Annotated in this window: 100 protein-coding genes and 1 riboswitch (2 of these 101 running past the window's edge); of the genes, 51 read left to right on the top strand and 49 right to left on the bottom strand. The window is 66.5% G+C overall.

Features of this window, described 5'->3' with window-relative positions:
• Both MUU56_RS08040 and MUU56_RS08045 read right to left on the bottom strand, forming a co-directional pair.
• A protein-coding gene (locus tag MUU56_RS08040; protein ID WP_244766796.1) for an N-acetylmuramoyl-L-alanine amidase crosses the window boundary here: on the bottom strand, positions 1-692 show its 5' portion. Its footprint begins 73 nt before the window's first position; only the first 692 of its 765 coding nucleotides appear in the window; it begins with the start codon at positions 690-692; the stop codon falls past the left edge of the window.
• Positions 689-1,429 (bottom strand): J domain-containing protein, encoded by a 741-nt coding sequence (locus MUU56_RS08045; RefSeq protein WP_244766797.1) that lies wholly within the window; start codon positions 1,427-1,429, stop codon positions 689-691. The genes MUU56_RS08040 and MUU56_RS08045 overlap by 4 nt, the downstream gene beginning before the upstream one ends.
• A gap of 238 nt (positions 1,430-1,667) precedes the next feature.
• Here MUU56_RS08045 and MUU56_RS08050 point away from each other — a divergent pair, with 238 nt between their 5' ends.
• From MUU56_RS08050 to MUU56_RS08060, 3 genes are all read left to right on the top strand, one after another.
• Entirely contained in the window at positions 1,668-2,882 is a 1,215-nt protein-coding gene (locus MUU56_RS08050) for a pyrophosphate--fructose-6-phosphate 1-phosphotransferase (protein ID WP_244766798.1), read from the top strand.
• An 82-nt stretch (positions 2,883-2,964) separates the two neighbouring features.
• Positions 2,965-3,594 (top strand): LysE family translocator, encoded by a 630-nt coding sequence (locus MUU56_RS08055; RefSeq protein WP_244766799.1) that lies wholly within the window; start codon positions 2,965-2,967, stop codon positions 3,592-3,594.
• A gap of 132 nt (positions 3,595-3,726) precedes the next feature.
• Entirely contained in the window at positions 3,727-4,656 is a 930-nt protein-coding gene (locus MUU56_RS08060) for a lytic transglycosylase domain-containing protein (RefSeq protein WP_244766800.1), read from the top strand.
• Positions 4,657-4,846: 190 nt separating this feature from the next.
• On the opposite strand, the gene MUU56_RS08065 is transcribed toward MUU56_RS08060, so the two are convergent.
• The gene (locus MUU56_RS08065; protein ID WP_244766801.1) at positions 4,847-5,434 is read right to left on the bottom strand and encodes a GNAT family N-acetyltransferase; all 588 of its coding nucleotides are present in this window, start codon (positions 5,432-5,434) and stop codon (positions 4,847-4,849) included.
• 183 nt (positions 5,435-5,617) lie between these two features.
• Between MUU56_RS08065 and MUU56_RS08070 the strand changes: the two genes are divergently transcribed.
• Entirely contained in the window at positions 5,618-6,019 is a 402-nt protein-coding gene (locus MUU56_RS08070; RefSeq protein ID WP_064332563.1) for a ketosteroid isomerase-related protein, read from the top strand.
• Here MUU56_RS08070 and MUU56_RS08075 read toward each other — a convergent pair.
• Both MUU56_RS08075 and MUU56_RS08080 read right to left on the bottom strand, forming a co-directional pair.
• Positions 6,004-7,410: a serine hydrolase domain-containing protein gene (locus tag MUU56_RS08075; protein WP_244766802.1), complete on the bottom strand. Its 1,407-nt coding sequence runs from the start codon at positions 7,408-7,410 to the stop codon at positions 6,004-6,006. The genes MUU56_RS08070 and MUU56_RS08075 overlap by 16 nt on opposite strands.
• Positions 7,411-7,475: 65 nt before the next feature.
• A complete protein-coding gene (locus tag MUU56_RS08080) occupies positions 7,476-9,035 on the bottom strand; it encodes a putative bifunctional diguanylate cyclase/phosphodiesterase (protein WP_244766803.1) in 1,560 nt (519 codons plus the stop codon).
• A 236-nt stretch (positions 9,036-9,271) separates the two neighbouring features.
• On the opposite strand from MUU56_RS08080, the gene MUU56_RS08085 reads away from it, so the two are divergent.
• From MUU56_RS08085 to MUU56_RS08100, 4 genes are all read left to right on the top strand, one after another.
• Positions 9,272-9,940 (top strand): outer membrane protein, encoded by a 669-nt coding sequence (locus tag MUU56_RS08085; protein ID WP_244766804.1) that lies wholly within the window; start codon positions 9,272-9,274, stop codon positions 9,938-9,940.
• Between the two features lie 192 nt (positions 9,941-10,132).
• The gene (locus MUU56_RS08090; RefSeq protein WP_244766805.1) at positions 10,133-10,912 is read left to right on the top strand and encodes a glycoside hydrolase family 25 protein; all 780 of its coding nucleotides are present in this window, start codon (positions 10,133-10,135) and stop codon (positions 10,910-10,912) included.
• Positions 10,913-11,070: 158 nt separating this feature from the next.
• On the top strand, positions 11,071-12,267 hold the full coding sequence (locus MUU56_RS08095; protein ID WP_244766806.1) for a lytic murein transglycosylase: 1,197 nt from the start codon (positions 11,071-11,073) through the stop codon (positions 12,265-12,267).
• Positions 12,268-12,409: 142 nt separating this feature from the next.
• Positions 12,410-13,345 carry a DMT family transporter gene (locus MUU56_RS08100; protein ID WP_398431802.1) on the top strand — a complete coding sequence of 312 codons (936 nt, stop codon included), beginning with the start codon at positions 12,410-12,412 and terminating at the stop codon, positions 13,343-13,345.
• A gap of 499 nt (positions 13,346-13,844) precedes the next feature.
• On the opposite strand, the gene metF is transcribed toward MUU56_RS08100, so the two are convergent.
• The 4 genes from metF to MUU56_RS08120 form a co-directional block, all read right to left on the bottom strand.
• Complete coding sequence (gene metF, locus MUU56_RS08105; RefSeq protein WP_244766808.1) at positions 13,845-14,747, bottom strand: methylenetetrahydrofolate reductase [NAD(P)H]; 903 nt, start codon at positions 14,745-14,747, stop codon at positions 13,845-13,847.
• Between the two features lies 1 nt (position 14,748).
• Complete coding sequence (locus MUU56_RS08110) at positions 14,749-15,756, bottom strand: ArsR/SmtB family transcription factor (RefSeq protein ID WP_244766809.1); 1,008 nt, start codon at positions 15,754-15,756, stop codon at positions 14,749-14,751.
• A 148-nt stretch (positions 15,757-15,904) separates the two neighbouring features.
• Complete coding sequence (gene ettA, locus MUU56_RS08115) at positions 15,905-17,554, bottom strand: energy-dependent translational throttle protein EttA (RefSeq protein ID WP_244766810.1); 1,650 nt, start codon at positions 17,552-17,554, stop codon at positions 15,905-15,907.
• Between the two features lie 175 nt (positions 17,555-17,729).
• Positions 17,730-18,497 carry a ribonuclease T2 family protein gene (locus tag MUU56_RS08120; protein ID WP_244766811.1) on the bottom strand — a complete coding sequence of 256 codons (768 nt, stop codon included), beginning with the start codon at positions 18,495-18,497 and terminating at the stop codon, positions 17,730-17,732.
• Positions 18,498-18,686: 189 nt separating this feature from the next.
• Between MUU56_RS08120 and MUU56_RS08125 the strand changes: the two genes are divergently transcribed.
• From MUU56_RS08125 to MUU56_RS08140, 4 genes are all read left to right on the top strand, one after another.
• Positions 18,687-19,646, top strand: coding sequence for an alpha/beta fold hydrolase (locus MUU56_RS08125; RefSeq protein ID WP_244766812.1), 960 nt, complete (start codon positions 18,687-18,689; stop codon positions 19,644-19,646).
• Positions 19,643-20,590: a DMT family transporter gene (locus MUU56_RS08130; protein ID WP_064330590.1), complete on the top strand. Its 948-nt coding sequence runs from the start codon at positions 19,643-19,645 to the stop codon at positions 20,588-20,590. The genes MUU56_RS08125 and MUU56_RS08130 overlap by 4 nt, the downstream gene beginning before the upstream one ends.
• Positions 20,591-20,761: 171 nt before the next feature.
• Positions 20,762-21,958, top strand: a complete 1,197-nt coding sequence (caiB, locus tag MUU56_RS08135) for a succinate--glutarate CoA-transferase (RefSeq protein WP_244766813.1) — start codon at positions 20,762-20,764, stop codon at positions 21,956-21,958.
• The gene (locus MUU56_RS08140) at positions 21,955-23,604 is read left to right on the top strand and encodes a thiamine pyrophosphate-binding protein (RefSeq protein ID WP_244766814.1); all 1,650 of its coding nucleotides are present in this window, start codon (positions 21,955-21,957) and stop codon (positions 23,602-23,604) included. The genes caiB and MUU56_RS08140 overlap by 4 nt, the downstream gene beginning before the upstream one ends.
• A 187-nt stretch (positions 23,605-23,791) precedes the next feature.
• On the opposite strand, the gene MUU56_RS08145 is transcribed toward MUU56_RS08140, so the two are convergent.
• Together MUU56_RS08145 and MUU56_RS08150 are read right to left on the bottom strand one after the other, a co-directional pair.
• A complete protein-coding gene (locus MUU56_RS08145; RefSeq protein WP_064330593.1) occupies positions 23,792-24,130 on the bottom strand; it encodes a protein tyrosine phosphatase family protein in 339 nt (112 codons plus the stop codon).
• A gap of 158 nt (positions 24,131-24,288) precedes the next feature.
• A complete protein-coding gene (locus MUU56_RS08150) occupies positions 24,289-25,143 on the bottom strand; it encodes a DUF4432 family protein (RefSeq protein WP_244766815.1) in 855 nt (284 codons plus the stop codon).
• A 335-nt stretch (positions 25,144-25,478) separates the two neighbouring features.
• Here MUU56_RS08150 and MUU56_RS08155 point away from each other — a divergent pair, with 335 nt between their 5' ends.
• Complete coding sequence (locus MUU56_RS08155) at positions 25,479-26,897, top strand: L,D-transpeptidase family protein (protein WP_244766816.1); 1,419 nt, start codon at positions 25,479-25,481, stop codon at positions 26,895-26,897.
• Between the two features lie 229 nt (positions 26,898-27,126).
• On the opposite strand, the gene MUU56_RS08160 is transcribed toward MUU56_RS08155, so the two are convergent.
• The 9 genes from MUU56_RS08160 to MUU56_RS08200 form a co-directional block, all read right to left on the bottom strand.
• Positions 27,127-28,650, bottom strand: a complete 1,524-nt coding sequence (locus tag MUU56_RS08160) for a globin-coupled sensor protein (protein ID WP_244766817.1) — start codon at positions 28,648-28,650, stop codon at positions 27,127-27,129.
• Positions 28,651-28,905: 255 nt separating this feature from the next.
• On the bottom strand, positions 28,906-29,622 hold the full coding sequence (locus tag MUU56_RS08165; RefSeq protein ID WP_244766818.1) for a ParA family protein: 717 nt from the start codon (positions 29,620-29,622) through the stop codon (positions 28,906-28,908).
• Positions 29,623-29,842: 220 nt separating this feature from the next.
• Positions 29,843-30,988: an iron-containing alcohol dehydrogenase gene (locus MUU56_RS08170; RefSeq protein ID WP_244766819.1), complete on the bottom strand. Its 1,146-nt coding sequence runs from the start codon at positions 30,986-30,988 to the stop codon at positions 29,843-29,845.
• Positions 30,989-30,993: 5 nt separating this feature from the next.
• Positions 30,994-32,373, bottom strand: a complete 1,380-nt coding sequence (locus MUU56_RS08175) for an aldehyde dehydrogenase family protein (protein WP_244766820.1) — start codon at positions 32,371-32,373, stop codon at positions 30,994-30,996.
• 207 nt (positions 32,374-32,580) lie between these two features.
• Positions 32,581-33,945, bottom strand: a complete 1,365-nt coding sequence (locus MUU56_RS08180; protein WP_398431879.1) for a glutamine synthetase family protein — start codon at positions 33,943-33,945, stop codon at positions 32,581-32,583.
• Positions 33,946-34,026: 81 nt separating this feature from the next.
• Complete coding sequence (locus MUU56_RS08185) at positions 34,027-35,082, bottom strand: TRAP transporter substrate-binding protein (protein ID WP_244766822.1); 1,056 nt, start codon at positions 35,080-35,082, stop codon at positions 34,027-34,029.
• A 131-nt stretch (positions 35,083-35,213) separates the two neighbouring features.
• Positions 35,214-36,536 carry a TRAP transporter large permease gene (locus MUU56_RS08190; protein ID WP_244766823.1) on the bottom strand — a complete coding sequence of 441 codons (1,323 nt, stop codon included), beginning with the start codon at positions 36,534-36,536 and terminating at the stop codon, positions 35,214-35,216.
• Complete coding sequence (locus MUU56_RS08195) at positions 36,533-37,042, bottom strand: TRAP transporter small permease subunit (protein WP_244766824.1); 510 nt, start codon at positions 37,040-37,042, stop codon at positions 36,533-36,535. Before MUU56_RS08195 ends, MUU56_RS08190 begins: the two co-directional genes overlap by 4 nt.
• Positions 37,043-37,175: 133 nt before the next feature.
• Positions 37,176-37,940, bottom strand: a complete 765-nt coding sequence (locus tag MUU56_RS08200; protein ID WP_244767150.1) for an N-formylglutamate amidohydrolase — start codon at positions 37,938-37,940, stop codon at positions 37,176-37,178.
• Positions 37,941-38,129: 189 nt separating this feature from the next.
• Between MUU56_RS08200 and MUU56_RS08205 the strand changes: the two genes are divergently transcribed.
• From MUU56_RS08205 to MUU56_RS08230, 6 genes are all read left to right on the top strand, one after another.
• A complete protein-coding gene (locus tag MUU56_RS08205; RefSeq protein WP_398431877.1) occupies positions 38,130-39,008 on the top strand; it encodes a MurR/RpiR family transcriptional regulator in 879 nt (292 codons plus the stop codon).
• 100 nt (positions 39,009-39,108) lie between these two features.
• Positions 39,109-40,215 carry an ABC transporter substrate-binding protein gene (locus tag MUU56_RS08210; RefSeq protein ID WP_244766826.1) on the top strand — a complete coding sequence of 369 codons (1,107 nt, stop codon included), beginning with the start codon at positions 39,109-39,111 and terminating at the stop codon, positions 40,213-40,215.
• Positions 40,216-40,299: 84 nt separating this feature from the next.
• Positions 40,300-41,190 (top strand): ABC transporter permease, encoded by an 891-nt coding sequence (locus tag MUU56_RS08215; protein ID WP_244766827.1) that lies wholly within the window; start codon positions 40,300-40,302, stop codon positions 41,188-41,190.
• Positions 41,187-41,969 carry an ABC transporter permease gene (locus MUU56_RS08220; RefSeq protein ID WP_244766828.1) on the top strand — a complete coding sequence of 261 codons (783 nt, stop codon included), beginning with the start codon at positions 41,187-41,189 and terminating at the stop codon, positions 41,967-41,969. The genes MUU56_RS08215 and MUU56_RS08220 overlap by 4 nt, the downstream gene beginning before the upstream one ends.
• A gap of 9 nt (positions 41,970-41,978) precedes the next feature.
• Complete coding sequence (locus tag MUU56_RS08225; RefSeq protein ID WP_244766829.1) at positions 41,979-43,040, top strand: ABC transporter ATP-binding protein; 1,062 nt, start codon at positions 41,979-41,981, stop codon at positions 43,038-43,040.
• A gap of 124 nt (positions 43,041-43,164) precedes the next feature.
• A riboswitch (FMN riboswitch) is annotated at positions 43,165-43,314 on the top strand.
• A gap of 65 nt (positions 43,315-43,379) precedes the next feature.
• Complete coding sequence (locus tag MUU56_RS08230; protein WP_398431792.1) at positions 43,380-43,883, top strand: 6,7-dimethyl-8-ribityllumazine synthase; 504 nt, start codon at positions 43,380-43,382, stop codon at positions 43,881-43,883.
• Between the two features lie 259 nt (positions 43,884-44,142).
• On the opposite strand, the gene MUU56_RS08235 is transcribed toward MUU56_RS08230, so the two are convergent.
• A complete protein-coding gene (locus MUU56_RS08235; RefSeq protein ID WP_244766830.1) occupies positions 44,143-44,940 on the bottom strand; it encodes a helix-turn-helix transcriptional regulator in 798 nt (265 codons plus the stop codon).
• A 195-nt stretch (positions 44,941-45,135) separates the two neighbouring features.
• On the opposite strand from MUU56_RS08235, the gene MUU56_RS08240 reads away from it, so the two are divergent.
• From MUU56_RS08240 to MUU56_RS08260, 5 genes are all read left to right on the top strand, one after another.
• Positions 45,136-46,215 (top strand): ABC transporter ATP-binding protein, encoded by a 1,080-nt coding sequence (locus MUU56_RS08240; RefSeq protein WP_244766831.1) that lies wholly within the window; start codon positions 45,136-45,138, stop codon positions 46,213-46,215.
• Between the two features lie 30 nt (positions 46,216-46,245).
• On the top strand, positions 46,246-47,409 hold the full coding sequence (locus MUU56_RS08245) for a polyamine ABC transporter substrate-binding protein (protein WP_244766832.1): 1,164 nt from the start codon (positions 46,246-46,248) through the stop codon (positions 47,407-47,409).
• A gap of 277 nt (positions 47,410-47,686) precedes the next feature.
• A complete protein-coding gene (locus MUU56_RS08250; protein WP_244766833.1) occupies positions 47,687-48,553 on the top strand; it encodes an ABC transporter permease in 867 nt (288 codons plus the stop codon).
• Positions 48,553-49,377: an ABC transporter permease gene (locus MUU56_RS08255; RefSeq protein ID WP_133032832.1), complete on the top strand. Its 825-nt coding sequence runs from the start codon at positions 48,553-48,555 to the stop codon at positions 49,375-49,377. Before MUU56_RS08250 ends, MUU56_RS08255 begins: the two co-directional genes overlap by 1 nt.
• 5 nt (positions 49,378-49,382) lie before the next feature.
• Positions 49,383-50,144, top strand: a complete 762-nt coding sequence (locus MUU56_RS08260; protein ID WP_244766834.1) for an SDR family NAD(P)-dependent oxidoreductase — start codon at positions 49,383-49,385, stop codon at positions 50,142-50,144.
• Positions 50,145-50,243: 99 nt separating this feature from the next.
• Here MUU56_RS08260 and MUU56_RS08265 read toward each other — a convergent pair whose 3' ends face one another.
• Positions 50,244-50,966: a L,D-transpeptidase gene (locus tag MUU56_RS08265; protein ID WP_244766835.1), complete on the bottom strand. Its 723-nt coding sequence runs from the start codon at positions 50,964-50,966 to the stop codon at positions 50,244-50,246.
• Between the two features lie 167 nt (positions 50,967-51,133).
• On the opposite strand from MUU56_RS08265, the gene MUU56_RS08270 reads away from it, so the two are divergent.
• A complete protein-coding gene (locus MUU56_RS08270) occupies positions 51,134-51,733 on the top strand; it encodes a YdeI/OmpD-associated family protein (protein ID WP_244766836.1) in 600 nt (199 codons plus the stop codon).
• 34 nt (positions 51,734-51,767) lie between these two features.
• On the opposite strand, the gene MUU56_RS08275 is transcribed toward MUU56_RS08270, so the two are convergent.
• The 7 genes from MUU56_RS08275 to MUU56_RS08305 form a co-directional block, all read right to left on the bottom strand.
• The gene (locus MUU56_RS08275) at positions 51,768-52,805 is read right to left on the bottom strand and encodes a glycoside hydrolase family 25 protein (protein ID WP_244766837.1); all 1,038 of its coding nucleotides are present in this window, start codon (positions 52,803-52,805) and stop codon (positions 51,768-51,770) included.
• A gap of 137 nt (positions 52,806-52,942) precedes the next feature.
• A complete protein-coding gene (locus MUU56_RS08280) occupies positions 52,943-53,497 on the bottom strand; it encodes a winged helix-turn-helix domain-containing protein (protein WP_244766838.1) in 555 nt (184 codons plus the stop codon).
• Between the two features lie 33 nt (positions 53,498-53,530).
• Positions 53,531-55,192 (bottom strand): thiourocanate hydratase, encoded by a 1,662-nt coding sequence (locus tag MUU56_RS08285; RefSeq protein WP_244766839.1) that lies wholly within the window; start codon positions 55,190-55,192, stop codon positions 53,531-53,533.
• Positions 55,193-55,395: 203 nt separating this feature from the next.
• Positions 55,396-56,493, bottom strand: a complete 1,098-nt coding sequence (locus MUU56_RS08290; RefSeq protein ID WP_244766840.1) for a thiohydantoin desulfurase — start codon at positions 56,491-56,493, stop codon at positions 55,396-55,398.
• On the bottom strand, positions 56,478-57,764 hold the full coding sequence (locus MUU56_RS08295) for a Zn-dependent hydrolase (RefSeq protein WP_244766841.1): 1,287 nt from the start codon (positions 57,762-57,764) through the stop codon (positions 56,478-56,480). The genes MUU56_RS08290 and MUU56_RS08295 overlap by 16 nt, the downstream gene beginning before the upstream one ends.
• Positions 57,764-59,143 (bottom strand): dihydroorotase, encoded by a 1,380-nt coding sequence (locus tag MUU56_RS08300; RefSeq protein WP_244766842.1) that lies wholly within the window; start codon positions 59,141-59,143, stop codon positions 57,764-57,766. Before MUU56_RS08300 ends, MUU56_RS08295 begins: the two co-directional genes overlap by 1 nt.
• Before the next feature lie 12 nt (positions 59,144-59,155).
• On the bottom strand, positions 59,156-60,694 hold the full coding sequence (locus tag MUU56_RS08305; protein WP_244766843.1) for an aromatic amino acid lyase: 1,539 nt from the start codon (positions 60,692-60,694) through the stop codon (positions 59,156-59,158).
• A 163-nt stretch (positions 60,695-60,857) separates the two neighbouring features.
• Between MUU56_RS08305 and MUU56_RS32810 the strand changes: the two genes are divergently transcribed.
• Positions 60,858-62,021 (top strand): LysR family transcriptional regulator, encoded by a 1,164-nt coding sequence (locus tag MUU56_RS32810; RefSeq protein WP_244766844.1) that lies wholly within the window; start codon positions 60,858-60,860, stop codon positions 62,019-62,021.
• Here MUU56_RS32810 and MUU56_RS08315 read toward each other — a convergent pair.
• Complete coding sequence (locus tag MUU56_RS08315) at positions 62,018-62,992, bottom strand: GlxA family transcriptional regulator (RefSeq protein WP_064330625.1); 975 nt, start codon at positions 62,990-62,992, stop codon at positions 62,018-62,020. The two genes, MUU56_RS32810 and MUU56_RS08315, sit on opposite strands and share 4 nt — an antisense overlap.
• Before the next feature lie 114 nt (positions 62,993-63,106).
• Here MUU56_RS08315 and bcoG point away from each other — a divergent pair, with 114 nt between their 5' ends.
• From bcoG to MUU56_RS08360, 9 genes are all read left to right on the top strand, one after another.
• Complete coding sequence (bcoG, locus tag MUU56_RS08320; protein ID WP_244766845.1) at positions 63,107-64,021, top strand: 3-dehydrocarnitine:acetyl-CoA trimethylamine transferase BcoG; 915 nt, start codon at positions 63,107-63,109, stop codon at positions 64,019-64,021.
• Positions 64,022-64,248: 227 nt separating this feature from the next.
• Positions 64,249-65,742 carry a carnitine 3-dehydrogenase gene (locus tag MUU56_RS08325; protein WP_244766846.1) on the top strand — a complete coding sequence of 498 codons (1,494 nt, stop codon included), beginning with the start codon at positions 64,249-64,251 and terminating at the stop codon, positions 65,740-65,742.
• A gap of 179 nt (positions 65,743-65,921) precedes the next feature.
• Entirely contained in the window at positions 65,922-67,082 is a 1,161-nt protein-coding gene (locus tag MUU56_RS08330) for an acyl-CoA dehydrogenase family protein (protein WP_244766847.1), read from the top strand.
• A gap of 154 nt (positions 67,083-67,236) precedes the next feature.
• The gene (locus MUU56_RS08335; protein WP_244766848.1) at positions 67,237-69,327 is read left to right on the top strand and encodes an acetate--CoA ligase family protein; all 2,091 of its coding nucleotides are present in this window, start codon (positions 67,237-67,239) and stop codon (positions 69,325-69,327) included.
• Positions 69,324-70,106: a carnitinyl-CoA dehydratase gene (locus MUU56_RS08340; RefSeq protein ID WP_244766849.1), complete on the top strand. Its 783-nt coding sequence runs from the start codon at positions 69,324-69,326 to the stop codon at positions 70,104-70,106. The genes MUU56_RS08335 and MUU56_RS08340 overlap by 4 nt, the downstream gene beginning before the upstream one ends.
• Positions 70,107-70,383: 277 nt before the next feature.
• A complete protein-coding gene (locus MUU56_RS08345; protein WP_244766850.1) occupies positions 70,384-71,973 on the top strand; it encodes an ABC transporter substrate-binding protein in 1,590 nt (529 codons plus the stop codon).
• Complete coding sequence (locus MUU56_RS08350; RefSeq protein WP_280530980.1) at positions 71,973-73,082, top strand: ABC transporter permease; 1,110 nt, start codon at positions 71,973-71,975, stop codon at positions 73,080-73,082. Before MUU56_RS08345 ends, MUU56_RS08350 begins: the two co-directional genes overlap by 1 nt.
• On the top strand, positions 73,079-73,906 hold the full coding sequence (locus MUU56_RS08355) for an ABC transporter permease (protein WP_244766852.1): 828 nt from the start codon (positions 73,079-73,081) through the stop codon (positions 73,904-73,906). The genes MUU56_RS08350 and MUU56_RS08355 overlap by 4 nt, the downstream gene beginning before the upstream one ends.
• Complete coding sequence (locus tag MUU56_RS08360; RefSeq protein ID WP_244766853.1) at positions 73,899-75,530, top strand: ABC transporter ATP-binding protein; 1,632 nt, start codon at positions 73,899-73,901, stop codon at positions 75,528-75,530. Before MUU56_RS08355 ends, MUU56_RS08360 begins: the two co-directional genes overlap by 8 nt.
• Positions 75,531-75,759: 229 nt before the next feature.
• Here MUU56_RS08360 and MUU56_RS08365 read toward each other — a convergent pair whose 3' ends face one another.
• From MUU56_RS08365 to MUU56_RS08375, 3 genes are read right to left on the bottom strand one after another with little or no spacing between them, the layout of a single operon-like run.
• On the bottom strand, positions 75,760-76,110 hold the full coding sequence (locus tag MUU56_RS08365) for a PAAR domain-containing protein (RefSeq protein WP_244766854.1): 351 nt from the start codon (positions 76,108-76,110) through the stop codon (positions 75,760-75,762).
• Complete coding sequence (locus tag MUU56_RS08370) at positions 76,110-76,526, bottom strand: ACT domain-containing protein (protein WP_244766855.1); 417 nt, start codon at positions 76,524-76,526, stop codon at positions 76,110-76,112. The genes MUU56_RS08365 and MUU56_RS08370 overlap by 1 nt, the downstream gene beginning before the upstream one ends.
• Positions 76,523-77,434, bottom strand: coding sequence for an alpha/beta hydrolase (locus tag MUU56_RS08375; RefSeq protein WP_244766856.1), 912 nt, complete (start codon positions 77,432-77,434; stop codon positions 76,523-76,525). Before MUU56_RS08375 ends, MUU56_RS08370 begins: the two co-directional genes overlap by 4 nt.
• A 210-nt stretch (positions 77,435-77,644) precedes the next feature.
• Here MUU56_RS08375 and MUU56_RS08380 point away from each other — a divergent pair, with 210 nt between their 5' ends.
• The 11 genes from MUU56_RS08380 (at position 77,645) to MUU56_RS08430 (ending at position 90,454) form a co-directional block, all read left to right on the top strand.
• Positions 77,645-78,553, top strand: a complete 909-nt coding sequence (locus MUU56_RS08380; protein WP_133032813.1) for a LysR family transcriptional regulator — start codon at positions 77,645-77,647, stop codon at positions 78,551-78,553.
• Between the two features lie 889 nt (positions 78,554-79,442).
• Positions 79,443-80,603: an ABC transporter substrate-binding protein gene (locus tag MUU56_RS08385; protein WP_244766857.1), complete on the top strand. Its 1,161-nt coding sequence runs from the start codon at positions 79,443-79,445 to the stop codon at positions 80,601-80,603.
• 244 nt (positions 80,604-80,847) lie between these two features.
• On the top strand, positions 80,848-81,843 hold the full coding sequence (locus tag MUU56_RS08390; RefSeq protein ID WP_244766858.1) for an ABC transporter ATP-binding protein: 996 nt from the start codon (positions 80,848-80,850) through the stop codon (positions 81,841-81,843).
• Positions 81,840-82,790 (top strand): ABC transporter permease, encoded by a 951-nt coding sequence (locus MUU56_RS08395; protein WP_244766859.1) that lies wholly within the window; start codon positions 81,840-81,842, stop codon positions 82,788-82,790. The genes MUU56_RS08390 and MUU56_RS08395 overlap by 4 nt, the downstream gene beginning before the upstream one ends.
• Positions 82,780-83,595, top strand: coding sequence for an ABC transporter permease (locus MUU56_RS08400; protein ID WP_064330641.1), 816 nt, complete (start codon positions 82,780-82,782; stop codon positions 83,593-83,595). The genes MUU56_RS08395 and MUU56_RS08400 overlap by 11 nt, the downstream gene beginning before the upstream one ends.
• Positions 83,596-83,710: 115 nt before the next feature.
• On the top strand, positions 83,711-85,138 hold the full coding sequence (locus MUU56_RS08405) for a gamma-aminobutyraldehyde dehydrogenase (protein ID WP_244766860.1): 1,428 nt from the start codon (positions 83,711-83,713) through the stop codon (positions 85,136-85,138).
• 382 nt (positions 85,139-85,520) lie between these two features.
• Complete coding sequence (locus MUU56_RS08410) at positions 85,521-85,694, top strand: DUF1328 domain-containing protein (protein WP_244766861.1); 174 nt, start codon at positions 85,521-85,523, stop codon at positions 85,692-85,694.
• A 142-nt stretch (positions 85,695-85,836) separates the two neighbouring features.
• On the top strand, positions 85,837-88,011 hold the full coding sequence (locus tag MUU56_RS08415; RefSeq protein WP_244766862.1) for a TonB-dependent siderophore receptor: 2,175 nt from the start codon (positions 85,837-85,839) through the stop codon (positions 88,009-88,011).
• Positions 88,012-88,111: 100 nt separating this feature from the next.
• A complete protein-coding gene (fhuF, locus tag MUU56_RS08420) occupies positions 88,112-88,774 on the top strand; it encodes a siderophore-iron reductase FhuF (protein ID WP_244767151.1) in 663 nt (220 codons plus the stop codon).
• Complete coding sequence (locus MUU56_RS08425) at positions 88,771-89,880, top strand: ABC transporter substrate-binding protein (protein WP_244766863.1); 1,110 nt, start codon at positions 88,771-88,773, stop codon at positions 89,878-89,880. The genes fhuF and MUU56_RS08425 overlap by 4 nt, the downstream gene beginning before the upstream one ends.
• Before the next feature lie 58 nt (positions 89,881-89,938).
• The gene (locus tag MUU56_RS08430) at positions 89,939-90,454 is read left to right on the top strand and encodes a hypothetical protein (RefSeq protein ID WP_244766864.1); all 516 of its coding nucleotides are present in this window, start codon (positions 89,939-89,941) and stop codon (positions 90,452-90,454) included.
• A 96-nt stretch (positions 90,455-90,550) separates the two neighbouring features.
• Here MUU56_RS08430 and MUU56_RS08435 read toward each other — a convergent pair whose 3' ends face one another.
• Positions 90,551-91,111, bottom strand: a complete 561-nt coding sequence (locus tag MUU56_RS08435) for an isochorismatase family protein (protein WP_244766865.1) — start codon at positions 91,109-91,111, stop codon at positions 90,551-90,553.
• A 109-nt stretch (positions 91,112-91,220) separates the two neighbouring features.
• Here MUU56_RS08435 and MUU56_RS08440 point away from each other — a divergent pair, with 109 nt between their 5' ends.
• Positions 91,221-91,664, top strand: coding sequence for an Lrp/AsnC family transcriptional regulator (locus MUU56_RS08440; protein ID WP_133032806.1), 444 nt, complete (start codon positions 91,221-91,223; stop codon positions 91,662-91,664).
• Positions 91,665-91,681: 17 nt separating this feature from the next.
• Here MUU56_RS08440 and MUU56_RS08445 read toward each other — a convergent pair whose 3' ends face one another.
• From MUU56_RS08445 to MUU56_RS08460, 4 genes are read right to left on the bottom strand one after another with little or no spacing between them, the layout of a single operon-like run.
• A complete protein-coding gene (locus tag MUU56_RS08445; protein WP_244766866.1) occupies positions 91,682-93,220 on the bottom strand; it encodes a trimethylamine methyltransferase family protein in 1,539 nt (512 codons plus the stop codon).
• On the bottom strand, positions 93,213-94,058 hold the full coding sequence (locus tag MUU56_RS08450; protein ID WP_244766867.1) for an isocitrate lyase/PEP mutase family protein: 846 nt from the start codon (positions 94,056-94,058) through the stop codon (positions 93,213-93,215). Before MUU56_RS08450 ends, MUU56_RS08445 begins: the two co-directional genes overlap by 8 nt.
• Positions 94,055-96,502 carry a GcvT family protein gene (locus tag MUU56_RS08455; protein ID WP_244766868.1) on the bottom strand — a complete coding sequence of 816 codons (2,448 nt, stop codon included), beginning with the start codon at positions 96,500-96,502 and terminating at the stop codon, positions 94,055-94,057. The genes MUU56_RS08450 and MUU56_RS08455 overlap by 4 nt, the downstream gene beginning before the upstream one ends.
• Positions 96,499-98,949: a GcvT family protein gene (locus MUU56_RS08460; RefSeq protein WP_244766869.1), complete on the bottom strand. Its 2,451-nt coding sequence runs from the start codon at positions 98,947-98,949 to the stop codon at positions 96,499-96,501. The genes MUU56_RS08455 and MUU56_RS08460 overlap by 4 nt, the downstream gene beginning before the upstream one ends.
• A 129-nt stretch (positions 98,950-99,078) precedes the next feature.
• Between MUU56_RS08460 and MUU56_RS08465 the strand changes: the two genes are divergently transcribed.
• Together MUU56_RS08465 and MUU56_RS08470 are read left to right on the top strand one after the other, a co-directional pair.
• Positions 99,079-99,927 (top strand): LysR family transcriptional regulator, encoded by an 849-nt coding sequence (locus tag MUU56_RS08465; RefSeq protein ID WP_244766870.1) that lies wholly within the window; start codon positions 99,079-99,081, stop codon positions 99,925-99,927.
• Between the two features lie 70 nt (positions 99,928-99,997).
• On the top strand, positions 99,998-100,252 hold the full coding sequence (locus tag MUU56_RS08470; protein ID WP_064330653.1) for a hypothetical protein: 255 nt from the start codon (positions 99,998-100,000) through the stop codon (positions 100,250-100,252).
• 327 nt (positions 100,253-100,579) lie between these two features.
• Here MUU56_RS08470 and MUU56_RS08475 read toward each other — a convergent pair whose 3' ends face one another.
• From MUU56_RS08475 to MUU56_RS08510, 8 genes are all read right to left on the bottom strand, one after another.
• Positions 100,580-101,356, bottom strand: a complete 777-nt coding sequence (locus MUU56_RS08475) for an SDR family oxidoreductase (RefSeq protein ID WP_244766871.1) — start codon at positions 101,354-101,356, stop codon at positions 100,580-100,582.
• A gap of 183 nt (positions 101,357-101,539) precedes the next feature.
• Positions 101,540-103,192, bottom strand: a complete 1,653-nt coding sequence (locus tag MUU56_RS08480; protein WP_244766872.1) for an OFA family MFS transporter — start codon at positions 103,190-103,192, stop codon at positions 101,540-101,542.
• 237 nt (positions 103,193-103,429) lie between these two features.
• Positions 103,430-105,442 carry a sensor histidine kinase gene (locus MUU56_RS08485; protein WP_244766873.1) on the bottom strand — a complete coding sequence of 671 codons (2,013 nt, stop codon included), beginning with the start codon at positions 105,440-105,442 and terminating at the stop codon, positions 103,430-103,432.
• Positions 105,435-106,820: a sigma-54-dependent transcriptional regulator gene (locus MUU56_RS08490; protein WP_244766874.1), complete on the bottom strand. Its 1,386-nt coding sequence runs from the start codon at positions 106,818-106,820 to the stop codon at positions 105,435-105,437. The genes MUU56_RS08485 and MUU56_RS08490 overlap by 8 nt, the downstream gene beginning before the upstream one ends.
• Before the next feature lie 149 nt (positions 106,821-106,969).
• Complete coding sequence (locus MUU56_RS08495; protein ID WP_244766875.1) at positions 106,970-107,191, bottom strand: hypothetical protein; 222 nt, start codon at positions 107,189-107,191, stop codon at positions 106,970-106,972.
• Positions 107,192-107,363: 172 nt separating this feature from the next.
• Positions 107,364-108,749 (bottom strand): sensor histidine kinase, encoded by a 1,386-nt coding sequence (locus MUU56_RS08500; RefSeq protein WP_244766876.1) that lies wholly within the window; start codon positions 108,747-108,749, stop codon positions 107,364-107,366.
• Positions 108,746-109,402 (bottom strand): response regulator transcription factor, encoded by a 657-nt coding sequence (locus MUU56_RS08505; RefSeq protein ID WP_244766877.1) that lies wholly within the window; start codon positions 109,400-109,402, stop codon positions 108,746-108,748. Before MUU56_RS08505 ends, MUU56_RS08500 begins: the two co-directional genes overlap by 4 nt.
• 107 nt (positions 109,403-109,509) lie before the next feature.
• Entirely contained in the window at positions 109,510-111,156 is a 1,647-nt protein-coding gene (locus MUU56_RS08510) for a phosphoethanolamine transferase (protein ID WP_244766878.1), read from the bottom strand.
• A gap of 160 nt (positions 111,157-111,316) precedes the next feature.
• Here MUU56_RS08510 and MUU56_RS08515 point away from each other — a divergent pair, with 160 nt between their 5' ends.
• Positions 111,317-111,460, top strand: coding sequence for a hypothetical protein (locus MUU56_RS08515; protein ID WP_244766879.1), 144 nt, complete (start codon positions 111,317-111,319; stop codon positions 111,458-111,460).
• A 60-nt stretch (positions 111,461-111,520) separates the two neighbouring features.
• Positions 111,521-112,180, top strand: a complete 660-nt coding sequence (locus MUU56_RS08520) for a glutathione S-transferase family protein (protein WP_244766880.1) — start codon at positions 111,521-111,523, stop codon at positions 112,178-112,180.
• Between the two features lie 11 nt (positions 112,181-112,191).
• Here MUU56_RS08520 and MUU56_RS08525 read toward each other — a convergent pair whose 3' ends face one another.
• From MUU56_RS08525 to MUU56_RS08535, 3 genes are all read right to left on the bottom strand, one after another.
• On the bottom strand, positions 112,192-112,572 hold the full coding sequence (locus MUU56_RS08525) for a hypothetical protein (RefSeq protein WP_244766881.1): 381 nt from the start codon (positions 112,570-112,572) through the stop codon (positions 112,192-112,194).
• Between the two features lie 35 nt (positions 112,573-112,607).
• Positions 112,608-114,782 (bottom strand): cellulose synthase, encoded by a 2,175-nt coding sequence (locus MUU56_RS08530; RefSeq protein ID WP_244766882.1) that lies wholly within the window; start codon positions 114,780-114,782, stop codon positions 112,608-112,610.
• Positions 114,783-114,997: 215 nt separating this feature from the next.
• Positions 114,998-115,343, bottom strand: the final stretch of a protein-coding gene (locus MUU56_RS08535) for a cellulose biosynthesis cyclic di-GMP-binding regulatory protein BcsB (protein ID WP_244767152.1). Its footprint extends 2,003 nt past the window's final position; only the last 346 of its 2,349 coding nucleotides appear in the window; the start codon falls outside the window, past its right edge — the gene reads right to left on this strand; it ends in the stop codon at positions 114,998-115,000.

Here is a 115,343-nt window from a genome sequence, read left to right on the forward strand (position 1 = left end):
TCGACGCGTTCCGGCCGGAAATGGCGCTGGAAAGCGGCGACGGCGCCTTCCGTTTTTTCCGAGTAAACCCCATCGATTTCAGTGCCATAGCCGTAAAGCGACAGCATGGTCTGGAGGGCTTCGACCGGCTGGCCGGCATCCCCCTTCTGGAAGAACCGCCCGCCGGCGATCGGCGACGGCGCCACCCAGTGCCCGACCCCTCCGGCATGGAGACGGTCCCAGGGGAATTTTTCACCCGGATCGACCTTGCGGACGGGGGCCACGTCTGAGTGCGCGAGCACCCGTTCGGGAGCGATCCCCCATCTCCTGCCACAATCGAGACACAGTTCGACGACCGCATCGACCTGCGCGTCGGGAAACTCCGGCAGCCCGCCGGGATGCCCGGCATTGGCGATCTCGATGCCAATGGAAGCCGAATTGATATCGGTCTCGCCCTTCCAGAAGCTTTTCCCCGCATGCCAGGCGCGGTCCGCCTCGCGCACGAGCTGCTCGACGCGCCCGTCCTCGTGCACGAAGTAGTGACAGGAGACCTGGCTTTCCGGCGCGCAGAGCCATTTCAGCGCACCGTCCGCGGTTTCCATGCCGGTATAATGCAGGAGGATGATATCCGGCGTGCGCCCGCCCGCCCGCGCGCCAAAGTTCGGCGACGGCGCGGCGGTCGCACCAGGGTAGTCACATGTGAATGCGCTCATGCAGCGCAGCGTTCCTTCTCGATCGCCTCATAGGCAGCGTTGAGCGCGGCCATGCGGTCGTTCGCAATCTGACGGAACTCGGCCGGCACGCCACGCGCCACCAGCCTATCAGGATGGTGCTCCGAGGCAAGTACCCGGTAACGCTTGCGGATTTCCGCGAAGTCGTCGCTCGGCTTGACACCCAGCACCTTGTAGGGGTCGCGGCCGCTGACATGGACGTGCCGCGCCGTGATCTGCTCGAAGCGCTCGTCCGCCATGCCGAAGATCTCGGCGACGCGGCCGAGGAAGGCCATCTCCTTCTCGTGGATCAGGCCGTCGGCCTTCGCGATATGGAACAGGCCGTCGACGATGTCCTCGAGGATCGGGCAATTCTTCTCGCAGGAGACGCAGAGCGCCTTCATCTTCTCCGCATAGGCCTCGTAGCCAGCAACATCCTGGCGCGCGAGGTTGTAGAGCCGGGCGACATTGGCCGCCTGGTTGTCGGGATATTTGAAGATGTCCTTGAAGGCATCGACCTCGGCGGTCGTCACGATGCCGTCCGCCTTCGCCATCTTGGCGGAAAGCGCGATCATCGCCACCGAGAAGGCGACCTGCTTGCGGGTTTCCGGGTCGCCCTCGAACAGCGTGCGCACGGCCTCGACCACGCCCGACAGCACATTGCTGGCGGCGTCCGAGACCATGCCGACGAGGCGATCCCATACGGCACTGATGAAGCAACTGGGCGAATTCTGGAACATAAGGTGATCTTGATCAGACAATTGCAGGGAAAGCAAGGCAGGAAATGGCTGGATGACAAAATTTTGATGCCCCTCAATAAGTGGAGGCATCAAATTTTCCGGGCGCCCGGTTTTCGCCTGTGGAGCATGAGAGATATCCGTCATGGAGTGCGGATAAGTTTGCCGCGCCGTTCCCCTGTCGGGGATTCTGCGCTAGAGCAACTGCACCATCGAGACGGGCTGACGCCGAGGAGGAATTATGGCCAAGCAGAAAGTCGCAATGCTGACCGCGGGCGGGCTCGCCCCCTGTCTGTCATCCGCCGTCGGAGGCCTCATCGAACGCTACAGCGACATCGCACCCGACATCGAGCTCGTCGCCTATCGCTCGGGCTACCAGGGCCTCCTGCTTGCCGACCGCATCGAGATCACCCGGGAGATGCGCGAGAAGGCGCCCCTCCTCCACCGCTATGGCGGCTCGCCGATCGGCAACAGCCGCGTCAAGCTGACCAACGCTGCCGACTGCGTGAAGCGCGGCCTCGTCAAGGAAGGCGAGAACCCGCTGCGCGTGGCGGCCGAACGGCTCGCCAAGGACGGCATCACCATCCTGCACACGATCGGCGGCGACGACACCAACACGACGGCGGCCGACCTTGCCGCCTATCTCGGCGCCAACGGCTACAACCTCACCGTCGTCGGCCTGCCGAAGACGGTCGACAACGACGTCGTGCCGATCCGCCAGTCGCTGGGCGCCTGGACGGCCGCCGAAGTCGGCGCGGGTTTCTTCGACCATGTCAGCAACGAGCAGAGCGCAGCGCCGAAGACCCTCGTCGTGCACGAGGTGATGGGCCGCCATTGCGGCTGGCTCACCGCCGCCACGGCGCGCGCCTATATCCAGAAGACCGGCGGCAACGACTATGTCGACGGCTTCATGATGAACAAGCAGCTCAAGAACATCGACGGCCTCTACCTGCCGGAGCTGGACTTCAACCTGGAAGCCGAGGCCGAGCGCCTCAAGGGCATCATGGACCGCGCCGGCTTCGTCACGCTGTTCGTCTCGGAAGGCGCCTGCCTCGATGCCATCGTCGCCGAGCGGGAAGCCGCCGGCGAAACCGTCAAGCGCGACGCCTTCGGCCATGTGAAGATCGACACGATCAATGTCGGCAACTGGTTCTCCAAGCAGTTCGCCGCCCTTCTCGGCGCCGAGCGCTCCATGGTGCAGAAGTCCGGCTACTATGCCCGCTCCGCCCCCGCCAACCGCGACGACCTCCGCCTCATCCAGAGCATGACCGACCTTGCCGTCGAAAGCGCGCTCAACAAGGTCTCCGGCGTCACCGGCCATGACGAGGGCCAGGGCGGCAAGCTGCGCACCATCGAGTTCCCGCGCATCAAGGGCGGCAAGCACTTCGACACCTCGGCAAAATGGTTCGGCGAAGTGATGGACACCATCGGCCAGAAGTGGAAGCCGGCGGCATAACGCCTTCCCGCGAAAACGCTGCTTGACGGCGAAAATCCGTAGTGGCTTGCTCCCCGGATCGCACTCGATCCGGGGAGTTTTCATGTCCTTCGAACATTGGCTTGCCTTCGCCGCCGCCTCCGCCGTCATGCTGGCCATTCCCGGCCCGACCATCCTCCTCGTGATCTCCTATGCGCTCGGCCACGGCCGCCGCACGGCGGGCGCCACCGTCGCCGGCGTCGCGCTCGGCGACTTTACCGCCATGACCGCCTCGATGCTCGGCCTCGGCGCGCTGCTCGCCACCTCGGCGACGATCTTCACCGTGCTGAAATGGGTGGGCGCGGCCTATCTCGTCTGGCTTGGCGTCAAGCTGTGGCGCGCGCCCGTGGCGGCCGGCGCCGAGGGCGCGGCCCCGGCGGAGGAAAAACCCCTCCGCATCTTCGCCCATGCCTATGTGGTGACCGCGCTGAACCCCAAGAGCATCGTCTTCTTCGTCGCCTTCCTGCCGCAGTTCCTCGACCTCTCGCAGCCCGTCCTGCCGCAGATGGTGATCTTCGAGGTCACCTTCCTCGTGCTCGCGACGCTGAACGCCTTTTCCTACGCCCTGCTCGCCGCCGCAGCCCGCAAGACCATCCGCAAACCCTCGGTCCAGAAGGCCGTCAACCGCACCGGCGGCACGCTGCTGATCGGCGCCGGACTGCTCACCGCCGGCCTCAAGCGGGCGACCGCCTGACGCATGGCCAAGCCTACGGGTTGCCGCTTCGCGCCCGATCGGCTATGGACGGGGCACGGCCACGGCCGATTGATTTGCAAAGACGGGGGCGCTCCGGCGCCCGCGCACCCCGGCAAACCGAGAGCGACGACCATGGCTGATACCCCCGTTTCCCGTCCGGCACGCATTGCCACGCTTGCCTGCGCAGGCCTTCTTGCGACGCTTGCCGGCTGCGCCAGCGTCGCCGACGACGCGACCTCGGCGCGGACCGTGACGCCCGCATCGGCGGAGACCACGGATATCGCCGCCGCCGACGGGACGACGACGGAAGTCTCCTATGCCGCCCTGCCCGACGCCAAGCCGGGCACGGAAAACACGCCGGACGCCCTGCCGACGCCGATCGCCGTCGCGGCCGACACCGCGGATACCGCCGTTCCGGTCTCGGCCCTTGCGGAAGCCAGGCCCGTGACGGGCGCAGCCGCGGCCACTGCCGCGCTTGCCGGCAACGAGGCCGCAGGCGTCGCGACCGCGACGCAGCAGGGCTTCGACACCGTCATCGGCGTTTCCGTCATGGAACCGGGCTTCGACAGCGGCGAGCCGGAAGGCCTCGAACAGCTCGTCGCCAGCCGCAAGATCGTGCCGATGGCAAAACCCGCGCTGGTCAGCAACGCCGTGCTGACGACGGAGACCCGCCTCCTCGTTCCGCAGGCCGAGCAGCCGTTCAAGAAGTCGGGCACGCCGATCGACGCGCTCATCAGCAAATATGCCGCGCTCTACGGCATACCGGAATCGCTCCTGCACCGCGTCGTCAAGCGCGAAAGCACCTACAATCCCAAGGCCTACAACCGCGGCCACTACGGGCTGATGCAGATCAAGTACGCCACCGCCAAGAGCATGGGCTACGAAGGCCCGGCCGAAGGCCTGTTCGACGCCGAGACGAACATCAAATATGCCGGAAAATACCTGCGCGGCGCCTGGATGGTGGCCGACGACAAGAATGACGGCGCCGTGCGCCTCTATGCGGCCGGCTATTACTACCATGCCAAGCGCAAGGGTCTGCTCGACGAGACCGGCCTGAGGTAAGGACTTGCCCCTCATCCGGCTGCCGCCACCTTCTCCCCGCAAGCGGGGCGAAGGGGATCGCGGAGCGGGTTTCCTCCCCATTGTTGCCTGAGTATCGGTGTCCGTACGATTTGCGGGAAGCCGGGTCGGCATAGGCCTTCTCCCTGCCTGCGGGAAGAAGGTGCCGGCAGGCAGGGAGAAGGGCAACCGCTCAGCGCGCGTCCTTAAGCCAGAACGTCATCGACTTTTCCGTCTCCTCCGCCTCGCCGATATCCTGCCAGGCGAGCAGGGTGCGCAAATCCGCGCGCCGTTCATAGCCGCGCTTTCCCCAGAATTCATCGAGCGGAACATAGTCCGCCGGCCGCAGCGGGTGATCCGCCGGACGGTCGACGGCGCAGAAGGCGCACCAGTCGAAGCGGCCGAGGCGGCGGGCATAGGCCTCGCGCTCCTCGAAGAACCGCACGCCGAGCCCCCTGCCCCGATAGGCGGAAAGCAGCACGGATTCGCCGAAATAGAAGACCTTCGCCGGATCGATGCCCGCGGCAACGAACGGCACGCGGAAAACCTGCGAAGCGTCCGTCATCGGCACGCCCGTCGAGGCGCCGACGATGCGCTCGCCGTCCAGCGCCAGAACGAAGAGGCTTTCGGGCGATTGCGCATAGGTCGCAAGATAGGAGGCCTCGTAGTCCTCGCTGCCTTCGTAGAGGTAGGGGAAGGCGCGAAAGACCTCGATGCGCAGGCGCGCGAGGTCGGCGATATGCGGCGTCACGGCCGTGCCATGGACAATCTTGATCTGCATGATCCGTGAATATTCCCAGCGGTTTGAACAATGCTATAAGGCGGTCGGGCTTCGCCCGAAAGCATTTCCGGCAAAACTGCGGAGCGGTTTTGCGTCCGGAGATGCTAGAGGACAAGGAGATGGAGCGTTTTCGCGATTCGGAGAAAAGCGGAAGCGATCCGGAGCAACGATATGAGGGATGACATGCCGGCAAAAGAGACGATCCGCGCCTACTACGATGCTTTCAACAGGCAGGACATGGAGGCCTTCTTCGACCTCCTGCACGAGGACGTCATCCACGACATCAACCAGGGCGGCCGCCAGGTCGGCAAGGACGCCTTCCGCGATTTCATGGCGCACATGAACCGCAGCTACCGCGAGACGCTGACGGACATCGTCATCATGTCGAACGACGACGGCACGCGCGGGGCGGCCGAATTCACGGTCAACGGCCAGTATCTCGCCACCGACGAGGGCCTGCCGGAGGCCAACGGCCAGACCTATGTGCTGCCCGCCGGCGCCTTCTTCGAGATCCGTGACGGCAAGGTCGCGCGCATCTCCAACACCTACAACCTCAACGACTGGATCGCTCAGGTCGGCGCCTGACCGGCCTCGAGGTCCGCCGCGTCCAGGATGTCGAGGACGCGTTTCACCAGCGGCTGGGGCCGGTAGCCGAGTTTCGACGGCGTCAGCCCCAGCCGGATCACCGCAAGCCCCTTGGACGGGATGATGGCGGCTGACTGTCCGTCGTGCCCCAGCATCCAGAAGGTCCCGTCCGGCAGGCCGTAATCCGCATCGCTCCGATCGCCCGGGCCTTTCGTCCAGGTCTGCATATGGCTGTAGGCCCCGCCCGAGGCTCTCGTCGGCATCGCCATGGCCCCGACGAAACCGGCCGGCAGCAGCCGGTTGCCCTTCCACACCCCGTCGTTGAGCAGGAAGAACGAGAAGCGCGCCCAGTCGCGCGCGGTGGCATACATGTAGGACGAGCCGACGAAAATGCCGGTCTCGTCCGTTTCCATGACCGCGCTCGCCATGCCGAGCGGTGCGAACAGCGCCCGCGCCGGGAAGGACAGCGCCTGGCTCCGGCCGCCGAGCGCGCCCATCCAGATGCGTGACAACAGCACCGCCGTGCCGCTGGAATAGGTGAAGCGCTCGCCCGGATTGGCATCGAGCGGCAGCGACAGCACGAAACGCGACATGTCCGGCTCGAGGAACAGCATGCGCGTCACATCCGCCACGCTGCCGTAGCTCTCGTTGAAGGCGAGCCCGCTTTCCATGGCCAGGAGCTGGCCGAGGGTGATCTTCGAGCGGCCGTCGCCGCGCCATTCCGGGAAGAGATTGTCCATGGCCGGCGTCAGGGCGCCGGCCTGCATCAGCCGGCCGACCAGCGCCGCGTTGACCGACTTCGTCATCGACCAGCCGAGCAGCGGCACCGCCTGCGAGAAACCGTCCGCATAGGCTTCCGCGACGATGCGCCCGCCATGCACGACGACGATCGCACGCATGCCGGGACCGGCAAGCGCGGGATCGGCAAGAAGCGCGGCGATGCGCGCGTCCTGTGTCACCGCCTCGCCATCGGGCCAGGCGGCGGCCGGGTCCGCCGGCGGCACCTTCGGCAGGGCGACATCGGAAACCGCCTGCCGCGCCGCCTCGAAATCGCCGTCCGGCACGCCGGAGCAGCCGAACCCCTCGTGCCAGGCGGCGTAACCCGGGGCGAAGAGGCCGAGGAGGTGCGTCGTCACCGTCTTGCCGGCAAGATCGACATCCTGCCGCATGAGCTTCAGGAGCGGATGGCCGGGCGCCTGCACGTCCTCGGCAAGCACCTGTTGCGGGTCGCGACCGGAAATGAAGACGCTGGAGCAGACGATCTTGGCGGCATAGCCCGAACCGACGCTGAGCAGCGCGGGCGGCGATACGATGAGCCAGCTCGCCCCCACCAGCACGAAGAGGGCAAGGAGGGAAAGCGTCCAGGCGGCAAGCCTGTAGAATCGTCTCATACCGGCCTCTCCTTCCAGCCTCGAAGACAATCAGGATTTGCCTGTCATGAAAAGGCTTTTCGCGGTCACGCCGAAAGCCGGTTGTCGGTTTGCGCCAGGAAGCGCATCACGTCCGGCCCGGCCACCGGCCCCGAGATCAGATAGCCCTGCGCCTCGGAGGCGCCGCGCTGGCGGATGAAGTCGAGCTGGCCCTCGGATTCGATGCCCTCCACCGTCGTCGTCACCTGGAACGTGCGGCCGAGCTTCAGGATGATGTCGACGAGGTCTGCATCCCGCTTGCTCTCCATCATGGCCCGCGCGAAGGAGCGGTCGATCTTCAGCTGGTCGATCGGGAAGGCGCGCAGGTTGTTGATCGAGGAGAAGCCGATGCCGAAATCGTCGAGCGCCACGCGCACGCCATGGCTGCGCAGCTCCGAAAGGCTTTCCCGGATCACCGTCTCGTCGACCGAGAAGACGGATTCCGTCACCTCGATCGTCAGGCGTCCCGGGGCAAGCCCGGTCTCCATGAGGCATTGCTTGACATAGCCGACGAAGGCGCGGTCCTTGAACTGGTCGCCGACGACATTGATGGCGACGCCCGCCGGTGCCGGCCAGGTCGCCGCCTCGCGGCAGGCCTCGCGCACCACCCAGTTGCCGAGCGGCAGGATGAGCCCGGTCTTTTCCGCCGCCGGAATGAACATGTCGGGCATGATCCGCCCCTTTTCGGGATGCTGCCAGCGCAGCAGCGCCTCGAAGGCGCGCACCGTGCGGCTCTCCACGCCGACGATCGGCTGGTATTCCAGGAAGAACTCGTCGGCACGGATCGCCCGGGCAAGGTCGTGCTCGATGGCGGAACGGGCCTGCACGTCCGCGGCCAGCGCCGCATCGAAGAAGCGGAAGCCGCTGCCGGGCATCGCCTTCGCCTCGTAGAGCGCGAGATCGGCGCGTTTCAGAAGCTCGGACATCGACGTGTCGCCCGCTTCCATGAAGGTCACGCCGATGCTGCAGCCGCTCGTGACCCGGTGGCGCTTCAGTTCGAACGGCTCTGCGAAGAGGTCGCAGATGGTGCGGCAGACATCCTCGATCTTGCCCGCCGAGGGCCGTCCCGCGATCGTCACGACGAATTCGTCGCCGCCGAGCCGGTAGATGCCCGTCGTCGCGCAGAGCGCGCGCCGCAGCCGCCCGGCGATGGCGGCCAGCAGCGCGTCGCCCGCATCGTGGCCGAGGCTGTCGTTGACGAACTTGAAGCGATCGAGGTCGAGCAGCAGCAGAGCCGGCCGGTCCGCCTCCTCGCTCTTCTCGACGACAGCCTGGATGTCGCGCTCGAGGCAGAACCGGTTGGCAAGCCCCGTCAGCCGGTCGTGATGGGCATCGTGCGTCAGCCGCTGCTCGGTCTGCCGGCGCTGGCTGAGCTCGGCGATGAGCAGCGCCTTCGAGCGGCCGATCTGGTAGAAGCCGACGCCGAAGAAGACGGGCATGAGCGCAAGCGCCGTGGCGGTGGGCGCGGAAAAGCCGAAGAGGCTCTCCTGCGCGGTATCCCGCAGGAGTTGGTCGGCGGCAAAGCAGAGGGTCGGAAGGAAGGCTCCGAAAATCGACCCCGTCAGCGCATAGCGCTGCTCGATCCTCGGCAACAAGGTTTTCAACATCATGTAACCCTAAACCGTTGTTATCATGACAACAGGGTGCGTCGGGCCAATGCCGGCCCCACGGATGTTTCTAGCGAACAAAGAATGACAGAGTGTTAAGGGAGCGTTGGCATCCGCCCCCCAAGATTCAAGGGGGTATTTTTCTTCGGAACCATCGCGCCCTTTCCGCGTTGGAGACCTTGTTGTCATTCGTGCGTGGGGCTTCGTGCGAGTATCCGAGTGGGAAGGACCATCAGATGAAATCCATGATTTTCGGTGCCGCCGGCATCCTCGTCAGCGCCGGTGCGCTCCCGGCCTTTGCGGCGGACATGACCATTGCCGAACCGCCGGCGGAAACGCCGATCGTCGAGACGGCGGCCGGCGTCTATGATTGGGGTGGCTTCTATGTCGGCGTGAACGCCGGCTATGCCTGGACGAATCTCAATTCCGGCGGCCCGGCCCCCGCCATAGACAGAAGCCTCGACGATTTCGCGCTCGGCGCCTATGCCGGCTACAACTTCTTCAACGACGGCTGGGTCTACGGTCTTGAAGCCGACATCAAGCACGACTTCAACAACGAGCGCTTCGCCTCGGGCGGCACGCGCTACGAGGCGGAGACGAACTGGGGCGGCTCGGTGCGCGCCCGCCTCGGCTACGCCTTCGACCGCACCCTGATCTACGGCACGGGCGGCTGGGCCTTTACCCGCGCGGAGCTTGAAAACAGCGACACCGGCGTGAAGGAGAAGGACACGGTCCATGGCTGGACGATCGGCGCGGGCGTCGAGCAGGCCTTCACCGAAACGGTGGCGGGCCGCATCGAGTACCGCTACACGGACTACGGCAAGTCCGACATCTTCGATGCCGCCGGCCGGCGGGGCGACCTCGATTCGCATTCGATCATGCTCGGCGTGAGCATGAAGTTCTGACGCAAGCGGTATTCAGCCGCCAAAACCCCTCCCCGTGCTGAACGGTGAGGGGCTTTCGCGCGCGGCTTAACGGCCTGCTAACCATAATTTTACGGAAACATGCGAGTGGTGTTCGATCCGTCTCGCGCGTCCGCCCTTTACGACCCGCCCCGTTCGAGGCAGGATTAGGAAACGCGCAACAACGGGACCCCCATGCGTCGGCTCATTCTGGCTCTGCTGCCCCTCGCCCTTCTTGCTTCGTCCTGTTCCACCACCGACTACGACCTCGTGTCGACCGCCTCCGTGCCGCCGCGCTTCGACGACAAGGACCCGCAGGATTTCGGCGCGCGCAATCCGCATCGCCACGAGGTTCACGGCATCGACGTTTCCAAATGGAACGGAGACATCGACTGGCCGGCAGTGAAGAAGAGCGGCGTCTCCTTCGCCTTCCTGAAGGCGACCGAGGGCACCGACCGTCTCGACAGCCGCTTTGCCGAATACTGGCGCGGCGCGCGCGCGGCCGGCGTCGCCCACGCGCCCTACCATTTCTACTATTTCTGCTCGACGGCGGACGCCCAGGCCGACTGGTTCATCGCCAACGTGCCGAAGGAGGCCGTTCAGCTTCCGCCGGTGCTGGACGCCGAATGGAACCCCGTCTCGCCGACCTGCAAGCTGCGCCCGCCTCCGGACGAGGTGCGCACCGCCCTGCAACGCTTCATGGACCGTATCGAAAAGCACTACGGCAAGCGCCCGATCATCTACACGACGGTCGATTTCCACCGCGACAACCTCGTTGGCCATTTCGAGGCCTATCCCTTCTGGCTGCGCTCGGTGGCGAACCATCCGGAGAACATCTATTCGGCGCGCAAGTGGGCATTCTGGCAATATACTTCGACAGGCGTCGTGCCGGGCATTTCCGGCAATACGGACATCAACGTCTTCGCCGGCTCCGCGAAGAACTGGAACAGCTGGATGAAGACGGTTTCCCGCTGACCGCACCATGGTTCCGTGGCGACCTCGGCGCCTCGCGGCGCCGTGAAGGCACAATCGCGTGAAAAGGGCGACGGCGCGCCGCGGCCGCCGTTTTCTTCTTGCTTCCGTCACATTCATCTGAGACAGCCGGGCCAGCAACGGACCAAGGAGCATTCGAGATGCGGCTAAACCTGAAGACGAAACTTGCAGCAGGCCTCGCGGCCCTTCTTCTCGCCGGCAGCGCGCACGCCCAATCGACGGCGGCCTGCGGCGGCGACTTCAATGCCTTCCTTCAGGGCGTGAAGGCCGAGGCGCTGGCACGCGGCGTTCCGGCCGATGTCGCCGACCGGGCGCTTGCCGGCGCCGCCATCGACCAGAAGGTGCTGTCGCGCGACCGCGCCCAGGGCGTCTTCCGCCAGACCTTCCTCGAATTCTCCAAGCGCACGGTCAGCCAGTCGCGCCTCGATATCGGCCGCAAGAAGCTGAAGGACCTCGCTCCGGTCTTCCAGCGCGCCGAGCAGGAATTCGGCGTGCCGGGACCGATCATCGCCGCCTTCTGGGCGATGGAAACCGATTTCGGCGCCGTGCAGGGCGATTTCAACACCCGCAACGCGCTGGTGACGCTCTCGCACGACTGCCGCCGGCCGGAGCTCTTCCGCCCGCAGCTTCTCGCCGCCATCGAGATGGTCGGCCATGGCGACCTCGACCCGAACGGCACCACGGGCGCCTGGGCCGGCGAGATCGGCCAGGTGCAGATGCTGCCGAAGGACATCATCGAATTCGGCGTCGACGGCGACGGCGACAACCATATCAACGTCAAGCAGTCCTCGCCGGACGCCATCCTGACGGCCGCCAAGTTCATCCAGCACCTCGGCTTCGTGAAGGGCCAGCCCTGGATCCAGGAAGTCTCCGTGCCCGATGTGCTGCCCTTCGAGAAGACCGGCCTGCAGCCGGGCATGAAGGCGGCCGACTGGTTCGCCCTCGGCGTCAAGCCGCGCGACGGCGACACCTCCTTCGGCAACCTGGAAGCCTCGCTGGTGCTGCCGCAGGGCCGCAAGGGCCCGGCCTTCATCACCTACCCCAACTTCAAGATCTATCTCGAATGGAACCAGTCGTTCATCTACACGACGTCGGCGGCCTATTTCGCGACCCGCCTTGCCGGCGCCCCGCCCTATGAGCGCGGCACCCCGGAGGAAGGCCTTTCCGAGGACAGCATGAAGCAGCTGCAGACCAAGCTGCAGGGCCTCGGCCACGACGTCGGCAAGATCGACGGCATCCTCGGCTCCGGCACGCGCGCCGCGATCCAGAAGGAACAGCTGCGCCTCGGCCTGCCCGCCGACGGCTGGGCGACCCAGGCCCTGCTGTCCGCCCTGTGACGGAAATCGGGTGGCGCCGCGCAAACGCGGTGCTATAGGCATGAAGAGACCCAGAGCGGCAGCCCGGTTTCGGCCGGGCTGCCGCTCTGTCTTTCTGCCCGTGCGCCAGGCCGGCAGACGGCAGCGTGCCAGGGAGAGAGCAATGGAACAGCCGGTATCGGTATCAGCAACGCGCATGAGCGCACGCACCTGGGGCCTGCTCGCCCTGCTCGGCATGATCTGGGGCGGTTCCTTCTTCTTTGCCCGCGTCGCCGTCGCCCATGTTCCTCCGGCCACCCTCGTGCTCCTGCGCGTCGGCATCGCCGCGCTTGCGCTGCATGTCTATATTGCCGGCCGGTTCGATATCTACGCGACGCTGCGCGCCCGCTGGCGAGCGTTCCTGCTGCTCGGCCTCATCAACAATGCCGTGCCGCACATGCTGATCTTCCTCGGCCAGACGCAGATCGGCGCCGGCCTTGCCTCCATCCTCAACGCGACGACGCCGATCTTCACCGTGCTCATCGCCAACCGGTTCACGCTGGACGAAAAGCTCTCCTCGCAAAAGATCGCCGGCTGCCTGATCGGCCTCGTCGGCACGGCGGTGCTGATCGGCCCGCGCGCGCTCGCGCCCTTCACCGGCGACAGCGGCCCGCCGCTCTGGTCCGTCGTCCTGCCCGTGCTTGCCGCCGCCTCCTATGGCCTTGCGGCAACCTACGGCAAGCGCTTCCGCGACGTCGCGGCGCCCGTCACCGCCGCCGGCCAGCTCACCGCCTCGACGCTGCTGATGCTGCCCGTCTCCTTCGCCCTCGATACGCCCTGGCAGATTCCCCTGCCCCCGCTGCCGGCCATCCTCGCCGTCCTGGCGCTGGCGCTGGTCTCGACGGCCTACGGCTACATCCTGTTCTTCCGAATCATGGCGGCCGCCGGCGCGACCAATACCTCGCTCGTCACGCTGCTCGTGCCGCCGAGCGCCATCCTCGCCGGCATGCTCTTCCTCGGCGAGACCCTGACGCCGCTCGGCATGCTCGGCATGGCCCTGGTGCTCCTCGGCCTCGTGGTGCTCGACGGACGCCTTTTCGCCCGTTTCCGCACCGCCTGAAAACTGCGGGAACAAAGCGCATTCCCGGCCGTTTCATGGCAATCCGCCGGAACGGCCGCCCGACTTGCGCCACATTGGTAAATGCACAATGTCGGCATTCGTCATCCGGTAGGGATTGTGAATTTTTTGTGGCGGCCACGATAAAGGAGAAAATTCAGCAGGTTAGCATTGTGAATAAGGGCTCGGCGAATGCCGGATGTTGCAACGCAGCAACAAAACGCCTTTCCAATACGCTTTTTTAGGTCGTAATATCGATCCGCAAACGCAAGGAGGTAGCCATGGGACTCACACATTCCTTGAATGTTCTGATGATCAGTGCAGCGTTCCTCTTCATCGCAACGATGATCTTCATCTGAGGCGATCAAAGCGCAGTCCGGGAGGCCAGGGACGAAAAAACCAAAAAGACCCTGCCGAAACGAATTCAAGAAGGATGCATGGCCCGGAGACGGCGCCATGCATTTTCATTTCAGCGATCGGTTCTGTCGGGCGGGACCGGCGGTCAGGCCGCCGCCCCGGCCGCATGGCGCGCGTTCCGGGCAAAGCCGGCGCGGTCGCAGACCGCCGAGACGAGCGTGGCGCGGTTCATCGTATAGAAATGGAACTCGCCGACACCCCGGGCGATGAGGTCCTCCACCTGGCGGGCGGCGAGGTCGATCGCCACGGCCGCGCGCTCCTGCGGCCGGTCGTCGATGGGCGCCAGCCGGTCGGCCAGCCAGCCCGGCACGGATGCCCCGCAGAGGCCGGCGAATTTCTGCACCTGGGCGAGGTTGTGCACCGGCAGGATGCCCGGCACGACCGGGATCGCGATGCCGGCCTTGCGCACGCGCTCCAGGTAGCGCTCGAAATCGTCGTTCTCGAAGAAGAACTGGGTGAGCGCGCGCGTCGCGCCGGCATCCACCTTGCGCTTGAGCATGTCGATGTCGGCGGCAACATCCGGGCTCTGCGGATGTTTTTCCGGATAGGCGGACACGGAGATCTCAAAATCGGCAAGGCCGCGCAGGCCGGCGGTCAGCTCCGCCGCATTGGCATAGCCGCCAGGATGCGGCTGGTAGGGCGTGCCGACGCCGCCCGGCGGGTCGCCGCGCAGCGCCACGAAATGCCTGACGCCGACCGCCTGGAACTCGGCGACGACGGCGTGCACCTCCTCCTTCGTCGCGCCCACGCAGGTCAGGTGCGAGGCCGCCGGCAGGCCCATCGAGAGGAGATGGCGGACGGTGGCGAGCGTCGGCGCCTTGGTGGAGCCGCCGGCGCCGTAGGTCACCGACATGAAACCCGGCTCATAGGCCGAGAGCGCGGCGGCCGTCTCCCACAGCTGGCCTTCGGCCTCCGCCGATTTCGGCGGGAAGAATTCGAAAGACAGGCGGATGTCCTTGCGGGCTGGGCTGGCGGTCGCCGGTTTCATGTCAACTCCTCCTGCGGATGGCAATGGTGTCGGCCGCCCGTTCGCGCTGGTCGCGGGCAAGCCAGATGGTGACGGTCAGCGCATCGGCGGCCGAATGCGCGGGCTTGAGGTCGACGATCTCCTCGACGGCAAGCCCTGCCTTCTCCAGCCATTCGGCGAGCGTCTGGTGCGAGAAGCCGAGGCGGATATGGGCATGCTCGTCGCGCAGATGTTCGAGCGCGTGCGGGGCAAGGTCGATGATGGCAAGGCGCCCGCCGGGGGCGAGCATGCGCGCGGCCTCCGCCACCGCGGCCTCCGGCTCGTCTAGGAAGTGCAGCACCTGATGGATCGTCACGACGTCGAACTCGTCGCGCTCCAGCGGCAGGTTGAAGATATCGCCGTGGCGGATCGACGCCTTGGTGACGCCGGCCCGGTCGAGATTGGCGCGCGCGACCGCCAGCATGTCTCGGCTGGCATCGACGCCGACGCCGCGCCTGTAGAGCCCTTCGAACAGCTGCAGGATGCGCCCCGTGCCCGTGCCGAGATCGAGGAAGGCGTCCACCGGCTCCGCGCCGATCATCGCGGCGAGCTTCGCCTCCACCTCCGCCTCGCTGACATGCAGCCGGCGCACCGCGTCCCATTCCGCGGCGTTGCGGCTGAAATAGGCCTGCGCCTTGTCGGCGCGGATCTTCTTCAGCACCCGCAGCCGCTCGTCATCACGCGCGAAAACCGCATCCGCCGGATCGGCGGCCTCGAGGAGCTGGCGGACGAGCGCCACGGCCGATCCGCCCTGGCTCAGCCGGAAGAAGGCCCAGGCGCCCTCCTGGTAGCGATCGACCAGCGCGGCCTCGGCGAGCAGCTTCAGGTGGCGCGAGATGCGCGGCTGGGACTGGCCGAGGATATCGGTCAGGTCGGTCACGGTCAGGTCACCATGCGAAAGCAGCGCGAGAAGGCGAAGGCGCGTCGGCTCGCCCGCCGCCTTCAGGATCTCCACGATGTCGTCCAGTCCGAGTTTCTGCGTGTCGCCCATGGCTTATCCAATCAAGACATAAAGATATGTTTATGTGATTAACCCGTGTCGCGCAAGGGCAAATCCGTGTCGCCGATCTTCCCACCGATACGCCCAAAGAAAAACCCCGGCGAACCGGGGTTTCTCAAAGGGCGGGACGCGGCGCCGATCAGCGCGTCAGGCGCTTGTAGGTCACCCGCTTCGGGTTGACGGCATCCGCGCCGAGGCGGCGGATCTTGTCCTTCTCGTAGTCCTCGAAGTTGCCCTCGAACCATTCGACGTGGCTGTCGCCCTCGAAGGCGAGGATGTGGGTCGCCAGGCGGTCGAGGAACATGCGGTCGTGCGAGATGATGACGGCGCAGCCGGCGAAGTTTTCCAGCGCGTCTTCCAGCGCCCCCAGCGTTTCGGTGTCGAGGTCGTTGGTCGGTTCGTCGAGCAGGATGACATTGCCGCCGGCCTTCAGCATCTTGGCGAGGTGCACGCGGTTGCGCTGGCCGCCCGAGAGCGTGCCGACCTTCTGCTGCTGGTCGCCGCCCTTGAAGTTGAAGGCGCCGCAATAGGCGCGGCTGTTCATCTCGTGCTTGCCGAGCTTGATGATGTCGTTGCCGCCGGAGATCTCCTCCCAGACGGTCTTGTCGCCGGCGAGCGCATCGCGGCTCTGGTCGACATAACCGAGATCGACCGTCTCGCCGACGGTGATCGAGCCCGAATCCGGCTGCTCCTGGCCGGTGATCATGCGGAAGAGCGTCGTCTTGCCGGCGCCGTTCGGGCCGATGACGCCGACGATGCCGCCGGGCGGCAGCTTGAAGGTCAGGTTCTCGATCAGCACGCGGTCGCCATAGGACTTGGTGAGGTTCTCCGCCTCGATGACCACGTTGCCGAGGCGCTCGCCGACCGGGATGACGATCTGCGCGTCGCCGGGGCGGCGCTCGGCCGCGGCCTGCACCAGTTCGTCATAGGCGCGGATACGGGCCTTGGACTTGGCCTGGCGGGCCTTCGGCGAGGAGGCGATCCATTCCTGCTCGCGGGCGAGCGCCTTCTGGCGGGTCGCCTCTTCGCGGCCTTCCTGCTGCATGCGCTTGGCCTTGGCCTGCAGGTAGGCGGAATAGTTGCCCTCGTAGGGGATGCCGCGGCCGCGGTCGAGCTCGAGGATCCAGCCGGTGACATTGTCGAGGAAGTAGCGGTCGTGCGTGATCATCAGCACGGAGCCCGGATATTCGCGCAGGTGCTTTTCGAGCCAGGCGATCGTCTCGGCGTCGAGGTGGTTGGTCGGTTCGTCGAGCAGCAGCAGGTCCGGCTGGGCGAGCAGCAGCTTGCAGAGCGCGACGCGACGCTTTTCACCGCCCGAGAGATTGTCGACCGAGGCGTCGCCCGGCGGGCAGCGCAGCGCGTCCATCGCCATCTCGACCTGGCTTTCGAGGTCCCAGAGGTTCTGGCTGTCGATGATGTCCTGGAGCTTCGCGCCCTCTTCCGCCGTCTCGTCGGAATAGTTCATCATCAGTTCGTTGTAGCGGTCGAGGATCGCCTTCTTCGGGGCGACGCCCTCCATGACGTTCTCGAGCACGGTCTTGGACGCATCGAGCTGCGGCTCCTGCGGCAGGTAGCCGAGGGTCGCGCCGTCGGCAAGCCAGGCCTCGCCGGTGAACTCCTTGTCGAGGCCGGCCATGATGCGCAGCACGGTCGACTTGCCGGCGCCGTTCGGGCCGAGAATGCCGATCTTGGCGTCCGGATAGAACGACAGATGGATGTTCTCGAGGATCTTCTTGTTGCCATAGGCCTTGTTGAGCCCAGACATGTGGTAGATGAACTGACGTGCCATGAAAACGCGCTCCGGATCGGACAAATTTGCCCGCTATGTAGGCGAATTCTCCGCCCGCGGCAATCTGAGAAAGCCGCATCGCGCCCCGGGGCGGAAACACCGCCCCGCATCGCCGTGACACCCTCCGCGGCAGCAGAGCAGTCCAGGTCGGCGCGGCATCGCCCGTCCGTCGCCCCTACCCCGCCTGCCCCGCGCCCGTTGCCCCCTCGGTGCAGCGGGACTTCGTCGGCGAGGCCGCGGCGATGCGGTCCGCGAGCGTCGGCGCGTCGCCGGCAAGGCCGATGGTGAGGCCGGTCACGACAGGCCCGCCGTCCGTCTTGCGGCAGATGAGGCGCACCCGCTCGCCGGCCCCCGCCCCGAAGGCGGCGTCGAAGGCGGCGCGGACTTCGGCAAGGGTGATCGCCGCCCCCGCCTTCTGCGTGAAGAGCGCGCGCACCGGCGAGGCGTTGAGCGCGTCGAGCAGGTCGAGCGAACGGCTGTAGTAGACCTCCGGCGAGGCGGCGACGCAGCTGCCGCTGCGCAGCCATTGCTGGCGGTCGAGGCCGAGGCGCGCGGCGGGCATCGCGACCATCAGGCGCGCCTTCGTGCCGGAAGCGAGCACGATATCCGGCAGCTCCGTCCACTTGCCCTTGCGCGCCTGCTGCTTGAGGCCCGCCTCGACGCCGCAATAGCTCTTGCGCAGCTGGAAGCGGCTGAGCAGCGAGAACTGCCTTGCGGCCGGCGCGTCCACGGAGAAATCCGCGCAGCCGCGGCTTTTCGGCCGGGCGGCGCAGTAGCCCGCCTGCCAGCCGACGGATAGGACCTCGCGCGCGCCGCCGCCCGCCGGCGCCGTCTGCGCGGCGGCGGGACGCGAACCGGCAGCCAGCGTGAGACACGCGAGAAGCAACGGCAGGACGGCAAGGAAAAGGACGGCTTTGAAAATCAGTGCGGCATTGGTCGTCATGACCGGCTCCCCCAACGAGAACAAAACGAGATCATTTACAACCAAAGATCCGGAAAATGCAACCATGAATCGGAAAAAACGCGACATGCGCGAGGAAATCGAAAAATACACGCCGCATCCCATTGTCTTTCAACCGCAAATCGCGTTGACCTTGCCAGAACGGGAGGGCCGAAACGGGAGGATGGACCGGTGTTTTCACAGGTTTCGACGCTGCAAAGCCCGAGCGGGGCGAGCCTTGCGCTGCGGCACGAGGCTGCCCGGGGCGTTCCCCGCGGCATCCTGCTGATCAGCCACGGCCTTGCCGAGCACAGCGCGCGATATGCGGCCTTCGCCGCGCGCCTGGCGGCAGAGGGGTTCCATGTCTATGCCCACGACCATCGCGGCCACGGCTTCACCAGCGCGCCGGATGCCCCGCGCGGCCAGTTCTCGCCGAAGGGCGGCATCGGCCGGGTGATCGCGGACATGCGCGCCGTGCGCGACCATGCGGCGGCACGGCATTCCGGCCTTCCGGTCGTGCTCTTCGGCCACTCGATGGGCGGGCTCATGGCGCTCGCCTTTGCCGAGGCACACCCCGGCGATATCGACGCGCTCGCCGTGTGGAATTCCAATCTCGAACCCGGGCTTGCCGGGCGCGTGGCGCAGGCCGTGCTGGCGGTAGAACGCATGCTGAAGGGATCGGACGTGCCGAGCGGCGTGCTGCCGCGCCTGACCTTCGGGGCCTGGGGCCGCTCCATCGCGAACCGCCGCACGGATTTCGACTGGCTGTCGCACGACCCGGCCGAGGTGGACGCCTATATCGCCGATCCCCGCTGCGGCTTCGACGTCAATGTCGCGATGTGGATCGACATCTTCGCCGTCACCTTCGCCAATGCCTCGGCACAAGGGCTTGCGCGCCTGCCGAGGCGGCTGCCGATCCATCTCGTCGGCGGCGAGGAGGACCCGGCGACGGATTTCGGCCGCGCGGTGCACGCCTTTGCCGGGCGACTGAAAAAATCGCGGCTTGAGGACGTCACGACAACCGTCTATCGCGGCATGCGTCACGAAACGCTCAAGGAGAGCCGGCCGCTCCGCGATCCCGCTGTCGACGCCTTTGCCGGCTGGTGCCGGCGGGTGGCCGACGCATGGACCCGCGCCCCGGAACACGCATGACCACATCCGCCACCATCGCCCCGCTGCGCAACGAGGTCGGCCTCGGGCTCCTGCTCATGGTGCTCTCGGTGCTCATCTCGCCGATCATCGATATCTTCGCCAAGCTCGCGGTCACGTCGGTCCCCGCGACCGAGATCACCTTCGTGCGCCTGCTCTTCCAGATGACCGTGCTGGGGCCGATCTGTCTCCTGCGCGGCACGCTTTTGGACGTGACCTTCCGGAAGATGGGCCTGCATGCCGCCCGCGGCCTGCTGATGGCCATCACCATGATCACCTTCGTCACGCCGCTCGCCGTCATGGAAGTGGCCGATGCCATCGCCATCTTCTTCGTCGAGCCGATCATCCTGACCATCCTCGGCTCGATCTTCCTGAAGGAGACCATCGGCTGGCGGCGCTACACGGCCTGCGGCGTCGGTTTCCTCGGCTCGCTGCTGGTCATCCAGCCGAGCCTGCAGGAGGTCGGCCCCATCGCGCTGCTGCCGGTCGTGGCGGCCTTCTCGCTCGCGCTGTTCTTCCTCCTCACCCGGCTCGTCGCCCAGAAGGAGGATCCCTGGTCCATGCAGTTCTATGCCGGCCTCTGGGGCGCGCTGTTCTCCGGCCTGCTGCTTCTAGCCGGCGGCAGGCTCGGCATCGCCATGCTCACGCCCGTCGTGCCGGACATGGCGAACACGCTCTACATCGCCGGCGCCGCCGTCGCCGCCACCATTGCCGGCGTGCTCGGCGTCTATGCCTATCGCTCGGCGCCCGCCTCCACGCTCGCCCCGCTGCAATATCTGGAGATCGTCTCGGCGACGATCCTCGGCTGGTTCGTGTTCGGCCATCTGCCGGATGCCGTGAAATGGCTCGGCATCGCCATCATCATCGCCTCCGGCCTCTATGTCATCTGGCGCGAACGCAAGCTCAACAAGACGGCGACGATACCGCCCGTCTCCACGCCGATCTGACGCCGCCCGGCCGCGCAAAACGGCGCGGCAGGCATCATGTCAGTCTGAGCCGTCATGATCTCCCCGCGGGCGCCGGCTATCGTGCCCGGCAGCTTTTTGTTATCCAAAGGGAAACGGGCGAAAGGCCCGGCGTCCGGCCGCGTTCCGGCGCCGCCGGGAAGGGAGTGCACGATGGAGAAGTCGAACCTGCCGCTATCCGGCATAAGGGTCATCGAGCTGGCGCGGGTCCTCGCCGGGCCCTGGGCCGGGCAGATGCTGGCCGACATGGGCGCCGACGTCATCAAGATCGAGAATCCCGACGGCGGCGACGACACCCGCGCCTGGGGCCCGCCCTTCGTGACCGGCAAGGACGGCGAGAACCTCTCGGCCGCCTATTACCACTCCACCAACCGCGGCAAGCGCTCGATTACCGTCGACCTCAAGACCGAGGAAGGCCGCGCCGTCGTCCACCGCCTCATCGCGACGGCCGACGTGGTCATCGAGAACTTCAAGGTCGGCGGCCTCGTCAAGTACGGGCTCGATTACCAGAGCCTCGCCAAGGCGCATCCGAAACTCGTCTACTGCTCGATCACCGGCTTCGGCCAGGACGGCCCCTATGCCGCCCGCGCCGGCTACGACTATATCGTGCAGGGCATGTCCGGCTTCATGTCGGTGACGGGCGCGCCGGACGGCGAGCCGATGAAGGCGGGCGTCGCCATCGCCGATATCTTCACCGGCATCTATGCCGTCGCCGCCATCCAGGGCGCGCTCATCCATGTCATGAAGACCGGCCGGGGCCAGCATGTCGACATGGCGCTGCTCGACGTGCAGTCGGCCGTCATGGCGAACCAGAACATGAACTTCCTTGCCTCCGGCAATGCGCCGACGCGGCTCGGCAACGCGCATCCGAACATCTCGCCCTACGAGGTGGTGCCGACGTCCGACGGGCACATCATCCTCGCCGTCGGCAATGACGGACAGTTCCGCAAGCTCTGCGGCATCCTGAAGCTCGAGGGCGTCGCCGACGACGAGCGCTTTGCCACCAACCGGGCGCGCGTCGCCCATCGCGGCGAGGTGCGCCGCCTCGTCACCGGGGCGACCGCCGGTGTCAGCAAGGCCGAGCTTCTCGCCGCCTGCGAGCGCGAGGGCGTGCCGGCCGGGCCGATCAATTCCATCGCCGAGACCTTCGCGGACCCGCAGGTGAAGGCGCGGGGCCTGCGCATCGACCTGCCGGATGCCGACGGCAACCGCATTCCCGGCGTGCGCACGCCGATCGTCTATTCGGGCACGCCCCTTGTCTATGACCGGCCGAGCCCGCGGCTTGGCGAACATACCGACGCCGTGATGGCGGAACTCGATGTCCTCGAAGCAGGAAAGAAAAGCGCATGAAGACCGGTGGCCAGTTGATCGTCGATGCTCTCGTTGCCAACGGCGTCAGGCGCGTCGCCTGCGTGCCGGGCGAAAGCTACCTCGCGGTGCTCGATGCGCTGCACGATACCGATATCGACGTGCTCGTCTGCCGCCAGGAAGGCGGCGCGGCGATGATGGCGGATTGCTGGGGCCGGCTGACGGGCGGGCCCGGCATCTGCATGGTCACGCGCGGGCCCGGCGCCACCAATGCCTCGGCGGGCCTGCACATCGCGCGGCAGGATTCGATCCCGATGATCCTCTTCATCGGCCAGGTGCAGCGCGATGCGCGCGAGCGCGAGGCCTTCCAGGAGGTGGAATACCGCCGCGCCTTCACCGAGGTCGCCAAATGGGTGGCGGAAATCGACGACGCCCGCCGCATTCCCGAATTCGTCACCCGCGCCTTTGCCGTCGCCACCTCCGGCCGTCCGGGCCCGGTGGTGCTGGCGCTGCCCGAGGACATGCTGACGGACACGGTCGAGACGGTCGAGGCGAAGGCCTATGCGCCGGTCGAGGCCCATCCCGGCCGCAGGCAGGTGGAGGAGCTGGCAGGCCGCCTTGAAGCCGCCGAGCGCCCGCTCGTCATCCTCGGCGGCACGCGCTGGTCGGAGGAGAGCGTCGCCGGCTTCACGGCCTTCGCGGAGCGCTGGTCGCTGCCGGTCGCCTGTTCCTTCCGCCGCCAGATGCTGTTCGATCACCGGCACCCGAACTATGCCGGCGACAGCGGCATCGGCGTCAACCCGGCGCTCGGCAGGGAGATCCGCGAGGCGGACCTCGTCGTCCTCCTCGGCGGGCGCTATTCGGAAATGCCGTCCTCGACCTACAGCCTGCTCAAGGTGCCCTACCCGCAGCAGACGCTGGTGCATGTCTATCCGGATCCGTCCGAGCTCGGCCGCGTCTACCGGCCTGACCTTGCGATCTGCGCCGCGCCGGAGGATTTCGTCGCCGCGCTCGACGGCCTCGCGCCGAAGGCAGCCCCGCGCTGGGCCGCGCGCACCGCCGCCATGCACGAATCCTACCTGAAATGGTCGACCCCGCCGGAAACCGGCCCGGGCGGCGTGCAGATGGGCCCGATCATGGCCTGGCTGGAGGAAAACACGCCGGAGGACACGATCTTCACCAACGGCGCCGGCAACTATGCCACCTGGGTGCATCGCTTCCACCGCTTCCGCCGCTTTGCGACGCAGGCCGCCCCCACCTCCGGCTCGATGGGCTACGGCCTGCCGGCCGCGGTTGCCGCCAAGCAGCTCTTCCCGGGGCGTGAGGTCATCTGCTTTGCCGGCGACGGCTGCTTCATGATGCACGGCCAGGAATTCGCCACCGCCGTGCGCTACAACCTTCCGATCATCACCGTCGTCGTCAACAATGGCATCTACGGCACGATCCGCATGCACCAGGAGCGGGAATATCCCGGCCGCGTCAGCGCCACGGACCTCACCAACCCGGATTTCGCCGCGCTCGCCCGCGCCTATGGCGGCCATGGCGAGACGGTGGAGGTGACGGAGGACTTCGCGCCCGCCTTCCTGCGCGCCCGCTTGAGCGGCAAGCCGGCGATCATCGAGGTGAAGCTCGACCCGGAAGCGATTACCCCGACGCGCACGCTCTCGGATATCCGCAGCGGGACGTGATGTTTTTAAGGGCGTGAAAGCCCCTCATCCCGCTGCCGCGACCTTCTCCCCGCAAGCGGGGAGAAGGCGGATGGGGCGATGCCTCGCCTTCCAAAATACCGCCGATGCTTTGGGAAACCGTTGCGGCATTCCCCTTCGCCCCGCTTGCGGGGAGAAGGTGCCGGCGGGCGGATGAGGGGCCAGGCCCTCAGCCGCGGATATGCTGCGTCTGCTCGTAGATCTTCGTCGAGCGCATGCCGGAGCGGCAATAGCCGAGCATCGGACGCGGCAGTTCGTCGAGCGCGTCGACCATGCCGTGCACGGCCTCGGCCGTCACGCCCATCGGGCCGACCGGCACATGGGCGACCTCGATGCCGAGCTCCTTCGCGCGCGCCGCGATGACGGAGAATTCCGGCTGGTCGGGCTGCTCGTGGTCCGGGCGGTGGCAGACGATGGATTTGAAGCCCAGGGCGGCGATGGCGTCGAGATCCTCGACGGCGATCTGGCCGGAGACGGAATATTCGTCGTTGATCTCGCGGATATCCATGGGCGGTTCCTTCTAGAAAACAGGGGTGCTCACCGTTTAAGCCCGCGCCGCGGGAGCGTCAATCACGCAAAATCTATAGCAATTCCCGAAAAGGCGCGAAGCGTGCCGCCCCCGGGACGAAAGAACGCCGCCTCTTCGTTCGAAAGCGCACAAGTATCCTAGCGGACCTCGAAGGCAAGGCCGTAGCCGACGCTTTCGCCGGGCGCGAAATCGGCGGCCTCGCCGGCGGCGATCAGCTCGGCGCGCGGCACGAGCCGGTGCGAGACGGGCTCGATGCCGAGCACCGCCGAGCCGGGCGACAGGTTCCGCCAGACCTGGAGATGCGGCAGCGTATCCGTGCGAAAGCGGATATGGACGCTGCGACCGCCGAGCGCCGCGATCGGGCCGATGGCGATCTCTGCCCAGCCGTGCGTCGCCGTTTCGGCCGCCGGCACGCAGAAGATCTCGCGGTCGCCCTCGCCGAAGCGCCACGGCAGGCTGCCGCCGGGCAGCATCGCCCCGGTCAGCCGCGTATCCGCATCGAAGAGGCCGGTGCCGAAATTGATGTGATACATGCCGAAGGGCGGCCAGGACGTGTCGCCCGTATTGGTGACGCGGTCGTCGAGCGTGATGTGGCCCGTGCGTCGGTCGGCCCGCCAGCGGCGCGCGAGGTCGGCCTTGCCGCCATGGGCGAGCGAAACGGCGACGCGCCCCTCGCAGACCACCTCCCCCTCGTCCTCCTCGATCAGCACGTCCCGTGCCGGCGAGGAGGAGAACGAGCCGTGCAGCGGATAGAGCCGCCCGTCGGCCGCGCCCTCGACCGGCACCGGATGGCGGATGTGATCCGGCCCGCAGGTGAACAGGAAGCCGGGCAGCGCCTTGTCGATGCGCGGATCGCCATCCGACGGCACAGCCGCCCCCGGCGCGAGATCGACGCCATGGAAGACGGCGCCGGCGACATCGAGCACCGATTGCGGCGTCAGGTCGAGGCGGAAGGACTGGTCGGGCGTTTGGGCGGTAAGGGAAAAGGTCATCCGGGACTCCGGCAAGGGGCAATCGAACGGCGGCATGCTAGAGCAATTCCCGCAGAAGTGCGACGCGGTTTTGCGTCCGGAACCGCAGAAAAACAAAAGGATAGCGTGTTTTTTGCAAACCGGCGGAAAACGCGAAACGCTCCACGGCAGGGCGGCGGAACATTACGCCTGGCAAGGCTCGTCTCTCATCGCTCCAAGGGAACCATCACGGCAGGTCACAAGTTTTTGCAATACGCGTTGACCTTACGTTCACCATCGATTCAGTTTTTTCATATTAAGGTCTGAATTGAAGTGTTCCGTCCGCGCGATATGTGCAAGCAGGCAGGTCAAGAGCCGTGAATTCTATTTTTAAAACAAGCCTTTCGCTCCTTGCAGCGGCTTCCGTCCTGGGAATCGCCGCCCTGCCGGCACATGCCCAGCAGCGTTTCTCCGCGCGCGACACGGTCCTGGTCTCGCCGGAAGGCGATATCCTCGACTATGTTCCGGACGACGGCAGCGTGCGCGCGATGCGCGACGACCGCGGCCGCACCGTCTATGTCGACGGCTGGGGCAACATCGTCGCCACCGCCATGCAGGCCGACCGCTACTTCGCCCGCGGCGACGATTATCGCCCGCGCCGTGACCGCTACCGCGAGATGCGCGGCTATCCGGAAGCGAACCCCGACTATTTCCCGCCGGCGCCCGAGGCCGACTATGGCGATGAACTGACGACGAGTTCCGTACCGGAAATGCGCGAAGGCCTGCCGGGCAGCATCGAGCGCCAGCCCCTGCCGGATGCCGATTTCGGCGGCTCGCAGGCCCTGCCCGATTTCTCCGACGACAGTGCGGCCCTGCCGGAAAACGGCACCGATCCCGATGCGGAGTTCGTGCCCGGCCCGAAATTCGACCCGGCGATCGCGATCGGCAAGGTGTCGTCCGCCGAGATCACCGCGCTTCAGGTCTTCCTCGACCGCGAGGGCTTTTCGCCGGGCGTGATCGACGGCAAGAAGGGCTCGAACGTCACCAAGGCGATCGAGGCCTGGCAGCAGGCGACGGGCGAGACGCTCGACCCGAACAATGCCGACGACATCCTGGAGCGGCTGCGCCTGTCCGGCGGCCTTGCCTTCACCACCTACGAGATCACCGCCGCCGACGCGGCCGGCCCCTATGTCGCCGCCATCCCCGACGACTATGCCCAGAAGGCGGCGCTGCCGCATCTCTCCTTCACCTCGACCACCGAGATGCTGGCCGAGAAGTTCCACATGGACGAGGCCTATCTGAAGGAGATCAATCCAGGCGTCGATTTCACCATTCCCGGCACGATCATCAAGGTCGTCGACACGGGCGAGAGGAAGACCGGCAAGGTCGCCAAGATCCTCGCCGACAAGGGCCGCAAGCAGGTGCTCGCCTATGACGAGAACGGCACGCTGATCGCCGCCTATCCGGCCAGCATCGGTTCGGCCGACACGCCCTCGCCGTCCGGCACGGTCACGGTCGAGCGCATCGCGCTCAATCCGGGCTATACCTACAATCCGAAGATCAATTTCCAGCAGGGCAACAACAACAAGGTGCTGACCCTGCAGCCCGGCCCGAACGGTCCGGTCGGCACGGTCTGGATCGCGCTGTCGAAGCCGACCTACGGCATCCACGGCACGCCGGAACCCTCGAAGATCGGCAAGACCCAGAGCCACGGCTGCATTCGCCTGACCAACTGGGACGCAACGGAGCTCGCCAAGATGACCAGCGCCGGCGTGACGGTCGAATTCGTCGACTGACGAATGGGGGTAGCCCCTCATCCGGCTGCCGCCACCTTCTCCCCGCAAGCGGGGAGAAGGGATATGCCGCGCCGGCTTCCTCGCTCAATGACCGCTTGTAGGTAAGCCTCTCCCGCTTGCCAGTAATCGGATATGAATGAACCGTTGCTCCATCCCCTTCTCCCCGCTTGCGGGGAGAAGGTGCCGGCAGGCGGATGAGGGGCAGCCCGCCGGCAGAGAAGGCCAGCGGTCAAGCCGCCCGCACATACCCCGATCCCTGGGCCGGGCGGGCCGCGCCGCTAGTGCGGAAGGCGCTGAGCTGGGCGGCGATGGAGGCGGCCTCCTGCGTCAGCGCCTGGCTGGCAGCATTGGCCTGCTCGACCATCGCGGCGTTCTGCTGGGTGATCTGGTCCATGGCATTGACCGCCTGGTTGACCGCCTGCAGGCCCGTCGCCTGTTCCGCCGTGCTGGCACGGATGGTGTTGAAGACGGCGCTGACCTCCACGACCTGGGTGACGATCTGGCGCAGCGACTGGGCGACCTCGCCCACCGAGCGCACGCCGTCCTCGACCTGGCCATGCGACCTGGCGATGAGGTTCTGGATGTCCTTCGCCGCATCGGCGCAGCGCTGGGCGAGCGCCCGCACTTCCGAGGCGACGACGGCAAAGCCGCGCCCCGCCTCGCCGGCCCGCGCCGCCTCGATGCCGGCGTTGAGCGCCAGCAGATTGGTCTGGAAGGCGATCTCGTCGATCACCTCGATGATGTTGGCGATGGCCGAGGAGGAGGCCTGGATCTCGCCCATGGCGAGGATCGCGTGCTCCACGATTTCGCCGCCGCGCTGCGCATTGTCGCGCGCCGCCATGACGAGGGCGTTCGCCTCGTCGGCGTTCTGGGCGGTCTGGCGCACGGTGGTGGTCACCTGCTCGACGGCGGCGGCGGTCTCCTCCAGGTTCGCGGCCTGCCGCTCCGTGCGCTTGGCGAGGTCGTCGGAGGCCGCCGCGATCTCCTGCGCGCTGAGATGGATGGAGCCCGCGCCGGCGCCGATATTGCCGATCGCCTGCGAGAGCGTGGAAATGGCGTGGTTGAAATCCTCGCGCAGCGCCTCGTAGGCCTCCGGCAGCGGGCCGGTGATGCGCGCGGTGAGGTCGCCGTCGGAAATGCGCTTCAGCGCGGCGCCGAAACTGTCGCTGACGATCTTGCGCTCCTCGGCGACGACCTGCGCCTGCACCGCCTGCTGCTTGGCGAGATCCGACATGTCGTTGTAGACGGAGATGGAGAGGTCCATGTCGAGGAACATGGCCTTGAGCAGGCTGGAGAAGCGCGCCGCAAACTCCTCCGGCCCGATTTCCTGGCGGGCAAAGAGCCCCTGCTTCGGCCAGAGCGATTTCACCGCCTCCGTCAGGAGATGCTCGACGATCAGCGCATAGCCGCCAATATACCAGCGCGGCTCCAGGCCGATGCGCGCATGCACATGGCCGATCGTCTGCACCTTGGACGCGTAGTCGCCGGTGAAATCGCCGGCCGCGATGTTCGCCCAGTGCCCGAGCTGGGCATTCTTCGCCCGATTCATGTGGGCGTCGTTGGAGAAGAGGTGGTTCACCTCCGGGCTCTTGCGCACGATCGCATAGAACTTGTCCAGCGCCGGGCCGAGCTCCTTCTCGATGAAGGGTTTGAGCGTGCGGAGCCGCCTCAGCGCTGCCTCGTCGAGGCCGAGATAGTCCAGACGGCGCGCGATGTCGTGGTTCTGGCTGGCGGTCTGCGGGGCTGGCTTCATTCCGGGGGTATCCTGGCAACTCGAGAAAACGGGGAAAGCAGCGGAAAATCGGGGCAACGGCGCCGGGCGGCACCGCGTCTTGCCCGTAACCCTTCATGGGTCCCCGCGGCGGCGCATCGCCGGCGAGGTCGCTTTCTAACGCGATATCATTAGGTTAAGCGTGGTAAATTGTTCATTACCGGCATGGCGTTGCGGCGCGAAAAACGGCTGCGCCCTTTGTCGCAGCCGTTCTTGTCAATCGTCAATCCGGAAGGCTCAGGCCGCCCGCTGCAGCGTGCGGAAGAAGCCGCGTTCGGTGGCGATGCGCTTGCGCACCGGCAGCAGGCGCAGGACCTCGTCGGCAAAAAGGCGCGCATTCTCGCAGGCCTTGTCGAGATTGCTCACCCTGGCCGCATCCATCGTATAGAGCGTGCCGCCGCAATCGAAGATGTCGCGGAAGGCGGTGCGCTCGCCGATCGGCGTGTCGAGCACCGCAACGCCGCGGGCGGCGAGCAGCGCCTTGATGGCGCTCATCGCGCGGGTCGTCACCAGCGAATTCATGCGGGTGAGCACGACCGAATGGTTGATGCGGATGCCCGCCTTCTCGTCGAGCTGCTTCAGGAGCTCGAGGATATGCGCCGCCCCGCGCGCATCCATGGCACAGCCCTGCACCGGGATCATCACATGGTCGGACAGGCCGATAGCCGTGGCGACCAGCGCGTCGCGCGCGCCGGCGAGGTCGATGATGAAATAGTCGGTCGTATCGCGGTTCTCCCGGATATGGCACTGGATGGAAGCCATGGTGACTTCCGAGATGACGGCGATGTTGCACTGGCGGCCGGAAACCTCGTGCCAGTGGCTGATCCAGCGCTGCGGGTCCGCATCGAGGATGGTGATGCGATGGCCCCGGCTTGCAAGCTCGGTGGCAAGGATCAGCGCCGCAGTGGTCTTGCCCGCGCCGCCCTTGGCATTGGCAAATGTGATGACTGGCATGTCTTTCCTCATGAATGCTGCGAGCTTTCTCATCGCTCTCGTCAGGCGGCCCGGTGAGAATGGCGCCCGCTTGCTCAAACCTTTCAAAACATGGTTAACGAAATGGAAACATGCGCATGGCGAAGATTAACGAGAACGGCGCCGGACTTTCACCTTCTCAGGCAAAAGGCCCGGAAAACCGTGGTTTTCCAGGCCCCTGTCATTTGTTAACGGCAAGAATTCAGATGCACTCGACGAAGAGGCGCTTGGCCGCGTCCAGCGTCAGCTCCACCGGGTTGCCGCCGGCCGTCGGATCGACGATCGCCATGGCGGCCATCTCGTCGATCCGGTCCGTGCCGACGCCGAGCGCCGACAGCTTGTCCGGCACGCCGAGCTCCTCGCGCAGGCGCAGCACATAGTCGAAGAAACCGTCGAAGCCGCCGGATATGCCGAGATAGGCGGCGGCGCCGGCGATCTTCGCCTCGATGGCCGGGCGGTTGAAGGTCAGGACCGGCGGCATGACGACGGCATTGGTCATGCCGTGGTGCGTGTTGTAGATGGCGCCGACCGGATGCGACAGCGAATGGATCGCGCCGAGGCCCTTCTGGAAGGCGACGGCGCCCATGGCGGCCGCCGACATCATGTTGGCACGGGCCTCGATATCGGTCCCGTCCTTGTAGGCGCGCGGCAGGAATTCCTTGACGAGGCGCATGCCCTCCAGCGCGATGCCCTGGCTCATCGGGTGGTAGAACGGCGACGAATAGGCTTCGAGGCAATGGGCGAAGGCGTCCATGCCAGTGCCCGAGGTGATGACCTTCGGCATGCCCACCGTCAGCTCCGGATCGCAGATCGTCACCGAGGGCAGGAACTTCGGATGGAAGATCACCTTCTTGGTGTGCGTCTCGGAATTGGTGATGACAGAGGCGCGGCCGACTTCCGAGCCGGTGCCGGCCGTCGTCGGCACGGCGACGATCGGCGCGATGCCGTCGGAATTGGCGCGGGTCCACCAGTCGCCGATATCCTCGAAATCCCAGACCGGCCGCGTCTGGCCGGACATGAAGGCGACGGCCTTGCCGAGGTCGAGGCCGGAGCCGCCGCCGAAGGCGACGACCCCGTCATGGCCGCCGTCGCGGAACGCCTTGACGCCGGCTTCGAGGTTCCTGTCGGTCGGGTTCGGATCGACCTCGGCGAACATCGCCCGGCCGAGGCCGGCGGCGTCGAGAATGTCGAGCGCTTCCTTCGTGATCGCCATGGTCGAAAGGCCGCGGTCGGTGACGAGCAGCGGCTTCTTCATGCCCACGGCCTTGCAGTGGTCGGCGAGTTCCTTGATGCGGCCGGCCCCGAACTTGATCGCGGTCGGGTAGCTCCAGTTGGCGGTGATGGTCATGCTCTTCAAGCTTTCCTGAAATGGTAGGATTTCGGTCTCGTGAGGTTGTGGAAGCCGATGACGGAGAGCGAGCCGCCGCGGCCCGTTTCCTTGACGCCGGTCCAGCAGAGCGCCGGGTCGAGATAGTCGGCACGGTTCATGAAGACGGTGCCGGTCTCAAGGTCCCGGGCGATGTTTGCGGCGCGATCGGCGTCCTTCGTCCAGAGCGAGACGGTGAGGCCATACTTGCAGTCGTTCATCAGGGCGAGCGCTTCTTCATCGCTCTTGACCTTCATGATGCCAACGGCCGGGCCGAACGTCTCTTCCGTCATGAATTCCATCGAATGGTCGACATCGACGAGGATCTGCGGGGCGACATACGCGCCGCCGTCATCGGCCGGGAAGAGTTTTGGATCGACCAGAGCCTTCGCGCCCTTCGCGACCGCATCGGCGATCTGCGAGCGCACGGTGGCGGCGAAGCGCTTGTGTGCCATCGGGCCGAGGGTGGTTTCCGGATCGAGCGGGTTGCCGAGCTTGTAATTGGACACCCAGGCGACGGATTTTTCCACGAAGGCGTCGTAGAGCTTCTCGTTGACGTAGATGCGCTCGATGCCGCAGCAGCACTGGCCGGAATTGTAGGTCGCGCCGTCCATCAGCGTGTCGACGGCGGCGTCGAGGTCGGCGTCTTCCATGACGTAACCCGGATCCTTGCCGCCGAGTTCGAGGCCGACCGGCGTGAAGGTGCCGGCCGCCGCGCGCTCGATCGACCGGCCGCCTTCGACCGAACCGGTGAAGTTGACGAAGTCGAACGCGTTGCCGGCGATCAGCGCCGAGGTCGTGTCATGGTCGAGGAAGACGTTCTGGAAGACATCCTCCGGCACGCCCGCCTCGTTGAAGGCGCGCACCAGCCGCTCGCCGACGAGCAGCGTCTGGGCGGCGTGCTTGATGATGACGACATTGCCGGCCATCAGCGCCGGCGCGACCGTGTTGATCGCGGTCATGTAAGGGTAGTTCCACGGCGCGATGACGAAGACGACGCCATGCGGCTCGCGCTCGATGCGGCGCTCGAAACGCTCGCTGTTCTCGATGACGATCGGCGCCAGCGAGGAGCCGGCGATCTCGGCGACGTAGTTGGAGCGCTCGTTGAAGCCCTTGAACTCGCCGCCGTAGCGGACCGGGCGGCCCATCTGCCAGGCGATTTCCGGCACGATCTCGTCGGCCATCTCGTTGACGCGGGCAACGCCCTTGAGGACGAGCTGGACGCGCTCTTCGAGCGGGCGCCTGGCCCAGGCCTTCTGCGCCTTCTTCGCGCGGGCGACAGCCTCTTGCGCGGCCGCCAGCGGCATCGCCTCGCGCTCGGCATAGACCGAGCCGTCGACGGGGGATATGCATTTGATCACAGTCATGATCGACTTCCTGTTGGTTCTATTCGGAATTTCAGTTCTGGCGTTCCGGTTGCCCCTCATCCGGCCTGCCGGCCACCTTCTCCCCGCAAGCAGGGAGAAGGAAATATGCCGTGCCGTTTTCCCAGACCAACACCCTTTCGCAGGGCAGGTCCCCTCTCCCCGCTTGCGGGGAGAGGGCTAGGGTGAGGGGCAATTCCCGAAACGCTTCTACGCCCTCTCGAAGCCGCGCGCCACCTCCCAGTCGGTGATGCGGCGGTCGTATTCTTCCTGCTCCCATTCGGCTGCGCGCACATAGTGGTCGACGACGTCGTCGCCGAAGGCCTCGCGCAGCATGTCGGATTCCTTCAGCGCGGCGGCCGCGCCGCGCAGGGTCTTGGGGATCTCGCGGATGTCCTTGCCGCCATAGGCGTCGCCCTCGAAGGGTGCCTCCAGCTCCAGCTTCTGCTCGATGCCGGCCATGCCGGCCGCCAGCAGCGCCGCCATGGCGAGATAGGGGTTGAGGTCCGATCCGCCGACGCGGCATTCGATGCGGATGCCCTTGGTGCCCTCGCCGCACAGGCGATAGCCGGCGGTGCGGTTGTCCTTGCTCCAGATCGCCTTGGTGGGCGCGAAGGTGCCGGCGACGAAGCGCTTGTAGGAATTGATGTAGGGCGCGAGGAAATAGGTGATCTCGCTGGCATGGGCGAGCAGGCCCGCCACATACATGCGCATCAGCTCCGACATGCCGTATTTGCCGTCCTTGTCGAAGAACTTCGGCTCCTTGCCGTCGAGGCTCCACAGCGACTGGTGGATGTGCGAGGAGGAGCCGGCCAGGTTGTAGTTCCACTTGGCGAGGAAGGTGACGGCCTTGCCGCGCTGCCAGGCGATCTCCTTGGTGGCGTTCTTGATGATCGAATGCCGGTCGGCCATGGTCAGCGCCTCGGCATACCGCACGTTGATCTCCTCCTGGCCGGGCGAGGCCTCGCCCTTGGAGTTCTCGACCGGAATGCCGGCGCCCTGCAGGCCGTTGCGCAGCGCCCGCATGACATCCTCTTCCTTGGTGGTCTGGAAGATATGGTAGTCCTCGTTGTAGCCGGACGCCGTGCGCAGGTCGCGGTAGCCGCTCTCGCGCGCATCGTCGAAGGTCTGGTCGAACAGGTAGAATTCGAGCTCGCTCGCCATGAAGGGCTTCAGGCCCATGGCCTCCAGCCGCTTGACCTGCTTCTTCAGCACGGCGCGCGGCGAGTGCGGGACCTCGGCATGGGTGTGGTGGTCGAGCACGTCGCAGAGCACGAGCGCGGTGCCTTCGAGCCACGGCAATTTGCGCAGCGTCGCAAGGTCCGGCTTCATCGTGTAGTCGCCGTAGCCGGCGGCCCAGCTCGTCGACCGGTAGCCGGGAACGGTCTCCATCTCCATGTCGGTCGCCAGGAGGTAGTTGCAGCTGTGCGTCTCTTCATGAGCGCTGTCGATGAAATACTGCGCGTGGAAACGCTTGCCCATCAGGCGCCCCTGCATGTCGACGAGGCATGCCAGAACGGTATCGACGCGGCCCTCGGCCACATCCTTCTTCAGGTCGTCAAAACTATAGGTCATGGTCATCGGTGGCGGTCCTGGCGGTTGCTGCTTCATGCCGGACCGGGCTTTGCCGGCCCGGCCCGGAGGGATTGGATGCGATCAGCCGTTGACGTAGGGCGGACCGGCCTTGTTGATGATGGCGTTGTAGTCCTCGAAGATCTTCACCACCTTGGCGGCCGTCTCGCTCTGGCCGGCGATCTCCTTCCAGAACACCTTGGCCGCATCTTCCACGACCTTCCACTCCTCGGCCGGAATGCTGGTGAGCTTCAGCTTCGTGCCTTCGGCGCGCAGCTTCGCCTCGCCGCCCCAGTACCACTGGTCGCGGTAGTTGTTGCCGGCCTCGATCGCCGTCAGGACCAGCTTCTTCAGGTGGTCCGGCAGTTCCGCCCACTTCTGCTCGTTGACGAAGAAGGAGCCGATCCAGGCGCCCGAGATGTTGTTGGTCAGGAAGTGGTCCGTCACGTCGGCCCAGCCGACCGTGTAGTCCTCGGTGATGCCCGACCAGGCCATGCCGTCGAGCTCGCCGGTCTGCACGGCGACCTGCGCGTCTTCATAGGGGATCGTCACCGGCACGACGCCGAACTGGCTGAGGAAGCGGCCGGCCGTCGGGAAGGTATAGAGGCGCAGGCCCTCGAGGTCCTTGACGGAGGTGATCGCCTTCTTGGTGTTGAAGTGGCAGGGATCCTGGCCCGAGGAGGAGAGCCAGACGACGCCGCCGACCTTCTCGTAGGACGACTTCCAGATGTCGGCGAGGCCGTATTGCTTGAAGAGCACCGGCACGTCGAGGATCTGCTTGGTGGCGAGCGGGAAGTAGCCGCCGAAGGTGGCGACGTCCGCCGGGGACGCCATGGAATCGTCGTCCGAATGCACGGCATCGATCGTGCCGGCCTGAAGCGCGCGGAACAGTTCACCCGTCGGCACGATCTGGTCGGCGAAGTAGAGCTCGATCTCCAGCTCGCCCTTGGCGGCGGCGTTGATTGCGTCGATGATCGGCTTGGTGACGTGCTCGCCGAGCGCAGCGCCCGCATAGGTCTGGAAACGCCACTTGATGGCGGTCTGCGCCTTCACGATGGCGGGGGCGGAAAGCGTGGCGGCGCCGGCCGCGCCGATTGTGACTGCCCCGGCCCGTGTCAGAAATTGCCGTCTGTTGGTCATATCTCTATCCCTCTGGTTAAACGTCTCGCTTTTGCCGGGAACGGCCGTTCATCCCGGTCGGTCAATCGTCTTTTCTTCTCTCGGCCTCATTCTCCCTTGCAGGCCGGCGGCTGCCGCCGCCGGCGAACCGGTCATTTGGCGTAATAGTGGTTCGGCAGCCACGTCGCGATCTCCGGGAACACGCCGATGATGATCAGGCTCGCCAGCATGATGCCGACGAAGGGCCAGATCGAGCGGTAGATGTCCCGCATGCCGATCTCGGGCGGCGCCATCGCCCGCATCATGAACAGGTTGTAGCCGAAGGGCGGGGTGATGTAGGCGATCTGGCAGGTGATCGTGTAGAGCACGCCGTACCACACGAGGTCGAAGCCGAGCTTCTGCACCAGCGGGATGTAGAGCGGCGCGACGATGACGAGCATGGCCGTGTCGTCGAGGAACATGCCCATGACGAGGAACGAGACCTGCATCAGCACCAGGACCTGCCAGGGTTCCAGGCCAAGGTCGCCGAGGAAGAAGCGCTCGATCGACTTGACCGCGCCGAGACCGTCGAAGACGGCGCCGAAGCAGAGCGAGGCGATCAGGATCCACATGAACATGCAGGTGATGCCGAGCGTCTTCTGCAGGACGTCGTTCCACAGGCGCACGCTGAGGCGCCCGCGCCACCAGGCGACCAGCGCCGAGCAGATGGCGCCGACGGCGGAGCTTTCCACCAGGCTCGAAATGCCGCTGAGGAACAGCCACATCATCAGCGCGAAGATGCCGAGCGGCACGATGCCGGCAGACAGGAGCGCCACTTTCTCGCGGAAAGGCACGTTGCGTTCCGACGGCGGCAGGGCGGGGCCGAGCGCCGGGTTCACGCGGCAGCGCACATAGACGTAGATCGCCATCAGCGCCGCCATCATCAGGCCCGGCAGCACGCCAGCGAGCCAGAGCTGGCCGACCGGCACGCGGGCGATCATGCCGTAGAGCACGAGCACGACGCTCGGCGGCAGGAGGATGCCGAGCGTCGAACCGCCCTGCACGACGCCCGTCATCATGACCTTGTCGTAGCCGCGGCGCAGCAGCTCCGGCAGCGCGATGGTGGCGCCGATCGCCATGCCGGCGACCGAAAGGCCGTTCATGGCGGAGATGACGACCATGAGGCCGACCGTGCCGAGCGCAAGGCCGCCGTTGATCGGCCCCATCCAGACGTGGATCGCCTTGTACATGTCCTCGGCGATGCCCGATTCCGACAGCATGTAGCCCATGAAGACGAACATCGGCACCGTCAGCATCGGATACCATTTGACGAGCTTCATCACCGAGGCGAAGCCCATTTCGGAGCCGCCCGTGCCCCATAGCAGGAAGGCCGCGACGACGCCCACGAAACCGATGACGGCAAAGACCCGCTGCCCGGTGAGCAGCAGCACCATCATGCCGGCGAACATCGTGATTGCGATGAATTCGTAGCTCATGCGATGGGCCTTCCCCGCAACTCGGCGATATCCTTGAAGAGCGAAGCGGTGGCCTGCGCGAGCATCATCACGACACCGAAGGTCATGACGATCTTGATCGGCGCCATATAGGGCGCCCAGGCGGTAAAACTCTTTTCCTTGAACTGGATGGCATAGGTCGTGCTGGTGATGCCGCCATAGAGCATGAAGCCGAGGAAGACGATCAGCGCGATCGCCGTGACGGTGTCGAAGGCCGCCCGCTTCTTCGCCGACCAGGTGCCGTAGAACAGGTCCATCCGCACATGGTCGCCGGTCTGCATGGCGAAGGCGCCGCCGAGCATGTAGTAGGCCGCCATGGTGAACTGCGCCGATTCCAGCGTCCAGTTCGCCGGCAGGTGGAAGGCCTTCGAGACGGAGGAATACAGCAGAATCGCGAACATCGCGAAGATCAGGTACATCGCGAAAAGGCCGACACGCCGGTTGAACGTGTCGACAAAGCGAACATAGGTCTTGATGAAATCAGGCATGGCCCCTGCCCCCGTTCCGGACGACGGCAATCTCAGTCGGGCCGGGCCTCCGATATGACAACGCAAGCATCCGCTTGGCCTCTCCTGTTTGTGTTCTTCTCCGTCTCCACGGATGTCGTTCCCCGGGTCTTTGTTATTGGATTGCGGAAAGGCTCTTTTTGAGCAGTCCCGCCAGATAATCGGCCACGACCCTTTGGCCGGCTTCGTCCTTCACGAGGTCGTTGCGGACCTCGATCATCACATTGGCAAGGCCGTTGGCAAGGCCGTGCTCCCTCAGCGTATGCGTCACCCCGTCCTCCGGTCCATACGGTTCGTTGCGGCGGATATCGAAGGGCCCGGCGCTGCCGGCCGCCGCCAGCATGGCATCGGCAAGGCGCGTGTCGGCATCGTGCAGGATGCCGATCTCGACGGCGCGCGGCTTGCCGAAATAGACCGGCGTGAAACTGTGCATGGTGACGATGACCGGCGCCCTGCCCTCAGCGATCCGGCTCTTCACAAGGCCGGACAGCCTGTCGCGGAACGGCAGGTAGAGCGCTTGCGTGCGCGCATCGCGCGCCGCCTGGTCGAGCCCGGCATTGCCCGGAACGGCGAAGACCTCGCTCTTTTCCGGCATGGCGGCCGGCGATTCCGGCGGACGGTTGCAATCGTAGACGAGGCGGGAGAATCGCTGGAAAACCAGTGTCGCGTCAAGGCTTTGCGCCATGAGGCGCGAGACGGCGAGCGCGCCCGGATCCCAGGCGATATGGCTTTCGAGCGCTTCCTCGGTGAGGCCGAGCGTGCCGAGCGCCTTCGGCAGCAGCCGGGATGCATGCTCGCAGACCAGGACGACCGGACCGCGGGCAACACCATTCTCCAGGGCGACGGGGTCGCCCTCCTCTCCAGTCAGAATTCCCATCAGCCTGATCCCCTCGACCGGCTCTTATCATTTATGAAGAGAATTCTTCACAGCCTTGCCGCTGTCAACGGGGTAGTGAAAAAATCTCTTCAAAAAAACATTTGACTCGAATTGTGACAGCGATGTTTAATTTCCCGAACTCCGGCGAAGACCGGAGCGCAGGGGAACAATTTGACACTCAACCAAGCATCCATGACGGTGTCGGATGTGATCAGTGCCCATTTCGACGCGTTGACGCGCGCCGAAAAGCAGCTGGCCACGTCATTGCTCGACAACTATCCCGTCTCCGGCCTCGGCAGCATCACGACGGTGGCGGAAAACGCCGGCGTGTCGACGCCCACGGTCGCCCGCATGGTGCAGAAGCTGGGATTTCGCGGTTTCCCGGATTTCCAGGCCCGCCTGCACCATGAGCTGGAAGCCACCCTGTCGAGCCCGATCAGCAAGCACGACCGCTGGGCGGCCAGGGCGCCCGGCACGCATATCCTCAACCGCTTCGCCGACGCGATCATGACCAACCTGCGCCAGACGCTCTCGCAGGTGGAGACCGCCGACTTCGACAGCGCCAGCGCCCTCCTCGCCGACCGCCAGCGCAGCATCTACATCATCGGCGGGCGCATCACGAAGGCGCTGGCCGACTACCTCTTCACCCATCTCCAGGTCATCCGCCCGAACGTCACGCAGATCGCCGCCAATCCCAGCTCCTGGCCGCACTACGTCCTGAACATGAAGGCCGGCGACGTGCTCGTGATCTTCGATATCCGCCGCTACGAGCAGGAGATGGAGACGCTCGGCCGCGTCGCCCGCGAGCGCGGCGTCGAGATCGTGCTCTTTACCGACCAGTGGGCCTCGCCCGTCGCCAAGGTCGCGGCGAAGGTCTTTCGCGTGCATATCGAGGCGCCGTCGGCCTGGGACTCGTCCGTCGTGACGCTGTTCATCGTGGAGGCGCTGATCGAGGCCGTCCAGAGTTCGGGCTGGGAGGAAACCAGCGGCCGAATGAAGACGCTGGAGGGCCTCTTCGAGGCCAGCCGGCTGTTTCGCAAACCAAAACCGGAGGTTCCCGGAAAGCCCTGATCGACATCCGAAAAAAACGAAATAAAACTGTCACATAAGCTTCATCTGCCGCCAGTATCAGCTTCGCCGAAGTTGACTGACTCACAAAAGGAGAACACCCGTGATGTCACATACGAAACGTCTGCTTTCGCTCTCCACCGCGCTGGCGATCGCCGTTCCCTCGCTCGCCTTCGCCGAGCCGAGCGCCGAGCTCATCGAGGCCGCAAAGAAGGAAGGCATGCTGACGACGATCGCGCTGCCGCACGACTGGTGCGGCTATGGCGAGGTCATCGCCTCCTTCAAGGCCAAGTACCCGGAAATCCAGGTCAACGAACTGAACCCGGATGCCGGCTCGGCCGACGAGATCGAAGCCATCAAGGCCAACAAGGACAACAAGGGCCCGCAGTCGCCCGACGTGATCGACGTCGGCCTGTCCTTCGGTCCGTCGGCAAAGGCCGAAGGCCTGCTGCAGCCCTACAAGGTCTCCACCTGGGACGAGATCCCGGACACCATCAAGGATCCGGAAGGCTACTGGTACGGCGACTACTACGGCGTGATGTCCTTCTTCGTGAACAAGGACCTCGTCGAGAACACGCCAAAGGACTGGGCCGACCTGCTGAAGCCGGAATATTCCGGACAGGTCGCGCTTGCCGGCGATCCGCGCGCCTCCAACCAGGCCATCCTCGGCGTTCTGGCCGCCGGCCTCGGCAAGGATGCGAAGGCCGGCAAGGAAGCCGGCGAAGCGGGCCTTGCCTACTTTGCCGAAATGAACAAGGCCGGCAACTTCGTTCCGGTCATCGGCAAGTCCGGCACGCTGGCGCAGGGCTCCACCCCGATCATCATCGCCTGGGACTACAACGCGCTCGGCTGGGCCAAGACCCTCAACGGCAACCCGCCGACGGAAGTCGTCGTTCCGGAAAAGGGCGTCCTTGCCGGCGTCTACGTCCAGGCGATCTCGGCCTATGCGCCGCATCCGAACGCCGCCAAGCTGTGGATGGAGCACCTCTATTCCGACGAGGGCCAGCTCGGCTGGCTGAAGGGCTATTGCCATCCGGCACGCTTCAACGCCATGGTCAAGGCCGGCAAGATCCCGCAGGACCTGATCGACGCGCTGCCGCCGGCCGAATCCTATGAGAAGGCCTACTTCCCGACGCTCGAGGAAGTGGACGCCAACAACGCCGCCGTGACCGGCGCCTGGGACTCGGTCGTCGGCGCGAACGTGCAGTAACGACAACATCCCCCGTCGCCCCGGCCCGTCGCCGGGGCGACGATTGCGGTATGCCAATGACGGCAACCCCATGAGGCCAACTTAATGTCATCAGACAGCTCAGCAGCACCGCCCCCCGCGCGGGCGCCCTTCCGCCTCCCGCTGCACTGGCTCGGCGCGGCGCCGTTCGCGATCTTCGTCCTGTTGTTCCTGATCATGCCGACGATGCGCATCGTCGTCGGCGCCTTCCAGACGCCGGACGGAAGCTTCACGCTCGACAATATCCGGGGCCTGTTCACCACCTCCATCCTCTCGGCCTACTGGATATCGATCAAGATCTCCATCGCCTCCGCCCTGCTCGGCTGCCTGATCGGCTTTTCCGTCGCATCCGCCGTGGTGCTCGGCGGCCTGCCGAAATGGATCCGCGGCCCGCTCCTGACCTTTTCCGGCGTCGCCTCCAACTTCGCCGGCGTGCCGCTCGCCTTCGCCTTCCTTGCGACACTCGGCCCGGTCGGCCTCATCACGGTGTTCCTGAAGTCCCAGCTCGGCATCGACCTGCGCGCGCTCGGCTTCAACATCCTGTCCTTCTGGGGCCTGACGATCACCTATCTGTTCTTCCAGATCCCGCTGATGATCCTCATCATCACGCCCGCGCTCGACGGCCTGAAGCGCGAATGGCGGGAAGCGGCGCAGATCCTCGGCGCCACGAACGCGCAATACTGGCGCATGGTCGCCTTCCCGATCCTGCTGCCCTCCTTCCTCGGCACGCTGGCGCTGCTCTTCGCGAACGCCTTCGGGGCCGTCGCCACCGCCATCGCGCTCACCGGTTCCTCGCTCTCCATCGTGCCGATCCTGCTCTTCGCGCAGATCCGCGGCGACGTCTTGGGCAACCCGCATCTCGGCTATGCGCTCGCCTTCGGCATGATCGTCGTGACGGGCATCGCCAACACGATCTACATCTGGCTGCGCGCCCGCAGCGAAAGGTGGCTGAAATGAGAAAGTTCTGGGCCTGGGGCGCCCTCATCTTCGGAATGCTCTATTTCATCCTGCCGCTGCTCGGCATGACCAACTTCTCCCTGAAAATGCGCCGCGGCGTCTATTCGCTGGATGCCTATGCCGTCGTGCTCGGCGATCCGCGCTTCCAGGCGACCTTCACCTATTCGATCCTGATGGCGCTCGCGACCATCGTCTTCGGCGTGCTGCTCGTCGTGCCGACCGCCTACTGGGTGCGGCTGAAGCTGCCGGGCCTTCGTCCCTATATCGAATTCGTCACGCTGCTGCCGCTGGTCATCCCGGCCATCGTCATCGTCTTCGGCTATATCCGGCTCTACAACACCTCGAGCTGGCTGCCGCTGACCGGCTCGATCACCGGCACGAACATCCTCCTGATGTTCGGCTATGCAACGCTGGCGCTGCCCTACATGTACCGCTCCGTCGATACGGGCCTGCGCTCGATCGACATCGCGACGCTGACGGAAGCGGCTCAGAGCCTCGGTGCCGGCTGGACGACGATCCTCGCCAGGATCATCCTGCCGAACGTGCTGGTCGCGGTGCTGTCGGGCGCGTTCCTCACCTTCGCCATCGTCATCGGCGAGTTCACCATGGCCGCCCTGCTCAACCGTCCGGCCTTCGGTCCCTACATGCAGCTGCTCGGCGCCAACCGCGCCTACGAGCCGGCCGCGCTTGCGGTCATGTCCTTCGCGCTGACCTGGGGCTGCCTCGGCCTGATCCAGCTTGTTTCCCGTTTCCAGAAGGGCGCGCAGAGCGCGACTTAAGGACTTTCCATGAGCTTTCTCACCCTCACCAGCCTCCAGAAGTCCTTCGGCCCCGTCCAGGTGGTCAAGGATTTCAACATGTCGATCGAAAAGGGCGAGTTCATCTCGTTCCTCGGCCCGTCGGGCTGCGGCAAGACCACCGTGCTGCGCATGATCGCCGGCTTCGAGACGCCCTCGGGCGGCGCGATCACCATCGACGGCAGGAGCCAGCAGAACCTGCGCCCCAACCAGCGCAATATCGGCATGGTGTTCCAGGCCTACGCCCTCTTCCCGAACATGAACGTTGCCGAAAACGTCGCCTTCGGCCTCAAGGTCGCCGGCCGGCCGAAGGCCGAGATCGACGCGCGCGTCAAGGAGATGCTCGGCCTCATCAAGCTCGACCACCTCGCCGACCGCTACCCCTACCAGATGTCGGGCGGCCAGCAGCAGCGTGTGGCGCTCGCCCGCGCACTCGCGCCCAAGCCCCAGGTCCTCCTGCTCGACGAACCGCTCTCCGCCCTCGACGCCAAGATCCGCGTGTCGCTGCGCGAGGAAATCCGGCAGATCCAGCAGCAGCTCGGCATCACCACGGTCTTCGTCACTCACGACCAGGAAGAGGCCCTGTCGATCTCCGACCGCATCGTCGTGATGAATGCCGGCAAGGCGGACCAGATCGGCAAGCCCGCGGACATCTACAACCGTCCCGCCACCCGTTTCGTCGCCAACTTCGTCGGCACGCTGAACCTCATCGAGGCGAAGGTCGTCGATCCCGCCGCCAACCGCGTCTCGATCGGCGACCAGGGCGTGACGCTGCGCGAGCCGCTCGGCAATGCGAAGGCCGGCGACACCGTCTCGCTGGCGCTGCGCCCGGAAGCCGGCTCGACCGCCCCCGACGCCAGGGGCGACACGGCGCTGACGGGCGAGGTCGTCTCCTCGAACTTCCTCGGCTCGGTCATCCGCACCCGCATGAAGGTCGGCGACAGCATCATCTCCTTCGACATGTTCAACAGCCCCGGCCTCGTGCCGCCGACGGTCGGCGAGACGGTCACGCTGCGCTTCACGGCCGGCGATCTCCTGGTCATCCGCGACTGAGCGTGCCGGCACGGCCGCGAAGCGGTTTTCCAGGTTTCGGCCGTGCTTTGGAAAAATCTGTCGTGAATTGCGCCTTTTGCGTCGCCCGCGGATTTGATCTGCGGGCTTTCGCCGGCTAGTCTCCCATCGTTCTCAGGGCGGGGTGAAACTCCCCACCGGCGGTATCGGGCGTCAAAACCCGGAGCCCGCGAGCGCCTTGCCCCAAAGGCAAGGGTCAGCAGATCCGGTGCGATGCCGGAGCCGACGGTCACAGTCCGGATGGAAGAGAGCAAGCAGGAGCCACCCGCCCGCAGCGGCGGGGCCGCGTCCTGCGTGTTCGCCCAAGGGGACCGTTGCAAAATGGCTCAACCCTTGAAAGGCCTCGACATGAATGTGAATGCCACCCCCGCCGCCCGCATCGCCGTCATCCGTGCCCGCTGGCACGCCGGCATCGTCGACCAGGCGGTCGATTCCTTCGTCGCCGAATGGACCGCGCTCGGCGGCCGCGCCGAAGAGGTCGACATCGTCGACGTGCCCGGCGCCCTCGAAATCCCGCTGCATGCCCAGCTTCTCGCCCGCACCGGCCGCTATTCTGCCATTCTCGGCGTCGCCCTCGTGGTCGACGGCGGCATCTACCGCCACGATTTCGTCGCCGGCACCGTGGTGGACGCCATCGTGCGCGTCGGCCTCGACACCGGCGTGCCGGTGCTCTCGGCCGTGCTGACGCCGCACAATTTCCAGGAATCGGACGCCCACATCGCCTTCTTCCGCGACCATTTCGTCATCAAGGGCAAGGAAGCCGCCAACGCCGCCCGCCAGATCATCGACGCGCGGGCGCAGGTGGCGCTGGCGACGGTCGCTTGAATCACGATTTGAAGACGCGGAATCGATCCGTCAGGATAGGCCCGCAAGCCTTTGAAAAGGCTCGATGAAGCCCGGCAGCGATGCCGGGCTTTTCCTTTGCACCTCCCTCTCCTCCGTCATCCTCGGGCTTGACCCGAGGATCCACAGCCGCTCGTGACCGTGTGTGCCGTGGCGCATGGATCCTCGGGTCAAGCCCGAGGATGACGGAGGAAGAAGGGGAATGGTCCCGCCTTCGCTAACGACACCCCTGTCGCCCCGCCTACCCCTGAAGGTTCTTCAGATAGATCGACAGCAGCTGGATCTGCGAGGAGATGCCGAGCTTGCGGTAGACGTTGCGGCGATGGACCTTCACCGTGCCGGTGGAGATGTCGAGCTTCAGGCCGATCGATTCCGACGAATGTCCCTGCAGGACGAGCTCGATGATCGAGGCCTCGCGGTCCGTCAGGTTCAGCTTGCGCCACACCCTGTCGGCCGCGCTCAAGGGCTCGCTCCGCCGCCCCCGCCCCTGGCCCGTCTCCGCGAAGCGCCCGGCAAGCCCGCTCCAGGCGCGCCGCACCACGGCGGCGACGAAGGGTTCTGCATCGCTGAGCAGGGCGAATTCCGGCGCGGGGAAGACGCCGGTCTTCTCGCGCCGCATCAGCGAGACCACCACCGTCACGCCGTCGTCCACCGGCACGAAGAAACCGATCTCCTCGGCAAGCCGGGTCTGCGAATAGTAGGTGCGGAAATATTCGCTGGAGAAGAACCGGTCCGGCGCCAGCTCCCGCATGCGGAAGACGCCGGCGCGGCCGGCGCGCGTCGTGCGGTAGAACGGATCGAGCAGGTAGGGTCCGGCCTGGTAGAGCGTCACGAAGACGTGGTGGTCGTCCGCATCGAAGGTGCTGAAGAGGTCGATCGGCCGCGCCTTCTCGTGATAGGCGAAGATGACGATGTCGTCGAAGCGCACCAGCGCCCGCATCATCGCAAGCAGGGTCTCTCCGGTCTGCCGGTCGGAGCTCTCCGGCGCGCCGGCCCAGTCGGCCAGGGTGCGAAAAAGTGCCGTGAAATCGACCCGCATGGCGCCGCTGCTCCCCGATTTCCCCTGCGGCAGCCGGAATGGACTGCCGCCGGATATACTCCTTCCACAGCCGATTTACGGATAAAATACCTCTCTCGGGGTATATACCACCCATCGGCCGCTGACTAGCATCCCCCTCGACGGTGGCCAAGGCGGCAGAGATCGCCAAGAGACCAACAACCGCAGGGAACAGACGTGACATCCGCCCCAACGAACGACATCGAGTTCCGTTCGGTGACCAAGCGCTATGGCGCGGTGACCGCGGTCTCCGACATCAATCTTTCCGTGCCGAAGGGTGCCTTCGTCGCACTTCTCGGTCCGTCCGGCTGCGGCAAGACCACCTGTCTTCGCATGATCGGCGGCTTCGAGCAGCCGAGCGAGGGCGAGGTGCTGATCGCCGGAAAGGTCGCCAACGGCGTTCCGGCCTATCGCCGCCCGGTCAACATGGTCTTCCAGCACTATGCCCTCTTCCCGCATTTCGACGTTGAGCGGAACGTCGCCTACGGGCTGCGGCAGCTGCGCCCGAAGCTGCCGGCGGCGGAGATCGCCCGCCGTGTCGGCGAGGCGCTGGAGATGGTGCGCCTCACCGGTTTCGCCGGGCGCCGCATCCACGAAATGTCCGGCGGCCAGCAGCAGCGCGTGGCGCTCGCCCGCGCGCTCGTCAACAAGCCCTCCGTGCTACTGCTCGACGAGCCGCTCGCCGCGCTCGACAAGAAGCTGCGCACCGCCATGCAGATCGAGTTGCAGACGCTGCAGCGCGATCTCGGCATCACCTTCGTGCTCGTCACGCACGACCAGGAGGAGGCGCTGTCGATGAGCGACCTCGTCTGCGTGATGAGCGCCGGCCGCATCCGCCAGCTCGCGACGCCGCAGGAGGTCTACGACCGGCCCGCCGATCTCTTCGTGGCCGATTTCGTCGGCAAGACGAACCGATTTGCCGGCACGCTGGAAGCCGGCGGCACCGTGCGCCTCGGCAATGGCGCGGCCCTGCCCGCAGCGCGCGCCGATCTTGCGCCGGGCGCGGTCACGGTCGCGCTTCGCCCGGAGGCGATCCGCCTTTCGCGCGGCACGGCCGGCGCGACCACGCTGGAAGGCACGGTCACGCATCGCATCTTCCTCGGCTCGGCCGCCGAGTATTCCGTCGCCGTCGACGGGCTCGGCGACCTGCTCGTCACCGCCGAACGCCACAGCCAATCGCAAAACGACCTCGTCGCGCCGGGCGAACGGGTCGCCATAAGCTTCGATCCCGGCCAGACGCATATCTTTCCGGCCTGAGGGAAACAGGCCCAACAGGGGAACAGCATCATGTCGAAATGGTTCAGAGAGAATGCCCCGATCAGCGCTCGGGAACTGACGGACGAGTTCATGCGGCTGAAACGCGGCTCCGTCACGCGCCGCCACTTCCTGGCCGTCACCGGCCTCGGCTTCGCCGCCGCCGTGCTGGCGCGCCAGCCCGGGCTCTTCACCGGCGAGGCGCACGCGCAGGAAGACCTCGGCTCCGCCATGTCGCTCGCCACCTGGCCGAACTACCACGACCCGGCGACCTTCGAGGCCTTCACCGCCGCGACGGGCGTCGCCGTCGAGGTCAACGTCTTCGGCTCGAACGAGGAGATGCTGGCCAAGCTCCAGGCCGGCGGCACCGGCTGGGACCTCTTCGTGCCCACCAACTACACGATCTCCACCTATGCCGGCCTCGGCCTGATCGACCCGCTCGACCTTGCCAAGGTGCCGAACTTCGACCCCGGCACCCAGAACACCCGCTTCACCAACGAGGGCACGGTCGACGGCAAGGTCTATGCCCTGCCGAAGAACTGGGGCACGACGGGCATCGCCGTCAATGCCGACAAGGTGAAGTCGAAGGTGACGAGCTGGAAGGAGTTCTTCGAGGTCGCCATGACCGAGGCGGACGGCCGTGCCATGGTGCACGACTACCAGCTCACCACGATCGGCAACGCCCTCGTCTCGCTCGGCTTCTCCTTCAATTCGGTCAAGCCCGAGGAACTGGCCAAGGCCGAGGAACTGCTGATCAGGGTCAAGCCACACCTCTACGCCATCAACAGCGACTACCAGCCCTCCATGCGCGCCTCCGACGCCTGGATGACCATGTGCTGGACGAACGACGGCGCACAGCTCAACCGCGACATCCCGGAAATCCAGTTCGCGCTCGGCTCCGACGGCGGCGAGATCTGGTCGGATTTCTACGCGGTGCCGACAAGCGCGGCCAACAAGCCGGCCGGCTACGCCCTGCTCAACTTCCTGATGGACCCGCAGAACGCGGTGAAGGAGCACATCGCCAACGGCGCGCCGACGACGGACAGCCGCGTGCTCTCGCTGCTGCCGGCCGAAATCACCGGCAACAGGATTGTCTATCCCGACGAGGCCGCCCTGACCCCGCTCGAATTCGGCGCCGCCGTGACGCTGACGGACCCGGCGCGGGCAGAGCTGATGGCGCGGTTCAAGTCGGCGTAGCGGAAGCGGCGCGAAAGGCGAAGGGAAACCTTTTCGGCTGGTCAATCTCCCCCCTTGTGGGGGAGATGCCCGGCAGGGCAGAGGGGGGTGCAACACCAAGCAGCCCCTTCATCACCCACTCCGCCGCGCCGTCGCTACCCCCCTCTGTCGGCTTCGCCGACATCTCCCCCACAAGGGGGAGATTGATCGGAGCAAGCCGCAAGGTTCCGCCCTCCCCTGCCTTGCGGGGAGAAGCCGCCAACGAACCGGACGCATTTCTCAAACAGGATCAACCGCAATGCCCCTGACGATGACGACGAAAAGACGGCTGGTGACGGCGGCGCTGCTGGCGCCGGCCTCCGCCTGGCTGTTCGTCTTCCTCGTGCTGCCCTTCATCGCCATGGTGGTCTTCTCCGTCGGCGAGCGCGGACCGGCGGGCGGCTATCAGGCGGCATTCACCTTCGCGCAATATGCCAACCTGCCGGCGCGTTCCGCCGCCTACTGGAACACGCTCATGCTGGCGCCCGCCGGCGCCTTCCTGTGCCTCCTCGTCGCCTATCCGACGGCCTATTACCTCGCCGTCAAGGCGAGCCCGCGCCACCGGCTGCTGCTCGTCTCGCTGGTCGTCGTGCCGTTCTGGACGAGCCTGCTCGTGCGCACCTATGCCTGGATGTACATCCTCGGCTCGCGCGGCATTCCCAATCTGCTCGACATGATCGGCATTGCGGACGTGCGCCTGCTCAATACGCCCGGCGCCGTGCTGCTCGGCATCGTCTACGGCTACCTGCCGCTGATGATCATGCCGATCTATGTCAGCCTCGAAAAGCTCGACCGCCGCCTGCTCGAAGCCTCCGCCGACCTCGGCGCGAAACCCCTGTCGACCTTCTTCTCCGTCACCCTGCCGCTGTCGCTGCCGGGCGTCATGACGGGCGTCGCGCTCGTCACCATCCTGCTTCTCGGCGAATATCTCATCCCGCAGCTCCTCGGCGGCGGCAAGGTCTTCTTCATCGGCAACGCGCTGGTCGATCTCTTCCTGCAATCGCGCAACTGGCCCTTCGGCTCGGCCATCGCCGTCACGCTGGTCGCCATCGTCGTGGTGGTGCTGATGGTCGCCATGCGCATCGCCTGGCGGATTTCCGGCACGAGACAGGTGGACCTCGTCTGATGCGCGCGCTGATCACCGCCGTCTATCTCTTCCTCTACGCGCCGATCGCGCTCGTCGTGCTGTTCTCCTTCAATGCGGGGCGCAATGCGAGCGAGTTCACCGGATTTTCCGTCGAATGGTACGGCAAGGCGCTCGCCAATCCGTTCCTCATCACGGCCTTGCAGAACAGCCTGATCATCGCCCTCGTCAGCGCCACGCTCGCCGCCGTCTTCGGCACCATGGCCGCGCTCGGCCTCGAACGGCTGGGCAGCCGCGCCCGCGCGGTCTTCGACGGCCTGCTCGCCGCCGCCATCGTCGTGCCGGGCGTCGTCATCGGCATCGCGACGCTCGTCGCCCTCGTCGCCGTCTTCGGCGCGATCAACCCGGCGATCGCCGCCATCTGGCCCGGCGAGAGGCCGCCGCAGCTCGGCCTCGGCTACGGCTCGATCATCGCCGCACACGGCCTCTTCACCATGGCGCTCGTCACCATGATCGTGAAGGCGCGCATCGCGACGCTCGGGCGCGACATCGTCGAGGCCTCGGCCGATCTCTATGCGACGCCGCTCACCACCTTCCGCGACATCGTGCTGCCGCAGATCCTGCCCTCGGTGCTCGCCGGCTTCCTGCTCGCCTTCACCTTCTCCTTCGACGATTTCATCGTGGCTTTCTTCGTCGCGGGCTCCAAGACGACGCTGCCGATCTACGTCTTCGCCTCGATCCGCCGCGGCGTGACGCCGGAGGTGAACGCCATCGCGACGATGGTGCTGGTCGCCTCGCTGCTCCTGATCCTCATCGCCCGCCTGCTGATGCGGGAGAAAACCCGAAAATCGCCTGCCGGAGAGTAAGACCGATGATCCTGAAGAACCGTGTCGCCATCGTCACCGGAGCGGGCTCCGGCATCGGCCGGGCCGGCGCGCGCATCATGGCGCGCGAGGGCGCCACGGTCTGCGTCGCCGACCGCGACGAGGCGCGCGCGGCCGAGACCGTCGATTTCATCCGTGCCGACGGCGGCAAGGCCGAGGCGGTCATCGTCGACGTCACCGACGACGTGGAGCTGAAGATGGCGGTCGCGTCCGTGCTGTCGCGCCACGGCCGCATCGACATCCTGCACAACCATGCCGGCGCGCAGGTCGCCGGCGATCTGGAGAGCGTACCGCTCGACGGGCTCGACCTCTCCTGGAACCTCAACGTGCGCGCGCACCTGATCGCCGCCCGCCTCGTCATGCCGGCCATGAGGGCGCAGGGCAAGGGCGTCATCCTCAACACGGCCTCCTCCTCCGGCGTGCTCTACGACCGCGAGATGATCGCCTATACGACGACGAAACACGCCGTCATCGCCATGACCAGGCAGATGGCCGGCGACTATGCCCGCCACGGCATCCGCGTCAACGCGCTCTGCCCGGGCTGGGTGGACACGCCCTTCAATGCCCCCTTCATCGCGCAGATGGGCGGGCGCGAGGCGATCGAAGGCTATATCAGGGAGAAGGTGCCGATGGGCCGCTGGGCGGATGTCGAGGAGATCGCCGAGCCGATCCTCTTCCTCGTCTCCGACCGGTCAAGCTACATGACCGGCCAGATTCTCGTGGTCGACGGCGGCGAGACCGTGACCTAGAGCATTTCCGGCGAACTCCGGTTCGCCGGAAATGCTCTAGATTCTTGTTTTTACCGCATTATCCGACACCGAAGCGATCTCGCTTCGGCTGGAAATGCTCTAAGCGCCGACCGCCGCGCCCATCGGTCCCTGATGCACGACGATGCGGGCGTGATAGGGTACGCGCTTGTAGAGGTCGAGCACATCCTGGTTGATCAGTCGCACGCAGCCGGACGACGTCGCCTTGCCGATCGATTTCCATTCCGGCGAGCCGTGCAGGCGGTAGAGCGTGTCCTTGCCGTTCTGGAAGATGTAGAGCGCCCGCGCGCCGAGCGGGTTCTTGATGCCCGGCTCCATGCCGCCGTTCTCGACGGAATATCGGGCAAGGCTCGGCGTGCGCGCGATCATGTCGGCCGGCACCTTCCAGCGCGGCCAGGGCTGGCGCCAGTGGATGATGCCCTCGCCTTCCCAGGCGAAGCCCTCGCGGCCGATGCCGACGCCGTAGCGCATCGCCGTGCCGCCCGGCTCCACCACATAGAGGAAGCGGCCGGGCGTATCGACGACCACCGTGCCCGGCGTCTCGCCGGTCGGGTCCTTCACGCGCTGGCGATAATATTTCGGATCGATTTCCCGGTAGGGAATGGCAGGGATGAGATGGCCGCCATCCTCGACGGCGGCGTAGCGCGCGGCGAGCTCCTCGTCGCTCGCCGGCACGATCGGGTAGCTGACCTTCTGCGGAACCGGGGCATTCCTGACCGACGTTTCCGTGGTTGCGCATCCCGCAAGCGTCGCGGCGGCGCCCATGAAAAAGGCTCTGCGCGACAATGTGCACACCGTAGGCATTCTCTTTACGATCTCCTTGGGAAGAAAAGGGAGGTTTGTCAGATGGCTAGCCAAACCGCGGGCGGGCTGGCAAGAAACATCGGGATCACTTCTTCGGCATTAGTGCCTGCCCGGCCGGGCGGCCAGTGCACGAAGGACACGGCTCACCGGAAAACGGGGGAAACACGATGGCGCCTGTGGAAATCGACCCTGCCCATGTCCGCGAATTTCCAGGGCAGGAAGCGTTCCATCGCTGGCTGGCGGAAAACCACGCCACGGCGCCCGAGGTCTGGATCAAGATCCACAAGCGCGCCTCCGGCCTTGCCTCCATCGATCCCGAGGAGGCGATCGAGGTTGTGCTCTGCTGGGGCTGGATCGACGGCATCCGCAAGGGGCTCGACGAGAAGAGCTTTTTCCAGCGCTACTGCCCGCGGGGCAGGAAGAGCGTGTGGAGCAGGAAGAACGTCGAGACGGTGGGCCGGCTGATTAAGGACGGGCGAATGACCGGACACGGCCTGAAACATGTGGAGGCCGCCAAGGCGGACGGCCGCTGGGACAAGGCCTATGGCAGCGGCAAGGACATGAAGATCCCGCCGGACCTGCAGGCGGCGATCGACGCCGAGCCGGCCGCAAGGGCGATGCTCGGCAGGCTCACCGAGCAGAACCGCTTCGCCCTCGCCTTCCGCGTCCACACGATGAAGACCGAGGCCGGCCGCAGGCGGAAGATCGAGACCTTCGTGGAGATGCTGAAGCGCGGCGAGACGATCTATCCGCAGAAGCGGAGGTAGATCGTCCGGCTCATCCGCCTGCCGTCGTCGACAGTCAGTCGCGGCTGGCCGAGCGCTGGCCGGCAAGCCAGTTGTGCCAGTCGTTCACGCTGCCGTAGAAGACGTTGAGGTCGATCTTGCCGGTGACGCCGTGCGACAGGCCCGAGCCGGAATACTGCCAGAACACCCAGCGGCGGTTCGGATAGCGCTTGGACGGATGGGCGGCGACGGAGCGCAGCCAGAACGGATGGTTCGTCAGCTCGCCCGAAAGATTGTCCTCGTAGAAATCCGGCGCCGTATAGATGATCGGCCGCTTGCCGTAGTGGCGTTCCAGCATCTCGGAGAAGACGCGGATCTTCTCGACGTACTGGGCGCGCGTGAGACGCTTCTTGCAGCGCGATTCACCGTTGTATTCCGCATCGATGACCGGCGGCAGCGCATCGGGATCCTTCGGCACGTTGCGGATGAACCATTCGGCCTGCGAGCTTGCGACGCGGCACCAGTAGAAGAAGTGGTAGGCGCCGCGCTTGATGCCGGCTTCCTTGGCCTTGCGCCAGTTCTTCTGGAACATCGGATCGAGATGGTCGCCGCCATCCGTCGCCTTGATGAAGGCGAAGTTAGCGCCCTGCATGCGCAGCTTCACCCAGTCGATATCGCCCTGCCAGCGCGAAACGTCGACGCCGTGTACCTGATAATGCTTGGGCGCACGCTTGCCGAAATTGATCGGATGGGCGTCGCGGAACTGCTGGCTGTAGACGCGGGAGCGTTTCCGCGAGCCGCCTTCGGATGCGGGCTCCTCGGCCGTCACGGCCTCCGCCGGCCGTTCGGCGGGAATGGCCGATTGCTGGGTGACGCTCTCGAAGACGTGGGTCCCCGCCGCCGGACCGGCCCAGGCGAGCATCTCCGCCCCCTCCGCCGTCACCTTGCTCTCGCCGACGGCGACCTCCGGCACGGGGCCGCTCGCCTTCGAAACCGAGGCGGTGGTCTCCGAGGACGGCTTGATGGCGAGCGCCGACATGGGGTTGGAGCTCGACGCACACCCCGTCATGGCGGCACAGGCAAGGAGGACCGTTGTAAGGACCGAAAGACGCATAGGCACCCGCACGCAAAACAAACCGAAGCCCCGCCCTTTCGACACATGGACGGAATTACTAACGGAAGATTACCGCGAAATATTAAATGCAACGTTTACGGCCATCGCGACATTTCAGGGAGTTAGCCCCGCCCGCATCACGATCCCCGCCGGCTGCCCTTCACAAATGCGTGTCCGCGCGGCGAAAGCCGGTAGCCGACGGCAAGGCTCTCCGTCAGCCCCAGTTCCTTGAGCTGCCGGATCTTCCGCTTGAGCGCCAGCTTTTCCACGCCGAGCCGTTCGGCCATCTCCGCGGCGGTGCGCCCGTCCCTTTCCGCGATCATGGCGAGCACCGCGCGTGTCCACGGTGCCGCACGGTCGAGCGCGTCCAGCCGGGCGTCCAGCGCGGCGATATCGGACGGACCGACCGTATCGTTTTCACGCAGGCTTTCCCGCGGGTCCTTGCCCGCGACATGGAAGGCGATCCGGTAAAGCTGCCCCTCCGGCCGGAGGTCGCCGAGCAGGTCGGCACGCGCGGCATAACCGGCCGCCCGCACATCCGCGTCGGGAACGGTGTGAATATCCACGGCCGCGACACTGTCGATGGCGAGCACGCCCGCGGCGGTGCGCAGCGTTCCGCCGGCGCGCACCGTCGGCCTCGACCAGCGGCGGAAGGCGAGCGTCACCTCGCCCCTGCCGATCCTTTCAAGCATGTCCGCCTTGAACAGCATCGCCCCTCGCCGGCATCAACCCACCGTCACGTAGCCGATGCCCTTCTTCGCGATCTCGTCGAGCGATTCGTCATAACCGGCATCGGCATAGCGGATGACGCCGAGCGACGTGTCGTTCGTCAAGGCATGCTCCAGCCGTTCCGCACCGTCCGCCGTGCCGTCGGCGACGAGCGTCACGCCGCAGCTCGTCATATAGCCCGCATAACCGCCGCCGCCCGAATGAATGACGACGAGATCGGCCATGGAGGAGGAGAGCAGCATGGCGTCGAGCAGCGGCCAGTCGGCAATGGCGTCCGAGCCGTCCTTCATGCGCTCGGTCATGATGTTCGGGTGCGCCATGGCCCCGGCATCGAGATGGTCGCGCGAAAAGGCGACCGGCCCCTTCAGTTCGCCGGCCGCAACCAGCCGGTTGACCGCCAGCGCCAGCGCCGTGCGCTCGCCGTGGCCGAGCCAGGCGATGCGCGCCGGCAGGCCCTCGAAGGGCACGTTGTCCCGCGCCAGCCGGATCCAGTTGGTGACGATCCCGTTGTCCGGGAACATCTCCAGGACGAGATCGTCGATCCGCGCGATGTCGCTCTCCGCGCCGGACAGCGCCATCCAGCGGAACGGCCCGATGGCCCGCGCGAAGAGCGGCCGCAGATAGGCCTCGGTGAAGATCGGGATGTCGAAGGCATTGGCGACGCCCCCTTCCCGCGCCTGCGTGCGGATCAGGTTGCCGTTGTCGAACACCTCGGCGCCCTGCCTCTGGAATTCCAGCATGGCCGAGACATGCTCGACGATGGAGGCGCGGCTTGCCGCCATCAACTGCCCCTGCCCGTCGTCGCGCAGGCCCTTCACCTGGTCGAGGCTCATGCCCTTCGGCACATAGCCGTAGACGAGATCGTGCGCCGAGGTCTGGTCGGTGACGATGTCGGGCACGATGCCGCGCCGGGCGATCTCCGGGTAGATTTCCGCCGCATTGCCGACGAGCCCGATCGAGGTCGCGCGCTTCTCCTTCACGGCTTCGTCGATCACCGAAAGCGCCGTATCGAGATCCGGCGCGACATGCTCCAGATAGCCGACGGCCTTGCGCGCCGCCGCGCGCGCCGGATCGATATCGACGCAGAGGATGGCCGCCCCCGCCATACGGCCGGCAAGCGGCTGTGCGCCGCCCATGCCGCCGAGGCCGGCCGTCAGGATGAAGCGGCCGGCGAGGCTGCCGCCGAAGCGCTTTTCCGCGATGCGCATGAAGATCTCGTAGGTACCCTGGATGACGCCCTGGCTGCCGATATACTGCCAGGCCCCGGCCGTCAGCCCGCCCCAGCAGATCAGCCCCTTGCGCTGGAGCTCGTAGAAAACCTCGGCCTTCGCCCATTGCCCGACGATGTTGCAGTTCGCCATGATGACGAGCGGCGCCTTGGCATGGGTCTTCAGCAGGCCGACCGGCTTGCCGGACTGGATAATGAGCGTCTGGTCCTCGTCCATCTCCGTCAGCGCCTTGACGATGGCCCTGTGCGCCGCCCAGTTGCGCGCCGCCTTGCCGAGCGCGGCATAGACGATGAGATTGTCCGGATCCTCGCCGACCGACAGAACGTTCTCGAGGAGCCGCAAAAGCCCCTCCTGCCGCCAGCCCCTGGCGCGCAAAACGTCGCCGCTCGGGATCGGATAGTTCGGATGGCGCGGATTGGGCTTGGGCATGGTCGTCTCCTCAGCGTTCATGGGGAGGTTCACCCCCCTCTGCCCTGCCGGGCATCTCCCCCACAAGGGGAGAGATCGGCTGGACGCGATGGCATCTCTTCATTTGCAACGGCAGCCTGAGGCTAGACGTTGCCTCTCCAATCTCCCCCCTTGTGGGGGAGATGCCCGGCAGGGCAGAGGGGGGTGCAGCCGCACCCATCCGCTTAAACCGTCGTCTCCAGCGCATACCGCGCCAGCTCGATCCCCATCGCCTTCTCCACCGACGGATAGACGGTCGGATCCAGCACGCTGGAGGCGAGCGGGATGATCGTCTTCGGCACGTGCAGCACGAACACCGTCATGCCGGCCTCGAGCTGGCCGACGCTGAGCGGCTCGCCCTCGGGCGAGAGCGTGGTGATGACGTCGGGGAACGTGGCAAGGCGTTTGCCGCCCGCCGATTCCACCGCCATGTATTCGTTCATCACATGCAGCACGGAGGCATCGTCCCCCCTGCCGACCGTCACCGTGCCGATGTCGAAGGCTTCCTTCGTGTAGACAACCGACTTGTCCGTGATGACACCCTCTGCGAGGATCGAACCGCCCGTCGTCCTGACGATGGCGTCGATGATCGCCGCACCGCCCTTGCCCTCGGCGGCGATGATCGCCTCGCCGAGCTTCAGGGCCAGCGAGATGCCGCCGAGCGCCGCGTTCCTGCGCACATAGGAGGCGCGCAAGGGATTGCGGCAGGAAGCGATGAAGCCGCCGGACATGTCGGAGGCCGTGCGCAGGATCGGCGAGACCTTCGCGGTCGCGCCGCGCACGACGAGCTCGATATAGCGGTTCTCGTCGCGGTTTCCCCCCACGGCGGTCTGGATCATCTGCTCGGGCGAGCCCGCCATGCCGATCGACCCCATGTCCCCGGTCGGATGCGCCCGCATGTCGCCGACGGCGTCGAGCACCTTCGTGCCGAGGATCGCCGCGGGCAGCCAGCCGTTGAGCGTCGAGGACTTGCCGTTCTGCCCGACCATCAGCGCCGCGACCTTCTCGCCGAGCGCGTCCTGCAGAAGCTCCACCGCCTTCACATAGTCGACGCCGCGCATTTCCCAGGGCGTGGTGGAGGCCGGCGCGCCGATGGCGGCGGCGGTCGCCACCCAGTCGTCATCGGACAATTCATCGATGGAGACCAGCTCCGGCTTGCCGATCGAGACGGCGGCATAGCCGAGCATGCGGCCATGGTCCGCCCAGCCACCGCCGCCGGCGGCATAGACCGAGCCGCCCTTGACCGCCGCCTCGACGTCTTTTTCCTTTAAGATCCGGCCCATCGGACGTCCTCCTGACTCAATGTCTTATCCAGTTGAATCACCGCGTTAAAAAGCACCGCCGCGCCGAGCGCGATATCGTCCGTCTCGGCGAACTCCTCCGGCGCATGGCTGCGCCCGCCAAGGCAGGGCACGAAGATCATCGCCGCCCGCGTCACCTTCGCCAGGAAGGCCGTGTCATGCCCGGCACCGGAGGCCATGCGGCGATGGCTTGCGCCGGCCATCTCGCAGGCCGCATCCAGCACATCGAGCAGCAGCGGATCGCCGGGCGTCGGCATGTTGTCGGAGAGGCGGCGCGGCGGCGCGATGAGCGTGCCGGTCTCCCGTGCGAGCTGCTCCGCCATCTGCTCGACGGAGGCGGCAAAAACATCCATCGTGGTGCGGTGCTCGGCCCGCGCGTCGATCAACAGGCGCGCGCGCGACGGCACGACATTGGCCGCGTTCGGCGCGATGGAGAATTCGCCGACGGTCGCCGTGAAATGCCCCGGTCCTTCCGAGAGCGACTTCGCCAGCGCCTCGATGCCCGTTACCAGCCGTGCCGCGGCCGCAAGCGCATCGGCGCGCGCGCCCATCGGCGTCGTGCCGGCATGGTCCGCCCGGCCCTCGACGATGATCTCGATGCGCGTGATGCCGGCGATCGCCGTCACCACGCCGATATCCAGTTTTTCCGTTTCCAGCACCGGCCCCTGCTCGATATGCAGTTCGAGGAAGGCCGCGATGTCCTTGCGGGCCTGCGCCTGCAGGCGCGCCGGGTCGCCGCCGACATCGCGAATGCCCTGCTCCAGCGTCAGGCCGCTGCTCTCGCGCGCCAGCCAGTCCGCCGGCAGGACGCCGGCCATGCCGCGGCTGCCGATGCAGGAGACGCCGAAGATCGACACTTCCTCGGCAAGGAAATCGACGACCTCCAGGTCATGGTCGAGTTCGATCCCCTGGTACGCAAGGGCGCAGGCGACTTCCAGCGCCACCGCCACGCCGGCGATGCCGTCGTAACGCCCGCCGTCCGGCACCGTGTCGGAATGGGAGCCGAGCATGATCGTGCCGAGGCCCGGTTTCCTGCCCGGCCGGCGGGCGATGAGATTGCCCGCGGCGTCGATGCGCGTTTCGAGCCCGGCCGCCCGAAACCTCTGGTCAAGAAAATCCCGCCCCGCCGGGAACAGAGCGGTAAAGGCACGCCGTGTGTAGGGCCGGCCGGGCTCGGTGAGCCGGGCAAGCCCGTCGATCACATCCTCTATGCGGGCGGGATCGACCGGCAGATTGGTTCGCGGCGCCGCCATCAGGGGGCACCTGCGGAAACGAGCGTCGGCAACGGGCGCACGAAGGCGCCGGACCCGGGTTCGGCGAGCACCCGTTTGCCGTCGAAGGCGAGCTTGCCGCGCAGCCAGGTCGCCGAGACGCGCCACGGCAGGCGGATGCCGTTATAGGGCGACCAGCCGACGACGTTGTGGCCGCTCGCCGCCGCGTCATAGCTGTAAGGCTCGGGCGTCAGCACGGTGATGTCCGCGTCCTTGCCGGCTTCGAGCGCGCCCTTCACATGATCGAGCCGGAAATGCCGAGCGGGGTTCAGGGCCATCAGCTCGGCCGCCCGCGTCAGCGGAATGCCGCGCTCCAGCGCGCCCTTGACGAAGAGCGGCACCATGACCTCCAGCCCCGGCACGCCGGAAGCGTTGGCCAGCATGTCCGGATTGGTCTTGCGGTCCTCCGACCAGCTCACATGGTCGGTGGAAACGAGCGTCACATTGCCCGCGGCGACATGCCGCCAGAGCTTTTCGACCTCGGCGCGCGGGCGGATCGGCGGGTTGATCTTCGCCTTGCCACCGAGCCGGGCGACGTCGTTCTCCTCGTCGAGCGTGAGATAGTGGATGCAGCACTCGATGGTCGCCCGAAAACCCTGCGCGCGATAGGCGCTGGCGATCTCGTAGCCCCGGCCGAGCGAGCAATGCACCACATGGGCCGGGCAGCCGGTTGCCGCGCCGGTCTCGTAGATCTGGTTGGAGGCGATGAGTTCCGTCAGCGGCGGGCGCGACAGGCCATGGGCGCGGTAATCCGTGATGCCGGCCGCCTTCACCCTGGCGATCGCGGCGCGCACCGCCTCGTCGTCCTCGTTGTGCACGCCGGCCGTCAGACCGGTCGGGGCGATGGCGCGGAAGCAATCCTCCAGCAGCGCCGCCGGGATGCGCGGAAAGCGCTTCGGGTCCGTGCCGAAGGTGGAGAACTTGAAGGCCGCGACACCCGCCTCGACCATTTCCCCGATCCGCGCCGGCCCCTCCTGCGGATCGACCGTGCCGTAGAGCGCGAAATCGACGCGCGCCTGCGGCCCGGCATGGTCCACCTTGCGCCGCACGGCCTCGGCCGAGCACACGAGGTTGCCCTCGTCATAGGGCATGTCGACGATGGTGGTGACGCCGCCCGCCGCCGCCGAGCGCGTCGACCAGATGAAATCCTCCTGGTTCTTCTGCGACAGCGAATGCACCTGCGCGTCGATCGCGCCGGGAAGGATCAGCGCGCCCGAAAGGTCGTGCCGCTCCCTCGCCGCCGGCATGGCCCCCTGGCCGATATGCGCCACCTTGCCGTCACGCACGGCGACATGGCCGCCGTCGACGATGCGATCCGCCAGGACCACGGTGCCTTTCAGGACGAGATCGAAATCGGCCATGGTCTGTCTCCGTCAGGGCTTGAGGGCGAAGAAGGCGTCGAATTGCGCCATGGGCGCGGCCTCCACGAAGGCGGCAAGCGCCTCGGGGCTGGCAAGGTCGCGGTCGAGCGCCTCGATCTCGGCGGAAAGCGGCCGGTCCTTGCGGTAGAACGGGCTGATCGCCCGCGTGCGCTGGTAGGCGATGGCGACGACGCCGGCGACATTGTCGCCGGCAAGGTCGATCGCCTGGGCGGAGAGCATGGCTTCGAGGGCGGCGAGCTGGCGCAGGTCCCGCACCTGGCTCTCCATGCGCTCGACGATCAGCGGCAGGAAGGTAGCCTCCTCCTCCAGCCCGCCGGCGACGACGATGGACTGCGCCGAGATCGGCACCGCCAGCGACTGGATGCGCATGTAGAGCTCCACCGCGAGCTTCAGGAGCGGCCCGAAGCCCGTCGCCGTCTCGCCGGGCGCCACGAGGTTGACCGGCAGGTTGCGGCGCACGCCGTTGGCAAGCAGCACGCAGCGGTTCAGCACGTTGCGCGCAAGATGGGCGAACCCCGTCTGCGCCGCCTCGACATAGAGCGTCGTCGAGAGCGGCAGCGAGCCGCCGGAGGCCATGACGTGGTTGTCGAGCACGACCGGATTGTCGTCGGACTGCGCCGTTGCCTCGACGATGCGCTCGGCGGCGTTCATCAGCGTATCGAGGCAGGCGCCGAAGACCTGCGCGGTCATGCGCAGGCTGAGCGGATCGTGGATCGCCGACGGCTTCGGCCAATGGCCGGAGGCGGCCTGCGCCTCGAACCAGGTGCCGGCAAGCGCCTCGCCATGGGCCGAGAGCCTTGCCGCCACGCGCCAGGGATCGGCCGAGGCGCCGAGCGCCAGCGAGGAGAGAACGCCCGTCACCATGAGGTTGCGGATCGCCATCGCCGCCTCGCGCACCACATTGGCCGCCGCGGCATGCGAGATGGCATTGACGCTGAGGGCGGCCAGCGCATCGCGCGGCTGCATGCGATAGGGTTGGAGGCCGGCGCGCTTCAGTGCCTCCAGGGCCGGCAGGCGTTCGCCGCCGTACCACGCCTCGCCCTCGCCGGTCAGGACCGCCGCGATCTGGCCCATCAGGCCGATATCGGCGCAGCCCATCGAGCCATGCCGGCGCACGACGGGCACGACATCCCGTTCGAGCAGCCCGAGCAGGGCGTCGATCAGCTCCGGGCTGCAGCCGGAATAGCCGCCGAGCGCGGTGTTGACGCGAATGCCCATTGCCTTGCGCACGATCGGCAGCGTGAACGGCTCGCCGGTGCCGAAATGGTGGGCCCTCACCAGGCTGTTGTTGAACTCGATGAGGTCGTCGGCCGTCCAGAGCTTGTCCTTCATCGAGCCGACGCCGGTATTCGCGCCGTAGATCGGCAGGCCCGTGGCGAGGCGATCGGTGATGACGCGGCGCGACGTGCCGACACGCCCCATGCCGATCTCGCAGGCCACCGGCCGACGCGCGGCCGTGCCGATCGCCTCCAGCGTCGCGAAATCGAGCGGCTGGCCGGTCAGATAGAGCGTGTCGGCGGAAGCGAGCATTTTCAAAAAGCCTGTCTCGAACGGCAATCCCGGCAAAAGCGCCCGTCCGGAATGCGTAAAACCGAATGCGGATGTTATGCGGAACGCGGCCCGAACCCATATCCCAAAATCCGTACGGTTCATGCTATGAACCGAACAGACGGAAAACCCGAAGGAGCCGCCCGTGGATCTATCCACGCTTCGCCTTGTGCACAGCATTCTCGAAGAACGCGGCATCCGCAGGGCGGCGGCCGCGGAAGGACGCCCCGCCTCCAGCGCCAGCGCGGCGCTGCGCCGGATGGAGGCCGTGCTGTCGGTGCCGCTGGTGCGCCGCGACGGGCAGGCGCTCGTGCCGACGCTCGACGCCGAGGCCCGCCTGCCGCGCTTCGCCGAAATCGCCGAAGCGGCCGCCGCGCTCGCCGCCCTCGGCAAAGGCGGGGAAACGAGGCCGGCCGTCTCGCTCGCCGCCCTTTCCCGCTTTTCCGCGACGGCCCGCGCCGGCAGCATCAACGGCGCCGCCAAGTCCCTCGGCCTCGGCCAGCCGCAGCTCACCCGCCAGCTCAGCCATCTGGAGGCGGCGATCGGCTGCAAGCTCCTCGCGCGTTCGGCGACGGGCATCACCTGCACGCCCGCGGGCCTGGAAGCGCTGGCGCTCGCAGAACGCATCGGCGCGGCCTGGGAGTCCCTCTCCACCGCATCGGCCGAACGGTTCCGCCGCAGCGCCGCCACCTGGCGGCTCGGCGCGATCATCCCCTTCGGCCATGAAAGCGAGATCGCCGCCATGCTCGCCCGCCTCGCCGTGGCGTGGCGCGCGGTGCGGCCCCGCCAGCCGCTCTTCCTCTCCTCCACCACGGCGGACGAACTGGTCTCGGGCCTGAAAAACCGCCGCTTCGACCTGATCCTGCTCGACACCGACCGCTACCCCGCCGAATTCGAAGGCAGCCTGATCGGCCGCTCCCGGCTGGCGCTTGCCGGCCCGCGCAGGCTGGACAGCGCCGAGAAGCAGGATTTCGCAACGCTGCTGTGCCATTACCCGATCGCCGTGCCGAGCCCGCGCAGCGGCCTGCGGCAGATGACCGACCGCTTCCTCGAAGCGACGCTTTCCCCCGCCGAGCGCACCCGCCTGACGCTGGTGGAGGTGGATTCGATCCCCGTCATCATCAATCTCGTGCTCGGCCACGGCCATCTCTCGGTGCTGCCGGAGCACTCCGTCGCCAACATCAAGCCGCCGCCGGCGCTGCTGCCGCTCGATGACGCCTACCAGCAATCGCTGAGCCTCGTCTGGCCGCGCGACGCGCTTTCCCGCAAGGCCGCCGAGACGATGCTCGCGTTGCTGACAAAGGCCTAGCCCTTCGCCCCGGCCCTCAGCCGGCGACGGGTCTCCGTCGGGCTCTCGTGATAGTGCGCCCGGTAGCTGCGCGAGAAGGCGGAGGAGGAGTTGAAGCCGGTGAGCGCCGCGATATCGGCAAACTCGGCCCTCGTCTCGATGACCTTGCGCCGGGCGGCATTGAGGCGGAGCGCGAGATAGTGCTGGTGCGGCGCGACGCCCATCGTCTCCTGGAACAGGTCCTGGAGATGGCGCGCGCTGACGCCGACGCGCTTTGCAAGCCGCGTCAGGGTGAGCGGCGCGTCCACCGTCTCCTCCATCAGCCGCACCGCCTGGCTGACGCGCTGGTCGGCGACGCGCATGTTGCCGAGCGCCGGCACCTGCAACAGGCCGCCGGTGCGCTCGTGCTCGTAGATGAAGAGCCGCGAGACTTCGAGCGCCAGCGAATAGCCCTGCCGGCGGCGGATGATCTCCAGCATCAGGTCGAGCGTCGGCAGCGAGCCGCCGGTGGTGATGCGCTTGCCGTCGATGACGTAGCGCTGCCGCTCGACGTCGATCTGCGGATAGGCGGAGGCGAATTCCTCCATGTCCTCCCAGTGGATCGTTACGGAATGGCCGTCGAGCAGGCTCGCCTCGGCAAGCAGCCAGCTGCCCGATTCGATGCCGGCCATGGCGATGCGGTGGCGGGCGGTCTGCGAGAGCTGGCGGCGCAACAAAGGCGTCGCACTCATCTGCCATTGATAGCTCGACAGCACGAAAAGCGGCTGGGTCTCCCGCTCCGGCCGGAACGGACCGTCCACGGGCACGGGGATGCGGCTGCGCGTTTCGACCGGCAAGCCGTCGGGCGAGAAAATCCGCCAGCGGTAAAGGTCCTGGCCGGAGATGCGGTTGGCGGCGCGCAGGGGCTCGATGACCGAGGCGACGAGGATGAGGTTCGTCTCGGGCAGGACGAGAATATCGATGTCGAGCGTTTCCGAGGAGGGATCCAGCATGCGGCGATCCTGCGGCTCCGTCTCCCGAATTGTCAAGGATGGATCCGAAAAGTGAAAGCACTGCGCCTTCTCTTGGCTCGTAATGGCTTCAACGAGAATACTGGGAGAACGACAATGCCCCTAGCGATGAACCGCGACGTTTTCATCACCTGCGCCGTCACCGGCTCCGGCGACACCGCCGGCAAATCCCCCCATGTGCCGCGCTCGCCGAGAGAGATCGCCGAATCGGCGATCGAGGCCGCCAAGGCCGGTGCCGCCGTCGTGCACTGCCATGTGCGCGATCCGGAAACCGGCGCGCCGAGCCGCCGCAACGACCTCTACCGCGAGGTGACCGAGCGCATCCGCGACGCGGAAGTCGACGTGGTGCTGAACCTCACCGCCGGCATGGGCGGCGACATGATCTTCGGCAACACCGAGCAGCCGCTGCCGCTCAATCCCAACGGCACCGACATGGCCGGCGCGACGGAGCGCGTTTCCCACGTCGCCGAATGCCTGCCGGAAATCTGTACGCTCGATTGCGGCACGATGAACTTCTCGCTCGGCGACTACGTGATGACCAACACGCCGTCCATGCTGCGCGCCATGGGCCGGATGATGACCGATCTCGGCGTGCGCCCGGAGATCGAGGCCTTCGACACCGGCCATCTCTGGTTCGCCAAGCAGCTCGTCGAGGAAGGCGTCATCGAGGATCCGGTGCTCATCCAGCTCTGCATGGGCATTCCGTGGGGCGCGCCCGACGACCTCAACACCTTCATGGCGATGGTCAACAACGTGCCCTCGAACTGGACTTTCTCGGCCTTCTCCATCGGCCGCAACGCCATGGCCTATCCGGCCGCGGCGGTGCTTGCCGGCGGCAATGTCCGTGTCGGCCTGGAGGACAACCTCTATGTCGGCAAGGGCCAGCTCGCCACCAATGCGCAGCTCGTCGACAAGGCCGTCAACATCATCGAGAGCATGGGTGCCCGGGTCATCGGCCCGGCCGACGTGCGCGAGAAGCTGAAGCTTACGAAGCGGGCACCGCGGGGCTGACGGGAACGAGGCACGAGGGCGCAACGCGTTTATCCCCCCTCTGCCCTGCCGGGCATCTCCCCCTCAAGGGGGGAGATCGGCAAGAAGCAAGTTCCTTGTCTCAACCGCAACGTCTGTAGAGGGCAAGGCATCTCCCCATCCGATCTCCCCCTTTGAGGGGGAGATGCCCGGCAGGGCAGAGGGGGGTGCCGCATCTAGACACCAAGAGTTATGAAGGCAGCATCTCTATGACCACCATCACCAAGGCAGCCTGTGTCGGCGGCGGCGTCATCGGCGGCGCATGGGTCGCCCGCTTCGCGCTGGCCGGCATCGACGTGAACATCTTCGATCCGCATCCGGAAGCCGAGCGCATCATCGGCGAGGTGATGGCCAATGCCGAGCGCGCCTATGGCATGCTCACCATGGCCCCGCTGCCGCCGAAGGGGAAGATCACCTTCTGCAAGAGCCTGGAAGAAGCCGTGGAAGACGCTGACTGGATTCAGGAAAGCGTGCCCGAGCGGCTGGAGCTGAAGCGCGGCGTGCTGACGAAGATCGACGCGGCGGCAAAGCCCGACGCCCTCATCGGCTCCTCCACGTCGGGCCTGATGCCGACGGACCTCCAGCGCGACATGAAGCATCCCGAACGCCTGTTCGTCGCGCATCCCTACAATCCCGTCTACCTGCTGCCGCTCGCCGAACTCGTCGGCGGCCAGAAGACGTCGCGCGCCGTCTTGGAAGACGCCAAGGCAAAGCTCGCGCCGATCGGCATGAAGGGCGTGATCATCAACAAGGAGATCGAGGCTTTCGTCGGCGACCGCCTGCTGGAAGCCGTCTGGCGCGAAGGCCTCTGGCTCATCAAGGACGACATCTGCGACACCGAGACGCTCGACGACGTGATCCGCTATTCGTTCGGCATGCGCTGGGCGCAGATGGGCATGTTCGAGACCTACCGCATCGCCGGCGGCGAAGCGGGCATGCGCCACTTCCTCGCCCAGTTCGGCCCCTGCCTCTCCTGGCCCTGGACGAAGCTGACCGACGTCGTCGACCTCGACGACGCGCTCGTCGAAAAGATCGCCGGCCAGTCGGACGCCCAGTCCGGCGCGCGCGGCATCCGCGAGCTGGAACGCATCCGCGACCAGAATCTCGTCGGCATCATGCACGCACTGAAGGCGGGCGACGAAGGCCGCGGCTGGGGTTCGGGCAAGCTGCTCGCCGAGTTCGAGGCGCATCTCTGGGCCAAGGCCGGCAAGGCGAAGGTCGAGGTTTCCGCAAGCGAACCGCTGCGCCTCGTCGACACCAAGGTCAACGCCGCCTGGGTCGACTACAACGGCCATATGACGGAGCACCGCTATCTCCAGCTCTTCGGCGACACGACCGACGCGCTGCTGCGGCTGGTCGGCGTCGACTTCGCCTATGTCGAGGCCGGCCACAGCTACTACACGGTGGAGACCCATATCCGCCATCTCGGCGAGGCCAAGCTCGGCCAGGCGCTCTACACGACGCTGCAACTGCTCTCCTTCGACAACAAGCGCATGCACTACTTCACCCGCATCCACGACGCGGCGACGGGCGACGTCATCGCGACGGCCGAGCAGATGGTGCTGCATGTCGACTCAAAGGCCGGCAGGAGCGTCGACGCGCCCGCCGAGGTGCTGGCGAAGATCGCGCCGATCGCCGAAGCCCATGCCGGGCTGCCGAAGCCGGACGGCGCAGGCCGCAGCGTCGGGCAAAGAAAGAACTGACGACGCGAGCCGCCCCCCCTCTGCCCTGCCGGGCATCTCCCCCTCAAGGGGGGAGATCGGCAAGGGGCAAGGCGGTGCCACAATCAATCTCCCCCCTTGAGGGGGAGATGCCCGGCAGGGCAGAGGGGGGTGGCCACAAATGGCACCTCTCACGAAAAGAGTATGGGGAGGACTTTTCCATGAACTTCGCATTGACCGACGAACAGCAGATGATCGTGGATACGGTCCGCGCCTTCGTCGAAACGGAAATCTATCCGCACGAAAACGAGGTCGAGCGCACCGGCCATGTGCCGCCGGAGCTCGGCCGGGAGATCGCCCGCAAGTGCAAGGAGATCGGCTTCTTCGGCTGCAACATGCCGGAGGAAGTGGGCGGCGCCGGCCTCGACCACACCTCCTTCACGCTCGTCGAGCGCGAGCTCGGCCGCGGCTCCATGGCGCTGACCGTCTTCTTCGGCCGCCCCTCCGGCATCCTGATGGCCTGCAACGACGCGCAGCGCGAAAAATACCTGCTGCCCGCCGTCAGCGGCGAGAAATTCGACGCCCTCGCCATGACCGAACCGGACGCCGGCTCGGACGTGCGCGGCATGAAGTGCTTTGCCCGCAAGGACGGCGACGACTGGATCGTCAACGGCACGAAACACTTCATCAGCCACGCCAACATCGCCGATTTCGTCATCGTCTTCATCGCCACCGGCGAGGAGGATACGCCGCGCGGCAAGAAGAAGCTGATCACCTGCTTCCTCGTCGACCGCGGCACGCCGGGCTTCGAGATCCGCGACGGCTACAATTCCGTCTCGCACCGCGGCTACAAGAACTGCATCCTCAATTTCGACGAATGCCGCCTGCCCTCCGCCCAGATCCTCGGCGAGGTGCACAAGGGTTTCGACATCGCCAACGACTGGCTCTACGCGACGCGCCTGACGGTCGCCGCCACCTCCGTCGGCCGCGCCCGCCGCGCCTTCGACTACGCCCTCAACTACGCCGCCGAGCGAAAGCAGTTCGGCAAGCCGATCGGCGCCAACCAGGGCGTCTCCTTCAAGCTCGCCGACATGATCACCGAGATCGATGCCGCCGACCTCCTGACGCTGTCGGCCGCCTGGCGGCTCGACCAGGGCCTGCCGTCGAACCGGGAGATCGCCTCGGCGAAGGTCTACGCCACGGAAATGCTTGCCCGCGTCACCGACGAGGCGATCCAGATCTTCGGCGGCATGGGCCTGATGGACGACCTGCCGCTCGCCCGCTTCTGGCGCGACGCCCGCGTCGAGCGCATCTGGGACGGCACGTCGGAAATCCAGCGGCACATCATCAGCCGCGACCTGCTCCGGCCGCTGGGGGCGTGAGCATGGCAGGCGTGGCCCGCAACACCCCCCTCTGCCCTGCCGGGCATCTCCCCCTCAAGGGGGGAGATCGGCAGGAGGCGAAAACTCCGCTTGATCGGCAACGCCGGCGGTGGGTTAAACGGTCCCCCATCCAATCTCCCCCCTTGAGGGGGAGATGCCCGGCAGGGCAGAGGGGGGTAAAGCCGTGACCCGCCCCCTCGACCGCCTCATCCGCCCGAAATCCATCGCCGTCTTCGGCGGCAAGGAAGCCCGCCGCGTCATCTACCAGTGCGACAAGATGGGCTTCTCCGGCGAAATCTGGCCGGTGCATCCGCGCGAGGAGGAGATCCTCGGCCGCAAATGCTACCGCTCGGTCGCCGACCTGCCCGGCGCGCCGGACGCCTCCTTCGTCGGCGTCAACCGTGAGCTGACCATCGGCATCATCCGCGACCTTGCGGCCCGCCGCGCGGGCGGGGCCGTCTGCTACGCCTCCGGTTTCCGCGAGGCCGTCAGCGAGCTTGCCGATGGCGACGACCTGCAGAAGGCGCTGGTTGCGGCCGCAGGTAGCATGCCGATCCTCGGGCCGAACTGCTACGGCTTCATCAACATGCTGGACGGCGCGCTGCTCTGGCCCGACCAGCACGGCATGCTGCGCATCGACAAGGGCGTCGCCGTCCTCACCCAGTCGTCCAACATCGCCTGCAACATTTCCATGCAGCAGCGCGGCCTGCCGCTCGCCTATATCCTGACCGCCGGCAACCAGGCCCAGACCGGCCTTGCCGATCTCGCCTGCGCGGTCCTCGAAGACCCGCGCGTCACCGCCGTCGGCCTGCATATCGAGGGCTTCGACAGCCTCGAAGCGCTGGAACGCCTCGGCCAGCGCGCCCGCGACCTGAAGAAGCCGGTCGTCACGCTGAAGGTCGGCAAGTCGGAACAGGCGCAGCTCGCCACCGTCTCGCACACCGCCTCCCTCGCCGGCAACGACGCGGTCTCCTCGGCCCTCCTCGCCCGTCTCGGCATCGGCCGCGTCGAGACGCTGCCGGAGCTTCTGGAAACGCTGAAGCTGCTGCATGTCGCCGGCCCCCTGCCGAACCACGACATCTCCTCGATGAGCTGCTCGGGAGGCGAGGCCTCGCTGATGGCCGATGCCGGGGTGAAGCGAAAGGTGAACTATCGCGCGCTCGAAGATTTCCAGCGCCAGCCGCTGCGCGAAACGCTCGGCCAGATGGTGACGATCTCCAACCCGCTCGACTACCATACCTTCGTCTGGGGCAACCGCGAGAAGCAGACCGCCGCCTTCACGACGATGATGCGGGGCGGCTACGGCCTGAACCTCGTCGTGCTCGATTTCCCCCGCCTCGACCGCTGCGATGCGGCCGACTGGGTCACCACCTGCCACGCCGTCATCGACGCCTCGAAAGCCGCGGGCGCGAATGCCGGCATCGTCGCCAGCATGGGCGAGAACATGCCGGAGGAAACGGCCGAGATGCTGATGCGGAACGGCGTCGTGCCCTTCTACGGCATCGAGGAGGCGCTTGCCGCCGCCGACGCCGCCGCCGGCATCGGCGAAGCCTGGGCCGGTCCGCAGTCTCGGCCGCTCCTCAAGGCGCCGGCCGGCGAAGGCGAGCCCGTCACCTTCACCGAGCATGAGGCCAAGCAGGCGCTTGCTGCCCATGGCCTGCCGGTGCCGAAGGGTCTTGTCGCCGAGACGGCGGACACGGCCGCCGACGCCGCCGAAACGCTCGGCTTCCCCGTCGTGCTGAAGGGCCTCGGCGTCGCGCACAAGACCGAGGCCGGGGCCGTCAAGCTGAACCTTGCGAGCCGCGAGGCCGTGCTGGAGGCCGCGAAGGCCATGGCCGGCGTCGCCTCCGGCTTCCTCATCGAGAAGATGGTGGGCAAGCCCGTCGCCGAACTCATCGTCGGCGCGATGCGCGATCCGGTGGCAGGCCCCGTCCTGACGATCGGCGCGGGCGGAATTCTCGTCGAACTGCTCGAGGATTCGGCGATCCTGACGCTGCCGACGAGCGAAACGGCCATCCGAGACGCCATATCCGGCCTCAAGGTCGCAAAGCTGCTCGGCGGCTATCGCGGCGCGCCGAAGGGCGATATCGACGCCCTTGTCGCCGCCGTCGCATCAGCGGCATCCTATGTCGTTTCAAACGCTTCAATAATCGAAGAACTGGACATTAATCCAATAATGGTGCTGCCGGAATGCGACGGTGTCGTCGCGGCCGATGCGCTGATCCGTCTGAGGAAAAACCCATGACCGGACCGATAAGACAGCGCCGCGAGGGCGGCATCCTGGAAGTGACGATCGATCGTCCAAAGGCGAACGCCATCGACCTTGCGACCAGCCGCATCATGGGAAAGATCTTCGCCGACTTTCGCGACGACGAGAGCCTGCGGGTCGCCATCGTCACCGGCGCGGGAGAGAAATTCTTCTGTCCGGGATGGGACCTGAAGGCCGCCGCCGCGGGCGACGCGGTCGATGGCGACTATGGCGTCGGCGGCTTCGGCGGCATGCAGGAACTGCGCGACCTCAACAAGCCGATCATCGCCGCCGTCAACGGCATCTGCTGCGGCGGTGGGCTTGAAATCGCGCTCTCCACCGACCTCATCCTCGCGGCCGAGCACGCGACCTTCGCCCTGCCGGAAATCCGCTCCGGCACGGTGGCCGACGCCGCCTCGATCAAGCTGCCGAAGCGCATCCCCTACCACATCGCCATGGACATGCTGCTGACCGGTCGCTGGCTGGATGTTCAGGAGGCGCATCGCTGGGGTTTCGTGAACGAGATCCTGCCCGCGGAAAAGCTGCTCGACCGGGCCTGGGAGCTCGCGCGCCTGCTCGAAAGCGGCCCGCCGCTCGTCTATGCCGCGATCAAGGAAGTGGTGCGCGCCGCCGAGGGCGAGACCTTCCAGGCGACGATGAACAAGATCACCCGCCGGCAATTCCGGACGGTCGATATCCTCTATTCCAGCGAGGACCAGCTCGAAGGCGCCCGCGCCTTCGCGGAAAAGCGCGATCCCGTCTGGAAGGGGCGATAGGAGAAGCGCCCCTGCATCGGGCGCGATCCGCGTTCCTCCATAAGCTCAGCTTGTGGCAGGAATAGATAATTTAGGACGTTACACGCGGCTTCTGCGTGGGTAGCTTATGAACAAAGCGCCGCATCCACGGCAGAAAGAGGAGGCTTTCGGGAGACGGAAATGCATTGCCACCGCCATAAAAAGCCGGTTGCAAGGTTGCCTTTGAGGACAAAAACAGAAATCCTGCCAATCATAACGACAAATGCCCACGAATGGGCCAGCGAAAGGGAACAGGGGAATGACTGATTACACCAGATATCTCACCAGCCAGGTCACGCTCGGCAGGATGAACCGCCGCGAATTCATGGGTCGCGCCGCCGCGTTCGGCATCACGCTCGCCGCCGCCGGCACCCTCTTCGACACCGCGGCCAAGGCGCAGGAACCCAAGCGCGGCGGCAATCTGAAACTGGGCCTGGAAGGCGCCGCCGCGACGGACTCCAAGGATCCGGCCAAGGCGCTCTCCCAGTTCATGTTCGTCGTCGGCCGGAACTGGGGCGACATGCTCGTCGAATCCGAGCCGCTGACCGGCCAGCCCGTGCCGGCGCTCGCCGAATCCTGGGAACCTTCCGCCGACGCCTCGACCTGGACGTTCAACATCCGCAAGGGCGTGAAATTCCACGACGGCAAGGAACTGACCGTCGATGATGTCATCAAGACGCTGCAGCGACACACCGACGAGAAGTCGGAATCGGGCGCGCTCGGCGTCATGAAGTCGATCAAGGAAATCAAGGCCGACGGCGACAAGCTGGTGCTGGTGCTGACGGAAGGCAATGCCGACCTGCCGCTGCTGCTCACCGACTACCATCTCGTCATCCAGCCGAACGGCGGCCTCGACGATCCGAACGCCATGATCGGCACCGGCCCCTACAAGGTGACGAGCTTCGAGGCGGGCGTGCGCGCCACCTTCGAGCGCAACACGGACGACTGGCGCCAGGACCGCGGCTTCGTCGACACGATCGAGATGATCGCGATGAACGACGCGACGGCCCGCATCGCCGCGCTCTCCTCCGGCCAGGTGCACTATATCAACCGCGTCGATCCGAAGACGGTCGATCTCCTGAAGCGCGCGCCGACCGTGGAAATCCTCTCCACCTCCGGCCGCGGGCACTACGTCTTCATCATGCATTGCAACACGGCGCCGTTCGACAATGTCGATCTGCGCCTGGCGCTGAAATATGCGATGGACCGCGAGACCATGCTGGAGAAGGTGCTCGGCGGCTACGGCAAGGTCGGCAACGACTTCCCGATCAACGAGACCTATGCCCTCTTCCCCGAAGGCATCGAGCAGCGCGCCTACGACCCGGACAAGGCGTCCTTCCACTACAAGAAGTCCGGTCACAGCGGCTCGGTCCTCCTGCGCACGTCGGACGTCGCCTTCCCGGGCGCCGTCGACGCCGCGGTCCTCTACCAGGAAAGCGCCAAGAAGGCCGGCATCGAGATCGAGGTGAAGCGCGAGCCCGGCGACGGCTACTGGTCGAACGTCTGGAACGTCCAGCCCTTCTCCACCTCCTACTGGGGCGGCCGCCCGACGCAGGACCAGATGTATTCCACCGCCTATCTCTCGACGGCGGACTGGAACGACACCCGCTTCCTGCGCGAGGACTTCGACAAGCTGCTGCTCGAGGCCCGCTCGGAACTCGACGAGGCCAAGCGCAAGGACATGTACCGCACCATGGCCATGATGGTGCGTGACGAGGGCGGCCTGATCCTGCCGATGTTCAACGACTTCGTGAACGCCTGCGGCAAGAACGTGAAGGGCTACGTCCACGACATCGGCAACGACATGTCGAACGGATATGTCGCAACCCGCGTGTGGCTCGACGCCTGATGACCGGCAACGGACCGGCGCACGGTCCGGAGCTGACAGCAACGGCGGCTGCGGGCGAAGCCCCGCAGTCTGCCGGCGTTGCCGGGTCGGTTGCGTCCACTGGAGCCCCCGTCGACGAAGGCACGCCTTCGTTCTGGGCGAAACTCAGCAAGAGCAGCCCCCTGGTTGCGCTCATCCTGCAACGCCTCGCGCTCAGCGTGGCCTTGCTCTTCGCCGTGTCCCTGATGATCTTCGGGGGCGTGGAAGCCTTGCCGGGCGATTTCGCGACGACCTATCTCGGCCAGTCCGCAACGCCCCAGGCCATCGAGAACATCCGCAAGGACCTCGGCCTCGACCAGCCGGCCACCACACGCTACTTCAAGTGGCTCGGCGGCGCGATCCAGGGCGATTTCGGCAATTCCTGGGCGTCCAAGAACTCGGTCAGCGAGCAGATCGGCAAGCGCCTCGGCAATTCGCTGTTCCTCGCCTTCTTCGCGGCGATCATCTCGGTGCCGCTCGCGGTCGGCCTCGGCATGCTCGCGGTGCAATACCGCAACCGCATGCCCGACAAGATCATCAACGTCATCTCGCTGGCGGCGATCTCGCTGCCGGAATTCTTCGTCGGCTACCTCCTGATCCTGTTCTTCGCCGTGCAGATGGGCGTCGCGACCTTCCCGGCGACGGTCTACGATTCGATGACGATCGGCCAGCGCCTGTCGGCCATCGCCCTGCCGACCGCCACCCTCGTCCTCGTCGTGCTCGCCCACATGATGCGCATGACGCGGGCGGCGATCCTCAACGTCATGTCCTCGGCCTATGTCGAGACGGCGGAGCTGAAGGGGCTTTCGAGCCTGCGCATCATCGCCAGGCACGCGGCGCCGAACGCCGTCGCGCCGGTCATCAATGTCATCGCGCTCAACCTCGCCTATCTCGTGGTCGGCGTGGTCGTCGTCGAGGTGGTCTTCGTCTATCCCGGCATGGGCCAGTACATGGTCGACGCCGTGACGGTGCGCGACATGCCGGTGGTGCAGGCCTGCGGCCTGATCTTCGCCGCCTTCTATATCTTCCTCAACATGTTCGCCGACATCCTCGCGATCGTCGCGAACCCCAGATTGAGGCACCCGCGATGAGACTTTCCACCATCCCTATCAGCGCATGGGTCGGCATCCTGGGCATCCTGCTCGCCGTCTTCTGCGCCCTCTTCGCCCCGCTCATCGCCCCCTATGGCGAAAGCCAGATCGTCGGCGCCGTCTGGCAGCCGATGGGCGGCGACCATCTGCTCGGCACCGACAATCTCGGCCGCGACCTCTTCTCGCGGCTGATCTTCGGCGCGCGCACCACGATCTTCGTAGCGCTGGCGGCGACCGTGCTCTCCTTCTCGCTCGGCATGCTGCTCTCCTTCACGGCGGCGGTGACGGGCGGGTTCGTCGACCAGGCCTTCTCGCGCTTCAACGATCTGATGATGGCGATCCCGACGCTGATCTTCGCCCTCGTCGTGCTCGCCGTGCTGCCGCAGCAGCTCTGGATCCTCATCCTCGTGATGGCGGTCCTCGACAGTACCCGCGTCTACCGCATCGGCCGCGCCGTCGCGCTCGACGTGGCGGTCATGGAATTCGTGGAGGCGGCAAGGCTGCGCGGCGAAGGCACGGGCTGGATCATCTTCCGGGAGATCCTGCCCAACACGCTCTCGCCGCTGCTCGCCGAATTCGGCCTGCGCTTCGCCTTCTCGATCCTCTTCCTCTCCACCCTCTCCTTCCTCGGCCTCGGCATCCAGCCGCCGGCGGCGGACTGGGGCGGCATGGTGAAGGACAACAAGGACGGCATCATCTTCGGCATTTCCGCAGCCCTCATTCCGGGCGGGGCGATCGCCGGGCTCGCCATCTGCGTCAACCTCGTCGTCGACTGGCTGATGAAACGAACCTCCAGCCTCAAGGGAGGGCGCGGCGATGCCTGATCTTCTTTCCGTCCGCAACCTCAAGATCGAGGCGACCAGCTATCCGCCGGGCGAACCGCCGAAGACCGTGACGCTCGTCGAAGGCGTGAACTTCGACGTGCAAAAGGGCAAGGTGCTCGGCCTCATCGGCGAATCGGGCGCCGGCAAGTCGACCATCGGCCTCACCGCGCTCGCCTATGGCCGCGGCGGCGTGCGCATCACCGGCGGCGAGGTCAAGCTCAACGGCGAGGACCTGTTGAAGCTCGGTCCGGCCGGCATCCGCAAGGTGCGCGGCTGCAAGGTCTGCTACGTCGCGCAGTCCGCGGCAGCGGCTTTCAACCCTGCCCACCGGCTCGGCGAGCAGGTGATCGAGGCCTCGCTGAAGCACGGCGTCATGGGCCGTGCGGAGGCGGAAAAGCGCGCGCTCTACCTCTTCAAGGTGCTCGGCCTGCCAAGCCCGGAAACCTTCGGCCAGCGCTATCCACACCAGGTCTCCGGCGGCCAGCTCCAGCGCGCCATGACCGCCATGGCGCTCTGCCCGAACCCTGAACTCATCGTCTTCGACGAGCCGACCACCGCGCTCGACGTGACGACGCAGATCGACGTGCTCGCCGCCATCAAGCACGCCATCGAGGAGACCCACACCGCCGCGCTCTACATCACCCACGACCTTGCGGTCGTCGCGCAGATCACGGACGACATCCTCGTGCTCCGGCACGGCAAGATGGTGGAATACGGCTCGGTGAAGCAGATCATCGAGGCGCCGACGCAGGACTATACCCGGGCGCTGGTCAACGTGCGCGGCACCAAGCGCGAGGAGGCGCCCGACCAGTCGGACACGCTCCTCAAGGTCGACAACATCACCGCCGGCTATTCCAACGGCTTCAAGGTGCTGCAGAACGTCTCGCTGCACCTGCCGAAGGGCCAGACGCTCGCGGTCGTCGGCGAATCCGGTTCCGGCAAGTCCACCCTCGCCCGCGTCATCACCGGCCTGCTGCCGCCGCAGGAGGGCACGATCAGCTTCGACGGCACGCCTCTGCCGCGGGCGCTGAAGGGCCGGACGAACGACCAGCTCCGCCGCATCCAGATGATCTACCAGATGGCCGATACCGCGATGAATCCGCGCCAGACGGTGCGCGACATCATCGGCCGGCCGCTCACCTTCTACTACGGCCTTCGCGGGGCCAGGAAGACCGAGCGGGTGAAGGAACTGCTGGAGCAGATCGAGATGGGCGGCCGCTTCGCCGACCGTTATCCGGCGGAGCTCTCCGGCGGCCAGAAGCAGCGCGTCGCCATCGCACGGGCGCTGGCGGCCCAGCCGGAGCTCATCCTCTGCGACGAGCCGACCTCCGCGCTCGACCCGCTGGTGGCCGAAGGCATCCTGAAGCTTCTCCTGAAACTCCAGGACGAGACCCACGTCTCCTACATGTTCATCACCCACGACATCGCCATCGTGCGCGCCATCGCCGATTCGGTGGCCGTGATGCACCGCGGCCGCCTCGTGCGCTTCGGCCCGAAATCGAAGGTGCTCTCGCCGCCCTTCGACGACTACACCGACCTGCTTTTGAAATCGGTCCCCGAAATGGAGATCGGCTGGCTGGAGAAGGTGCTGACGACACGCCGCATGGAAAGCGCCGGCAACTGACGGAAGCGGGCGGCCAAGGCCGCCCGTCTGACTTTTGAGAGCTCGCTCAAGCCTCTCCACTCGTCATCCTCGGGCTTGACCCGAGGATCCACGCGGCAGTCCCGGCGCTTACAGACGACCATCCCGGTACCTGCGGATGGTGGATCCTCGGGTCAAGCCCGCGGATGACGATGGAGAATGGAGCGAGGTTTAGCAAAACAAGACAGCTCCATGAACTGCATAGCTCCACTCAATTCTGCGTGCAGGCCACATCCCCCAGCCGGCTGGCCGATTCGCCTTCGGCCATTACCGTCTCCTCGCCACGCGCCGTGCAATTGCCCTTCTCGCCGACGCCCGTGCGGAATTTCACCATGGGCTGGCCCTCGATCATGATGCTCGGCACGATCTCGTAGAGTTCCGGCGGGCAGTTCACCACGTCGGAGAGGCGCAGCGCCGGCGCACCGCCGATGAAGACGCTCTTCGAACCGGACATGGCGCAGGATGGAATGGGCTGCGGCGCATCCTCGGCCACGGAAACGGACGGCCCCGCCGCCCCGAGAGCGAAGCCCAGAAAGGCACCCGCAAACCGCAAAGATTTCATCATCTGTCTCCCTTTTCACGCGCCGCACGCGACAGCGCACGCAACGTTTCCAATGCCCGTTCGCCATCCCGCTCCGGCACGAATATATGGTCGTGATGGTAGCCGGCAACCACGTTGGCGCTGATCCCCTGCCCCGTCAGCGCCGTCGCGAAGGCCGCCGTCAGCCCCACCGCCTCCAGCGAGGAGTGCACGGTGAGCGTGATCATCCGCATCGGCGGGCTTGCCGCCAGCCCTTCCGCCGCCTCGGCCGGCAGGATCAGCGTCACGCCCTCCGCCTCGCGGAAGAGACCGACCGGCCCGCGAGAAAGATGGTCTTCCAGATCCCCGGCCGGCACGCAGGCATAGACGAAGGCCCCGTCCGCCAGCGCCGGCTCCATCGTCGCCAGCAATGCGTCGAGATCGGTGATCCCGCTCATGGATTCGCCATCCGGCGCACGGCATCGCACAGCGCCGCAAAACCGGCCTTCGCTCCCGCGCTCATGAATCGCGCGCGCAGCCAGGCGTGGATCATCTGCTTCTCCTCGCGAAACTCCACCGGAACACCGGCAAGCGCCAGCCGCGCCGCATAGGCCCGCGCATCGTCGCGCAACGGATCGAAATGGGCGCCGGTGATGAAGGCGGGCGGCAGGCCGGCAAGGTTTTCCGCCCGCAACGGGAAGGCATGCACGGCCTCCTCCGGCGCCTTGTAGACCTCGCGGTAATAGGCGACGTCGGCGGTCGAAAGACCCGGCGCCTCGGCCATCTCCAGATAGGAGCCGGAGGCGAGGTCGCCGCCGAGGCCCGGATAGACCAGCGCCTGCCCGGCAATGCCCGTCAGCCCCTCGTCGCGCGCCTTCAGCACGATGCCGGCGGCAAGGTTGCCGCCCGCGCTGTCGCCGACCACCACGACCGGGTGGCTTTCCAGGAGAAGCTCGATCAGCACGGCCCAGCAATCGTCGAAAGCGGCGGGCCAGACATGCTCCGGCGACAGGCGGTAATCGACGGACACGAGCTCGGCGCCCGCGGCCTCGGAAAGCTCGGCACAGATCGCATCATGGCTGTCGAGCGAGCCGACGACGAAGCCGCCGCCGTGGATGTAGAAAAGCCGCGTCGCGCTCGTCACCGCCGCCGGGCGATAACGGCGCACCGGGATGCGCCCCGCGATGACACCGTCCTGCTTGATCATGCCCGCCGGCGGCGGCGCGTCGAAGGCGGCGCAGAGCGCATCGTACCAGCCGCGCTGCTGCCCGATATCCGCGTCGACGGCATCGGCTGGATAAAAATCCTCGCAGCGCTTGTGGAAGGCCAGGATGCCCTCCTCGGTCGGCATGGGGCGTTCGGTCATGGCGGCTCCTCGTTGCCGGCGCCGTTCCGGCGTGACGGAATGGGCGCCGGGGCGTGTCCTGTCGCATTGTCCGGTGCCGGAGCGGCGCTGCCCCGGCTGGAAATGGCGGGGATCATAGCAGCGCGCGCCCCGCGCGCCTGTCCCGTCCGCGGCTTTCCCAAGGAATTTTCGGCGCTTGCCTCGCCCGCGCCGGGCATATTAACTGTCGCCATGGCGTTCACCTTCCGGCAACTGCAATATTTCGTCGCCGTCGCGGAGCAGGGTTCCGTGACGCGCGCGGCGCAAAACCTCTCGATCTCGCAATCCTCGATCACCGAGGCGATCAAGGAGCTCGAATCCGACCTCGGCGTCGAGCTGTTCGAGCGCCATCCGCGCGGCCTCACGACGACGCACAACGGCCACCAGTTCCTGCGCCACGCCACGAAGATCCTCGCGAACGTCTCGGATGCCCGCCGCTCCTTCTCCGACAACCGCACGGCGGAAAAGGGCCAGCTCAATCTCGGCGTCACCTCCCTCGTCGCCGGCTACGTGCTGTCGGACCTGCTCTCGCGCTATCGCCGCGCCTTTCCCGGCATCGAGGTGAGCGCCATCGAGGACAACGGCTCCTATCTGGAGCATCTCCTGGTCGGCGGCGAGCTGGACGTCGCCGTCATGGTCATCTCGAACCTGCGCGACCGCATGGCGCTGCAGGCGGAGATCCTCGAAACCTCGCCCTACCGCCTCTGGCTGCCGATCGGCCATCCGCTCGTCTCGGCCGACATCATCTCCGTCAGCGACATCGCCAAGGAGCCGCTGATCATGCTGACGGTCGACGAAATCGAGGAGAACACCGGCAAGCTGCTGACCGCGCTCGGCGCCCGCCCGCATGTCGCCTTCCGCACCCGCTCGGTGGAGGCGGTGCGCAGCCTCGTCGCGACAGGCGCCGGCATCGCGCTCCTGCCCGACCTCGTCTATCGCCCCTGGTCGCTGGAAGGCGACCGCATCGAAAGCCGCGACGTGTCGGGGGCGCTTCCCGTCGTGCAGGTCGGCATGGTCTGGCGCAAGGGCTCCAGCCTGCCGCAGGCGGCAAGGGATTTCGTCGGGCTGGCCGAGGCGCTGCGGAGCGGTCGGGGACGGTAGCGGCGGCATCGAACCTCTTCCTGCGGCTTCATCCCCGCACGCCAGCGCGCCGGGGTTTTGCGGGAGCATTCGGACGGGGCGCTGGAGGCTGCCTCGACTGAATGTTTGTATGCGGCACCGTCCAGCGCCCCGTTCGGCGGTTTTTGCCCGCGACTTCGGCCTCTCTGCGATGGCGGGGTACGTGGGAACGGTGGCGCGCCCTTCCGAAGAAGGGGTCATGCACGCCCTCAGGGTTCACGGTGCCGCAGCCACGACTGCCGGTCGGCACCGTCTTCCACTGCGCCATGCGAGCGGGGGGGAAGCCCCCGGACGCCGCATGGTGCAGCCGCCATGTTGTGTGCCACACAGGCACGCCCGGCGACGTGATCGGGGCAAAACGGCGGTCCGGTCCGACGCCCCGCCATTTCCCCCGTTTCGCCGGAGGGAGACCATTTTCCGCGCGCCCGGTGCGTCAAGGTGTGCGTCGCCCCCTCACGCCCCGCGCCGACCCCGCCTCGCCGCAACGCCTTGCGGTGTATCCGCGGCGGGATGGGAGGATTGTAGGCACGGGGTTGAGGGGTGGGGAAAATGCGGGGCGTGTTTTTTGGCGGCGAGGGCGTGCCGTGGGGCGTGGGTCCTCGGGTCAAGCCCGAGGATGACGGAGAGGAGGAGAGGTTGCCAGCCCCTTTGCCGGTGCGGCATCCGGCTCCCTTGCTTCAGCCCTAATCCTCTCTTCTTTCGTCATCCTCGGGCTTGACCCGAGGATCCACAAGACGCGGTACGCCCTCGCCGCTTTCGGAATTTCCGATACCGGCATTCTGATTAATGAATTTGCGAAAGCGGCGAAAGCGCGGCACCTTCTCATCCGGGAACAATACCGCAGACAAGCGGACCAAACCGGGAGACTGTCATGAAGCGACTTCTGCATTCCTGCACCGCGCTTACCCTTTCGCTCGCCTTCGCCACCGCCGCCATCGCCCAGGAGCCGCTGAAGGAGCTCGGGCCCGGCGAGGGCGAAGTCTCCATCGTCGCCTGGGCCGGCTATATCGAGCGCGGCGAGACGGACAAGAACTATGACTGGGTCACCGAATTCGAGAAGAAGACGAGCTGCAAGGTGACGGTGAAGACCGCCGCCACCTCGGATGAAATGGTGGCGCTGATGAACGAGGGCGGCTTCGACCTCGTCACCGCCTCGGGCGATGCTTCGCTCCGCCTCGTCGCGGGCAAGCGCGTGCAGCCGATCAACACCGACCTCATCCCGAGCTGGAAGACCGTCGACGAGCGCCTGCAGAACGCGCCCTGGCACACGGTGAACGGCGTGCACTACGGCACGCCCTATCTCTGGGGGCCGAACGTGCTGATGTACAACACCGAGGCCTTCAAGGACGCGGCGCCGACGAGCTGGAAGGTCGTCTTCGAAGAGATGACGCTGCCGGACGGCAAGTCGAACAAGGGCCGCGTGCAGGCCTATGACGGCCCGATCCACATCGCCGACGCCGCGACCTACCTGATGGCGCACAAGCCGGACCTCGGCATCAAGGACCCCTACGAACTCAACGAGGACCAGTACAAGGCCGCGCTCGACCTGCTTCGCGTCCAGCGCACGCTGGTCGGCCGCTACTGGCACGACGCGATGATCCAGATCGACGACTTCAAGAACGAGGGCGTCGTCGCCTCCGGCTCCTGGCCGTTCCAGGTGAACCTGATGCAGGCGGAAAAGCAGCCGATCGCCTCGACCTTCCCGGAAGAGGGCGTGACGGGCTGGTCGGACACGACCATGCTGCATGCCGAAAGCCAGCATCCGAACTGCGCCTATATGTGGATGGAGCATTCGCTTTCCGCCAAGGTGCAGGGCGATGCCGCCGCCTGGTTCGGCGCGGTTCCCTCGGTCCCGGCGGCCTGCAAGGGCAATGCGCTCTTGACCGACGAGGGGTGCTCGACCAACGGTTTCGACAATTTCGAGAAGATCCGCTTCTGGCGCACGCCGGTGACCAAGTGCGAAAGCCAGGGGGAATGCGTGCCGTATCACCGCTGGGTCTCCGACTATATCGGCGTGATCGGCGGGCGTTGAGGTAAAACGGCGCGGCATACTCCCCGATCTCCCCCCTTGAGGGGGAGATGTCGCCGAAGGCGACAGAGGGGGGTGGCCGCGAAGCGGCAAATGTTACGGAGCGGGCGGGACTACCCCCCTCTGCCCTGCCGGGCATCTCCCCCACAAGGGGGGAGATCGGATAGACGCGCCGTCCTCCTCCCACGCCACTTTCTGCGATCGGCGCAGTACAGCGCCCATCGCCCAAGACAAACCGGAGTCCCCCATGACCGCCGTCCTGTTCCAGCAAGTCTCCCGCCATTTCGGCGCCGTGCGTGCCGTCGACAGCGTGGATCTCGCCATCGCCGAGGGCGAATTCTTCGCGATGCTGGGACCGTCCGGCTCCGGCAAGACGACGTGCCTGCGCCTGATGGCCGGCTTCGAGCAGCCGACGTCGGGCCATATCGAGATCTTCGGCGAGACGGCGGAGGGCGTGCCGCCCTACCGGCGCAACGTCAACACGGTGTTCCAGGACTACGCCCTCTTCCCGCATCTCTCGATCCTCGAGAACGTCGCCTACGGGCTGATGGTCAAGGGCGTCGGCAAGGCCGAGCGGCTGAAGGCGGCCGAGGAGGCGCTTGCCATGGTGAAGCTGCCCGGCTACGGCGCGCGCCGGCCCGGCCAGCTCTCCGGCGGCCAGCGCCAGCGCGTGGCGCTCGCCCGGGCGCTGGTCAACCGGCCCCGCGTGCTGCTGCTGGACGAACCGCTCGGCGCGCTCGACCTCAAGCTGCGCGAGCAGATGCAGGAGGAACTGAAATCCCTGCAGAAATCGCTCGGCATCACCTTCGTCTTCGTCACCCACGACCAGGGCGAGGCGCTGTCGATGGCCGACCGCATCGCCGTGTTCAGCGATGGCAGGATCCAGCAGCTCGGCACGCCGGAAGAGGTCTACAAGCGGCCGAAGACGCGCTTCGTCGCCGATTTCGTCGGCTCGTCCAACGTGCTGCCGCCGGATTTCGTCCGTACTCTCGGCTTCGGCGACAGCTATGCCAGCCTGAGGCCGGAGGCGATCACGCTCGGGGATGGCCCGGGCCGCAAGAATTTCGCCGGCCGCGTCGTCGCGACCAGTTTCCTCGGCGCGGCGAACCGCGTGACGGTCGAGGCCGCGGGCGCGCGCGTTGCGGCCATGACACCGGCCTCCACCGCCCCGCCGGCGCTCGGCGAGACGGTCACCCTCTCCTTCCTGCCGCAGGACCTGCACCCGATGGACGGTGCCCGATGAGCATCGTCGCCGACACCTCCATCCTCGCGCGCCGCGAAGGCACCTCCGGGCGGCTTTCCGATTTCTTCTGGCGCAACCCGAAGATCCTGCTGCTCCTGATGCTGACGCCGCCGCTGCTCTGGCTCGGCATCATCTATCTCGGCTCGCTCTTCGCGCTCTTGCTGCAGAGCTTCTTCTCGATCGACGACTTTTCCGGGCTGATCAACTACGAGTTCACGCTCGCCACCTACCGGCAGCTGCTCATACCCTCGAATTTCGACATCATCCTGCGCACCGTGCTGATGGCCGCGCTGGTGACGCTCGCCTCCGCCGCCATCGCCTTTCCCATCGCCTATTACGCGGCGCGCTATGCGAAGGGAAAATGGAAGGTCGTCTTCTATCTCGGCGTCATGCTGCCGCTGTGGTCGAGCTATCTCGTCAAGGTCTATGCCTGGAAGCTGATCCTCGCCAAGGAAGGCATCGTCACCTGGTTCTTCGCCAAGCTCCACCTTTCCTGGCTGCTCGATGCCTGGCTTTCGCTGCCCGTCGTCGGCGGCTCGTCGCTGTCGATCAGCTATACCGGTACCTTCATCGTCTTCATCTATGTCTGGATGCCCTTCATGATCCTGCCGATCCAGGCGGCGCTGGAGCGCGTGCCCGGCAACCTGATCGAGGCCTCCGCCGATCTCGGCGGCCACCCGGCGCAGACCTTCCGCCACGTGCTCTTCCCGCTCGCCCTGCCCGGCATCATCGCAGGCTCGATCTTCACCTTCTCGCTGACGCTGGGCGACTACATCATCCCGCAGATCATCGGCTCGTCGCGGCTCTTCATCGGCCAGGCGGTCTATGCCCAGCAGGGCACGGCCGGCAACATCCCGCTCGCCGCCGCCTTCTCCGTCGTGCCGATCGTCATCATGGGCCTCTATCTGTGGATGGCCAAGCGACAGGGGGCCTTCGATGCGCTCTGACAGAAACACCTCCGCCCCGCTCGGCCTCAAGATCGCCGCAGGCCTCGGCCTCGCCTTCCTGCACCTGCCGATCCTGCTCATCTTCCTCTACGCCTTCACGACGGAAGAGAAGAGCTACCAGTTCCCGCCGCCGGGCTATACGCTCAAATGGTTCGCGGTCACCTGGAACCGGCCGGACGTCTGGGAGGCGATGGGGCTTTCCGTGCGCGTCGCGTCCATCTCCACCGCCGTCGCCCTCGTGCTCGGCACACTGTGCGCCGCTGCCGTTTCCCGTACGAAATTCTTCGGCCGGGAGACGATCTCGCTGCTCGTCATCCTGCCGATCGCCCTTCCCGGCATCATCACCGGCATCGCGCTACGCTCGGCCTTCTCGTTCGCGGAAATCCCCTTCTCCTTCTGGACGATCGTGCTCGGCCACGCCACCTTCTGCGTCGTGGTCGTCTACAACAATGCCGTCGCCCGCTTCCGCCGCGTCTCGGGCTCGCTGATCGAGGCCTCGATGGACCTCGGCGCCGACAGCTTCCAGACCTTCCGCTATGTCATCCTGCCGAACATCGGCACGGCCCTGCTTGCCGGCGGCATGCTCGCCTTCGCGCTGTCCTTCGACGAGGTGATCGTGACCACCTTCACCGCCGGCCAGCAATCGACCCTGCCGATCTGGATGCTGGAGGAACTGGTGCGCCCGCGCCAGCGCCCGGTGACCAACGTCGTCGCCATGGTCGTGGTGCTTGTCACCTTCCTGCCGATCCTCGGCGCCTACTACCTCACCCGCGACGGCGACCAGGTCGCAGGCGCCGGAAAATGAACATGAGCGAACAGGGAGTAGCGAGTAGCGAATAGAGGAAAATGACGGCCAGCCGGCCCAAAACTATTCGCTACTCGCTATTCGCCATTCGCTCCTCAACAACGGAGAACACGCCATGGACACCCAGATGCTGATCGGCTCGCGCTTCGAAGCCGGCACCGAGGCCGAGGAGCACATCCTGAACCCGAAGACCGGCGCGAAGATCGTCGACCTGCCGGAGGCCTCCCATGCGCAGATCGACGCGGCCGTCGACGCCGCCGAAAAGGCCTTCGTCTCCTGGGCGACCACCACGCCCGCGGAACGCTCCGGCTATCTCCTGAGGATCGCCGACGCGATCGAGAAGGACGCCGATGCCTTCGCGGCCCTCGAAGCGCTCAATTGCGGCAAGCCGATCAACGCCGCCCGCAATGACGAGCTGCCGGCCATCATCGACTGCTGGCGCTTCTTCGCCGGCGCCATCCGCTCGCTGAGCGCCCCGGTCGCCGCCGAATACCTGCCCGGCTTCACCTCGATGGTGCGGCGCGATCCCATCGGCATCGTCGGCTCGATCGCGCCGTGGAACTATCCGCTGATGATGATGGCCTGGAAGCTGGCGCCGGCGATTGCCGGGGGCAACACCGTCGTCTTCAAGCCCTCCGAGCAGACGCCGCTGACGGCGCTGAAGATGGCGAAGCTTTTGGCCGACATCCTGCCGGAAGGCGTGGTCAACATCGTGCTCGGCCGCGGCGAGACGGTCGGCAATGCGCTGATCAACCATCCGAAAATCAACATGGTCTCGATCACCGGCGATGTGGCGACCGGCAAGAAAGTGCTGGCGGCGGCGGCCAAGACCGTCAAGCGCACCCATCTGGAACTCGGCGGCAAGGCCCCGGTCGTCGTCTTCGACGATGCGGATCTGGACGCCGTCGTCTCGGGCATCCGCGCCTTCGGCTACTACAATGCCGGCCAGGACTGCACGGCCGCCTGCCGCATCTACGCCGAGGACGGCATCTACGAGAAGCTGGTCGCCGACCTCTCGGCCGCCGTCTCCACCATCAAGTACAACGACCCCGACGACACGCTGAACGAGATCGGCCCGCTGATCTCCAAGCGCCAGCGCGACCGGGTGGCGAGCTTCGTCGAGCGCGCCGCCGAGGTGAAGCACATCGAGATCACCACGGGCGGCCGGGCCGGCAGCGACGACGGCTACTTCTTCCAGCCGACGGTGGTGGCCGGCGCCACGCAGGACGACGAGATCGTGCGCCGCGAAGTGTTCGGCCCCGTCGTCTCCGTCACCCGCTTCTCCGAGGCGGACCAGGCCATCGCCTGGGCCAACGACAGCGACTACGGCCTCGCCTCCTCCGTCTGGACGAAGGACATCGGCAAGGCGATGAAGGCCGCCGCCCGCCTGCAATATGGCTGCACCTGGATCAACACGCACTTCATGCTGACGACGGAAATGCCGCATGGCGGCGTCAAGCAGTCGGGCTACGGCAAGGACATGTCGATCTATGCGCTGGAGGATTATACCGCCGTGCGCCATGTGATGGTCAGCCACGGCTGACCATGGGGCTGCCCCCTCTGCTTGCCCGGCATCTCCCCCAACGAGGGCCGGGCAATCGCAGATAGACTGCAATCGTCGCCGCGACTCCCTTCTCCCCCGCGGGGAGAAGGTGCCGGCAGGCGGATGAGGGGGAGGATCGGAGGCGTAAACGATCCGTCAGAGCCACCCCCTCATCCGACCCTTCGGGCCACCTTCTCCCCGCGGGGGAGAAGGGGATGCGGCATCGTCCTGCCCCATAGGCGATTGCCCGGCCTTCGTGGGGAGATGCCTGGCAGGGCAGAGGGGGGCGCCCGCCCTTTTGGGTACGGACGGGCGCCGGCTCCTTCCGGGAACATTTTCAGCCCTAACGCGTCTTTACTCCGACACAATCGGAGGCATCGCCATGCTGAAATGGGCACTCATCTTCCTCGTCATATCGCTGATCGCCGGCTTTCTCGGCTTCTCCGGCGTCTCCGCCGCGACAGCGACGATCGCCAAGGTGCTCTTCGCCATCGCCCTCGTCATCTTCCTGATTTTCCTTGTGCTTGCACTGATGGCCGGTAGCCTCGCCTTCTGAGTGCAGACCGTCCACAGCCTGTGTTGCTTCCCGGCAACACAGGCTAAATCCTGATGTTTCTAGTCATATAATTCGTTGCAGCAGATGAAATCCTGATAAAAACGGTCACGTTATCGATCCGCTTCCTCAGAAAGTCACCTGCATGCACACGTCCTCCCGCACGATGTTCCGCCTGGCGCTCGCCGGCACGTCCCTCCTCACGCTCGCCTCGGTCGCCCTTGCGCAGGACCAAGGGACGACGACGGCGGGCGGCGCGACCGTGCTCGAGGACATCGTCGTCGACGGCGGCAGCGGCGGCGTCATCACGGCGGACGGCTATGTCGGCAAGAGCAGCGCGACGGGCGCCAAGGTCGACACGCCCTTCATCCAGACGCCGCAGTCGATCTCCTCGGTCACGCAGCAGCAGCTGGAAGACCGCAACCCGCAGACCCTGCTCGACACGCTCGCCTATACGCCCGGCACCCGCATCGGCGGCTACGGCTTCGACCCGCGCTTCGACTCGTTCACCGTGCGCGGCTTCGACGTGACCTATACGGGCGTCTTCCGCGACAACCTGCGCCAGCCAGGCGCCGGCTCCTCGCTGTTCAAGACGGAACCCTATGGCCTGGAAGGCGTCTCGATCCTGCGCGGCCCGTCTTCCGCGCTCTACGGCGCCTCCGGCGCCGGCGGCCTCTACAACCTCATCAGCAAGCGCCCGACGGAAGAGGCGCTGCGCGAGATCCAGCTGCAATATGGCAGCCACGACCGCTACCAGGGCCAGTTCGACCTTTCCGGCCCGATCAACGAGGAAGATCCGGTCTACTATCGCCTGACCGGCCTGCTGCGCAGCGCCGATACCGAGCAGGTCGGCGTTCCCGACGACCGCGCCTACATCGCGCCGGCCTTCACCTGGAAGCCGGACGAGGACACCAAGCTGACCATCCTCGGCGAATATTCCCGCACCAAGACGGGCGGCACGGCGGCCTACTACTACGATCCGATCACCGGCAAAGTGAGCGACTTCTTCGCCGGCAACCCGGCCTTCAACGATTCCGTGCAGAACCAGGGCCGCATCGGCTACGAGTTCGAGCATCGCCTGAACGAGGTCTTCACCTTCCGCCAGAACGCCCGCGCCTCCTGGCTCAACATCGACGCCGACTGGGCCTTCGCCTACCAGCCGAACGCCGCCGACCCGACGTTGCTCGACAGCAGCGCCGGCTCGTTCGAAGAGTGGATGAACACCTATACGATCGACAACCAGCTCGAAGCGAAGTTCGAGACCGGCGCGCTGGAACACACGCTTCTGACCGGCATCGACTTCACCAAGATCTACTGGAAGTCGCTGAACGGCTACGGCGTGACGCCGCCGCTCGACACCACCGACCCGACGCGCGGCCGCCCGACGGACCCGATCGGCTTCCAGACCAAGAGCGTGCAGGACCAGTTCATCACCGGCATCTACCTGCAGGACCAGATCCGCTACGACGCGCTGACCTTCACGCTCGGCGGCCGCTACGACTGGGTCTCGACCGACACCGACAACACGGACCTCGCCTCCGGCGCGCTCGACACGATCAACCAGAGCGACCGCGCCTTCACCTGGCGCGCCGGCGTGACCTACGAGACGGAATGGGGCATCACCCCCTATGCCAGCTACTCGACCGCGTTCTCGCCGAATGCCGGCGTGAACCTTGCCACCGGCAACCCGTTCAAGCCGACCGAGAGCGAACAGCAGGAAGTGGGCGTGAAGTACCTGCTGCCCGACAGCAACACGCTGCTGACCGCCGCGCTCTTCAACATCGACCAGACCAACGGCCTCTACTACGAGGTCGTCGACCTGCCGACCGGCCCGGCCAACATCCAGGTCCAGCGCGGCAAGCTGCGCTCGCGCGGCGTCGAGCTTGAAGCCTCCACCAGCCTCGACAACGGCCTGTCGCTGATCGCCTCCTATACCTATACCCAGGCGAAGATCATCGACGGCCCGGCCGGCACCGTCAACAACGACGTCTCCTCCGTGCCGCGCCACATGGCCTCGCTCTGGGCGCACTACACCATGCCGGAAGACGGCGCGCTGGCCGGTCTCGGCTTCGGCGCGGGCGTCCGCTTCACCGGCGAAAGCTACGGCGACGACGCCAACAGCATGAAGAACAAGGCGCGCGCCTTCGTCGATGCGTCGATCGACTACGACTTCGCCGCCATCGACAAGGACTTCGCCGGCCTGAAGCTGCAGGTCAACGCGACGAACCTCTTCGACCGCCAGGATGCCGTCTGCTCGGCCGGCTTCTGCTACCGAGACCAGGGCCGTACGGTCATCGGCAGCCTGAAATATTCCTGGTAAGCGCTTGACGGCGCCGTCCACCCACGATGGCGAGACCGCTTTCCGGCCGGACGGCCTGAAGGCGGTCTTTACCGGTGAGCACGCCTGGTGCGGCGAGAAGATGATGCTGTCGTCGGATCTCGACGGCGCCGTGCCGCTCGCCGACTTCCTCGCCGGGAACGGTTTTGCCGAGACGCTCGACCGCTATGCGGCAGGCCATGGCGCGGTCGACCGCCGCGCCGCCGCCTCCTTCTGGTCGCTCTACTATTTCTCCGCGCTGACCATCCCCTATGTCGTGGCCCGCCGGGCCGAAATGACGCTGCCCGTCGCCTTCGAGGAGATGACCATCGCCATCGGCGAGGACGGCCTGCCGCGTGCCTTCGGCCTGCCGCACGAGGGCGACTGGAGCGAGGGCGACGACCTCGTCGACTTCGTCACGCCGCTGGTGGACTGCCACCTCTCCCGCGTCGTCGCCCTGTTCAGGGAGAAGACCGGCATCGCGCCGAAACTCGCCTGGAACAACGCCGCCGTCTATATCGACTATGCCTTCAACGCGACGGACCGTTCGCCGCCCGCGGGCGACGACCACTGGCCGTCCCGCCCCCTCTTCGATTGCCCGCGGCTGGCCGATGGCAGCCGCAATCCCTTCCATGGATGCCTGCGCCACGAGCTGGAAGCGGGCGCCGTCCACTGTCGCCGCAAGGTCTGCTGCCTGCGCTACATGCTGCCCGGCATTCCGGGCTGCGGCGAGCTGTGCGCCCTGCCGGAGCTGAGAAAACAATGACCCTGCGCCTTTCCGCCCTCATCGCCGCCGCCTTCCTCCTCCTGGGCGCCCTCGCCGCCCGCGCCGAGGTGGCCTATCCGCTGACCGTCAAGGACGCCTTGGGCCGCGAGATCACCATTCCCGCCGAACCGAAGGCGGTGCTGCTCGGCAGCGGCTTCAACCTGGTCGCGCTCTCGCTGGTCCATCCCGACCCGGTCGGCATCCTTGCCGGCTGGGCGAGCGACATGAAGGGCGACAATCCGGAGATCTATGCCCGCTTCAAGGACAGGTTCCCGAAGATCGAGGACGTGCCGATCATCGGCGACGGCATCACCGTCTCGTTCGAGGCCGCGCTCTCGCTGCAGGCGGACCTCGCCATCCTCGCCAACTGGCAGGCCGACACGGATCTCGGCAAGCAGGCGATCGACTATCTGGAGAGAAGCGGCGTCCCCGTCGTCGTGGTCGATTTCAACAGCGACGCGCTGAACAACACCGCGGACAACATGCGCCTCCTCGGCAAGGTGCTGAACCGGGAGGAGCAGGCGAACGCCTTCGCCGATTTCTACGAGGAACGGGTCAAGCGCATCCGCGACCGGGTGGCCGCGCACAAGGAGCCCGGCCCGACCGTGCTGATGGATGCCTTCCCGAACCCGGAAAAATGCTGCTACGCCTACGGCACCGGCGGGCTCGGCGCCTTCATCGCCATCACCGGCAGCCGCAACATCGCCGAAAGCCTGCCGGCGCAGGGCGGCATCGTCAGCTCGGAATTCATCGTGGCGGCCGATCCAGACGTCTATATCGCAACCGCCTCGCCGGGCGGCACCTACAGCACATTCTCGGTCGGCCCCGGCGTTGCGCCGGAGGAGGCACGCGAGACATTGGCGCGCGCCGTTTCCGGCCCGTTCCTCAAGAACCTCAAGGCGGTGAAGGAGGAGCGCGTGCACGGCCTGTGGAACTTCTTCAACGCCGTGCCGCTGAACATCCTTGCCGCCGAAGCCTTCGCCCATTGGCTGCGCCCCGACATTTTCGCCGACATCGACCCGGACGCGACGCTGAAGGAAATCAACGCGCGCTTCGCCGCCGTGCCCTTCGACGGCGCCTATTGGATCAGTCTCAAGGCAAAGTGAGGGGACCGGCCTTCCGGTCCCTTCTTCCGCAGGCTATACCATGCCCAGGAGGACCTGAATGATCTGGGCATTCGCAGTCGCGGCAGCGGCCATACTCTATCTCGCACTGCGCTTCCGGCGCTTCCAAAGCTGGGTCGAACCCGTCCTCACCATCGTGGTGGCCATCGGCCTTGCAAGCGCGCTTCTCATCTGGTTCGTCGAGGACCGAACGCCCTCCGGCACCGCCGCCACACCGAACGCCACCGTCCAGGCGCTCTCGGCGGACGGGGTGGAACTATCCGAGATGCAGGCCGGCGCCGGCCAGACGAAGACGAGCTTTCGCGTGACCGGTCGCATCGTCAACAAGGGCAGCCAGCCGATGCAGTCCTTCCGCCTCGATGTCGTGCTGTCCGATTGCCCCGGCGGCACCTGCCGCGAGGTCGGCCGCGACAGCGCGCTGATCGTGCTGCGCGTGCTGCCCGGCGAAAGCCAGCCCTTCTCCACCTTCGCCGTCTTCCCCGGCATAGACTTCAACCCCGTCACCACCCCCGAATGGGATTTCGGCGTGCGCGAGGTGAGGGCCGCGACCCGCTAAAGCATTTCCGCTTTTCTTCGAATCGCGAAGACGCTCTAGCTGTTTGTTTACGCAATTCCGGACGCAAAACCGCTACGCACTTTTGCTGGAGTTACTTTAGAGGCCAGCCACGATCTCTGCCGTTCGCAGCACCGTCGCGAATTCGTGGCGCAGCGTCGCGACATGGGCGCGGTGCACGTCGCGGGCGGCGATCGTCCCGCCCTCCCCGTCCGGCAGGTCGAAGCAGTCGCAGGCGTCCTCGATGAGGACCACCCTGTAGCCGAGGTTCGCCCCGACACGCACGCTGGTCGACACGCACATATCCGTGGACACGCCGAACAGCACGACCGTATCGGCCCCAAGGCGGCGCAGGCGCAGGTCGAGATCCGTGCCGATGAAGGCGGCGTTGACGCTCTTTGCCACCAGCGGCTCGCCTTCCCGCGGCGCAAAACCCGGGCGGAACGCGTTGCCCGGCACCTCCGGCCGCAGGGTGGAGCCGGGCTCGACGCTGTCGTGCCGCACATGGATGATCGGCCGCCGCGCGGCCCGCCAGGCGGCGAGGAGCGCAAGGCCGTTCTCGTCCAGCCTTTCGTTCCAGCGTCGCGGCCAGGGCGCGGCGTCGAAGGCCTGCTGCATGTCGATCGGGATCAGGACGGCGTTTTCCGGCAGGGTCGGCATCGGTCTCTCCTTGAAGCGATGGCCGACGAATAGTTGCTTTTCCGTCCGGTTTCGCGCAGGAAGAAGGCGGCGCGCCGGACGATCATCCGGCAACGGGGAGATTTTCCGGATGAACGAACTGGATGACAAGGACAGGCTGCTGCTCGCTGCGCTCCGCGCCGATGCCCGGCAGAGCCTGGTGGAGCTTGCGCGCCATGCGGGGCTGTCGCGGAGCGCCGTGCACGAGCGCATCCGGCGGCTGGAGGCGAGAGGCGTGATCGCGGGTTATACGGTCAAGCTCGGCATCGACCGGGAGCGGCCGGGCGTCGAGGCGCTGATCGCCGTCGGCTTCCAGCAGGGCCGCAACTGCGATCACATCGTGCCGCATCTCACCGGCATTCCGAACGTCGTGACCTGCTGGTCGCTCGCCGGGCCGACGGACCTGATGCTGCTGGTCGAATGCGCCTCGAACGGCGAGCTCGACACCGTGCGCCGCCAGATCGCCACGACGCCGGGCATCGCGACCGTGCAGACGCATGTGTCGCTGCGCACCCATTTCGATCGGCGGAGCTGACTTTCAGCCGAAAGGCGTCAGAAGTAGATCTTGAACTTCTCCCGCACCGCCTGGTCCGTCGTAAAATCGAAGAGCGGGCCGCCGGCTTCGGAAAGAATGCGGTTCTTGCGCTCGATCGCCTTCTGCACGAGGTCCGGCCGGCCGATCTCGGCCCATTCCTTCGGGCTCGTGCGGTCGGCGACGGCGGGGTAGACATACTCCGTCTGCATCAGCGACAGGGTCTGCGGGTCGCCGAGATAGTGGCCCGGCCCATCGAGGCAGACGGAGCGCATGGTCTCCAGCGAGACGGAATCCTCCGTGACGTCGATGCCGCGCACGCAGCGCTGCACCTGGCCGAGAAGATCATCGCCGAGAACGAGGCTTTCCAGGCAGAAGCCGAGCAGCGAGGCATGCATGCCGACTGCCTCATAGACCATGTTGAGGCCGGAAAGGCCCGCCATGACGTTGGAGATCGCCTGTTCCCAGCCGGCCTGCATGTCCGGCAGCTTGGCATCGGCGATGCCCGCCGCCGCGCCGCCGGGAAGCCGGTAGAACTGGTGCATCTGCGCGCAGCCCGCCGTCAGCAACGCCTGCTCGCCCGAACCGCCCGACATGGCGCCCGTCCTGAGGTCCGACACGAAGGGCCAGGTGCCGAAGATCGCCGGGTGGCCGGGCGCCATGGCATTGACATAGACGACGCCCGCAAGGCACTCGGCGACGGCCTGCACGATGGCGGTGGCAAGCGGCGCCGGCGCCGTCGCCCCCGCCTGCCCGGCCGAGAGCAGCAGGATCGGCATGCCGGCCCGGATGCAGGCCTCCATGGTGATGCAGCTTTCCTCCGCGAACTTCATCGGCGGCACGACGAAACAGTTGGAATTCGACACGAAGGGTCGTGCCCGCCACTTGTCCTCGCCGCCCGCCATCATGTGGATGAGGTCGAAGCAGCCGGCGACATGCGAGGGGTCGGAGAAGCTGGTGCCGACATGTTTCGACGTGCCGGCGCAGCAGCCGTAGAGCGTGTTGATATCCATCAGGAAATTGTCCGCGACATCGCGGCAGACCATCGCCCGCTGGAAGAAATGCACATTGTCGAGGTGATGGACGAGCTGGGCGGCGTTGAAGAGGTCCTTCGCCGTCGATTCCCTATATTCCCGCTTCTCGACATCGACGATATGCACCGCCGCGCCCGCCGTGCCGTAATAGACGCGGGTGCCGGTGAGCTCGAGGTCGTATTTCGGATCGCGGCCATGGAGCGTGATATCGCGCGCGGCAAGCGCCAGCATGTCCTCCACCAGCGCGCGCGGAAAGCGCAGGCGCCCGTCCTCGCCGAGGATGGCGCCGGCCCCGGTCATGATCTCGACGCCGGATTTCGGCGCATTGGCGAGGCCGATATTCTCCAGCGCATCCAGCGCCGCCTCGTGGATGCGGCGCACGCCCGCCTCCGTCAGCGGCTTGTACTGGCCGCCGGGAAGGCCCGGCCGCACCGGCCGGACGTTTTCCGCCAAGGGTGCGGCGCGCATGGCGACCCGTGCCGCACGCCCGCCGGACCGCCGGGACAAAACTGCCTGTTCACTCATGACCCGTCTCCCCCGCACCGGCGGCAAGCATTCTGTTGATGAGGTCCCCCGACGCCGCGGCGGACAATTTCGCGAAACTGCCATCCTTCAGGATGGCGTCCATCTGCTCCGCGATCGCGGCGTGGGTGACGCGGGCGATCATCGAGCCGAGCGAGATGCGCCGCACGCCGAGCGCGGCGAAGTCCGGCACGGTGAGTTGGCGCAGCGGCCCCGCGGCAAGCCCGTTCACCGGCACCCCGACCGATTGCACGACGCGCCTGAGCTCCTCCGGCCCCGGCGGCACCGGCACATAGACGAGGTCCGCGCCCGCCTTCTCGAAGGCCTGGATGCGCCGGATCGCCTCGTCGAGGTCGTAGACACCGTTCATCACGCCATCGGCCCTGGCGCAGAGAATGAAGGGATGGCCGAGCGAACGGGCGGCATCGGCGGCGGCACGGATGCGCTCCACGGCAAGATCGAAGGCATAGGCCGGGTTGCCCTCGACCATCCGCGTGTCCTCGATCGAGCAGCCGGAAAGCCCGACCTCGGCGGCGAGCCGGATCGTTTCGGCCACGGCGTCCGGCGCATCGGCGAAACCGTTCTCGAAATCGCCCGAGACCGGCAGCGGCGTGGCGCGCACGATATCCTCCGCATGCCGCAGCGCCTCCTCGCGCGTCACGCGGCCCATGTCGGGCCGGCCGAGCGTGAAGGCGAAGCCGGCGGAGGTGGTGGCGAGCGCCACGGCGCCCGACGCCGCCATCATGCGGGCGGAGCCCATGTCCCACGGATTGGGGATGACGAAGCAGCTCGACTGGTGCAGGGCATGAAAACGCCGGTGGCGTTCGGCAAGGTTTGTCACGCGCGGACCCTCTCGGCTTTCGGATCGTACATGGGCACGAGCGAGGCCTCGGCCTTCACCCGCACGCCGGCGATCTCGATTTCGTAGGTCGAGGCCAGCACATCCGCCTCGCTCTCGCCGGCGCACGGCACATAGCCCATGCCGATCGCGCCACCGAGATAATGGCCATAATTGCCCGAGGTGACGGTCGAGACGATCCTGCCGTCACGCACCAGCGCCTCGTTGTGGAAGAGCAGCGGCTCGGGATCGGTCAGCCTGAACTGCACCATGCGGCGCTTCAGCCCCGCTTCCTCCTTGCGCAGCACCGCATCGCGGCCGATGAAATCGCCCTTTTTCGTGCGCACGGCAAAGCCGAGGCCGGCTTCCAGCACATGGTCCTCGTCGGTGATGTCATGGCCGAAATGGCGGAAGGCCTTCTCGATGCGGCAGCTGTCGAGCGTGTGCAGGCCGCAGAGTTTCAGGCCTACATCCGCCCCCGCCGCCTCCAGCGCCTCGAAGACATGGGCCGCCTGGTCGGTGGAAACGTAAAGCTCCCAGCCGAGTTCGCCGACATAGGTGACGCGGTGCGCCCGGGCGAGCCCCATGCCCACCTCGATCTGCCGCGCCGTGGCGAAGGGATGCGCCGCATTGGAAAAGTCGTTCGGGCTTACCTTCCGCATCAGCTCGCGCGCCTTCGGCCCCATGACGCAGAGCACGCTTTCGGCCGCCGTCACATCGGTGATGACGACGAACTCGTCCGCAAGGTGCTTGCGCAGCCAGGCAAGGTCGCGCTGCAGCGTCGCGCCGGGCACGACGAGGAAGAACGCGGTCTCGGAAAGGCGCGTCACCGTCAGGTCGCTCTCGATGCCGCCGCGCGCGTTGAGCATCTGCGTGTAGACGATCCGGCCGGGGGCGACGTCCATCTGGTTGGCGCAGAGCCTTTGCAGGAAGGCCAGCGCATCGCGGCCCTCGACGCGGATCTTGCCGAAGGAGGTCATGTCGAACAGGCCGACGCCGCTCCGCACGGCAAGATGCTCTTCCCTCTGGTTCTCGAACCAGTTCTGCCGCTTCCAGGAATAGCGGTATTCCCGCTCCTGCCCGTCCTTCGCGAACCAGTTGGCGCGCTCCCAGCCGGCGACCTCGCCGAAGACCGCGCCGCGGGCCTTCAGGTGCTCATGCAGCGGCGAGCGGCGCACGCCGCGCGCCGTCGCCATCTGGCGATAGGGGAAGTGATCGGCATAGAGCAGGCCGAGCGTTTCGGAGACGCGGTCCTTCAGATAGGCGCGGTTCTTCTGGAACGGTTGGGCGCGGCGGATATCCACCTCCCAGAGATCGAACGGCGCTTCGCCGTCGTTCATCCACTGGGCGAGCGCCATGCCGGCCCCGCCGGAGGAGACGATGCCGATGGAATTGTAGCCGGCGGCGACCCAATAACCCTTCAATTCCGGCGCTTCGCCGAGATAATAGCGGTCGTCGGGCGTAAAGCTCTCCGGGCCGTTGAAGAAGGTGTGGATGCCGGCCGTCTCCAGCATCGGCATGCGGTGGATCGCGTTTTCGAGGATCGGCTGGAAGTGGTCGAAATCCTCCGGAAGCTGGTCGAAGCAGAAGTCCTCCGAAATGCCGTCCATGCCCCAGGGCTTGGCCTTCAGTTCGAAGGCGCCGATCAGCATCTTGCCGGCGTCTTCCTTGTAATAGGTGCACTCGTCCGGCACGCGCAGCACGGGGAGCCGTTGCAGGTTCGGGATCGGCTCGGTGACGATGTAGAAATGCTCGCAGGCATGCAGCGGCAGGGTGACGCCGGACATATCTGCCAGCGTGCGGCCCCACATGCCGGCGGCATTGACGACATTATCGGTCTCGATGGTGAAGGTCTCGCCGTTCTGCTCGCAGGTGACGCCCGTCACGCGGCCGTCCTTCGTCAGCACCGACGTCACCTTGACGCCTTCGAGGACGGTCGCGCCGTTCTGCCGCGCGCCCTTGGCGAGCGCCATGGCGATGTTCGCCGGGTCGCACTGGCCGTCGAGCGGCAGATGCACGGCGGCCTTGACATCCGCCGTGTTGAGATGCGGATAGAGCGCCTTCACCTCCTCGACGGTGATCTCGCGCACGTCGATGTCGAAGGCGCGGGCGAGCGAGGCCTGGCGGTAGATCTCCTCCTTGCGCTCCTCCGTCAGCGCCACCGTCATCGAACCGCACTGGCGCATGCCGGTGCCGATGCCCGTCTCGGCCTCGAGCTTGACGTAGAGGTCGGCGGAATATTTGGCGAGCCGCGTCATGTTCTGCGAGGCGCGAAGCTGGCCGATGAGGCCGGCGGCATGCCAGGTGGTGCCGGAGGTGAGCTGCTTGCGCTCCAGCAGCACCACATCCGTCCAGCCGAGTTTTGCCAGGTGATAGGCGACCGAGCAGCCGGAGACGCCGCCGCCGATGATGACGGCTCTTGCCTTGGAAGGGATGGGCTTCGTCATGCGCGCAGTCTTTCATTGTTGGGGTCGAAGAGCGGGCCGTCGGGCTCAACGGTCGCCTTGAAGCGCTCGCCGTAGATTTCCACCTCGATCTCCGTGCCGGCCTGAGCGAGATCGGCCCGCAGCATGCCGAGCGCAATGGACCTGCCGGTGCGATAGCCCCAGTTGCCGGAGGTCGTCTCGCCGACCACCCTGCCGCCGTGCCAGAGCGTCGACATGTAGGGCGCATCGCAATCGCCGGCCTCGACGGTCAGCAGCACGAAGCGCTTGGTGACGCCCTGCTGCTTCTCCCGCTCCAGCGCCGCCTTGCCCTTGAAGGCGGGCTTGGTCCAGTCGACGAAGCGTTCAAGGCCGCCCTGCAGGATGGTGTAATCGGTCGAAAGATCGCCCTTCCAGGCGCGATAGCCCTTCTCGATGCGCAGGCTGTCGAGCGCCTCCATGCCGAAGGGTTTCAAGCCATGCTTCTGCCCCGCCGCCCAGACGGTATCGAAGATGACGGCCGTGTCGTCGACCTTGGTGTGGATTTCCCAGCCGAGTTCGCCGGCGAAGGAGACGCGCACCAGCTGGCACCAGCGGCCGGCGATCTCCACCGGCTGGTGGGTGAGCCAGGGCATGGTGAGGTCCGCCTTGCAGACATCGGCAAGGATGGCGCGGGAATTCGGGCCGGAGAGGATCTGGCAGGAAAAGTTTTCGGTGACGTCCTCCAGCGTGAAGACGGGATTTTCCGGCAGGTGCTTTTGCAGCCACTCGAAATCGTGCCACTGCGCCGTCGCGGCGGTGATGAGGAAGAAGAAATCCTCCGCCAGCATCATGACCGACATTTCCGTGACGATGCGGCCCTTGTCGTCGGAAAAATAGGCAAGCCCGATGCGGCCAGGTTTCGACACGCGGCCGGTGATCAGCGAGGAGAGCCAGGCCGTCGCGCCCTCCCCCTTCACGCGGAAGCGCGAGAAGCCGGGAAGGTCGAGGATGCCGGCGGCCTCGGTGACGGCGCGGCACTCCGCCTCGATGCGCGGCCGCCACGGGCCCTCGCGGTTCCAGGTCTGGGTCGCGGCCTCCGACGTGTCGTCGCCGTCCTGCACATACCAGCTGGCGCGCTCCCAGCCGTTATAGGGCTTGAACTGCGCGCCGAGCGCCGCGATACGATCGTGGATCGGCGAAAGCTTTTGGTTCCGCCCGGCCGGCCAGGCGTGCTTTGGAAAATGCATGGCATATTCGTGGCCGTAGACCTCCATGCCCTTGGCCACGCAATAGTCCTTGTCGGCGGCGAAGCTCGTGTAGCGGCGCGGGTCGCAGGACCACATGTCCCATTCCGTCTCGCCCTCCGTCACCCATTCGGCCAGCACCTTGCCGGCCCCACCGGCCTGGCAGATGCCGAAGGTGAAGACGCAGGCCTCATAGGCGTTCGGCACGCCGGGCATCGGGCCGAGCAATGGGTTGCCGTCCGGCGCATAGGGGATCGGGCCGTTGATCATGCGCGAGAGGCCCGCGGTGCCGAGGATCGGCACGCGCTCGACGGCGTCGTTGAGATACCATTCCAGCCGGTCGAGATCGTCCGGGAAGAGCTGGAAGGAGAAATCGTCCGGCATCGGATCGTCGGGCGCCGTCCAGTGCGCCTTGCAGTTCCGCTCGTAGGGGCCGAGATTCATGCCCGTCTTCTCCTGGCGGAGATAATAGGACGAATCCACGTCGCGCAGCAGCGGCAGCTTGTGGCCGGCCTCCTTCGACCAGGCGGCGAGCTCCGGGATTTCCTCGAACAGCATGTATTGATGGCTCATCACCATCATCGGCACGTCGCGGCCGAACCATTTGCCGACTTCCCGCGCATAATAGCCGGCGGCGTTGACGACCTTCTCGCAGCGGATCTCGCCCTGAGGCGTCGAGATCACCCATTCCTCGCCCTCGCGCCGCGCGCCGGTCGCCGGACAGAAGCGGAAGATCTTCGCGCCCATGTCGCGCGCGCCCTTGGCGAGCGCCTGCGTGAGCTGCGCCGGGTCGATGTCGCCGTCATAGGGATCGTAGAGCGCGCCGGTGAGGTCGTGCGTTTCGAGAAACGGGTATTTGCCGCGCATCTCGTCGGGCGAGAGGATGTCGAGGTCCATGCCCTGGTAGCGGCCCATGCCGACGACGCGCTTGAACTCCTGCAACCGCTCCTTCGAATGGCCGAGGCGGATCGAGCCGGTGACGTGGTAGTTCATCGGATAGTCGACCAGCGCGCCGAGCTCCCGGTAGAGCGCGGCGGAATAGCGCTGCATGTTCATGATCGACCAGGAGGAGGAGAAGGTCGGCACGTTGCCGGCGGCATGCCAGGTGGAGCCGGCGGTCAGCTCGTTCTTTTCCAGAAGCACGCAATCCGTCCACCCGGCCTTCGCCAGATGGTAGAGCGCCGACGCCCCGACGGCGCCTCCGCCGATGATGACGACACGGGCATGGCTTGGCAGTGCGGACATTCTCGTTCCCCTTCTTTGCCCCGGATTTGTGGCAACCAAAGCGACGCGCAGCAAGCGGTTGGATTTTGCTTTATTAATCGACTTTCTCGATTACACTTCCGCCGAACACTGGGAAAAATCGGCGCATTCATGCAAATTGTCCTGATTGAGACATTCCTCGACCTGATGGAAACGCGCAATTTCAACCGCACGGCGGAGCGGCTGAACATCACGCAGTCGACGGTCACGCACCGCATCAACGCGCTGGAAGCGATGTTCGCGCGAAAGCTCTTCGCGCGCAACAAGGGCGGCACCCAGCCGACCGCGGCGGGCCTGCGCTTCCTCGATCACGCCAAGGCGCTGCAGCACCAGTGGCACGAGGCGGCGCGCGCGGTGGAAACGGCCGGCGCCTACGAGCGCTCCATGCGCATCGGCCTGCAGCATGACCTTGCCGCCCACTTCGCCGGCGACTGGCTGGCGGCGGTGCGCAGGGAGCTGCCGGCCACCTCGATCTATGTGGAGGTCGACTATTCCAACCAGATGAACCGCGACCTCGGCGCGGGCGATCTCGACCTTGCGATCCTCTTCACCCCGCACTACCTGCCGGACCTTGCCTATGAGCGCATCGGCGAGGTGCACTACGAGATGGTGAGCAACAGGGTGGCGCGGATCGAGGACGTCCGGCCGGAGGACTATATCCAGGCCGTCTATTCCCCCGCCTTCGACCGGCTGCACCGCGAGGCGCATCCGACCCTCTCGACCGCGCCGATCGCCAGCGGCGAGACGACGGCGATCCTCGCCCTGCTGCAGAAGCTCGGCGGCTCCGCCTTCGTGATGACGCCCGATGCGAAGCGGCTGCTGCGCTCCGGCGCGGCAAGCCGCGTTACCGGCGCCGAGCCGATCGCGCAGGCCGTCTATGCCGCCACCAATGTGCGCACGCGCCATGCCCACCAGCACCGGCGCATCGTCGCCATCATGCAGGCCTTGCTCGCCGCGTGACATGCGGCCATTGAAACGGCCCGCCGCTGCGCCTATGAACGGTCCGCCGACATTTGACGAAGGAGTTTCCATGGCCGCCCGTGACCGCTATTCGCGCAAGCTCGAATGCGCCATGTGCGGCAATTCCGGTTATGCCGAGGTCTCGGAAGACGACATGCCGAGCCGCAAGCACCCGGATTTCACCATCGATTCGCTGCCGCGCGGCTTCCTCACGGAGCGCGCCTCGAAATATCCGGACAAGCACATGCTGCGCTGCCGCTGCGGCCATGTCTTCAAGTTCCAGCAGAAGACCGTCTACGCCGAGGGCGGCGAGCCGCGGCGGTAGTTTTGCGGCATCCCGGCCCTCCTCTGCCCTGCCGGGCATCTCCCCGGCAAGCGGCAGGCGAATTGCATAGGCAGAACGCTGCTGCTTTCCCCTTCTCCCCCGCGGGGAGAAGGTGGCCCGAAGGGCTGGATGAGGGGGCTTGCACACCGTCCGACATCTGCGCCACCCCCTCATCCCGCTGCCGCGACCTTCTCCCCGCGGGGGAGAAGGGGAAAGACGCGTCGCCTCATTCCATATGCAATTCGCCTGCCCTCAACGGGGAGATGCCCGGCAGGGCAGAGGGGGGTAAGCCGCACAAGGCATGGCAGAGAACCGATGCGGCCGCCCCTACCCGCGCCCGACGAAGGGCATGGTCGTCGCCATGACCGTCATGTTCAGCACATTGGCATCGAGCGGCAGGCTGGCCATGTAGACCACCGCGTCGGCGACGTGCTTGACCGACATGGTCGGCTCGGCGACCACATCGCCGTTCGGCTGGAGCACACCGGTGCTCATGCGCTTCGTCATGTCCGTCGCCGCATTGCCGATATCGATCTGGCCGCAGGCGATGTCGTATTTGCGCCCGTCGAGGGCGGTCGATTTTGTGAGGCCGGTGATGGCGTGCTTCGTCGCCGTATAGGGCGCGGAGTTCGGCCGCGGCGCGGTCGCGGAGATCGAGCCGTTGTTGATGATGCGCCCGCCGCGCGGGCTCTGGTCCTTCATCAGCCTGAAGGCCTGCTGGGTGCAGAGGAAGGCACCCGTCAGGTTCGCGGCGAGGATATTGCTCCACTCCTCGAAGGGAATGTCCTCCAGCAGCGCCGGGGAGACGTTGGAGCCGGCATTGTTGACCAGCACATCGAGCCGGCCGAAAGCACGCCTGATCTCGGCAAAGACCGCGGCGACCTCGCCCGGATCGCCGACATTGCAGGCAATCGCGCGGACCGGATTGCCCGTTTCACCGGTGATGGCGGCGGCGGCCTCCTCCAGCACCGCGGCCCGGCGGCCGGTGACGACGACCGCATACCCCTCGGCGCTGAGGCCCCGGGCGATGGCAAGGCCGATGCCCGTGCCGCCGCCCGTCACCAGCGCGATCTTGCCCATGCCGGTCCGGCCCCATTCGGTCATGTCGTCCTCCTCCTTTGACGCGTCCTTCCGGTTTGCTCGAAAAGCGCATCCGCTGCAAGCGGTCATAAAAAAGTCCCCGGCACCGGCCGGGGACCTGGCTTTCCGACAAGCATCGCCCTCCACCATCGTCATCCTCGGGTTCAAGCCGAGGATGACGGAGGAGAGGGCGTCTGCGGGAGGATCTCAGAACAGCGCGGCGGTGCTCTTCAGCGTCACCCAGATGCCCCAGAGGAGCGGAAGGCCAACGACCGCCCAGGCGAGCACCGCCTTGGCGTCGAGCCCGCCCTTGCCGATGCCGAAGGAACCGGTCGGGCCGGCATTGGCAGCCGCGGTCTTCGCCTGCAGGGAGGCGACCTCCTCGTCCGACATGAACCATTTGTCGGCAAGCGGCCGCACCAGCATGTTGGCGACGAGGCCGAGCGCCAGCATGCCGGCGAGGATGTACATGGTGCCGGTATAGAGCGCCGGCCCCGGCGCCACGCCGGCGGCGATCTGCGCCTCGCGGATATAGTTGACCACGACCGGACCGACGATGCCGGCGGTCGCCCAGGCGGTCAGCAGGCGGCCGTGGATCGCACCGACGAACTGCGTGCCGAAGATATCGGCGAGATAGGCCGGAACGGTGGCGAAGCCCCCGCCGTACATCGACAGGATGATGCCGAAGGCGAGCACGAAGAGCGCCTTGCTGCCCATGTCGGCCAGCGTCGGCGCCAGCGCGTAGAGCACGATGCCGAGGATGAAGAAGGTATAATAGGTGTTCTTGCGGCCGATCTTGTCGGAGAGCGAGGCCCAGACGAAGCGCCCGCCGATGTTGAACAGCGAGAGCAGGCCGGTGAAGCCCGCGGCGATCGCCGCGATGGCGGCCTTCTGGTCGGTATCGAGCTGGCCGAAACTCAGCTCGGGCTGGCCGATGAGGCGGCCGCCGAAGATTTCCTGCAGCATCGGCGAGGCCATGCCGATGACGCCGATGCCGGCCGAGACGTTGAGGCAGAGCACCAGCCAGATCAGCCAGAACTGCGTCGTCTTGTGCGCGTCGCGCAGGTGCACGTGCCTGGTGGTGATCATCGTCGACTTGGAGGCCGGCGGCGTCCAGCCTTCCGGCCGCCAGCCGGCCGGCGGAATGCGGTAGCCGAAGGCGCCGCCCATCATGAAGCAGAAATAGATGGCGGCCATGACGAGGAAGGTCTGCCAGACGCCGGCCGTCGTGTCGGTCTTGAAGGCGTTCATCAGGAGGTTGGCGAGCGGGGCGCCGATCATCGCGCCGCCGCCGAACCCCATGATCGCCATGCCGGTCGCCATGCCGCGCCGGTCCGGGAACCATTTGATCAGCGTGGAGACCGGGGAGATGTAGCCGAGGCCGAGGCCGATGCCGCCGATGACGCCCGCGCCGAGCCACATCAGCCACAATTGATGGGTCATGACGCCGATCGCCGCGACGACGATGCCGCCGCACCAGCAGCAGGCCGAGACGAAGCCCGCCTTGCGCGGGCCGACGCGCTCCAGCCAGCCGCCCCAGATGGCCGCCGAGCAGCCGAGCAGCACGAAGAACAGCGTATAGATCCAGCCGAGATCGGCGACGCGCCAGTTGCAGCTCGTGGTGAAGAGCGCGGAGACGAGGTTAAGGTCGGCGCAGGCCGCGTCGGCGGCGCCCGGAATCGCCTTGGACAGCGGCAGCCAGAACACGCTGAAGCCGTAGGCCATGCCGATGCAAAGATGGATGGCAAGCGCGGCCGGCGGAACGAGCCAGCGGTTGAAGCCGGGTTTGGCGATGATGCGCTCCCGGTCGAGGATGCTGCCGGAATAGTCGCCGGCATAGGTCTCGGTCGATGCAGTCATTGGGTCTCCTCCGCGACGCACCCCTCGGTGCGAAGATTTTCGTGATGGGGAGCCGGCGAAAACCGCCCTTCAACGCCCGGATGCCTGCATCCCTCTCGCAGGCGGCCGGAGGCCGAACCTCCCGCGCGGACCGAAGCAAGGCCCATGCCAGAATGGATGCCCTTTGGAATCAGGCGGTTGGAAGAAAAAACGGAAGGAAAACGGACACTTTGTCCGAAGGGCGGACAAAGTGTCCGGTCAGGCCGCCTCGGGCAGCCAGATGGTGAAGGTCGCCCCCTCGCCCGGCCGGCTCGCCACCGAGATGGCGCCGCCCTGCCGCGTCACCAGCGTCTGGCTGATGGAAAGGCCGAGGCCCGTGCCCTCCTGCCGCTTCGTCGTGAAGAACGGGTCGAAGACCTTTGCAACGAGATCCGGCTCCATGCCGATCCCGGTATCGCTGACGACGATCTCGACGCCCGGGCGCCCGCCGCGGTCGCTGTCGCGGGTGACGATGGTGAGCGCGCCGCCATCCGGCATGGCGTGGATGGCGTTGACGACGAGGTTGACGACGACCTGCTGCAGCTCGGTGCGGTTCATCAGCACCAGCCGTTCGGCCGTGTCCTCCAGCCGCACCTCGATCGCCGCCTTGGCGAGCAGGTGCTGGACGAGCGGCAAGCAATCGGCCACGGCCGTGCCGGGCGCATGGCGATCGACGAAACCGGCGAATTCCTCGGGCTTGGCGAATTGCAGGAGCTTCGTGACGATCTGGCTGATGCGCTGGATCTGATCGTCGAGCAGCTGGAACTCGACCTTGGCCAGCGCCGCCCGGTCGCCGACGACGGAGCGGATGACCTCCAGATTGCCCTGCATGACGGCGATCGGGTTGTTGATCTCATGGGCGACCCCGGCGGTGATCTCGCCGATGGCGGCCAGCTTTTCCGACAGGATGAGCTGCTTGGTCGTCGCCTCCAGCCGGCGGTTGGCGAGCTGCAGCTCGCGGGTGCGCTCGTCCACGCGCGCATTCAGCTCCTCGTTCCAGCGGCGCAGCTCCAGGTCGTTCTGCTCGAGCTGGTTCAGGAGGTCGTCGAGATGCACGGCGACGCGGCCGATCTCGTCCTGGCTGTCGACCGGGCCGGTGCGCGCGCCGAGATCGCCGCTCTCCACCCGCGCGATGGTGGCGTCCACCCGCTCCAGCGGCTCGAAGATGCCGCGCGCCCAGCGCAGGAAGATCGGCACGCTGGCCGCCGTGATGGCGAGGAAGGCGGCGACGATGGTGAGCACCGTCTGGTACTTCGCCGCCGTGAACGGCGCCTCGAGGAAGCCGACATAGAGCATGCCGACGCGCTCGCCGCGGCTGTCGGTGATCGGCTCGTAGGCGGAAATGTACCAGTCGTTGACGACGAAGGCGCTGTCGAGCCAGGTGCGCCCCTCGCCCAGCACGGCCGAGCGCACGGCGGCGGAGACGCGCGTGCCGAGCGCGCGGCGCCCTTCGAACAGCCGCACATTCGTGCTGATGCGCACGTCGTCGAGGAACAGCGTCGCCGTGCCCTGGCTGCCCTCCGGCAGGCTCGCCTCGCGATAGACGAGGTCGTTGATCGTGTCGATGAAGACGAGGTTCTGGTTGAGCAGAATGCCGCCGACGAGCACCGCCTTGCGCCCGTCGCCGAGCGTCACGGGGCTGGCGCTCTGCACGACCATGCCGCGCGTCTCCTCTGTGCGCTCGGTCGGCACCGCATTCGGGGTCGAGACGAGCGGCAGCCGCGCGCGGGCGGCAAGGTCGGGCGAGAGCCGTTCGAGATCGGCGTTCTCGAAGATATCCACCCCCGTCGCCGGCTTGCCGGCCAGCGCATCGCGGATGACCGGCCAGTCGGTGCGCAGCGTTTCCGCCGTGGTCGCGGTCACGGAGACGACGAGTCGGCCGTCGGGCGCGACGACATAGAGGAAATCGAGTTCCAGCCGCGCCCGCGCCTCGTCGAGCAGGGCTTTCAGCGCGCCGGTGTCGCCGGCGCTGTCGCGGAAGCGCACGGAGCCGCCGAGCGCGGTGACGTGCTCGCCGGTATTGTCGAGGATATGGGCGAGATACTGGTGCGCGATGGTGAGGTCGCCGTTGACCTTGGAGATCAGCGTCGCGTCGAACTTCTCGTTCCAGCGGTAGACGGTGATGCCGAGCAGGAGCGGCAGGATCACCAGCATCGGCAGGAGCGCGATGGCCAGCAGCCGGTAGCGCACCGAGCGCGCCGGCCGGATGACGCCCTGCCTGCCGTCAGCCATCCCAAGCCGCCAGCTTGCGGTCGATCGTCTTGCGGGAAATGCCGAGCTGGCGCGCCGCCTCGTCGCGCTGGCCGCTGCAGGCGGTGAGCACCGAGAGGATGTGGCGCCGCTCGACATCGGCAAGCGAGCCGCCCTCCCTTCCGGCGGCCGCCGCCTGCCCGAACCCGTCCGGAAAGCGGCCGAGGATCAGCGTGCGCTCGATGAGATTGCGCAGCTCGCGCACATTGCCCGGCCAGTCATAGGCCGACAGCGCCCGGCGGGCCGCCTCGTCGATGGGCACGGCGGGCATGGCGAGCTGCGCCGAGAGCTTCTTCATGAAGAGGACGGCCAGCTCCACCGCATCGCCGTCGCGGTCCTTCAGCGGCGGCAGGTGGATCTGCATGACATTGATGCGGAAGAAGAGATCGGCCCGGAAGCGCCCGGCCTGCACCTCCTTTTCCAGCTCCGCATTGGTGGCGAAGACGAAGCGCAGGTCGACCGGCACCTCGCGTTCGGAGCCGACGGGCCGCACCTTGCGATCCTCCAGCACGCGCAGCAGCTTGCTTTGCGTGGCCGGCGGCATCTCGCTAATCTCGTCGAGGAAGAGCGTGCCGCCCTGCGCATGCAGGAACAGCCCCTCACGCGCCCGTTCGGCGCCGGTGAAGGCGCCCTTCAGGTGGCCGAACAGCTCGCTTTCGATCATGTCCGCCGGGATCGCCCCGCAATTGACCGGCACGAAGGGTTTCGCCGCGCGGTCGGACAGCGCGTGCAGCGAGCGCGCCGCCACTTCCTTGCCGGTGCCCGACTGGCCGGTGAGCAGGACCGAGGTCGGCAGCGGCGCGACGCGGGCGATGGTTTCGCGCACGCCGGCGATGGCGGCCGATTCGCCGATCAGCCGGTCGCGCAGGAGGATATGGTCCGACGTCGCCTTCAACTCGTAGCGCAGCACGTAGTTTTCGCGCTGCAGGCGGATGCGGTCGAGGCAGCGCGCGACGGCATTGAGCAACTGGTTGGAGCGGAAGGGTTTCAGGATGAAATCGACCGCACCAGCCCTCAGCGCCTGGATCGCGGTTTCGAGATCGGCATAGGCGGTCATCAGGATGGCATCGGCGAAGAAGCCGATGGCGCGCTGTTCGGCCAGCCATTCCACGCCGTTCTTCTTCGGCATGATGTTGTCGAGGATGACCACGTCGAAATGGTTCTGGTCGAGCTTGCGCGAGGCCTCGTCCGTATCGGCCGCCAACTCCAGCTGACGGCAGCGCGGCCCGAGCGTGCGCATCAGGAAGTTGCGCATGCCCGGCTCGTCGTCGACGACGAGGATCGAGGCCTGCGCCAGCCACGGCCCGAATTCCGGGTCGGCGGACGTGTCGCGCAGCACGCGCGCGGCTTCAGTCGGCACCTCATCTCCTCCCGATGGTCAGGCGCGTCAGGTTTGCACGCCCGAATGCGGCAGCGCTGCACGCTTTTGCCCGGACGGCTTGAACACCTACCATAGAAAGCCGCCGCCGCCAGCACAAGGCAGGCATGGCGGCGGAGCGGGACGAGATGTCAGGAGTGCAGATGAATGCGCTCACGGCGTTCACGCATCGCCGCAAGCTCCTGTTCGACATGAACTTTCCGAGCATCCTCCATCGCCACGGCAATGGTTTCGCTGATCACGCGGATGCTGTCTTCCGAGATGAGCGGCGATGCCTCGTGGCATTCCGCTGCATGCAGTTTGCAAAGCGCGCTGGCAAGCAGCCGCGCATAGTCTTCCGGTTTGCGACCCATGTTCCCCACCTTTTTTGATTAGAGCCACAGAAAACCACACAATAATGCAAAAAGCCACATATTTCTCACATGCCGATGGAAAAAATTGCGAGCATCACGACGGGGCTGCCCGCGCGCGAATGCTGCAAAACGAGACTGTTCGGAAATGAGGCGCGGACATGCCCGCCGGGCGTCATCGCGCCGCGGGAAACACGATGTCTGCCTGGAAACCGTCAACACGCCCGGCAACGGGCGATGTGAGGACGAGGCTGGCGCGCATCTGCGCCAGGAGCCGGTCGGCGATGGAAAGCCCGAGACCCGAGCCTGCGGCGAGCGTCCTGCCGCGGGAAAAGCGCTTGCGCACCGCGGCCAGCTCCGCCTCGGACATGGCCGCCGCGCCGTTGCGGATGCACACATTGCCCGTTTCGGTCAGGCGGATTTCGACCGGCTCGTCCGCCCGCCCGTGCAGCAGCGCATTTTCGATGAGGTTGCGCAGCACGATGGCGAAGGCGTCGGCCGTGCCCTCGCGAAGGGCCGGTCCTGCAAGATCGCTCCGGAAGCGGATGCGGCTTGCGGTGCCCGATGCGCGCTGGAAATCCGTGACGACGACGCCGAGCACGTCCACGAGGTCGAAGGCCGTCTCGCTGACGCCGATCCCGGCCTCGGCGCGGGCGAGCTGGAGCAGCTTCTCGGTGAGCTTCGTCAGCTTCTGCAGGGAGGCCTCGATCTGCCGGGCGCGGGCGTGGGTCGGGGCGTCCTTGAGCTCGGCCATGAGCAGCTGCGTCTGCGCGAGCGCGCCGGCAACCGGCGTGCGCAGCTCGTGCGCGCTGTTGGCGGTGAACTCCCGCTCCGCCGCCAGCACGGCGCGCAGGCGCGCGAGCAGGAGGTTGACGGAGCGCAGGATCGGCTGCAGCTCCCGCGGCAGGTTCTCCGCCGCGATCGCCGCGAGATTGCCGCCGTCCTTTTCGCCGATCGCCGCCCGCAGCGTCTCGACCGGCAGGAGCACGCGGCGCACGACGAACCAGACGGCCAGCACCGTGGCCGGCACGATGAGCAGCACCGGCAGGAGCAGCGCCAGCGCGCCCTCGACCATCGCCTCCCGCCGTTCCTCGGCGGAATCCTCCACCTGCACGAAGATGGCCCCGTCCGCCGTCGCGGCGGTGTAGACCCGCCCCCGCGCGCCATCCCGGAAGCCGACCTTCAGCGGCACGTCGAACGGCTCCGCCGAGGCGGTGTGCGAATGCAGCAGCACGCGGCCCGCACGGTCGCGGACCTGATAAGTCAGGTATTCCTCGCCGGGCTGCGCGGGCGAGCGCTCGATGCGCCGGGGGACATTCAGGTCGTCGCGACGGTTGAGGTCGTCGACGACGAGCGGCACCAGGCGCTCGGCCGTCTCCTGCAGGGCGCTGTCGAATATCTCGCCGAACTCGTCCTGCATGACGAGCGCGCCGAAGCCGACGGCGAGGAGCCAGAGGCAGGTGGTGATGACGGTGATCCACAGCATGAGCTGGCCGGCAAGGCTCTTCGGCCGGAAGGCGCTTGCGCGCCGCTCATCGCTCTGCGGTGCCGGCCCCGTCATCGGCCGAGCCTGTAGCCGATGCCCCGCAGCGTCTCGACGCAGCCCTTGCCCAGCTTCTTGCGCAGCCGGCTGACATAGACCTCGACCGTGTTGCTCTCGATCTCCGCGCCGAAGGCATAGAGCGCCTCCTCGATCTCGCCCTTGGAGACGACCGCATTCGGCCGCGTGGCAAGCCGCGCCAGCACGGCCCATTCGCGGCCGGACAGATCGACCGGCGCGCCGTTGCGCAGGACCCGGCGGTCGGCCAGCGCGATCGCCATCGAGCCGGCTTCCAGCACCGGCAGCGAGGAGGCCGCATAGCGCCGCGCGACGGCGAGCATGCGCGCACCGAGCTCGCCGAGATTGAACGGCTTGACGAGATAGTCGTCCGCCCCGCTGTTGAGGCCCTCGATACGGTCGGAAATCTGGTCATGCGCGGTGAGGATGATGACCGGCACGGCCGTGCCGGCGCGGCGCAGGTCCTTCAGCAGCGAGAGCCCGCTGCCGTCGGGCAGGCGCAGGTCGAGCAGGATCAGCTCGTAGCCGACCGCATCCGTCGCCGTGCGGCCGTCCTCGAGCGTCTGCATCCAGTCGACCGCATGGCCGAGCCCGGCCACGTAGTCGCGCACCGCCTCGCCCAGAACGGCATCGTCCTCGATCAGCAGAACCCTCACGCGCCCGTCTCTCCGCACCATGCGACGGCCCGCCCATGCGCCCGCGCGTCACCTTCCGAAACCGGAGAATACACGGGGGAAGCCAGGCTTGCCATCGTCCGTCCCGATCAGGACACGGCGCCGCGCCGGCAGGCGGACAGGAGGTCGAGCGCGGGGTCGCGCACCCTGGTTTCCACCCGCATCATGCCGAGCACGGTGTGGAAGAGCGTGTCGTGCGATTGCGGCTTCGCCGTCTCCGCATCGAGGCAGGCGCCGGAATAGGCGGCCTTCGCATCCTTGCCGAGCCAGAGCACGAAGGGCACATGGGTCTGCTCGCCCGGCGCGATCATATAGGGCGCGCCGTGCAGGTAGAGGCCGAATTCGCCGAGCGATTCGCCGTGGTCGGACATGTAGAGCATCGAGACGTCGAGGCTTTCCTCGGCCTTCTGCAGCCGGTCGATCACGCCGGCGAGGATATGATCGGTATAGGCGATCGTGTTGTCATAGGCATTCACGATCTCCTCGCGCGTGCAATCGGAAAACTCCGCGCTGCGGCAGTCCGGCCTGAAGCGGCGGAATGCCTCCGGATACCGCAGCCAATAGGACGGGCCGTGGCTGCCGATCTGGTGCAGCACCAGCACGGTGTCCGCCTTCACCGATCCGATCCAGGCATCGAGGGCATCGAGCAGCACCTGATCCCGGCACTCGCCGCCCGAGCAGTCGCGCGGGTTGCCGCCCTCGACCAGCGAGCGCTCCCGCACGCGGGCGGCGATCTTCTTGCTGCCGGTATTGTTGTCCCACCATTCGACGGCGATGCCCGCATGGGCGAGCACGTCGAGCAGGTTCTCGGTCTCCAGCCCCCTGCGGTGCGAATAGTCGGCGCGGGTATAGACGGAGAACATGCACGGCAGCGAGACGGCGGTCGCCGTGCCGCAGCTCGTCGTGTCGCCGAAATAGAAAATATCCTTCGTCTTCAGTTCCGGATTGGTCTCCCGCCCATAGCCGCCGAGCGAAAAATTGGCGGCGCGCGCCGTCTCGCCGGCAACGACGACCATCAGCCGCGGCTTGCGCCCGGTGACGGGACCATCGCTGACACGGGCATCCGTGCCGAGCGGGCCGGCAACGACGTTTCGATCGGCCGACTGGCCGGCGGCGAACTGCACGGCCGTGGCGAGGGGAACGATGGGGTTCAGCGTCTCGAACCAGTCGTGATGTGCCCGGACGGTGGCGGCATAGACGCGGGCATGGGAAAGGCCGGCGACCAGCGCGATGACCAGCGCGGGCAGGATGACCGCGAGATTGGCGCGCAGCTTCCAGAAGAAGGTGTGGTGACGGACCCTGACCCACAGGAGAAGCGCTGTGGGCAGCACGCCATAGACCAGCATGTGGAGGACGAAACCCGGCGTGATCAGGTGCCCGGCCTCCGCGCTGTTCGTCTCGGCCGCGTTGCGGATCATCTCCATGTCGATGATCACGCCGTAGCGGTCCATGAACCAGGCGCCGGCGGCACTTGCCAGGATGAGCAGGATGAAGATCGGCTTCATCACATATTTCAGCGAGACCGCGACGCAGAGCGCGATATAGAGGCAGGCGATGCCGATAGCGATGGAGAAGAACGTCGTCGGCCGGCCATCGAGATAGAGCCAGCCCTTCGACCAGAAGCTGCGGTTGGTCAAGGCCAGCAGGTAGAGCGCCGTCAGGATGCTGACGGCAATGCTGCCGAGCTGCGGCCGCCAGAAGGCGGGGGAGCCGGCCTTGCCGGTTGTCTCGCGCATCGGATGTCCTTTCGAAAGCGTCTCCGGCAGCCCGCGGGCCACCATCCCGCCCCTCCCTGCCCCGCGAAACTGACAGCCGCCTGAACGAACCCGGGGGCGACGTTCAGCGCGGCGTCAGGTTGGCGGCGGACAAGACGGCTGTTCGAATATGAGGTGACGCGTGAGATCGAGACTGCTGCATCCGGGAACGCTGTTCGTGACGGCCCTGGTTTTCCTGGTCCTGTCGATCCCCCTCGCCCAGATGCAATTTCCAAGGCCCCACGGCCAGGACCTGAGACAGGCGCTGATGCTGCGGGCGGGTTGAAAAATCCGATTGCAAAATGCAATCAGATTTGCGACAAATCCCGCAGACGCGGAGGTTGCCATGAAACCCGTTCTCTATGCCCATCCCTTTTCCAGCTACTGCCAGAAGGCACTGACGGCGCTCTACGAAAACGGCACCGGTTTCGACTACCGCATGCTCGACCACAACGATCCGGAGACGATCGCCGATTTCGAGAGGCGCTGGCCGATCAAGCGTTTCCCGATCCTGGTCGACGGCGACCGGACGATCGTGGAAGCGAGCATCGTCATCGAATATCTCGGGCTTCATTACCCGGGACCGGTAAAGCTCATTCCCGACGATCCGAAGGCCGCGATCGAGGTGCGCATGCTCGACCGTTTCTTCGACAACTATGTCTCGACACCGCAGCAGAGGATCGTCTTCAACGCCATCCGGCCGGAAGAGAACCGCGATCCTTACGGCGAGAAGGATGCGCGCGACATGCTGGAGCGGGCCTATGCCTGGCTCGACACCCACATGGACGGCCGGATCTGGGCCACGGGCGACACCTTCACGCTGGCCGACTGCGGCGCCGCTCCCTTCCTGTTCTATGCGGACTGGACGCACGCCATCGATCCGGCCTTCGCCAATGTGCATGCCTATCGCCGGCGCCTGCTCGCCCGCCCCTCCTTCGCCCGCGCCGTGGACGAAGCGCGGCCCTTCCGGAAGTTCTTCCCGCTCGGGGCGCCCGACCGCGACTAGAGACCCAACGGCTAGCCGGCGCGGCAGTGCCGCCGTTCATCGGCCGTGGCCTCGCGCTCGATGCCGGTTATGACGAGGACCGGCAGGCTCTGCCGCCTGCCGGCAATCTCCTGGTCGCGATCCTCGACATGGCCGCGCAGGACAAGCCGGCCGTAATAGAGCGCATCCGTCTCGAGGATGCGCTGCCGGTCCGCCTCGGCAAGCCCGTCGATATCAGGGGAGACGCCGCGTGATTCCGCACCGCTGTCGAGATTGCGGATGGCGGAGGACGGGCACGGCGCCGTCACGCAGCGAAGGCCGTTGTCGCAGACGACATAGCGATCCTGCGCGGCAGCGAGCGGAGACGCGAACAGGGGCAGCACGGCGGCAAGGGCAAGGGTTCGAAAGCGCATGCATCATCCTCCGCAAGGATTGCGGCCAAATCGCGTTACTTGCGGCCATCCCGCTCGCGGCGCATTTCGGCAAGCGCGCGGATGGCGTCCTGCCGGCCGGTCTCGCCCAGCGCTTCGAACAGCCGCATGGCATCCATGCGCCGGCCGAGATTCTTGTAGGCATAGGCGCGCAGCACCATCAGGTCCGCCGGTTCGGCATGGAACTGGCGGCGCTGGTCGAGAAACATCAGGGTTTCACGATAGCGTTGCGCGCGAAAACTGCTGACGGCGCGGTCGCCGAGGATCGCCGTCTGCAGTTCGGCGACGCGCCCCTGCTCGAGCCGCGCCTTGGTGGCGGAGACCGCGGCATCGCTCGTCAGCCCCGCGCGCAGATAGGCAAGGCTCTGGCCATAGGCGGCATCGCTGCGGGTGCGGCCCTCGCCGGCAAGCGCCGCCTCGAAGGCCTGCGCGGCCTCCAACGGCCGGTTGATCTCCATCAGGCACCAGCCGAGCGAGAGCGCGCTCGCCGCCGACAGGCCGCCGGGATCACGCGTGCTGCGGCAATCGACGGTGCCGTCCGTCCGGCGCGCCGTGCGGGCGCCGTGCTGCGGCTTCAGGGCAACCTCCTCGACCACCGTGCGCGCCGGCACGCGGCGATCGGTCCGGACGATCCGCGCCTGCCGTTCGCGCAGCGCCGGCGCGGCGTCGTCGCTGGTGTCCCGCTCGCCGAGCAGCGCGATGCGCTCGGACCGGCCCGCCCAGGCCCGCTTGACGGCGGCAAGGCCCGCGCGGTCCTCCAGCCTCAGCCGCGCGACGCCGAGCCCGTAGGCGGCCGGCTCATAGTCCGCCTTCCACGCCAGCACCTGCGAAAACCATTCCTCGGCCGTTCCCGGCTGGTCCATGGCCAGCGCATACCAGCCGAACTGTTCGCCGGTCTGCGGATGCTTCTCCTCCAGCGTCACCTGCGCGATGCGGCCGAGCACCTTGGCATCGAGCTTCGGCGGCGGATCGAGCGCCAGGAGGTTGGCGGTGGCGGCGAGATAGGTCTGCATCGCCTGGTCGGAGGTCGTGCGCCAGGCATACATCACCTCCTCCGCCTCGCCCGGCATCTTGCGCGCGAGGAGGATGAGGGCAAGCCCCTGCGAGGCCGAGGCGGAATCCTCGACGGCACGCGCCTTGCGGAAGAAGGGTTCGGCCAGCGCGTTCTGGTCGCGCCGCAGGTGATACCAGCCGAGCAGCAGCGCATCGGAGGCGAGCCCCTCGTCCGTCACCAGCTTCTCGACGAGCTTCAGATAGGCCGGCGCGACCGTGATCGCCGCATCCTCGTCACCCTCGCCCACGAAGCGGCGGGCGAGATCGTTGCGGATCGTGTCGAATTCCTTGACGCCATCGGCGCCGGTGCGCTCGCGGGCCATCAGATCCTGCATGTCGGCATAGCCGAGCAGGGTCGAGGCCTTCTGCACGGTGGCGACGCGGATCGGCCCGTCCGAGCAATTGTCGAGCATGTAGCCGTAGGCATCCTTGGCGCGCTGCACGCGCTCGGTCTTCACGAAGGCCTCGGCGACGCGCCAGAGCACATCTGCATCCGAGCAGGTGAGCAGGCTCGGCGTCTCCGCGCCGAGGCGCACGACATCCTCGCTGCGCCCTGCATTGGAGGCGGCCACCAGCTCGGCGCGTTTCTCCGCCACGTCGAGGCGGTCGACGAGGTCGGCGGGCGGCGTCCATTGCGGGTCGTCCTGCTGGCGCCTGGCGATCGCCGCGCGCACGTCCGCATAGCGCGACTGGGCGTAGAGCGCCCACATCTCCTCGAGCTGCCTGTCTTCGTTGACCGGCACGGCGAGCGGGTTCTCCGGCGGCGTCCAAGTGGGGTAGAGCGTGCGCAGCCGGGCGATCTCCGCATTCAGCCGGGCGGTATCGCCACGGGCGGCGAAGTAGCGCAGCGCGCTTTCATCGACCACCGGCCTGGTCTCGGCGGCTTCCACGACGGGCGTCGTCTCCGTGCCGGTGCCGGCCGCCTGCCCGGTCTGCTGCGCCTGCGCGATTTCCACGACGCGCGACCGCTTCGTCAGGGAGGGAGGCGCGTCGTCCGTGCTGCTGGTGGTGACGTCGTCGGTTCCCGCGCCAAGACGCGGCAGGCCCTTCATCAGGCCATCGGGCACGCCGAAGGATACGCCTGCGACGCTGGCTGCGCCGGCGGAGACGAGGACGAACGCCACGAGGATCGACTTCATCCCGAACTTCCTTCGGTCCATCACTGCCACCACAGCACCACGCGTCGGTCATGACGCACAACGGACGCTGCAACACTCAACTTCCAATCGACCCCGGCCCGGTTTACAGCGACACCATGCGCCATGAACGATGGAACATGTCGTCCTTTCCCCGGGAAGAGCCAACCAGTCGTGATAAAACCCCGATAGGGTTAACCGTCGGTAAACAGGCGCGATCAGACTTCCCTGCCGAAGCGGCGCAGGAGGCCGGACGTGGCGATGCCGAGCAGGATCGACAGGATGCAGAACACCACCGCATAGGCGAGGATGTTGGAGGACAGCCAGTTCGCCGCGACGAGCCGCATGTTGGAAAAGGTCCAGGGCTGCGTCGCAACGAAGCGGGTTCGGCTGACCGGGCGCGTGTCGAGCGCGTCCGCGTCCTTGCTGTCCAGGCTGACATAGCCGTCGAGCTGCTGCCAGCGTTCGTCCTGCGCGACCGCCACCATGCCGGCCTTGAGGTCGGCCCCGGTCGGCGCGGAGAGCACGGTCCAGGTCGCGCCTTCGTCGGGGCTGTCGCCCTGC

Origin of the sequence: Shinella yambaruensis (genome assembly GCF_022899355.1) — a bacterium.
In the GTDB taxonomy this organism is placed as follows: Bacteria; Pseudomonadota; Alphaproteobacteria; order Rhizobiales; family Rhizobiaceae; genus Shinella; species Shinella yambaruensis.

Coding starts and splice junctions, on each gene's coding strand:
- MUU56_RS08150 (WP_244766815.1), bottom strand. CDS start 25,143: ATGACCTTTTCCCTTACCGCCCAAACGCCCGACCAGTCCTTCCGCCTC.
- MUU56_RS08055 (WP_244766799.1), top strand. CDS start 2,965: ATGTCCTTCGAACATTGGCTTGCCTTCGCCGCCGCCTCCGCCGTCATG.
- MUU56_RS08195 (WP_244766824.1), bottom strand. CDS start 37,042: ATGCCTGATTTCATCAAGACCTATGTTCGCTTTGTCGACACGTTCAAC.
- MUU56_RS08460 (WP_244766869.1), bottom strand. CDS start 98,949: ATGTCCGCACTGCCAAGCCATGCCCGTGTCGTCATCATCGGCGGAGGC.
- MUU56_RS08075 (WP_244766802.1), bottom strand. CDS start 7,410: ATGAGACGATTCTACAGGCTTGCCGCCTGGACGCTTTCCCTCCTTGCC.
- MUU56_RS08485 (WP_244766873.1), bottom strand. CDS start 105,442: ATGGCTGACGGCAGGCAGGGCGTCATCCGGCCGGCGCGCTCGGTGCGC.
- MUU56_RS08265 (WP_244766835.1), bottom strand. CDS start 50,966: ATGCCTACGGTGTGCACATTGTCGCGCAGAGCCTTTTTCATGGGCGCC.
- MUU56_RS08140 (WP_244766814.1), top strand. CDS start 21,955: ATGAAGACCGGTGGCCAGTTGATCGTCGATGCTCTCGTTGCCAACGGC.
- MUU56_RS08180 (WP_398431879.1), bottom strand. CDS start 33,945: ATGACCTATAGTTTTGACGACCTGAAGAAGGATGTGGCCGAGGGCCGC.
- MUU56_RS08080 (WP_244766803.1), bottom strand. CDS start 9,035: ATGTTGAAAACCTTGTTGCCGAGGATCGAGCAGCGCTATGCGCTGACG.
- MUU56_RS08360 (WP_244766853.1), top strand. CDS start 73,899: ATGCCTGATCTTCTTTCCGTCCGCAACCTCAAGATCGAGGCGACCAGC.
- MUU56_RS08255 (WP_133032832.1), top strand. CDS start 48,553: ATGCGCGCGCTGATCACCGCCGTCTATCTCTTCCTCTACGCGCCGATC.
- bcoG (WP_244766845.1), top strand. CDS start 63,107: ATGCCCCTAGCGATGAACCGCGACGTTTTCATCACCTGCGCCGTCACC.
- MUU56_RS08280 (WP_244766838.1), bottom strand. CDS start 53,497: ATGCTTGAAAGGATCGGCAGGGGCGAGGTGACGCTCGCCTTCCGCCGC.
- MUU56_RS08380 (WP_133032813.1), top strand. CDS start 77,645: ATGGCGTTCACCTTCCGGCAACTGCAATATTTCGTCGCCGTCGCGGAG.
- MUU56_RS08245 (WP_244766832.1), top strand. CDS start 46,246: ATGTCGAAATGGTTCAGAGAGAATGCCCCGATCAGCGCTCGGGAACTG.
- MUU56_RS08495 (WP_244766875.1), bottom strand. CDS start 107,191: ATGGGTCGCAAACCGGAAGACTATGCGCGGCTGCTTGCCAGCGCGCTT.
- MUU56_RS08060 (WP_244766800.1), top strand. CDS start 3,727: ATGGCTGATACCCCCGTTTCCCGTCCGGCACGCATTGCCACGCTTGCC.
- MUU56_RS08455 (WP_244766868.1), bottom strand. CDS start 96,502: ATGACGAAGCCCATCCCTTCCAAGGCAAGAGCCGTCATCATCGGCGGC.
- MUU56_RS08480 (WP_244766872.1), bottom strand. CDS start 103,192: ATGACTGCATCGACCGAGACCTATGCCGGCGACTATTCCGGCAGCATC.
- MUU56_RS08430 (WP_244766864.1), top strand. CDS start 89,939: ATGATCTGGGCATTCGCAGTCGCGGCAGCGGCCATACTCTATCTCGCA.
- MUU56_RS08290 (WP_244766840.1), bottom strand. CDS start 56,493: ATGGGCCGGATCTTAAAGGAAAAAGACGTCGAGGCGGCGGTCAAGGGC.
- MUU56_RS08130 (WP_064330590.1), top strand. CDS start 19,643: ATGACCACATCCGCCACCATCGCCCCGCTGCGCAACGAGGTCGGCCTC.
- MUU56_RS08355 (WP_244766852.1), top strand. CDS start 73,079: ATGAGACTTTCCACCATCCCTATCAGCGCATGGGTCGGCATCCTGGGC.
- MUU56_RS08190 (WP_244766823.1), bottom strand. CDS start 36,536: ATGAGCTACGAATTCATCGCAATCACGATGTTCGCCGGCATGATGGTG.
- MUU56_RS08400 (WP_064330641.1), top strand. CDS start 82,780: ATGCGCTCTGACAGAAACACCTCCGCCCCGCTCGGCCTCAAGATCGCC.
- MUU56_RS08275 (WP_244766837.1), bottom strand. CDS start 52,805: ATGCGTCTTTCGGTCCTTACAACGGTCCTCCTTGCCTGTGCCGCCATG.
- MUU56_RS08385 (WP_244766857.1), top strand. CDS start 79,443: ATGAAGCGACTTCTGCATTCCTGCACCGCGCTTACCCTTTCGCTCGCC.
- MUU56_RS08090 (WP_244766805.1), top strand. CDS start 10,133: ATGCGTCGGCTCATTCTGGCTCTGCTGCCCCTCGCCCTTCTTGCTTCG.
- MUU56_RS08170 (WP_244766819.1), bottom strand. CDS start 30,988: ATGACCATCACCGCCAACTGGAGCTACCCGACCGCGATCAAGTTCGGG.
- MUU56_RS08165 (WP_244766818.1), bottom strand. CDS start 29,622: ATGCCAGTCATCACATTTGCCAATGCCAAGGGCGGCGCGGGCAAGACC.
- MUU56_RS08350 (WP_280530980.1), top strand. CDS start 71,973: ATGACCGGCAACGGACCGGCGCACGGTCCGGAGCTGACAGCAACGGCG.
- MUU56_RS08315 (WP_064330625.1), bottom strand. CDS start 62,992: ATGCTGGATCCCTCCTCGGAAACGCTCGACATCGATATTCTCGTCCTG.
- MUU56_RS08185 (WP_244766822.1), bottom strand. CDS start 35,082: ATGACCAACAGACGGCAATTTCTGACACGGGCCGGGGCAGTCACAATC.
- MUU56_RS08050 (WP_244766798.1), top strand. CDS start 1,668: ATGGCCAAGCAGAAAGTCGCAATGCTGACCGCGGGCGGGCTCGCCCCC.
- MUU56_RS08520 (WP_244766880.1), top strand. CDS start 111,521: ATGAAACCCGTTCTCTATGCCCATCCCTTTTCCAGCTACTGCCAGAAG.
- MUU56_RS08405 (WP_244766860.1), top strand. CDS start 83,711: ATGGACACCCAGATGCTGATCGGCTCGCGCTTCGAAGCCGGCACCGAG.
- MUU56_RS08235 (WP_244766830.1), bottom strand. CDS start 44,940: ATGCGGGTCGATTTCACGGCACTTTTTCGCACCCTGGCCGACTGGGCC.
- MUU56_RS08465 (WP_244766870.1), top strand. CDS start 99,079: ATGCAAATTGTCCTGATTGAGACATTCCTCGACCTGATGGAAACGCGC.
- MUU56_RS08410 (WP_244766861.1), top strand. CDS start 85,521: ATGCTGAAATGGGCACTCATCTTCCTCGTCATATCGCTGATCGCCGGC.
- MUU56_RS08530 (WP_244766882.1), bottom strand. CDS start 114,782: ATGAAGTCGATCCTCGTGGCGTTCGTCCTCGTCTCCGCCGGCGCAGCC.
- MUU56_RS08225 (WP_244766829.1), top strand. CDS start 41,979: ATGAGCTTTCTCACCCTCACCAGCCTCCAGAAGTCCTTCGGCCCCGTC.
- MUU56_RS08395 (WP_244766859.1), top strand. CDS start 81,840: ATGAGCATCGTCGCCGACACCTCCATCCTCGCGCGCCGCGAAGGCACC.
- MUU56_RS08260 (WP_244766834.1), top strand. CDS start 49,383: ATGATCCTGAAGAACCGTGTCGCCATCGTCACCGGAGCGGGCTCCGGC.
- MUU56_RS08285 (WP_244766839.1), bottom strand. CDS start 55,192: ATGCCCAAGCCCAATCCGCGCCATCCGAACTATCCGATCCCGAGCGGC.
- MUU56_RS08470 (WP_064330653.1), top strand. CDS start 99,998: ATGGCCGCCCGTGACCGCTATTCGCGCAAGCTCGAATGCGCCATGTGC.
- MUU56_RS08335 (WP_244766848.1), top strand. CDS start 67,237: ATGCCCGGCAGGGCAGAGGGGGGTAAAGCCGTGACCCGCCCCCTCGAC.
- MUU56_RS08305 (WP_244766843.1), bottom strand. CDS start 60,694: ATGCTCGCTTCCGCCGACACGCTCTATCTGACCGGCCAGCCGCTCGAT.
- MUU56_RS08325 (WP_244766846.1), top strand. CDS start 64,249: ATGACCACCATCACCAAGGCAGCCTGTGTCGGCGGCGGCGTCATCGGC.
- MUU56_RS08330 (WP_244766847.1), top strand. CDS start 65,922: ATGAACTTCGCATTGACCGACGAACAGCAGATGATCGTGGATACGGTC.
- MUU56_RS08445 (WP_244766866.1), bottom strand. CDS start 93,220: ATGAGTGAACAGGCAGTTTTGTCCCGGCGGTCCGGCGGGCGTGCGGCA.
- MUU56_RS08415 (WP_244766862.1), top strand. CDS start 85,837: ATGCACACGTCCTCCCGCACGATGTTCCGCCTGGCGCTCGCCGGCACG.
- MUU56_RS08425 (WP_244766863.1), top strand. CDS start 88,771: ATGACCCTGCGCCTTTCCGCCCTCATCGCCGCCGCCTTCCTCCTCCTG.
- MUU56_RS08510 (WP_244766878.1), bottom strand. CDS start 111,156: ATGCGCGAGACAACCGGCAAGGCCGGCTCCCCCGCCTTCTGGCGGCCG.
- ettA (WP_244766810.1), bottom strand. CDS start 17,554: ATGGCACGTCAGTTCATCTACCACATGTCTGGGCTCAACAAGGCCTAT.
- MUU56_RS08340 (WP_244766849.1), top strand. CDS start 69,324: ATGACCGGACCGATAAGACAGCGCCGCGAGGGCGGCATCCTGGAAGTG.
- MUU56_RS08220 (WP_244766828.1), top strand. CDS start 41,187: ATGAGAAAGTTCTGGGCCTGGGGCGCCCTCATCTTCGGAATGCTCTAT.
- caiB (WP_244766813.1), top strand. CDS start 20,762: ATGGAGAAGTCGAACCTGCCGCTATCCGGCATAAGGGTCATCGAGCTG.
- MUU56_RS08435 (WP_244766865.1), bottom strand. CDS start 91,111: ATGCCGACCCTGCCGGAAAACGCCGTCCTGATCCCGATCGACATGCAG.
- MUU56_RS08160 (WP_244766817.1), bottom strand. CDS start 28,650: ATGAAGCCAGCCCCGCAGACCGCCAGCCAGAACCACGACATCGCGCGC.
- MUU56_RS08475 (WP_244766871.1), bottom strand. CDS start 101,356: ATGACCGAATGGGGCCGGACCGGCATGGGCAAGATCGCGCTGGTGACG.
- MUU56_RS08345 (WP_244766850.1), top strand. CDS start 70,384: ATGACTGATTACACCAGATATCTCACCAGCCAGGTCACGCTCGGCAGG.
- MUU56_RS08085 (WP_244766804.1), top strand. CDS start 9,272: ATGAAATCCATGATTTTCGGTGCCGCCGGCATCCTCGTCAGCGCCGGT.
- MUU56_RS08145 (WP_064330593.1), bottom strand. CDS start 24,130: ATGGATATCCGCGAGATCAACGACGAATATTCCGTCTCCGGCCAGATC.
- MUU56_RS08295 (WP_244766841.1), bottom strand. CDS start 57,764: ATGGCGGCGCCGCGAACCAATCTGCCGGTCGATCCCGCCCGCATAGAG.
- MUU56_RS08215 (WP_244766827.1), top strand. CDS start 40,300: ATGTCATCAGACAGCTCAGCAGCACCGCCCCCCGCGCGGGCGCCCTTC.
- MUU56_RS08205 (WP_398431877.1), top strand. CDS start 38,130: ATGACGGTGTCGGATGTGATCAGTGCCCATTTCGACGCGTTGACGCGC.
- MUU56_RS08100 (WP_398431802.1), top strand. CDS start 12,410: ATGGAACAGCCGGTATCGGTATCAGCAACGCGCATGAGCGCACGCACC.
- MUU56_RS08110 (WP_244766809.1), bottom strand. CDS start 15,756: ATGGGCGACACGCAGAAACTCGGACTGGACGACATCGTGGAGATCCTG.
- MUU56_RS08250 (WP_244766833.1), top strand. CDS start 47,687: ATGCCCCTGACGATGACGACGAAAAGACGGCTGGTGACGGCGGCGCTG.
- MUU56_RS08175 (WP_244766820.1), bottom strand. CDS start 32,373: ATGACTGTGATCAAATGCATATCCCCCGTCGACGGCTCGGTCTATGCC.
- MUU56_RS08375 (WP_244766856.1), bottom strand. CDS start 77,434: ATGACCGAACGCCCCATGCCGACCGAGGAGGGCATCCTGGCCTTCCAC.
- MUU56_RS08440 (WP_133032806.1), top strand. CDS start 91,221: ATGAACGAACTGGATGACAAGGACAGGCTGCTGCTCGCTGCGCTCCGC.
- MUU56_RS08045 (WP_244766797.1), bottom strand. CDS start 1,429: ATGTTCCAGAATTCGCCCAGTTGCTTCATCAGTGCCGTATGGGATCGC.
- MUU56_RS08300 (WP_244766842.1), bottom strand. CDS start 59,143: ATGGCCGATTTCGATCTCGTCCTGAAAGGCACCGTGGTCCTGGCGGAT.
- MUU56_RS08270 (WP_244766836.1), top strand. CDS start 51,134: ATGGCGCCTGTGGAAATCGACCCTGCCCATGTCCGCGAATTTCCAGGG.
- MUU56_RS08095 (WP_244766806.1), top strand. CDS start 11,071: ATGCGGCTAAACCTGAAGACGAAACTTGCAGCAGGCCTCGCGGCCCTT.
- MUU56_RS08070 (WP_064332563.1), top strand. CDS start 5,618: ATGCCGGCAAAAGAGACGATCCGCGCCTACTACGATGCTTTCAACAGG.
- MUU56_RS08390 (WP_244766858.1), top strand. CDS start 80,848: ATGACCGCCGTCCTGTTCCAGCAAGTCTCCCGCCATTTCGGCGCCGTG.
- MUU56_RS08370 (WP_244766855.1), bottom strand. CDS start 76,526: ATGAGCGGGATCACCGATCTCGACGCATTGCTGGCGACGATGGAGCCG.
- metF (WP_244766808.1), bottom strand. CDS start 14,747: ATGAAACCGGCGACCGCCAGCCCAGCCCGCAAGGACATCCGCCTGTCT.
- MUU56_RS08500 (WP_244766876.1), bottom strand. CDS start 108,749: ATGACGGGGCCGGCACCGCAGAGCGATGAGCGGCGCGCAAGCGCCTTC.
- MUU56_RS08365 (WP_244766854.1), bottom strand. CDS start 76,110: ATGAAATCTTTGCGGTTTGCGGGTGCCTTTCTGGGCTTCGCTCTCGGG.
- fhuF (WP_244767151.1), top strand. CDS start 88,112: ATGATGCTGTCGTCGGATCTCGACGGCGCCGTGCCGCTCGCCGACTTC.
- MUU56_RS08525 (WP_244766881.1), bottom strand. CDS start 112,572: ATGCGCTTTCGAACCCTTGCCCTTGCCGCCGTGCTGCCCCTGTTCGCG.
- MUU56_RS08120 (WP_244766811.1), bottom strand. CDS start 18,497: ATGACGACCAATGCCGCACTGATTTTCAAAGCCGTCCTTTTCCTTGCC.
- MUU56_RS08065 (WP_244766801.1), bottom strand. CDS start 5,434: ATGCAGATCAAGATTGTCCATGGCACGGCCGTGACGCCGCATATCGCC.
- MUU56_RS08230 (WP_398431792.1), top strand. CDS start 43,380: ATGGCTCAACCCTTGAAAGGCCTCGACATGAATGTGAATGCCACCCCC.